The sequence below is a fragment of the Pseudomonas sp. Mn2068 genome (genome assembly GCF_049319725.1).
Taxonomy (GTDB): Bacteria; Pseudomonadota; Gammaproteobacteria; order Pseudomonadales; family Pseudomonadaceae; genus Aquipseudomonas; species Aquipseudomonas gingeri.
Map to the genome: position 1 here is coordinate 113,411 of NZ_JBMOUG010000002.1, position 110,840 is coordinate 224,250.

The window sequence follows — 110,840 nt, forward strand, 5'->3', positions numbered from 1 at the left end:
AGGGCCGACGGCGTGCGCAGGTCGCGCAGGTATTCTCCGGGCAGGCCGGACTGATGGCTGAGCAGGCGGCGCAGGGTCACGGCCTTGTCCGCGTCCTGCTGGCGTTCGTGAAAGCGCGAGCGGACGTAGAACTCCTTGAGGGTGTCCTGCAGCGGCGCATCCAGGCTCAGCCGGCGCTGTTCGACCAGTTGCAGGGCCGCCGTGGCGGTCAGCAATTTGGAGAGGGAGCCGGCGCGAAACGCGGTGTGATCGGTGACCCGCACGCCGTCTTCCTTGTCGGCATAACCGAAGCCCCGGGCCCAGATCAGCTCCTGGCCGGCGACCAGGGCAATGGACAGCCCCGGGACCTTGCGCTCGGCCATTTCCTCGGGGATCTGCGTCTGCAGGTAACGGATGATGCTGCTGTAGTCACCCTTTTCCAGGATCGGTGTCGGCGCCGGTGGCTGGCCGTTGCACCCCATGCTGCCCAACAGGAAGCTGATCAGGGGAAGCGTGCGGAGCGAGCGGAGCATGGGACACCCGGAAGCAATGAGAATAATCCCATCCTAGGGCCGGGGGCGGTGGCGGTCTTTGAGTGCTTTGTCGGGAAACTGTCAAAGAGTGTTAAGTGGCTGGCAAGGCCTCGACTGTCCAGTCAGTCCTGCCCGGGCAGGTGTCATGTCTGTTGATCTAAGCCATACCCTTACGTCCGGTTGCGTATAGGCTGATGGATTATTGGACGTGGTTCTCAATAAAACCGCGGGCATACACGTCTTTTATGAAAGTTATGGCATCATGCCACTAATCTTTTCCCTGATATTCCATACGATGAGCACCGGCCTGTGTCAGTGATTCCCCTACTTGTCTGTGACGACTCCAGCATGGCGCGCAAGCAGGTGCTGCGCGCGCTGCCGGCGGACTGGTCGGTGTCGATCACCGAGGCCAGTGACGGCCGCCAGGGGCTGGAGGCGATACGCCAGGGGTTGGGGCAGGTGGTGCTGCTTGACCTGACCATGCCGGAAATGGACGGTTACCAGGTCCTGGCTGCCATGCGCGCCGAAGGACTGACCGCCCAGGTCATCGTGATTTCCGGGGATGTCCAGGAAGAAGCGGTACGTCGGGTCCGGGCCCTGGGCGCCCTGGCTTTCCTGAAGAAGCCCTTCGACGAAAGCGAGTTGCGCCATACCCTGGGCGAGTTGGGCCTGTTGGGCGCGCCGGGCCAGGCCCTGGCCGCACCGCGCCAGGCACCGAGCGTGGAAATCAGTTTTCGCGACGCCTTTCGCGAAACGGTCAACGTCGCCATCGGCCGTGCCGCCGCGTTGATTGCCAAGGTCCTCGGGGTATTCGTGCAACTGCCGGTGCCCAATGTGAATATCCTCGAAGTCGGCGAGTTGCACATGGCGTTGATGGATGCCGGCAGTTGCCAGCAGCTCACCGCCATCTGCCAGGGTTTTATCGGCAGCGGCATTGCCGGCGAAGCGCTGCTGATGTTCCATGACTCGGAAATCGCCGACATGGCCGAGCTGATGAAGCGCCAGGGGCCCGAGTACTCGGACCTGGAGATGCTGCTGGACCTGTCGAGCGTGCTGATCGGCGCCTGCCTGAGCAGCATCGCCGAGCAGATCGACGTGGTGTTTTCCCAGGGCCACCCGCAGATCCTCGGGCAGCACGCGGCCATCGACGAGCTGATCCGGGTCAACGGGCAGCGCTGGAAAAAGACCCTGGCGGTGGAGATCAGCTACAGCCTGGAAGGGCACGATATCCACTTTGACCTGCTGTTGCTGTTCACGGAAGATTCGATCGAGCGGTTGACCCATAAACTCGCCTACCTGATGAACTGAGCCATGAACGATCACATCGATCTGAACGAGTTCCACTGGTTGCTGGCGATCGTCCAGAGCATCGATGTCGGTGTGGTGGTACTCGATCGCGACTACTGCGTGCAGGTCTGGAACACCTTCATGGAGAACCGCTCCGGGGTGCAGCCCAAGGACGCGAACAACCAGTCCTTCTTCGATCTGTTTCCCGATGTCGACCGCGAATGGTTCAGCCGCAAGGTGGAAAGTGTCGCGACCCTGGGCACCCCGGCGTTCACCATCTGGGAGCAGCGGCCTTACCTGGTGCGGTTCAAGAGCTACCAGCCGATCACCGGTCTGGAAGATTTCATGTACCAGAACACCACGTTGCTGCCGTTGCGCTCCACCGACAGCGAAATCCGCCATATCTGCCTGGTGATCTACGACGTGACCGACGTGGCGACCAACCGCCACCAGCTCCAGGCCGCCAATGCGCAACTGCAGACCCTGTCGAGCACCGACCGCCTGACCGGCCTGTACAACCGTGGGCACTGGGAAGAAAGCCTGAAGGTCGCCCATGCCCGGCACCAGCGGCATGGCAATCCCACCAGCCTGGTGATGTTCGATATCGACCACTTCAAGCGGGTCAACGACACCTACGGGCACCAGGCCGGTGACAAGGTGATCGAGCAGGTGGCCCAGCTGGTCCGCGAGCATGTCCGTGACAGCGACGTGGCCGGGCGTTATGGCGGCGAAGAGTTTGGCGTGGTGCTGTCGGACACCGACAAGGCCGGTGGCCGGTTCTTTGCCGAACGCCTGCGCAAGGCGGTCGAAGCGCTGGAAGTGCTGCACGAAGGGCAGGTTATCCGCTTCACCATCAGCCTGGGCGTGGCCGACCTGAGTCGCCCGTCGGTCACCCACGCTGACCTGATCGCCTGGGCGGACCAGGCGCTGTACACGTCGAAGAAGTCCGGGCGCAATTGCGTGACGGTGTACGAATAGTCAGGTGCCAGGCGCGCGCCCGGATCGTCAGACCCGGAAGCGCTTGACCAGTAGCCCCAATTCCCGCGACAACTGATCCAGCTCGACGCACATCTGATTGTTGCGGGTGGTGAGGGCCTGGGTGTCGTTGATGTGCTGGCTGATCTGCGACAGGCTCTGGTTGACCTCCGCACCGATACTCGACTGTTCTTCCGCGGCGGTTGCAATCTGGTTGTTCATGCCATTGATCTCGGATACCGCGTTGCTCACCTGAGCCAGGATCTGGCCGGTGCCGTTGACCTTGGTCACCGCCACTTCGCTGCCATCGAGACTGCTCTGCATGGTGCTGACCGCTGCCCGGGCGCCCTGTTGCAGTTGGCTGATCTTGCCCTGGATTTCCTGGGTGCTTTGCTGGGTGCGCTGGGCCAGCGAGCGGACCTCATCGGCCACCACGGCAAAACCGCGGCCCTGTTCGCCCGCGCGGGCGGCCTCGATGGCGGCGTTGAGGGCCAGCAGATTGGTCTGCTCGGCAATGCCACGGATCACATCGAGGATGGAACCGATGGACTCCACGTCGCTGCCCAGGGTCCGGATATCCTGGGCTGCTTTTTCGATATCCCGGGCCAGGCCGCCGATGGCATTGACGGTGTCGTTCACGTTGGTCTGCATGGCCTGGGCCTGCTCATCGGTATCGCGGGTCGCCTGGGCCGCGCTTTGTGCCGACTCCGCCACGTTATGGGTGGCCAGGGCCATCTGCTCCATGGCGTGGGTGACCTGCTCGGCATCGCGGGTCTGGCGTGTCAACGCGTCGGAGGCATGCTGGGCGCTCTGCTTGAGCTGCTCGTTGCGCTCCTGCAATTGCTGGGCGCAGCGGGCCAGGTCGAGCACCATATGGCGGATCTTGCCCGCGAACTGGTTGAAGGCGCTGGCGAGATCGGCGGTTTCCTGGTTGCCATCCACGGGCAACTGGCGGGTCAGGTCGCCGTCTTCGCTGGCCAGGTCCTGCAGGCTACGCGTCAGCAGTCCGAGTGGCCTGACAATGGAACGGGCCACATAGGCGGCGACCATGCTCAGCACGATCAGCAACACCAGCATGATGCCCCATTGTTTCCAGCGCAGCGCCTCCATGGTCTGCTGCTGGTGTTGCGTCTGTTCGGCGATCAGGGCGTCAAGGCCGTCGACATAAAAGCCGGCGCCGACGGTCCAGTTCCATTTCTCCAGGTAGATGCTGTAGGACAGCTTGGGGTAGGCGGTGCTGTCATTGCCGGGCTTGGGATAGTAATAGGTCACGAAATCGCCGCCTCGTTTGGCGGCGCCGATCAGTTCGCGGATCAGGTAGGTGCCGTGGCTGTCCTTCAGGTCCCAGAAGTTTTTCCCCTCGTCCTTGCCGGCCAGGAAAATCCGGTCGCCCTTGTCGCTGTAGCCGAAGAAATAACCGTCCTGTCCGTAGTGCAGTTCGCGCAGGCGCCGCTTGGCTTCCTCCTGGGTGGCCGGAGCCATGGCGTCGGCCCCGTCATAGAGTGGCTTGATGGTGCTGTAGGCCAGATCGAGGTAGTGCACCAACTCGTCCTTGCGGGTCTTGAGCAGGGTCTGGCGCGTCTCCTCGATGCTTCGTTCGCCCATGGCCTGCTGCTCGGAAAAAGCCAGCAACTGAATGATCAAGGCCAGCAAAAGGGCAGGAATGACGGCCAGCAGCAGAACCTTGTTGCGTATTTTCCACTTCATGGGAAGTCCCGGGTCGGAGAGGAATCTTATTGTGTTTTTCCTGTATCGACCCGCAGGCGCGATTGTTCAGGTCTGCCCGTCGTTTTTTTCAGCGATGCCGGTACTGGCCGCAGGCTTGGCCCGGTTACGAGCGGTCCGCCAGCAGCTCATCGATCACCCCCATGAAGGCTTCCACCAGCAGGCTGCGACCTTGCGCCCGTGTCAGCACCAGCAGCGGGGCGCAGGCTCCAGAGTCGGCCAGCGGGCGGTAGGTCACGCCTTTTTTCGCCAGGGCCTGGGCACAGGCGGGTACCAGCGCGACGCCCTGGCCAGCGGCCACCAGGGCGATGATCGAGGTGATCTGGCGTCCGGCCGGGCCCGGTCGCAAGGGCACGTCATGGCGTTGGTAGAGCTGCTCGATGGTGCCGTTGAGGCCCGAGCCGTAATCGGCCGGAAACAGGATCAGCGGGTAGGCGCCGAGCTGTTCCAGGCTGACTTCGGCCTGGCCGGCCAGCGGGTTGTCGCTGGGCAGGGCGGCCACCAGCGGTTCGTCGCCGAGGGACAGCGATTGCAGCCCGCCCTGGCCGTCTGGCGGTTGCTTGCGGCTCATGCCGATATCCAGGCGGCCATCGGCGATCTGCGACCACTGGCCGCCGGAAGAGCCTTCGAGCAAGGTCAATTGCACGTCCGGAAAGCGCTGGGCAAACACCTGGATGGCCTGGCTGAAGATATCCGACAGGGCAATCGAGCTGGCGTAGCCGAGGGCCAGTTGGCCGGCCAGACCCGTGGCCAGCTTGCCGGCAATCACCTCGGCGAGGTCGATCTGCTCCAGCGCGGCGCGGGCGTAGGGCAGGAAGTGCCGGCCCTGGGGCGTGAGCGTCACCGTGCGGCTGGTGCGGTCGAACAGACGAAACCCCAGTTCGCTCTCCAGCGCGGAGATCTGCCGGGTCAGCGGCGGCTGGGCGAGATGCAGGCGCAGCGCCGCGCGACCGAAATGCAGCTCTTCGGCGACGGTCAGGAAGTAACGCAATCTACGTAGATCGAGCATCCGGGTCCTTGGGTATTGATCGGTCCGAATTCGGTATTGGTCTTCGGTGAGCTGCCTATCTTATAAAGTCCTCACGGTATAAAACGAGAGCTTCGATGAATTCGCGCCAATTGTCCGCCCGCGTTGCGCTGTTTCTTTGCGGTTGCGCGGCCTTTCTCCACTTGTACGCGACCCAGAGCATCCTTCAGGTGTTTGCCGCGGATTTCCAGGTCAGTGCCCGCCAGGCCGGCTGGAGCATCACCGTGACCACGCTGGCGGTGGCGATCACTGCGCCCTTTGTCAGCCGCCTGGCGGGTCGCTTCGAGCAACGCCTGGTGATTGTCGTCGCGGCCTTGCTGCTGTGTGTGCCGGCCTGGTTCGCGGCCCGTGCCCACAGTCTCGGCGAGTTGCTGGCCTGGCGGTTTATCGAGGGGATGTTGATTCCCCTGGTGTTCGCCACCAGCGTGGCCTATATCGGCGAGCGCTGGCGTGGCGGCATGGTCACCGAAGTCACCAGCCTGTATGTCGCCGGCACCGTGCTGGGCGGTTTTGCCGGGCGTTTTGTCACCGGGGTGATGAGCGAATATGTGGGCTGGCGCGAAGGCTTCGAGTTGCTGGCGGGGATCAGCCTGTTGGTTGCCCTGGCCATTCATTGTCTGCTGCCGGCCAATCCGCGATCGCTGGCGCCGGTGGTGCGCAACCGTCTGCTGGCCCTGCGCGAGCTGCGCAGCAAGCCTTTGCTGGCGGCCTATGGCGTCGGTTTCTGTGTGCTGTTTTCGCAGGTGGCGACCTTCACCTACGCCGGCTTGTACCTCGGCCAGCCGCCCTTCGAACTGGGCAGCGCGGCGCTGGGGACGATCTACATGGTGTTCCTGCTGGCGCTGGTGGTGATCCCCGTCGCCGGGCGCCTGAGCAAGTCCCGCCCGCAATCGGAATTGCTGGTGGGCGCGGCGGTGCTCGGGGTCAGCGGTTCGGCGCTGACGCTGTTGCCTTCGTTGTGGCTGATCGTGCCGGGCCTGGCCCTGAGTTCCACCGGGGTGTTTCTCGCCCAGGCGGCCGCCAATGCCTTTATCACGTCCACCGCCCGCCATGACAAGGCCGGCGCGGTCGGCCTGTACCTGACCGGTTACTACCTGGGCGGCAGCTGCGGCGCCATCGTGCCGGCGCTGGTCTGGAACCCATGGGGCTGGCCGGGCTGCGTGGCGCTGATCGTCGGCTTTCAACTGCTGTCGTTGCTGATCGCCCTGGTCGGCTGGAAACCACCCCGGAACGCGGCTTCGGTCGTCGGGCTCGGCTGAGTCCGGCTTGTTCTTCAACCCCACTGACTGACGTCGCCGATAATGAACACCACGAACGATAAGGTTTTCCAGGCTCAATCCCGACCTGCCGACACCCCCTCGCGCCGTCGCTCGCTGTGGGCGGCCTGTACTGCCCATGCGGTACATGACGGCCTGACCGATGTGATCTATGTGCTGCTGCCGATCTGGCAGTTGCAGTTCGGCATGAGCTACGCCCAGGTCGGGCTGTTGCGTGGCGCCTACTCGGGGATGATGGCCGGGTTCCAGTTGCTGGCGAGCCGCGCTGCCCTGCGCTGGGGCCGTGAACGCCTGCTGGTGGGCGGGACGGCGTTAGCGGGTGTGGCCTACGTGCTGGCGGGGCAGGCCGGCGGACTGGCGGTCCTGCTGTTGGCCTTGATGCTGGGCGGACTGGGCGCCAGTACCCAGCATCCGCTGGCGTCCTCGATGGTCAGCGATACCCATGAGGCGGGTGGGGGTGTCAAGCAAGCCTTGTCGCAATACAACTTCGCCGGCGATATCGGCAAGATGCTGATCCCGGCGCTGATCGGCCTGCTGCTGACAGTCGTCAGCTGGCGAGCCAGCACCACGCTGATCGGGCTGCTCGGCCTGGCCGCTGCCGGCTTGCTGTGGTGGTTGATTCCCGCGCGGGTCGAGCCGGCGACGCAGGAGAAACAGGCTCGGCGGGCCACCGGCAGCGGTTCCGTCAGCGGTCTGCGCGCATTGCTGGCGACCGGTCTGCTGGACAGTGCGGCAAGGATGGGCTTTCTCACTTTCCTGCCCTTCCTGCTGACCAGCAAGGGCGCTGGGACGGCAGGCATCGGCGTGGCGCTGGCGCTGCTGTTCGTCGGCGGTGCCTTCGGCAAGTTGCTGTGCGGTTACCTGGGGGCGCGTATCGGCATGGTGAAGACGGTCTGGCTGACCGAGTCGGCCACGGCGCTGCTGATCATCCTGGCGGTATACCTGCCACTGGCCGGCCTGATGCTGATGTTGCCGTTGTTGGGGCTGGCCCTGAACGGCACCTCCTCGGTGCTCTATGGCGTGGTGCCTGAGGTGTCGGGGCCGGGCCGGCGCGAGCAGGCGTTCGCCCTGTTCTACACCGGCACCATCGGAGGTGGGGCGCTGGCGCCGGTGCTGTTTGGCCGGCTGGGGGACGCCAGCGGAATTGCCGTGGCGGTGATCACCCTGGCGGCGATCCTGTTGCTGACCTTGCCGTTGTCCTGGGCGGTGCAGCGGGGACTGGACCGGGCTGCCCTCGCAGATAACGACCCGGAGGCAGGCCCACATGCCGGCTGAAGGCGGTACTGAAGGTACTGGCCGAGCTGTAGCCGACCCGTTCGGCGATTTGCGCCATGCCGATATCACCGCGGCCCAGCAGGTTTTTCGCCACCGCCATGCGCCAGGCCACCAGGTACTCCATCGGTGGCATGCCGACGGTGCGGGTGAAGCGCTCAAAGAACGCGGAGCGTGACAAGGCGGTCACCTTCGCCAGTTGCACCATGGTCCAGGCGCGTGCGGGGTCGCCATGCATCTGTCGCATTGCCAGGGCGATATGGCTGTCCGCGAGGCCGCGCAGCAGTCCGGGAGGCGAGTCGTCGCCCGAGGTCGAGCGCAGGGCTTCGATCAGCAGCATCTCCACCAGATGCGTCAGCACCAGGTCGCGGCCTGCGCGCCATTGACTCGCTTCTTCGGCGACGAGCTCGGTCAGCAGCGACAGGCGTTCGACACCACGCACATGGATCTGCGCGGGCAGCAGCGAGACCAGCAGGTCGGCATCGGGCGAATCGAACAGGAAGTAGCCACCGAGCAGGCGCACATCGGCGGCGCCGTCCTGCCGGCCGTGGCGAACCTCGCCCGTGGGAGTTGCTGCCGCGTTGGGGTCCAGGCATTCGGGGGTGACCGGTTCGAAACCCGACAGGGTAAAGCCGGGTGTCGCCGGCAGGAGCACGAAGTCGCCTGACTGGAGGGTGAGGACCGGTTGCTGGTCGACCGCGAGCAGGCAACTGCCTTCGAGGACGACACAAAACCCTGGCTGGCCGAAGGCGCAATAGCGCACGCCCCAGGCCCCGGCCCCGCTGATGCCTTTGGAGAAGACGGCGCGGGGGCGGAGCAGAGTGATGATCTCGGAGAGTGGATCGTTCATTTTTGGACGATTGCAAAACAAATAAGGACTTTCGATTGTAGAGCGTCCGGCCTCTCGTCGCTATCGTTGCCACTCTTGAAACTACCCGGATCTCTTTTCATGAAAACCGTGCTTATCACCGGCTGCTCCTCCGGCTACGGCCTTGAAACCGCGCGCTATTTCCACGCCCAGGGCTGGAACGTGATCGCGACCATGCGCATGCCGCGCGAGGACCTGCTGCCCGTTTCGGAGCGCCTGCGGGTCCTGGCGCTCGACGTCACGCAGCCCGAGAGCATTGCCGCCGTGCTTGAGGCGAGCGGGTCCCTCGATGTCCTGGTCAACAATGCCGGCATCGGCCTGTTCGGTGCTTTCGAGGTGACGCCGATGGCGACGACGCGGGAAGTGTTCGAGACCAACACCTTTGGCGTGATGGCGATGACCCAGGCGGTGCTGCCGCACATGCGTGGCCGCCGTTGCGGAGTGATCGTCAATGTGACCTCCAGCGCGACGCTGGCGCCGATGCCGCTGGTGGCCGTGTATACCGCCAGCAAGATGGCGATCGAAGGGTTCACCGCGTCGCTGGCCCATGAACTGGAGGCATTCGATGTCGCGGTGAAGCTGGTCGAGCCAGGCTATGCGCCGACTACCCGTTTCACCAGCAATGGCAGCGCGCGCATGGACGGGCTGATCCCCCCGGCTTACGCGCCGTTCGCCCAGGCCGTCTTTGCCTCCCTCGCCCAGTCGTCGGCGCGGACCACCGAGCTGGACGTGGCCGAAGGGGTATGGCGCGCCGCGACGGATACCACCGGCCAGCTGCATTTTGCGGCGGGAGCGGATGCCGTGGCCCTGGCGGGTTGAGAGCCGCGCTGGCGATTGCGGTGGTCCCCCTGATGTGGAATCCTGCCGGGCATTACCTTCCCGAACGTTTCCCCATGTCCCGCTCCCAACGTCTCCTGGCCTTGCTGCAGATCCTGCGTCGTCACCGTTTTCCTGTCGCCGGGGCGGCGCTGGCCAGTGAGCTGGGCATCAACCTGCGCACGCTCTACAGGGATATCGGCACCTTGAAGGAGCAGGGCGCGACCATCGAGGGCGCCGCGGGGCTGGGCTATGTGCTTCGCCCCGGATTCATGCTGCCGCCGTTGATGTTCTCCGAAGATGAGATCGAGGCCCTGGTGCTGGGCGCGCGCTGGGTGGCGGGACGTGCCGACGAGCATCTGGGCCACGCGGCACGCAATGCCCTGGACAAGATTTCAGCGGTGCTGCCGGCGGGCCTGAGGGACGAGCTCGATGCGTCCGCCCTGCTGGTGGGGCCGAGTGCTTCGCTGTTGTCGACGGACATCGTCCAGCCCCTGATTCGTAAGGCGATCCGGGCCGAGCTGAAAACCCTGGTGGTCTACAAGGACCTGAAGGGCGAGGAATCTGCCCGGACGGTCTGGCCGTTTGCCCTGGGGTACTTCGATGAAGCCCGGGTGATGGTGGCCTGGTGTGAGCTGCGGGGCGGTTTTCGGCATTTTCGCACCGACCGGATTGTCGCTTTCACGGTTGCCGAGGAGCGGTATCCCCGCCGGCGCCAGGCACTGTTGAAGGCCTGGCGGCTCCAGGAGGGGATCGCTCCGCAGTAGCTGATCACTGCTGACAGAAATTGGTAGTGGCATACGTAGGATGGAGGCACTGGCAGACATCGTGCTGACAGTTTACTTCTTACTCCACCGTTCAGAGCCACTTCAATGATCAAGCCAAACTTCATTATCCTGTATGTCGATAGCCCGGAAACCAGCGCGCGTTTTTATGCCGAGTTGCTGGGGCGTGCACCGGTGGAGCAATCGCCGACCTTCGCCTTGTTCGCACTGGACTCGGGGTTTATGTTGGGGCTCTGGTCCCGGCATACGGTGGAACCTCGGGTGGCCGAGGTGGGTGTCGCGGGGGAAGTCGCGTTCTCCGTCGAGGACAACGCTATCGTCGATTCGACCTGTCAAGCCTGGGTTGCCCGTGGGCTGGGTGTTCTGCAAACACCGACAGAGATGGACTTCGGTTATACCTTTGTCGTTCTCGATCCCGATGGCCATCGCCTGCGTGTGTTTGCGCCATCCGGCAACTGATCAAGCACTCCTGGCTCACGCTTGCCTTGGACCTGATGGTGTGGCGAGGCTCAGGCCCGCCGCGCCATCAGCAGCACCGAAGCCGCCCCCGACAACAGCACCGCGCAACCGCGATTGAACAGGCGTTTGCCCTTGGGCTCGGCGAACCAGCGGCGCATATGCACGCCCATATAGGCGTAGGCGCTGATGGCGATCCATTCCAGCGCCAGGAACAAGGCGCCCAGTACCGCGAATTGCGACGAGACACTCTGGGTCGGGTCGACGAACTGCGGCAGGAAGGCGGTGAAGATCAGGATGGCTTTCGGATTTCCCGCCGCGACCAGAAATTCCTGGCGGGCGAGGGCGGGCAGGCTGGCCGGTGCGCCAGCCGCCTTGGCTTCGGCCTCGGGGTTGGCGCGCCAGAGCTGGATGGCGAGGTAGATCAGATAGGCCGCGCCGAGGATCTTGATGCCGTAGAACAGCAACTCGGAAGTCTGCAGTACCACCGCCAGGCCCGCCGAGGCCAGGGCGATCATTCCCCCGAAGGCCAGCAAGCGCCCGAGGCCGGCCAGGCATGAAGTGCGAAAGCCATAACGGGTCGAGTTGCTGACCGACAACAGGTTGTTCGGGCCGGGGGCCATGTTCAGGGCGAAACACGCCGGGATAAACAGGATCAGGGTCGACAGGTCCATGGCAGGCTCCAGATCGAAAGTCGGAAAAACCGACAATAACGTCAAGTCCTGGCCGGATACCAGTGCGTCGCAGGCTTTCCCCATCTGTACCTGAAACTTACTGCTCAGGTGTACGGTTCAGTGTCGATATTCCAGGGCGGCTGCGCGTTTGGTTGCAGTGCAAGGTCACAGGGCCATCGGTTGGGCGGGTGCTCGACGGTTTATCTCTGCCCCCTCCGTTCGATCGTTCCCACGCTCTGCGTGGTAATGCAGCCGTGACGCTCTGCGTCACATCGCAGAGGCATAAAGGTTGTTCCGACCCCCTTCAGCTCGCCTGTCTGTGTCACCCGGTCATGGCTTGGGATCGCTGTAGAACGCGCAGATCGCATAACCATTGGTGGTGTCGTAAAGCTCGGTCAGGAAGGTATTCAGGAACTCGCGGAAATTGTCCTTGCCGATGGCACAGGCGCCTTCATTCGGGTCGTACAGAGCCATGGCGCCAGTAGGGAAACGCCATACGCCGATGGCATGTGCCGCCCCCGACGGAAAATAGATCACAAAAATACTCATGCTCTCGCGCTTGTTCAGCGGATCGAATTGCAATTTCAGGTCGGCACCGTATTTTTTTGATGTGTACTCGTGCTTTGTTGTCGAGCGATACCAGAAATGCTGGCCGACAGTCACTTTCGCCTGTGTTTCGACGGTTGCCAGACCTGCCCAGCCGGCTTCCATCTTGTTCTGCAGGTTCAAGGCCTTGGCTTTGTTGACGATGCCTTTCGCTGGATCGGTCTTGGCCGTGTTCTGGGCAAACCACATCATCACCAGCGCCGCGCACACGCCTTCATAGTTCATCATGGGACCACCGAGAAACGTGGCAATGGTGTCCTGGGAAGACGTGAACAACAGCGCTCCTGCGCTGCTTTCGACCATTTGCGTAAAGCTCTTGGGCATGGCGCGCGCTCCTGATGGCGGTCAAGTCAGTCCCAAGGTGTAGCAGCTACTGCTGCCTGGCGCCATTTCCTGCTGGGTGGCTGCTATCTGTCTGAAGCAGACTCCAAGTTCAATTTTAGACCCCTCCAGATTGCTGGAGAGGCTTCCCATAGACTATTGCCTGTGGATTTGATAGCGTTTGGCCATGTTTTGAGTCCAGAAATGCAAAAGCTGCGATCTGACTTCACTCTAAAAAAATCACGATATCAAGGATGTAGACGAGTGATAACAGCAAATTTATTCATCGACTGGGACTCGGCCTCTCGAGTTACGCGAATAAGGCCAAGCAGTGATATGCCATTGCCCTTAAGGTTTTCTTGCACTAAACAAGCATTCACAGAATTGCAAGATAGAATAATGAGCAAGCTGGCGGAGATTGAGCCTAAGTCAACTATTAAAATATTAAAGTCTAGGATCTATCATGGCTGGCATAGAGGTAAGTCACCTTCTGCTGACAAGGTTGTATGGGATCAACTTAGAACTCAATTAAAGGCCGTATCCAGAAACAGAATTTCCTATCTGCCAGATATAGAGTTTGGCAATGAGCTTATATGCAGAGGAACTCGAAGCCCAATTTTTGATACTTTGCGGCCGGACCGAAGCAACCCTGGGTCTTCAAGTCAGAAGATGGTGGACACAGCTTTAGTTTCCGATCTCCTAAGCTTCTGTCGCTCTGAAAGTGGTAGCTTCAGACGAAATGAAAGACCTACCACCTTGGCCATAGTAGTAGGTGATGATGACGATCTTTTGCCAGGTGTATTTGTCGCTGAAGCCTGGGGGTTGCCAACTTACGTATTTCGGATCACGCGTGACCACGACAATAAGCATTTAAGTACAGATGGAATAATTCATAGGATTTGAAATGAGCATAGCACAAGCAATCGAAGACATTAAGTTGTTCTGCGATCCGTTCACTGAGATCGCTCAGAAGCCTGTGGCCGGAAAAAAAAGAATCATATTAATTCGGAACGGTAGAGAGCTGATTTTTGATCTCGACGTAGAAACAGGTAGGATCTCAGCGAAGCATAAAAAAGCCGAATACAAAGACATTAAGACACTTATTGCCTCAAGTGAGTTTTCGGATATAAAAAGATTTGCGGAAACCCAAAAAAGGTTCTTTTCTCAAACGAAAGAGAAGCCAGTAATTGAGTCAGAGATAAGCTATGGCGGAAATGACATACTTGCAAAAGACCTTGATAGTAGTATAAAAATTACAGATGGCAAGGTAACATTGGTTTTGCTAGACGGTCCGGCGGGAGTAGGTAAAACTTTCCAAATTACTGAGTTGGCAAAAGCACAATACAATAAATTCCTCTCGGATAATCTCAGTCCTCCAGTAATTATCATATCGAGCAGCGGTCGCCGTCTGTCTAACTTCAAAGACGTCCTTGCAGCTACTACTCAAGACATGGGTGCGTCCTTCACGGGGGCACACGTACCTATGCTTGTTAGGCACGGCTTGTTGATCGCGGCAATTGATGGATTTGACGAACTTGTGGATGCTGATGGGTATGAGGACTCTTGGCGCGCTCTAAAGGATTTCATTGAGGAAATTGGTGATTCTGGCAAGGTAATACTTGCTGCGCGAGACACTTTTCTCGATGAGCAGGAACTGATATCTCGAATTAGTGCCGAAAACAAAGGTGCTATTGATCTAAAACTTGCACACATAAAACTTGCAACAATTGAAACTGCAATTAAATACCTATCGAACTCTAAGTGGAAGCCTACTGACCTAGGTCAGGAAATAACAGCTGATATATTTTCGAGTAACAGCTACGCCTTGCGTCCCTTTTTTCTCAGTGTTTTGAGGGATGCCGGTGGGTGGTCAAACGTGAGCTCGGAAGGCTTTCGCTCATTCCTAGTAAACAATCTCATTGAGCGCGAATCCAAAATACTTTCAAAGACTTTCGGGAATTTGAATAGCGAGGATATTGCGCCAAACCTAAACGCTCTCTTTGAAGAGGTCGCGTTAGAAATGGCCACAAGGGAGAATAATTTAATTGAAATAGACCATCTGGCCTTCCTGACAGACTATTGCTTCGGTGAGTTGCTAGACGATAATTCCCGCCGAAAACTTACGCACAAGGCCGGTAGTATTTCTCTTCTAGAGACTTCTGATATCAAGGATAAAAGGAAATTTCCTCATACTGAGGTGCAATATTACTTTCTAGGGAATGCGCTAGTAGCGCAACTAGCTAAAAAATCCATTCCTGGCGTGCTTCGAAGAACTATTCTAAGTGCGGAGCATCTTGAAGTTTTCGCGGAGGTTTTCACTCGAGCAGAACAAATAGCAAAAAATGCAATGGACTATCTATATGCGACAATCAATGGGGATTCATCCAACGATGGTCTAGCTTCAAACGGTGGTGCAATGGTGCTGCTGAGTTTTGCCATGGGCCTTACTGATCGAATCGATTACCTTGTAGTAAATGATGCAACCTTCGCGGGCGGCTCTCCAAGCGGCGCACTTCAAGATGTCACAATAAGCCGACTAGATATTTGCGGGAGCGATGTTTCCAATGTGACTTTTGAGAAAGTCAAGATTGGAACTCTCGTAGTTAATGAATTCACCATGTTCGGCAGTAGCGTACCGAGCGTGGACGCGCTAGAGATTCGAGGAGAGAATCCTCGCACTGAAAGAGAACCAAGTGAAATTGATGCGTTCATTCGTAATCACTTTGCCGATACAGACATAGGAAAACTCAGAGAGCATCCTGCGGTTTATCTATTGGAGAAAGTTGCTCGTAGATCGGTAAGATATTGCTACCTCCGAGACGGAGACGATGACGAGGGATCATTCATGCTCCGTGATGAGCACTGGCCTCATGTTAAAAGTGTTCTACTTGAGCATGGTCGAATGGAAGTCAAGAAAGGTAAGCCTATGCATGGTAGGCCAGCCGCGCTGATGAGAATTAAGCGCCCCATTGAACTACTCGACTTTAAGTCTCCAGAGACTTTGGCGATCGTAGATCAGCTAACTAAGGAAGGTGCGTAGCTTCATTGCTGATCTCAGGGCCGGTTTCCATCAGAAGCGGTCACTAATGGGCGTCCCCTTTTAGCTGTTCAACCATGAGAAACAAGCACTAATGAAAACCATATTTGAAGACATCATCACGCGCTATGGCACAAAGCGCGCAGAGTTTATCGCAGAGACCTGGCCGAAAACCCCAAAATGGCTTGAATTCATCAAGGTGTCGGAGTCCCCAAGAGCGGAGGAGTACTTTGATGAGGAGATGGAGTTTTACAGGGCGTTCGAGCTGGAACTTGATGATATTCCGAAATTGAGAAATAAAGAAATCAGCACACCTCAATGGGAGGAGATTGTTAATTTTTTAAAAATCCATAACGAGAGACTATCATCGCAAATTGATAACTCGACGACGCTCACCGCCACCTTCGTTTTTATGGGGTCTCTATTTATTCTGCTTGCAAATTACATCACCAATATATTCTACGTTCCGTTTGCATTCCTGGCTGTGGTCGCCATACAGATTTTTTTACAACGGATGGGGCGTCGGCATGAGCTGGCTAGAAATAAAGAGCTTTTGATCATTATCGAAAATTACATCAAAAAATGTCGCACTGAGTCGCCTCGGATTTCGTAGACGGCGACTGTCCGCTCCTGGCCGGTTTCAGCCCTTCACGACGGGCACAATTCAGCCAGCTGTGATCTTTGTTGGAGCGGGCTTACCCACAAGGAAGCTGATTCAGCAACGCACATACTCTTTGAGCTGTGTCATCTGCGCTATCGGGAACGACTATGGAAATGCCTACATAGTGCTCAAGGTGCAGGGTAAGCGTGTGTTCGTCCACCAACAGATCCCAGTAGCGCTGGTCTAGGCCATCGAGCTTCTCTTTCCAGCGACCGCCCAGCCCATGCTCAAGAACCCGGGCCACGTCATCGAAAAGCTTCCAGTCGGCTTTTTCTGATACTTCAATTGTCGCCATGCTTCACCTCACCACCAGCAGCCCCCGATTCTGGTGGCTCCTGCGGATGGCCGCAACGTGCCGAAAGCTGCCGCCCGGTCAATGCGTGTTACCGATCGAGCGGCAAGCCGGGCCGGAAGCCAGCCTCACCTATTTCAACGGAACGTAAATATCCGTTTGCCATTGATCCTGCGGCGTTTCGGGAAAGACGCTCAGGTAGTGGAAGAACAACGGATGATCCCGAAGCTCTTCTTTACTGGAGGGAAGCCAGTCGCGGTAAAGCGGGTAGATGGTTTCTCCGATGTAGTCAGGTGAGCCCGTATGGCGAATCACGGCACAGCGCCCTGCGGGGATGACCCGTTCATGCACACCGAATTCATTGGGCAGTACGGCCTCCTTTATCTCGCCGCAAATCGCGAACCGAAAGTCCTCTGCGGACGTGGTATCGGGATTGTCGTAGGGGATGCCAAAGGAGCGGCTCAGGGCCACCGGCGACTGGCCGCTCCGCATGCGCCATTGACGGAAAAGATTGACGCTTTCACTGACGAGGGCGGGAGCCCCACGATGTTCAAGCGCTGCCACGCGGGTTTCGGCGAACTCCACGATACGTATCTGCATGGTGATACTCCTGGAAAAGTGAGGGACAACGAATACCGCACTCCAGAGCTGCCAGTTCGGTGCCTTTGCGAACGCACTCGGCGCCATGCCGAAGGCTCGCTTGAACGCCCTTGAAAAGGCCTCGGGGCTTTCGAAGCCAGCACTGAGTGCTGTCTCCAGAACGGACTGATCAGGTGAGCCGACCAATTGGTGCGCGGCGCGCCGAAGCCTCATCAGCTGCACATACTGTGCAACCGGAACGCCGACATACGCCGTGAACTGTCGATGAAAATGGAACGCCGAGAAGTTGGCGATCCGGCTCAATGCATTCACCGACAGATCGCCTTCGAGGTACGTATCGATGTAGGCGAGCACAGCGTCGAATCGTTTTGCATAGGCATGGCTGCTGCTTAAGTCAGTCACCGAACGAAAACTCCTGAAGATACGGTGAGCAATAGCATCCGCCTTTGCGCCCTCGATGTTCCTAGCCGGGTTTGCTCTGATTGGGTTTGGCCTCGCAGTGGAGAGCTGCCGCTTCGCTCACTGCGCAGGGGTCAATCTGTTGCGTCGACCGGTTGAATCCACAACCCCAAGCAGACACTCACGGACGCTGTATCTAGAGCGACAGGTCTGAACGCGGAGTGCTATTAACGAACCGCGCTGATGCCTTCCAGCGTCGAGAAAGAAGTATCTTTCGCCGTCAGTAAAAAGTCTTGCATGTATGGCGTTGCCAGCATGTCTGAACGCACCGCAGCGAACAGAGTCGGAAACAAGCCGTTGTCGCCCAGGCGCCGCGCTGTGACATAACCACGAGACGTGTATTCGTATAGCGCCCAGTTCGGCAAGCAGCAAACGCCCCTACCTGATGCCACTAATTGCATCATCATCACGGTCATCTCTGACGTTCGAACGTTGAGTGGCTCGACATCGGCTGGATCGAGGAAGCGTGTGAAGATATCCAGGCGGTCCCGTTCGATGGGGTAGGTGATCAGCGTGAAGGGTTTCAAGTCGATTGGCAGAATGACGTTTTTTCCAACCAGTGGATGGTGATTATCCACTGCCAGTAATGCTTCATAGGCAAACAGCGGCACGTAGGTAATGCCGTTCAGGTTGATTGGATCGGATGTTACGACCAGATCCAGATCCCCACGAGCCAGTGCAGGTAGTGGTGCGAAAGAAAACCCTGATGCCAGATCCATCTCTACCTCGGGCCATGAGGTCCTGAAGGCGTCGATGGCTGGCATTAACCACTGAAAGCAGCTGTGGCACTCAATAGCCATGTGCAAACGTCCAGCGGAGCCCCCCGCTAGCCGGCTGAAATCGCGTTCGGCTTCCCTCAGCAATGGCAGGACTTCGTCAGCCAGTCTCAGCAATCTCAGGCCCGCGCTGGTAAAGCGCATCGGCTTTGATTTGCGCGTGAACAATGTCATTCCCATCCGCTCTTCCAACTCCTTCATCTGATGGGAAATGGCTGACTGAGTAAGATTCAGGCGCTCAGCCGTTTCAACCAGGCTGCTGGTGTCACGCATGGCTTGAACGGTTTTAAGATGACGAATATCGATCATGATTATGAATAAAATTTGAGTTGATAGGTATTAGGATTAGTTTGTCTCACCATAGATCAATTGACGACAATGGGTCCAGCGAAAGGCATGGAGCATGAGCCTGAGCGTGGCGTGCGTTGCACCCTGTGCTTTGAGCGTACGGATCCTGTACGCCTTCGAACATGGCTTCAGCGTCATCAGCAGTTCGCTGGCGATTTCTCGTTGGAAAGACATGAAACAGATCACCGATAGCGGTATCCGCAGCACACGGAAATACCCCGACGCCACTGATTGGGATTACAGATGGCGTAAGAGTGGTGGCGTCGCTCGTGATCGAAGCGGTCAAGCAGATCCGCCATCATGAGCGCAACTAATGATTTTTTGAAATCAATTCGTTTTTGTTCATACAGCCTCCCTGCTTAAAATGCGTGCAGCTCTTCACCGTGGTCGATCTACAGGCTGCCGAGTGAAGGAACAGAAAGTTGATCAAAGCTGAAAGAAGCAAGACGCCAGTTCAGCTTTGTCGAAATACAGGTGCGGGTCACGATGAAAAACGAATTCACATTTGCTATCAAGAGCATTTGTTTCGATGAGAACTATTGTCCGTCGGACAAGACGCGGATTACCACCAACTTTGCCAATCTGGCGCGAGGAGAGAGTCGCCAGGAGAATTTGCGTAACACCCTGAAGATGATCGACAACCGCTTCAACACTCTGGCGCATTGGGACAATCCTGAAGGTGATCGTTACACGGTCGAGCTGGAAATCATTTCCGCTGAAATGAATATCGATGCGCATCTCAGTGGTAATGCCATCCCGTTGATCGAGGTGTTGAAAACCACCATCGTTGACAGGAAAACCAACGAGCGCATCGAGGGCATTGTCGGAAACAACTTCTCCTCCTATGTGCGGGATTACGATTTCAGTGTCGTGTTGCTGGAGCACAACAAGAATCAGGCCGGGTTCAGTACGCCAGACGATTTTGGCGATCTGCACGGCAAGCTGTTCAAATGCTTCGTCAACTCGGACGCCTACAGGGAGCACTTCAAAAAGCCGCCTGTCATCTGCCTGAGCGTTTCGAGCAGCAGAACTTACCAGCGCACCGAGAACCAGCATCCTGTACTGGGTGTTGAATATCAGCAGGATGAATATTCCCTGACGGATGAATACTTCAAAAAGATGGGCTTGAAGGTCCGCTATTTCATGCCGCCGAACAGTGCAGCGCCGTTGGCTTTCTATTTCTCCGGCGATTTGCTCGATGATTACAGCAATCTTGAGCTGATCGGTACGATCAGCACGATGGACACTTTCCAGAAGATCTATCGCCCCGAGATTTACAACGCGAATTCCGCGGCCGGGAAAGTCTATCAGCCCAGCTTGAAACACCAGGACTACTCGTTGACTCGAATCGTGTACGACCGAGATGAGCGCAGTCGTCTGGCTGTTGAGCAGGGGAAGTTTGCTGGAGAGCACTTCATCAAGCCTTATCAGACCATTCTTGAGCAATGGTCTGCCAGTTACGCTCTTTGAGTCATTGAAAATACAAGGTTTTAATCGGCTATGAAAAAATTGTTACCGACTTCAACTGCTGGCAGCTTGCCTAAACCTACCTGGCTAGCACAGCCTGAAACCCTCTGGTCGCCCTGGAAATTGCAGGATGAAGGGTTGATCGAGGGCAAACAGGATGCGTTGCGCCTGGCGCTGCAAGAGCAGCAGCACGCTGGCATCGATATCGTCAGTGACGGCGAACAGACGCGTCAGCACTTTGTGACCACATTTATCGAGCACCTCGAAGGGGTCGATTTCGAAAAGCGCGAAACCGTCAGGATTCGTGATCGCTACGATGCCAGCGTACCCACGGTGGTGGGGGCTGTTGCCCGCAGGAAGCCAGTTTTTGTAGAAGACGCGAAGTTCCTGCGTCAGCAAACCGGGCAACCGATCAAATGGGCTCTGCCAGGCCCCATGACCATGATCGATACGCTCTTTGATGCCCACTACAAGAGTCGTGAAAAGCTGGCTTGGGAGTTCGCCAGGATCCTCAACCAGGAGGCCAGGGAACTCGAAGCTGCTGGCGTCGACATCATTCAATTCGATGAGCCTGCATTCAATGTGTTCTTCGATGAGGTGAACGAGTGGGGCGTTGCCACCCTGGAACGGGCCATCGAAGGACTCAAATGCGAAACGGCAGTGCATATCTGTTACGGCTACGGCATCAAGGCCAACACCGACTGGAAAAAGACCTTGGGTTCAGAATGGCGCCAGTATGAAGAGGCGTTCCCCAAGTTGCAGAAATCAAGCATCGATATCGTCTCGCTGGAGTGCCATAACTCTCACGTTCCAATGGATCTGATCGAACTCATTCGCGGCAAGAAAGTGATGGTCGGTGCCATCGACGTGGCAAACCATACCATTGAGACGCCTGAGGAAGTGGCCAATACCCTGCGCAAGGCACTTCAGTTCGTCGATGCCGACAAGCTCTATCCATGCACCAACTGCGGCATGGCGCCATTGCCTCGCCAGGTAGCAAGGGGCAAGTTGAATGCGTTGAGCGCCGGTGCAGAGATCATCCGCAAAGAGCTGTCGAACTAGGATTTAGCATGTCACTCCCTGCCACTGAGACAGTTACTGCCATTGAGCCCGTGAGCTTTCGTGAGGCGCTCGGACACTACGCTTCCGGTATTACGGTGATTACATCGCACACCGGTGACGAGCCGATTGGCTTTACGTGTCAGTCGTTCTATAGCGTGTCGATGAACCCGCCGCTGGTGTCGTTCAGTGTCATGCGCAGTTCGGCCAGTTATCCGAAAATTCGCGAGGCGGGTCGATTCGCAGTCAATATTCTATCCGGTGAACAGGTCAGGATTTCCAACCAGTTCGCTCGCCGGGGCACGGATAAATGGCAGGGAATCGAATGGCAGCAATCACCGCTGGGCAATCCGGTTATTGCCGACAGTCTGCATTGGCTGGATTGTGAAATTCACGCTGAATATGTTGCGGGTGATCATGTGATCGTGATTGGTGAAGTGAAAGCGTTAAACCTGCATAAAGCCGACGCGGCGCAGCCGTTGCTGTATTTCAAAGGGCAGTACCGCAATTTGGCGGCACACGATGCCGTTTGAGCGAAGAGTCTCTGGCAGTGTGTAAGGGAGTGGCCGGAGGTCACTCCGTTACTTTGTATTGACGCGACCACCCGGCTAATCACAACGCTCGCACCGGGATGCACAGCTCGCAGTCGAGCTTACCGGCCACCGCATACGTGACGTCCATGGTCATCTGCTCCTGGCGCGGTTTCCCAGGGCAATCCCCAGCGCAACGACGATCAGCCCCAGGGCCACGGCAAAGGTAGTGTGCATGCCGGCTGCCACCGCCTCGGGATCCGCCGTGATGATATCGCTGCTGGTCGTGGCGAATACAAATACTGCGCCCAAGGCCGCGGTGCCGGTGATCAGGCCGAGATTGCGCGACAGGTTGAGCAGGCCGGCAATCACGCCCCGCCGGTCTGCCGGGATTTCGCTCATGACGGCGGTATTGTTGGCCGTCTGGAACACGGCGTAGCCCAGGGTGAGGATCACCATGGGCACGATGTAGCCGGCGACACCCAGTGTTCGCGGCAGCAGCGATAACCCCAGGCAGCCGAGGGCGATGGCCAGCAACCCGGCGAGGGTCATGACGGGGGCGCCGAAACGGTCGGCGATCCGTCCGGCGGGTAGGCCGGCCAACGCCGCGACGGCGGGTCCGATCGCCAGGACCAGGCCTACCCGTGCCGGTTCCAGGCCGAGGGCGAGGGCCAGGTAGAACGGCCCGACCACCAGGGTCGCCATCAGTACCGTGGTAACCAGCGTGCTCATGACCAGGCTGGCGCTCAGCAAGCGGTCACGGAACATCGCCGGTTGGATCAGTGGCGAGGCGACCTTCGTCTCGACCCACGCGAAAAGCCCGGCACCCACGGCCGCTACCACCAGCAGGGCGATATTGAGCGAGCCGAAATGGTTGCGCCCCAGGGTCATGGCCAGTGCGTAGGCACCCAGGGTCAGGGCCAGCAGCGCCGTGCCCGGCAGGTCGAAGCTGGGGCGCCTGACCTGGGTTGCAAGTGGATCAGCGGGCAGGTGGCGATAGGCGAGCAGCCAGGTCAGCAAGCCCAGCGGTACGCAGATCAGGAAGATCGCCTGCCAGCCGAATCCGGCGATCAGCATGCCACCCAGCGATGGCCCGAGGGCGGTGCCGATGGCCGAGGTGCTGCCGAGCAGGCCCATGGCGCTACCGGTGCGGGCCTTGGGCACGGTCTGGCCGACAAAGGCCAGGGTCAGCGCCATCATGATCGCCGCGCCAAGCCCTTGCAGCGCTCGCGCGCCAATCAGCCAGCCCAGTGTCGGTGCCAGGCCGCACAAGGCCGAGGCCGCGGTGAACAGGGCGATGCCGGACAGCAGCAGGCGACGCCGACCCAGCAGGTCGCCCAGGCGTCCGACGCTGACGATCAGCGTGGTGATCGCCAGCAGATAGGCGAGGACGACCCACTGGACCTGCTGGAAGGACGCCTCGAACGCCTGGGCCAGGGTCGGCAGGCCGACGTTGGCGATGCTGGTGCCGAGGGACGACAGCAGAATGGACAGGGCCAGGCTGCTCAGGGCCCAGCGTACGGAGGGGGCATCGCTGCCATGGTTTGCGCTGGCTTGATGTCGTGCGGTGGTGGTGACTTTCATCCCGTCCTCTTTTCCCGGCGCTGCCGATACGCAGCTACCGGAAATCTACGCTGGCCCCTACTATGGCGGAAGGCGCATGGGTTGCAGGTTATTCGTGCGTCTGACGCTATCCATGAATCACCTGAAGCCGGGGCTGCCGATGTCGACACCTGACCTGAATCTGTTGCTGACCCTCGATGTGCTGCTGGCCGAGGGCAGCGTGGCGCGAGCCGCCGAGCGTTTGCGCCTGAGTCCTTCGGCGATGAGCCGGGCGTTGGCGCGCCTGCGGGAAACCACCGGCGACCCGCTGCTGGTTCGGGCCGGACGCGGCCTGGTGCCGACACCCCGGGCGCTGGAGTTGCGCGAGCGGGTCGGTCGTCTGGTGGAGGAGGCGCAGGCGTTGTTACGGCCCGCCGAACAGCTGGATCTTGGGCAACTGGTCCGCACCTTCACCCTGCGCACCAGCGAAGGTTTCGTGGAAAATTTCGGCGCGGCACTGATTGCCCGCATCGGCCAGCAGGCACCGGGTGTGCGCCTGCGCTTTGTGCAGAAGCCGGACAAGGACAGCACACCGCTGCGCGACGGCACGGTGGATCTGGAAACCGGCGTGGTGGGGAAGGCGGCGAGTCCGGAGCTGTTTACCCAGGCGCTGTTCCGCGACCGTTTTGTCGGTGTGGTGCGCGCGGGGCATCCGTTGAGCGAAGGGACGATAACTCCGGCCCGCTATGCGGCGGGCCAGCACATCAGCGTGTCCCGTCGTGGCCTCGACAAGGGGCCGATCGACGATGGACTCAAGCGCCTGGGCCTTGAGAGGGCGGTGCTGACGATTGTCGCAGGGTTCTCCACCGCGCTGGCGCTGGCTCGTTCCAGCGATCTGATTGCCAGTGTGCCGGAGCGCCATACCGCAAGGCTGCGACTGGGTATGCACAGCTTTGCCTTGCCGCTCGATGCGCCAGACTTCAGCGTCTCGATGCTCTGGCACCCGAGGATGGACGCCGACCTGGCCCATCGCTGGTTACGCGGCTGCCTGCGGGAGGTCTGCGCGCTGTAGCGAATCGCTTCAGTCGCGCAGCATGCTCGCACCGTACTCACTGAAGCTGCTGCCCAGGTTGCTGTTCATCGAGCCGCTCTGCTGGCTGACGCGGGCGCTGCTGTTGTAGTGCTGCTGGCAACTCAGTGTCTCGCAGGCACTGTTGTTGCTGGTAGTCACGCCGGAGCAGGCGCTCAACAACAGGCTGCCGATCACCAGTGCGGCTTTGACGAGGCTCGATTTCATAGTGGCTTTCCCTGGGCTGACACATTTTGTAATGGGTGCTCGGCCCATCTTACGCCTTCGCCCGCCGCGGCTACATGAAACTTTCCGGGCTCAGGTAGCGTTCGGCACTGAGGCTGTAGAGCAGGCTGTGGGGCTGGCCCGGAACATCGTCCAGCTCGCCGTCGACGATCATCCGGGCGCGTTCCAGGGTACGGCGCGAGGGCAGATTGTCCGGCCGCACCAGGCCGATCACTTCGTTGCGCTCCAGGGTCCTGAAGGCCAGGTGCAGGGCGGCTTCGACCATTTCGCTGGCGTAGCCCTTGCCCCAGGCGTCCGGTGCAAAGCGGAAATACAGGTTCAGTCTGCTACGCGAGCCGAACAGGCCGTCCTGCAGTCCGCCGAAGCCCAGGACCGTCTGCGGGTGTTCCTTGTCGCACACGGCCCAGTAGCCGAAGCCCCGGCTCTTCCAGTGCTCGATCCAGTTGAACAGGTTGCTGCTGGTGGTTTCCAGGGACGCCGCGCCCTTGGGGTTGTAGCGATTGGTCTGCGGGTCGCCGTGGATGGCCTGGGCGACCTTGAGGTCGTCCGCCTGCACCGGACGCAGCAGCAGGCGGTGGGTCTCGATGATGGGGACAGGTGTGGAAGCCGACATGTGGGATGTTCCTCCAGAGCAACACGATGATCCGGATAATGCGCCGCCAGGGGAGTTTTCTTCAATACGCTGCCGGGGTGGTTGAGTACTTTGCCTGTCACATTTCACTGAGAGGGCAGTATTCGATGAGCGTTCTGATTTCCATGGCCGCCTTTGCGCTGGCGTCGTCCATCACCCCCGGCCCGGTCAATATCGTGGCCCTGAGTTCCGGCGCGCAGTTCGGTCTGCGCGCCAGCCTGCGGCACGTCACCGGCGCCACCGTGGGTTTCACCCTGCTGCTGGTGCTGATCGGCCTGGGACTGCATGAACTGTTGCTGGCGCTGCCCTCGCTGACGCGGGTGATCCAGCTCGGCGGCGTGGCGTTCCTGTTGTACATGGCCTGGAAGCTGGCGATGGACGACGGCTCGCTGCATGCCGGCCAACCCGGCAAGCGGCCGACCCTGGCGGTCGGCGCGGTGATGCAGTGGCTCAACCCCAAGGCCTGGCTGGCCTGCGTGGCGGGCATGGGGGCGTTTGCCGCCAACGGCGATACGCGGGTGGTGCTGGAGTTTGCCTTGATCTACTTCGTGATCTGCTATGGCTCGATTGCCTGCTGGGCCTTTGCCGGGACCTTTCTGCGCCGCTACCTGGAAAATCCCCGGGGCATGCGCCTGTTCAACCGGCTGATGGCGCTGTTGCTGTCCCTCAGCGCGATCTACCTGCTGCTGCCTTGAGCCGTCAGCCGCGGTACTGGCCGGGTGTCGCGGCCAGGTGTTGCTTGAACGCCCGCTGGAAGTGCGCCTGATCGGCGAAGCCGGCTTCCAGGGCGACATCGGCGATCAGCCGTCCACGGCGCAACTGGTTGCGCGCGTACTGGATGCGCCGGTTGACCAGGAAGGCGTGGGGCGTCATGCCATAGTGCTGCTTGAAGGCGCGGGTCAGGTAGGACGCCGACAGTTGCGCGGCCTGGCAGATATCCTCGAGTTTCAGCGCTTCGGTACAGTGCTTGTGGATATAGGCCGCGGCCCGTTCGAGCTTCTGGTTGATCTCGCGGGCGGGGATCGGCGCCGGGTTCAGGTGGTGTTGCAGCAGGGTGAAGAACTCGACGATGGCGCACTGTTTCTCCAGATGGGCGAGATCGTCGTCCACCAGTTGTTCGTAGAGCAGGTTCAAGCCCCGGAAGAGCAGTGGATCGGTGCTGTGGGTGGCTGAAAACGCCCGGAAATCCAGGTCCGGGCTGAACCCCAGTTCGTGCTGCAGGGACGTCAGCCAGGGCGTCTCGACATAGAACATCCGATAGGCCCAGGGCTGGTCGTCGATGGGGTTGCAAGCGTGCACCTCGCCGGGATTCATCAGCACCACGGTGCCGGCCTCGACCTGCCATTGCTGCTGTTCGTTGATATAGGTGCTGCGCCCGTGGGTGATCGCGCCAATGGAGAAATGCTCGTGGGAATGGCGTGCATAACAGACCTTGCGGCCGTCCTGGATCGAGCGGGCCTCGATAAACGGCAGGGTGGCATCGCGCCAGAAGTACGGGGCCTTGTCGTCAGGGTGGGCAGTGGCAGATCTGTGCATGGTCAAGTCCATTGATTCAGCCTGTGAAGGCCGGGCCGGGCAACGATGCCGGGCATCGACCTGCAGCAGCCGGCTTGCCGGCGATGAGGCCCTTGCGTAGTGCATCGCCCGCCAGCTTAGTCCCTATAGCAGGGTAGGTCTATCCAGCGCTTGCCAGGCCTGCGCGTCGCGGGCATCGGTGCGGGTCAGCCAGAGGTCGCCATGGCGTTCCAGAGCTTCGGCGGGCCATTCCAGCACGTGCTGCAAGGCGATCTTCACCCGCCGGCCGGGGTCCGAGCCATCGCGCAGGTCCCAGTCGGCCTCGAACTCGCGCAGGTGCAGGGTATCGCCGCTGAAGTCGATGAACTGCGGCCGGTTGCTCAGCCAGTCCGGCGCGGTCCGCAAGGTGTGTGCCTCGAGGTCGAGCAGCAGGAGTTTCCAGGCGCGCCGGCCGTGTTCGAAATCGCGATGCTCCAGGTAGAGTCGGGTCAGCGCCAGGTAACGTCCCTGGGGCGACCAGATCATCGATGGTGCGAGGTCGGACAGGGCGCAGCCGGAAGCGGTCAGCAGGTGGCCGCCCAAGCGCGCGACCTGTCCGCGCAGCAGGTCGTTGCCGTACTCGGTGGCGGTGCCGAACAACCAGGCGGCGTCCAGCCCGCTGGGGGATGGCTGGATGAAGTCGCCCTCGGCGGTGGCGATCTGTGGCTGGTTGACCACCCGCCAGGCCGGCAACGGTTCCAGTGTGTCGACGCCGAGCTTGAGTCGGCGAAGCTCGTAATAGAGCAGCGAGTCTTCCCGGTAATGACAGAACCCGCCGGCCTCTGCCGCCGGCGGGGCGGCTTCGGTAAAGCGCCGCAGGGGCGTGCCGGTTAGGTCCCGGGGCTGGCGCCCGCAGACCACCGCGACGCTGAGGATGGCGTCGCGAAAATCCACCAGTTCGGCGAGGCGTACTGCCGGTCCGTCGAGCAGGCGGCGGGTCTGGGGATCGGCCACGACCACCCGATCCGGCATCGCCGGTGTGTCGGTAAAGGGCATCAGCGCCAGGTGACAGGCGTCCTCGCTGAGCCGATGCTCCAGGCGCCAGAGACCGGGCAGGTTCCAGGTGTCCCGCTGCGGGCCGACCAGTTCGCAACGGTAGCCGCCGACGGCGTCCTGGTTGTCCCGCTCCCAGATGAAACGGGCACGGCTGCCATCCTTGAAGGCCGCGGATTCGATCTGCACGGCGGATGCCTGCCCGTCGCTGTCCAGCGGCAACACCAGGCGGATGCGCGCACGGTTCCAGTCGGCATCCTGTTCCCGTCCGAGGGGATCGTGACCGACGAGGATTTCCGAATCGCTATGAATGTTGTGCAACTGGTAGCCGAAGCGTCCGTTGTCGGGTTGATTCAGCGGCAGGTAGCTTTCCAGCCAGACGCACTGTGCGTCCAGCGCCACCGGATCGCTCCAGTAGCCCGAGGGGCTGCGGTCGCTGGCACTCCAGGGCGTGCGCAAGGCGCGCCAGCCCTGGCCCTGTTGCCAGAGCCACAGGCCATGGAACGGGCCGGACGTTGGCGGGGTGGGCGTGGCGACACAGACCAGAAGCTGGCTGTCTTCGCTCCAGATCATCGGCGTCTGCGCCTTGACCAGCAGCGCCGTGGGTTCGCCGTCCAGGCTCAGGCGGTAGTCCGGGTGCCGCAGCGGTGCCAGGGGTTGCTCCAGCTCCAGCAGGTTGGCGGGCAGGCTCAGTTGGCCTTCCAGCAGGTGCCGGCCGTCCGGGGAGCGCTGTTCGATCTGCTCCCGGGCCAGGGCCTGCTGCCAATGGCCGGGTTCGAGCCAGAGATCGCCGGCGGGCAGCAGGTCCACGGCGTCGGCGTCCTTGAGCAGCGTCTCCAGGGCGATCAGGTCCGCGCTGTTGTCCACCAGCGGGCTGTAGCGTCCGCCGAGGCCGTGCTCATTAAAGGTGTCCAGTTCCCAGAAACGATCGTTGTGACAACGATAGAGGCGGCGCAATGGCCGGTCGAGAATCACCAGCCCCCAGTCCTGGCGCGACGGCACCGGCGCGGCGAAGTAACGGCCGTCGCTGGAGAAGCGGGCCGACGAGCCGAGTCCCTCGAGCAGGATGCCGTCGGGAAACAGGTAGTCGCAGGTGACCGGACCGCCCATGGCGATTTCGCTGTAGTTGTAGACCCGGATCGGTTCGCCCTCCGGAGTGTGGGTCGGTTCCTGGCCGCCCCACGCACTGGCGCCGGCTTGGCCGGAAGCCGGTTCGGGTTCCGGCACCAGGCCGAGCTTGCGTTCCCAGAGGCTCACACAGGCCAGTCCGGGGAAAATGGCGATAAAGGCGGCGGCGATGTTCCAGTACTCGGGGAGGGCGCGCCCCAGGCTGAAGCCCAGGCCGAACACCGCCGCGATCATCAGTCGGGCCGCCCCCCGTGCACCGGGTAGCCAGGCGAATCGCGCGCACAGCCACATCGCGCCGGCACAGCCGAGTACCACGGCGAAGGCGAGGGGTGGCGGCAGGATCGTCACGAAGAAAATCGGTACCACCAGCACCAGGATCTGCCAGATCAATTCCAGCAACAGGCGGCCTATGCTCTTTGATTCGTTGCTCTTTGATTCGTGGGTTTCGTTACGGGCGGCGCTCACGGATGACATCCTGTGCGGTGATGGCGGAGGGCGAGTATGACGGTTGCCGTGGGCGCCTGGCATGTTTTGGCGTCGGGTTGTGGCGCCGGTCACAGGTCGTGCCGGTAGAACCTCGGGTGATGTACAAGGTCCATATCGTTGTACAGGTTCATTTCTTGTCATACGCTTGCACGACCGCAAGCCTGGGAAGTCCGTGATGTTAGCGCCGATAAAACCTGCCAACGAAACTGCCCGCGTGGAAACCCTGCGCTCGCTGAATATCCTCGATACCTCGCCCGAAGAGCGTTTCGATCGCCTGACCCGCCTGGCCAAGCGCCTGTTCAACGTGCCCATTGCCCTGGTCAGCCTGGTGGACGAGAACCGCCAGTGGTTCAAGTCCTGCGTGGGGCTGACGGTCAGCGAGACGCCGCGGGATATTTCCTTCTGCGGTCACGCGATTCTCGGCGATCAGGTGCTGATGGTGCCGGATGCGGAAAATGACGAGCGTTTTCATGACAACCCGCTGGTGACCGGCGAGCCGGGTATCCGCTTTTACGCCGGTTGCCCACTGACGGTGGGCAATGGCAGCAAGCTGGGCACCTTGTGCCTGATCGACACGCGGCCACGTACCCTCGACGACGAAGAACGGGCGTTGCTGCGGGATCTGGCGCGCATGGCCGAGCAGGAGCTGGTGGCGGTGCAGATGGCGACCATGGACGAGCTGACGCTGCTGTCCAACCGCCGTGGTTTCGAGGCCCTGGCCAATCATGGCCTGGGTGTCTGCAAGCGCATGGACAAGCCGGCTTCGTTGCTGTTTTTCGACTTGAACGATTTCAAGCAGATCAACGATGTCTTCGGCCATGCCGAAGGCGACCTGGCGCTGAAGACCTTCGCCGATGTGCTGCGCATTGCCTTTCGCGAAAGCGATGTGATCGGTCGCCTGGGCGGCGACGAGTTCGTGGTGCTGCTGACCGGCACCGACCACGTTGAAACCAGCGCGATCATGGCGCGCCTGCGCGAAACCCTGGATGAGCGCAACTCAGGGCAGCAGCGGGGTTATGACATTAACTTCAGCGTGGGGCAGATCGAATATGACGCCGAGCGCCATGAGACGGTCGCAGGTCTCCTTGCGGACGCCGACAAGGCGATGTACGCGCATAAACAGGCACTCAAACGCCGTTGAACGCGGCCCGGTGAACCGGGCCGGTTGATCCGTGGTTACTTTGCGGCCTGGGCACCCACCTGGCGGTTCTTCAGGTTCTTGTCGGCCTTGTAGCGCAGGGCCACGTCCGGCACGCCGCCGCTCTTGCCGGTTTCCACCCAGTTGCGGATCCGGCTGGCATCGGCGAAGTGGGTGTACTTGCCGAACGCATCGAGAATCACCAGGGCCACCGGGCGGTTACCCATTTCGGTGACCAGCACCAGGCAATGGCCGGCCTGGTTGGTGAAGCCGGTCTTGGTGATCTTGATCTTCCAGCTGTCCTTGTTGATCAGGTGGTCGGTGTTGCGAAAACCCAGGGTGTAGTTGGGTTTGCGGAACGCCACGGTCTTTTCCTTGGTGGTGCTCAGCTCGCTCAACATCGGATAGTGACGCGCGGCCATCAGCAGCTTGCTGAGGTCGCGGGCGGTGGACACGTTGTGGATCGACAGACCGGTCGGTTCGACATAGTGGGTATTGATCATGCCCAGGGACCTGGCCTTGGCGTTCATCGCGGCGATGAACGCGGCATAGCCGCCCGGATAGTGGTGGGCGAGGCTGGCGGCGGCGCGGTTTTCAGATGACATCAGGGCAATCAGCATCATCTCCTTGCGCGGCAGCTCGCTATTGAGCTTGACCCGGGAGAACACGCCTTTCATTTCCGGGGTGTCGCTGATGTTCACCGAGATGTACTCGTCCATCGGCAGCTTGGCGTCCAGCACGACCATGGCGGTCATCAGCTTGGTCACCGAGGCGATCGGCACGACCACGTCCGGGTTGCTGGAATACAGGGTCTTGTTGGTTTGCAGATCGATCAGCAGGGCACTGCCGGAGGCGACTTGCAGGTGAGTGGTATCGCGAGGGGCCTGGGTGGTTTCACGCGCCTCGACGGTGGTTGCAGCGACGGTGCCGGCCAGGACAAAAAAAAGGCCGAGGATGGAATGACGAATGTTCACGCGGATGGACTCGCTAAAAATGGATATGCCGTTGGCAACGGGCTTTTCTTGAAAAAGCTTTCTGGAAAAAGCGTTACATTTTATGAATATAGTTCAGAAAGTTGCCACACCTCTGGAGATATTGGGCGTAACTGACACAAAATTTACTTTTGTCCTGCATCCATACTGGCCATAAGACATATGTTAGCCCAGGTCGGGACGGCGTTGTGGGGATCGCGGGCCTTTATTTCGAGGGTTTCAGCGAGGGGCGAGCCGCTGTGGGCACTCGCCCCGGGTCCATCAGGGAAGCATCAGCTTTTCATCAGAGTTGAGCGCCGGCCATCAGCACATATTTGACGTGAACGTACTCTTCGATGCCGTAGTAGCTGCCCTCCCTGCCGTAGCCCGACTGCTTGACGCCGCCGAACGGAACGGAGGCGGTTCCCACCGAGCCGGAGTTGAGGATCACCATCCCGGCTTCGAGGCCCCGGGCCAGGCGCAACGAGCGACCGAGCGCACTGGTGTAGGCATAGGCGACCAGGCCGAACTCGGTCTGGTTGGCGCGTTCGATGACTTCGGCCTCATCCTTGAAGGAATAGATCGCGAACACGGGACCGAAGATTTCGTTGCGTGCCAGCGGGGAGTCATCCGACAAGCCGGTGATGACGGTCGGCTCGTAGAACAGGCCGCCCTTGGCATGTGGCTTGCCGCCCGCGAGGATTTTCGCACCGGCAGCCCTGGCTTCCTCGACCAGGGCCACGACCTTGTCGAAGCCCATCTGGTTGACCATGGGCCCGACGACAAAGTCTTCCCGCAGGCCCTGGTCGACCTCGATCCTGGCCACGCTGGCTTTGACCCGCTTCACGAAGTCTTCAAAGATAGTGTGCTGCACGAATATCCGGTTGGGCGAAATGCACACTTGGCCCGAATTGCGCAGCTTCGCCCCAACCAGGCCTTTGACGGCTTCGTCGATATCGGCGTCCTGGAACACGATAAAGGGCGCGTTGCCTCCCAGCTCCATGGTCATCTTCTTGATGGTCGATGCGCATTGCGCGGCAAGGAGGCGACCGACTCCGGTCGAACCGGTGAAGGAGATCTTGCGGATGCGCGGGTCGCCGGTCAGGATCAGGCCGATCTCCCTGGGGTCGCCGACCACCACTTCGAGCACGCCTTCACCGATGCCGGCCTTGCGTGCGTATTCCAGCAGCTTGAAGGCGGTGAGCGGGGTGTCCTCGGCCGGCTTGATGACCATGGTGCAGCCCGCCGCGAGCGCGGTCGCCACCTTGCGGGTGATCATCATGAACGGGAAGTTCCACGGCGTGATCGCCGCGACGGGGCCAATGGCCTCTTTGGTCACTACTACGGAGGCATGCTTGTCGTGGGTCGGGATCGTGTCGCCGTAGACACGCTTGGCCTCTTCGGCGTACCACTCGATAAACCCGAGGCCGTAGTCGATTTCGCCACGGGCTTCGGTCAGGCACTTGCCGTTCTCCCGGCACAGCAGTTCGGCGAAGGCTTCCTTGTCGGCCTTGACGCTGTCGTGCCAGCGTCTCAGGGTGTCGCTGCGTTCCTTCGCCAGTTTCGACGACCATTGCGGGAATGCCGCGCAAGCGCGATCAACCGCCGCCTTCACTTCGGCCGGGGTATTCTTGGCGACACGACCGACTTCTTCACCGGTTGCCGGGTTATAGACGATTAGCATGAGGACTCTCCGGAGCTGGAATTGAAAGTGCGGCTGCAGTGCCCGTGGCCTGCAACCGTCCTTTTCCAAGCTACGCAGATCGGTCAGACAAGCGAATATCCGTTCATGTGCTTTGGTTGCCCATTCCTATAAGCCTGGAGAGAGGGGCGCGCGACCGGAATCCTGGAATCGCTGCGGGTTTCTCTCGATTGCTTGCCTGATCCTATGAGCGACGTATCCAGGAGCATCGCCGTCGGAGTACATTCCGGTTTTCCGCTGGAGGCAGGCGACATGGGCCATGACAACCCACGCACGGACCGCATTATCGAGTTGATGGGGCAGTTGGCGCCTGTCGAGGGATACAACCTGACACCGCTCGACGACGTGCGTTTTCTGCGCTCCAATCGTCCGCTCAACCGCACGCCGGTGCTTTACGATCCGGGCATCGTGATCGTCTGCCAGGGGCGCAAGCGTGGCTACCTGGGTGAAGACATCTACGTCTACGACGCGCAACACTACCTGGTGGTCTCGGTACCCGTGCCCTTCAGCATGGAGACGCAAGCCAGCGCAGCCGAGCCGATGCTGGCGGTGTATCTGCGCCTGGATTTCAACCTGGCCGCCGAGTTGATGCTGGAGCTTGATGAGGTCGCCGGGCTGGCCGAAGCCAAACCCAAGGGGATGTACTCCTCGCCGATGGATGACAAGCTGAGCGACTCACTCCTGCGCTTCCTGGAAGTGATGAGTGTCCCGGTCGAAGCGCGGATTCTCGGCCCGACGCTGATGCGGGAAATCTACTACCGCATCATCACCGGCGAGCAGGGCGGTTCGATGCGGGCCGCGCTCAATCGACAAGGCCAGTTCGGCAAGGTCGCCAGGGCCATACGCAAGATTCATTCGTGCTACAGCCAGCACCTGGATGTCGAACAACTGGCCAGGGAAGCGATGATGAGCGTGCCCAGTTTTCATTCGCACTTTCGCGCGGTCACCGACACCTCGCCGATGCAATACCTGAAGTCCACCCGCCTGCACCAGGCGCGCCTGCTGATGTTGAGAAACGACATTACCGCGGCGACGGCGTGCGCGATGGTGGGCTACGAAAGCGCGTCGCAGTTCAGTCGTGAGTTCAAGCGCTTTTTTGGTCGTACCCCGCAGGAGGAGATTCAGTGGATGAAACGGACCTATGCCTTGCCTGCTCCCACCAGCAGTTCCATTTATGTCTCGTCCCATTGAGGACTGAACATCGATTTTTGTGTATCGGCCCTGACATGTGATGGTGTCGGTCACGCACAGCGATTAGCATCGCCACTTGATCGCGAACGGCGCTTTTCAAGACGTGAGGAATCGGGCAATGCCAAAGGGTTTTATCAGCCGGGATTACCTGCCCATGGTGGTCGGGGCGGGGGTAGTGGCCGTGGTGCTGCTGGGGTTTGCCTTCTTTCCGAAGTCGGTCGACTGGTATGGCTGGATCCAGGCCGTGGGATTGATCGTCGGGCTGATGGTGGCGATTGCCGTGCCGGCGATCCAGCGCAAGCAGGCATTCCAGGCCGAACGCCGGCAACTGCGCGAGCGTGAAGTCGGTTATTCGCGGCGCCTGCATTACTTCGGGCTGGAGATCCTCGAGCTATTGGCGCGGATCACCGCCAGCCTGGCGCATTTGCGCGCGACCGACCGGCATCGCTACCAACGTATCCTTGAGGACTTCCTGCAGCGGTTGTTCGAGTCTCACAAGCATGACCTCAACGATGACCGGATTGTCATCATTCACGAGTTGCGCAAGGTCGCCTACGCCCTCAGTGACGAACTGGAAAGCGGGCGTTCGGACCGCGTGGTGATGATCGAACTGGAGAAGCGCCTGCAGAAGCTGGTGCATCGTACCCAGGTCAATACCGCACAGGCCGAGCGCGGCTGATCGGCGCCCATAAAAAAGCCCGCAACCAGTGCGGGCAAGGGGTTGTGCGGAGCAACGCACGATTCGGGAACAGGTAGGCGGTCAGGCACCGAAGCTGTGCAGGTCCATGCGCTCGGACAAGGCCTTGGCCGCCGGCAGGGACGTGAAGGGACCGCTGATGGGGACGCCGTCGCGGACCAGGTACCAGCAGGCGAGCAGTCCCAGTTCCCTGAGCGAGGCGGGAACGGCGCTGCCGATAACGGACATGATCTGAACCTTGGGCATAAGTACCTCCATCAATCTATGGAGCTACCTTACGGGGATGGCGGTTCGGGGGAAAATCACCGCGCTCGATAGTGGACATCGACGAAATCAAGCCTTGCGCCATAACGGGGCATCGACCGCAAGCGCTTGAACATGCCGGATCAGTCGACGACCTGATCCAGCATGTTCACCACTTCCTGTTCGCTCAACAATCCCTTGCGAACCAGGTTCTCGGCCAGCAGCGAGAGAAACTTGGCCGTGCGATGGCCCTCCAGCTGCTTGAGTTCGGTGAGGGCGCTGTAGACCTTGCTGGAAGTGCAGAGGCCGGCGGTGCGATGTGGGTTTTGCGTAGGCATGGCTCGTCCTTGTTTTTATAGGTAGAAGTTTTCAGGGCGTATTGGCGATCTTGCCGATCGCTAATGGCACCCATATGACAGCCGTGTGAATACCTGCTCCGGGTGACGGCTTATGCATATCATGCGCCATTGGCCCTGCGTTGCTGTCTCGCTTGCGACCTTTACCACCGAAATTCAGACCCGTCCTGTGACGCGTTCGTACTTTTCAGCAAGCCCAGAACGAGTCAGGCCCCGTCTTGCGAGCGGGGCCTGGGGTTCTTGCCTTGACGATTACCAGCGTGGGCCGTAGCCGTAGTGCGGGTGACCGTAGTACGCCGGACGGTAGTAGCCGCCACCGCCGTAGACCACCACCGGAGGCGGTGCCTGGACGTAGACCGGGGCCGGCTGGTAGTAGACCGGAGCCGGTTGCTGGACATAGACCGGTGCGGGCTGTGCATAGACAGGCTGCTGGACGTAGACCGGGCGGCTGTTCGATACCACCGAGCCGACAATCGCCCCACCGATCACGCCACCCAACAAGGCAGGACCAACCCAGCCGCCACCGTGGGCGGAGGCCTGACCTGCGACAGCGAGTGCACCAACGAGCAAAGCTATCTTGGGAATTGTACGAATCATGATTATTCCTCGGGTTCCAACCCCAGCGCTTGTTGTCTGCAATAGACTCAAGGACTGTCGCGGGGATACTTCTATGACAGCGACTTCCTGAAAATCTTCACAGCCGCTGAGTAAATTTTGTGTAAGGTTCCTGGCGATGCTTCCTTACAGTCCTGCGATACCCGCGCCAGAGCCTTGCACCTGCGGGCTATGATCAACGAAAACCGGGGTCGATGGCTAATCCCGTCTATCCGAAAGTACCCTTCAGGAGATGAAACATGCAGATGAACCCCAACAAAGACACCCAGCTGTGCATGTCATTGTCTGGGCGCCCCGGAAATTTCGGCCTGCGTTTCCACAATCATCTGTATGAACAGCTGGGCCTGAACTTCTACTACAAGGCCTTCAGCAGCCAGGACCTGCCCGGCGCGGTCGGCGGGATCCGAGCCCTGGGGATCCGTGGCTGCGGTGTGTCGATGCCGTTCAAGGAAGCCTGCATCGCCCTGGTGGACGAGCTGGACGCCTCGGCCGCGGCGATCCAGTCGATCAACACCATCGTCAACACCGCCGGCCATCTCAAGGCCTACAACACCGACTACATCGCGATTGCCCAGTTGCTGGAGACCCATGCGGTGCCCCGCGACACCAGCTTTGCCCTGCGTGGTAGCGGCGGCATGGCCAAGGCCGTGGCGTCGGCCCTGCGTGACGGCGGTTACCGTAATGGCGTGATCGTGGCGCGCAATGAGCCGGCCGGCAAGGCGCTGGCGGCGATCTGCGGTTACGAGTGGCAGGCGCAACTGGGCGAGTTGCGCCCGCAGATGCTGGTCAATGTGACGCCGGTGGGCATGGACGGTGGTCCGGAGGCCGGTCAGTTGGCTTTCGAGGCCAGCGCGGTGGACGCGGCCGAGACGCTGTTCGATGTGGTGGCGATTCCTTCGGAAACGCCACTGATCGTGCGCGGGCGGGAGCAGGGCAAGCGGGTGATCACCGGCCTGGAAGTGATTGCCATCCAGGCCCTGGAGCAGTTTGTGCTGTACACCGGCGTGCGACCGACAGCGGAGCAGTTCCAGAAGGCCGTGGCGTTTGCCCGGACCTAGAGACACCACGCGATTTTTGCAGGAGCCGGCTTGCCGGCTCCTGCAGAGGGAGGTCACTCCAACCGGGCAAGGCGCTCTTCCAGCGCCGCAATCCGTGCCTCCAGCTCTTCGATCCGTTCCACCGACACCGCGCCGGCAGTGCCGCGCTCCGGCCCTTGCTGACGCGCCGCGATTATCGCGTCGATATCCGCCGGATCGCCCAGGGCATGGGTGTAGCGGTCTTCGCGCTGTCCGGCCTGGCGTGGAATCAACAGTGCCAGGCCCCGGGCGATCAGGCGCTCCAGCTGGTGCACCACCTGTTCGGTGTCCTCGAAATCATGCATCCGGCCACTGCGGGTCAGCAGCTCATTGACCGTCTGTGGCCCGCGCAGGAACAGCAGGCCGATCAGCACCACTTGCGCCGGCACCAGTTCCAGCGCCTTGTCGACCCGATGCTCCCAGCGATCGGCCCGGCTGCCCATCACCAGGCGGGTGAAGCCCTGGCCTTCGAGGGCGCGCAGGCTTTGCCCGACCTGGCCCTGGCTGAGGTTCGTCACCGGTTCGCGACTGGTTTTCTGGTTGCAGGCGAGGACCAGGGCATTGAGGGTCAGCGGGTAGGTTTCCGGGTTGGTGGCCTGCTTTTCGATCAGGGAGCCCAGGATGCGGATTTCCGTGCTGTTCAACCGTGGCTGGTCGCCGGAAGTCTCTTGCTCGGTGCTCATTGTGCTGTTCCCTATGCGTTGGAAGGGCACTAGCGTAGGACTTCCCGACGTAAAAAGACAAGCCGCAACGACGGGAACCCTGGCTATAATCGCCCGGCTTCATTCCTGCCATCTTCATTGCGAGATCCCCATGACCATTTCCCTGTACGCAGCTTCCATTCCGGTTTTCAAGCAAATGCTCAATGCCCTGAGCGACGTTCTGAACAAGGCCGAAGCCCACGCGACGGCGAAGAACATCGATCCGAGCGTATTCGTACAAGCCCGCCTGGCTCCGGACATGTTCCCCTTGGTGCGCCAGGTGCAGATCGCGGTCGATTTCGCCAAGGGCGTGTCGTCACGTCTGGCAGAGATAGAAGTACCGTCCTACCCGGATACCGAAACCACCTTCGCCGACCTGCAGGCACTGCTGAGCAAGACCCTGGCGCACCTGGACAGCATCACCGCCGTACAGGTCGACGGCAAGGAAGGCATCGAGATCGTGACCCGTCCGGGCACGCCGAAAGAGAAGCGCTTCAGCGGCCAGTCGTACCTGCTGAGCTATGGCCTGCCACAGTTCTTCTTCCATGTGACCACTGCCTACGCGATCCTGCGTCACAACGGCGTGGAAATCGGCAAGCGCGACTACATGGGCGCGTTCTGATTCGTCAAACCTGACGCACTGCCTGTGGGAGCCCGCTCCCACAGGTCTGCTTTCACAAGGACTGCTTCGTGACTGCGCACGGTCGGCGCTTAACCTTCCGCCCCCATGAACAGCTCGCGCCGGGCACCTTCGGTAATTGCCAGGATGCCGGGATGCTTGACCTTGCGCTCCACCGAGATCGCATAGAAGGATTCGCTCACGGCATCGGTCTGGCCCATCAGCCTGACGCCGTACTGCTTGCACACCTCATCGGCGATCACGCTCGGGGCGATGAAGAAGCCGCTGCCGGATTGCCCGAAGGCCTGCATCAAGGCGCTGTCGTCGAACTCGCCGACAATCTTCGGCTGGATCTTCTGTTCGGCGAACCAGCGCAACAAGCGGCTGCGCACCACGGTTTCCTGGCCGGGAATCAGTAGCGGCGCGCCCTGCAGACAGTTGGGGAAGGTGTCGCCGTAGCGTTGCGCCAACGCCTCGGTGGCGAAAAAACTGACTCCGCATTCCCCCAGTTTCTGGCTGTAGCCCTTGATATCCAGGTGGCTCGGCATCGGGCTGTCGGAAATCACCAGATCCAGGCGCTGGATCGCCAGGTCCGCCAGCAGGCGTTCGAGCTTGTCTTCGCGGCAGGTAATGCGGATCGGTTCGTCCAGTTCCATGGTCGGGGCGATCAGCCGATAGACGATGGACTTGGGCACCACATCCGCCACTCCGACCCGAAACAGCACCTGCTGCTCTTTCGGCTGTGCCCGCAGCATCGCCTCCAACTCATTGCCCAACTGGAACATCTGCTCGGCGTAGGGCAGGGTCTGGCGCCCGGCTTCGGTCAGTTCGAGCTGGCGTCCGGCCTTGCGGAACAGCTCAACGCCAAAGGTCTGTTCCAGCAGGCTGATCTGGCCGCTGATGGTTTGCGGGGTCAGGTTCAGCTGTTCACAGGCTCGCACGATGCTGCCGGTCTTGGCCACGACCCAGAAATAGTGCAATTGCCGGTAATTGAGCATGGCGGCCATCACTTCGTAAAAAGCGAAGTATAGCGCTTGAAAATACGAATTTTCCTGAAGTATCGCGCTCCCTAGAATGCAGCGCTATCGGCGAGCCAACTGAGCGGTTCGCCCGGGAACAGAAGGAACCCTGGATGAAACGCCATTCGATCATGACCACCTCGCTGCTGATCGCCTCCTTGCTGGTGCTCGGCGGTTGCGACCAGGCAGAAAAAAGCGCCCGGCAGTTGATGGGCACGGCGGCCGAAACGGCCAAGCAAGCCATCGACGATACGCACAAGGCGGCCGAACAGGCCCTCAGTGACGCGACCAGTGGGTTGCCGCTCAACAAATCGAAACCTGCGGACGAGACTGAAAAGTCGTCCCGGGAAATCTAACCCGCTTTACCGGAATCAGGACTGAACCATGGAATACCTGTTGGAACTCGCTGTCAGCCCCACTGCCTGGATTGCCCTGGCGACGTTGATCGTCATGGAAATCGTGCTCGGCATCGATAACCTGATCTTCATTTCGATCCTGACCAACAAGCTGCCTGCGCAGTTTCGCACCAAGGCGCGGCGGATCGGTATCGGCATGGCGCTGATCCTGCGCCTGGCCCTGCTCGGCACCATCGCCTACATCGTCAAGCTCACGGCGCCAGTGCTCGAGGTGTTCGGCCAGGCGTTTTCCTGGAAGGACATGATCCTGATTGCCGGTGGCCTGTTCCTGGTCTGGAAGGCAACCACTGAAATCCATCACAGCATGGACCCGGAAACCAAGGAGCATGACGACAGGCCTTCGCGGGTGTCGCTGGGGTTCGCCGCCGCCATCGGCCAGATCCTGATGCTCGACCTGGTCTTTTCCATCGACAGCATCATCACCGCGGTGGGGATGACCGAACACCTGCCGATCATGGTGATCGCGGTAGTCGTGGCGGTAGCCGTGATGTTGCTGGCTTCCGAGCCGTTGGCGAAGTTCATCAACGACAACCCGACGGTGGTGATGCTGGCCCTGGGCTTCCTGATCATGATCGGCATGACGCTGATCGCCGAAGGCTTCGGTGCCCATGTGCCCAAGGGCTATGTGTACGCCGCCATGACCTTCTCGGCGGTGATCGAGGGGCTGAACATGCTGGCCCGTCGTGCCCGGCAGAAACGCGAGGCGGTGCAAGCCTGATCCGCGTCGTGTAACGAGAAAGGCCGCCTGGTTCCAGGCGGCCTTTTTTGTGGGAAATCTCTTAATGGGCGCTGACGGTGCGTCCCTGTGGCTTGTCGGCTTCCTGCGGTTGCGAGGGCAGGGCGTGCGGGTGATGGCGACGGGAGATCCGCAGGATTCCCCACAACATGGCCGCCGCGACCGCCAGCCAACCCAGGATCAACAATGCAACTGTCACGATAAGGCTCATCAGTGCCTCCTTCGCCCCGAAGGGGGCTCGCTCACTTCGTCTTGCTTGAGGATCAGTCTAGTCGCTGGGATGTTTCAGGCTATTGACCAATGGTCGTGTTCGGTCAGTCATTTCGCTCTATGGCGTCGGACAAACTGTGATGAAAGGCTATACCACCGCGTGACTGCGACCTATGATCAAGGCCCGAGCCGGGGCTGACCTTGCCTGGCACCTGATCAAGAGAGTGAAGATGTTCGAGGGATCAACCCATTTGCGCTGCCTGTCATCCCGCCGGTTGTTGATGGTGGGCGCCCTGTTGCTGGCCCTGGGCGGCTGTGCCGGCAGCGTCCAGCCGGAAATCCAGCGTTTGCCGGAGCGTGTGGAACTCAATGGTGTGCCGTTTTTCCGCGGCGAGGTTTATCAGAGCGGTCCGGGAGCCCTGGCCAGCATGCTGTCGCAGCAGGGCGTGACGGTGACCCCTGGGCTGTTGGACAAGCCCCTGAAGCTGCCGGGCGCCGAGGCGGATCTGCAACGCAATATGCAGGTGCTGGCGCGCGAGTACGGCATGGTGGTGTACCCGCTGGATGCCGAATTGCCGGCGGTGCTGACTCAGGTCGCGGCCGGATATCCGGTGATGGTGCGGTTCAATGAAGGGCGGGTGTTTTCCGAACCGCGTTATGCCGTGGTGGCCGGCTACAACCGGACCAAGCAGACGGTGTTGTTGCGGGCGGGGATGAACCGTCGGCTGCTGATGGATTTCGACAAGTTCACTTCGGCCTGGAAGAGTGCCGGTGGCTGGGCGGTACTGATCCAGGCGCCGACGCAACTGCCGGCCCAGGTCGACCGACAGCGCTGGTTGAAGGCCGCCGATGACCTGTCCCGGGCAGGGCAGGAGCAGGCGGCGGCGAAGGCGACCAGGGCCATTGCCGGACACTGATCGCTCGCAGCCCGCATGACACAGGAAAACCTTGTGGGAGCGGGCTTGTCGGGACGCCGCAGCGCCGGGAAGAGAGCCTTGAGGTTTGCAGCCTTCTCGAGGAGCTCTTCGCCGGCAAGCTCCCGCAAGGACTAAACCCCGAGCTTGTCGCGCATCGTGTAGTACCACGCCCCCAGCGCGGTAAATGGCGTGCGCAGCAGTTGCCCGCCGGGGAACGGATAGTGTGGCAGGTCGGCAAAGGCATCGAAGCGCTCGGCCTGTCCGCGCAGGGCTTCGGCCAGCACTTTGCCCGCCAGGTGCGTGTAGGTCACGCCGTGGCCGCTGCAGCCCTGGGAATAATAGATGTTGTCGCCCAGGCGACCGACCTGCGGCAGGCGCGACAGGGTCAGCAGGAAGTTGCCGGTCCAGGCGTAGTCGATCTTCACGTCCTTGAGTTGCGGGAAGGCCTTGAGCATCTTCGGCCGGATGATCGCCTCGATATTCGCCGGATCCCGTGCGCCATAGACCACGCCACCGCCGAAGATCAGGCGCTTGTCGCCGGAAAGACGGTAGTAGTCCAGCAGGTAGTTGCAATCTTCCACGCAGTAATCCTGCGGCAGCAACGATTTCGCCAGTGCATCGCTCAACGGCTCGGTGGTGATCACCTGGGTGCCGCAGGGCATCGACTTGGCGGCCAGTTCCGGCACCAGGTTGCCCAGGTAGGCATTGCCCGCGACGATGATGAACTTGGCCCTGACCTTGCCCTGTGGCGTGTGCACCACCGGGTTGGCGCCGCGTTCTATACGTACTGCGGGCGATTGCTCGTAGATCGTGCCGCCGAGTGACTCGACCGCCGCCGCTTCGCCGAGCGCGAGGTTGAGCGGATGGATATGGCCGCCGCTCATGTCGAGCATGCCGCCGACATACTGATCGCAGTCGACCACTTCGCGGATACGGCGCTGGTCCATCAACTCCAGCTGGGTATGACCATAACGTTCCCAGAGCTTCTTCTGGGATTCGAGGTGGCCCATCTGCTTTTTGGTGATGGCGGCAAAGACACCGCCGTCCTTGAGGTCGCACTGGATGTTGTACCTGGCTACCCTTTCCCGAATGATCCGGCCGCCTTCAAAGGCCATCTGTCCGAGCAGTTGTGCCTGTTTGGCGCCGACGCTGCGCTCGATCACATCGATATCGCGGCTGTAGCTGTTGACGATCTGGCCGCCGTTGCGGCCCGAGGCGCCGAAGCCGACCCTGGCGGCTTCCAGCACCGTGACCCGGAAACCGTTCTCCAACAGGAACAGTGCGCTGGAGAGGCCGGTGTAGCCGGCACCGATCACGCATACGTCGGTTTCGACGTCATCCTGCAACAGCGGGCGCTCGGGAACCGGATTGGCCGATGCGGCGTAATAGGACTGGGGGTAGGGGGTGTTCGCCATCCTGGAACCTCTGTTTTATATTTTTTACGAGTGGCCTGATCCTACCTCAGATGAAATACCCCCGCCAGCCACCCGAAACATCGGCGTTGCCGGGGGCCAAATAAAAAATTTGCCTATTCATAGACTTAGCGGCAAAAAAGGTATTGACACACTTCGCCAAATCCGTAGAATGCCGCCTCACAGCAGGCACGTAGCTCAGTTGGTTAGAGCACCACCTTGACATGGTGGGGGTCGTTGGTTCGAGTCCAATCGCGCCTACCAAACAAAATCCGCTCTGCTGGGCGGTGTAGAAAGGCCAACCGAAAGGTTGGCCTTTTTTTCGTCTTGAATTCGGCGATGTAGGAGGGCGGACAGCCTTTGCTGCCTGCGGGCTTTTCCGGGCCCGCGGCAGGAGTGCTGGCCTGATTTCATTTGCGAAAGGTGCTTTCGGTAGAAATTTTCAAGCCTATTCATAGGCTTAGAAGAAAAAACAGGTTGCCAGCCTGCGGAAAATCCGTAGAATGCAGCCCACAGCAGGCACGTAGCTCAGTTGGTTAGAGCACCACCTTGACATGGTGGGGGTCGTTGGTTCGAGTCCAATCGCGCCTACCAGATAAAATCCGCTCTGCTGGGCGGTCTAGAGGGGTCAACCGAAAGGTTGGCCCTTTTTTTGTGTCTTGATTTTGAGGTTTTCTCCCTCCTGCATCGACGCTGCGGCGCTCCTGAAATACCGACAAACATTCGATTGGTTGACCACTCTTCTCGTATTCCTCAGCATTCTTTGCCATTGCCAGGTCGTCGTATGGAAATGCTTGGCCGGGTTTTGCGCAGGGATGCAGCATGGAAAGTAAAACGATTCGCTGGTTGGCTGACGCGATGGCGGGTCTGGGGGCAGGTGCTGCTATTACCGGTTTTTCGACTTTGTACCTCTTGGCGGGCGACGCCACACCCAAGATGGTGTTGTTGAGTGTCACGCTGTTTGTCGCCAGTGTTGTTTGTTTTGTCTTCTCTTACGTGTGCGCAATTCAGGAGGTGGGCTAGTGAAGGCCATAATCGTTCTGTCCTGGTTGGCCTGTATGGTTTTATTGATAGCTTTCGCCATCTACCGGGGACGCAAGAAAGCAGCTTCCGATGTTCGCTCCCGGTTATCGGATCGCGAGTTACTCAATCAGGCGACAACCGAACTCCAGGCCCTCCGGGCGGAGGTCCGTCATCTCGGCAGGCAAATCGAGGAAAAGTCCGGAGGTTGACTGGGGAGGGGGGTCTGCTGCTCGCAATGAGCTTGAGGGTGCCAGGATTCTCCCGAATATCCGGCGCCCCGCACTGACTCCGTTACTCAGCCTGACGATTCTGTCGGGCATCGATAAACGGCACCGCGCCGTCTGGCAGTACCGTCGTCGGCAACACGCCGTTCCAGCGCTCGGCCTTGGTCAATTCCACCAGGTTCTGGTTGCTCGCCAGGGCCTGGGCGCGGGCCTTGATCGCTTCGGCTTCGGCGCGGCCGCGCAGTTCTGTGGCCTGGGCATCGGCCTTGGCCTGGGCCAGTTGCGCGTCGGCTTCGGCCTGGGCCTGGGTCACGCGGATCTGCGCCTGGACCTGTTCGGTCGCCAGTTGCTGTTCGCGGGTCTTGACCTGGACTTCGGCGGCCATGCGCGCTTCGATGGCTTTTTCATAGGCGTCGCTGAAGTCGATGTTCTCGACTTGCACGCTGTCGATCATTACGGGACCCGCCACGGCTTTCTTGATGGCGGCGGAAATGTCGTTGACCAGCTGGACGCGGTTCTGCACCGCGGCAACCGCGTTGAACTGACCGAAGACGTTCTCGACCTGGGTGGGCACCTGGCGGCTGATCAGTCGGTCGCGCACGCCGTCGATGTCCTTGAACTGGGTGTATACCTTGGCGACATCGGAAGGAGCAACGTGCCAGGAAACTGAAACCTTGAGCTGGGCCGATTGCTGGTCCTTGCTGTAGGCCTGGAGGTTCTCGTAGGCCGATACCTGGCTCTGGGTGCTGATCAGTTTGACCGTCTCGATAAAGGGCGTCTTGAACGACAGGCCGGGGTCCACTACGCCGACCAGCGCACCATTTCTCAGCAGTACGCCACGCTCTGTTTCATCCACGGTGTACCAGCTGCCGAAAAACACCACGATAAGGCCCAGTGCCGCTGCACCGCCAATCACGCTGCCGATCATATTACGGGTCATAGTTCGTTCCTTTGAGCGGCGGGAAAACACATCCCTGGATACGCTGCCTGAATGCTCAGGGCGCGTCCCGCCAGCATGGCCAAGAGTTCTGGAGGTCGCCTTGCCGACTGCAACGGTTCCGGGTGCCCATCGAGGTGCCCGGATCGGCGGCTCGACATGATAGCTGCGCCGCCTGTTCCGTTCTGAGAAGCGACTCCCATCCCTGAGTCTAATCGAAACGTCTTCCTGCTTTTCCTGAGGGCAAGGGTCACTGCCTGTAACAGTGATGGGCATCGCCCGTTTCCTGTCTTTGCCTGTTTTCTGTCTTGAGGGCAGGTGCGCACCATGACAGTTCGCGGTGCCCCAAAAGTGCCCGGTCTGCCTGCTTTTTTCTCCCTGTCATGAGGCTCGATCTGTCTATGTCGAGGTTTCCAAATAGGAAACTAATTGTTGGGGTAGGTTGTTCCATTTGCATCTGGATACCTTGAAATGGCGAGCTTTAAGGATGGATGTCTTCATTTTTCCAGGTTTTATTGGGTTTTTAATAGGTTGGCTCGATGCTTGCTATGTTCAATTCAAGTTGTCTAATTGGAAACTCAAGGACCGTCCAATGCCTAGCAAGAAAATCGAAATGCCGGAGGACGAAACCGTCAGCGGCTCGTCGGGCAGCACCGACCCGTTCAACGTCGGCAGTCGCCTGCGGGCACTGCGCCAGGCCAAGGGCATGCTGATCGATGAGGTGGCGCAAAAGGTCGGTGTCAGCAAATCCTTTATCAGTCGTTTCGAGCGCGACACGGTGCAGGCTTCGGTGGCGACCTTGTTGCGTATCTGCGAAGCCATCGGCATCAAGCCGGGCGAACTGTTCGAGCCGCCGTCCACCCGCTTTGTCGCGGCCGGGCAGGGCGCGCCGATCAGCCTGGGTGGCGAGGGCATGCGCGAGTACCTGATCTGTGGAGCCGGCAACGAACACATGATGGCGCTCTATTCGGTGATCGAGCCGGGCGGCGGTTCCGGTACCGAACCCTATTCGATCAAGGCTGCCGCCGACCTGGTGCATGTCCAGAGCGGCTGCCTGGAGATGCGTGTCGCCGAGGAAACCTACCTGCTGCGAGCCGGCGACACCCTGACCTTCGCCCCCAGCGATCCGCACACCTGGGTCAACCCGTCGAAGGATGAAGTGTGCACGGCGTTGTGGGTCATCGTGCCGCCGCCGGCCTGACCCCGCTGATCTTTCTTTCCCACAGGCATGAGGAGCGAATCGATGTACAAGCTGGCAGTGACCGACCTGCATAAAAGCTACGGCGACCACCAGGTGATCAAGGGCGTCAGCCTTTCCGCCCGTTCCGGCGACGTAGTGAGCATCATCGGCTCCAGTGGTTCGGGCAAGAGCACCTTCCTGCGTTGCATCAATCTGCTGGAGCAGCCCAGTGCCGGGACCATCCAGGTCAACGGCGAGCTGCTCGATACCCGTCGCGATCGGCGCAGTGGCGCCTTGCGGGCCCGGGACCCGATGCAGTTGCAGCGCATGCGCGGACGCCTGGCGATGGTGTTCCAGAATTTCTGCCTGTGGTCGCACATGACCGTGCTGGAAAACGTCATGGAGGCACCGATGTACGTGCACGGACTGAGCAAGGCCGAGGCCCGCGAACGCGGTGAAGCCTATCTGCACAAGGTCGGCCTGGCGCCCGCTTGTCATGGCCAGTACCCCGCACACCTTTCCGGCGGCCAGCAGCAGCGGGTGGCGATTGCCCGGGCCCTGTGCATGGAGCCTGAAGTGATGCTGTTCGACGAGCCGACTTCGGCCCTCGATCCCGAGCGGGTCGGTGAAGTGCTCAAGGTCATGCAGACCCTGGCCGAGGAGGGCCGGACCATGGTGGTGGTGACCCACGAGATGGGGTTTGCCCGTCACCTGTCGACCCAGGCGTTGTTCCTGCACCAGGGGCGGATCGAAGAGCAGGGTACGCCGGCGCAGTTGTTCGAGCAGCCTCGCAGCGAACGCCTGCAGCAATTTCTTTCCGGTCGCCTGAAGTAGGAGGCTGCCATGTCCCGAGTGATGAACGAAGCCCCCCCGGTCCTGGATCGTATCGACGCCGCGATTCTCGACATCCTGCGCGACGAAGGCCGGATCACCTATCAGGAACTCTCCGAACGGGTGCACCTGACGCCGCGGCCGTGCCTCGAACGGGTGCGCAAGCTGGAGAAGCTCGGGGTGATCCGCGGCTACGGCGCGATGATCGACCTGCCGCGGCTGTCGCCCGGTGTTTCGCTGCTGGTCATGGTGGCGCTCTCCAACCAGAACGGCCGGACCGCGCAGCGCGCTTTCGAGGCGAAGATGCGGGAAAGCCGCGAGGTGATCGAGTGCCAGCTGGTCAGTGGGGCCTTCGACTACTGCCTGCGCATGCATTGTCGCGACCTGGAGCATTACCGGGTGCTGACGGAGCAATGGTTCAACGATGTCGAGCTGCATATAGACCGTCTGGTCAGTCATCCGACCCTGGCCAGCGTGAAGCAGTCCGTCGTCCCCGCCAGTGCTTTTCTGCCCTGATCCGCAGGCTATGAATACCCAGCCGAAGCCGCTGCGGTCCGCTCGGGAAAACAGCCGTATCCCGTGCGACTGCCGACGTTTACGACGGATAGATCCGAGGCCCCGGCGTTAGCCTTTAACCCTGAAAAGACGCTGTTTCAACAGCGCTGAAATGCCGCTGTTCAACACTGCCGAACCTACGACCCACCCATAGGACGCACTCATGAACCGTTTATCCACGCTGTTGTTCGCTTCCCTCTCGATGGTAGTCGCCGGTGGCGCCCTGGCGGAGCCGATCACCATTGCCACCGACGCGACGTTCCCGCCTTTCGAATCGGTGGACGGCTCCGGCAAACTGGTCGGCTACGATGTCGAACTGGCCCAGGCTGTCTGCGATGCGGCCAAGCTCGATTGCAAGATCATCAACGCGGCCTGGGACGGCATGATTCCCGGCCTGATCAGTAACAAGTACGACGCGCTGATCTCGCAACTCACCGTTACCCAGGCCCGGCGCAAGATCCTTGCCTTCAGCGATGTCTACGATCATCCGGTGTTCCGTTTCGTCGCGCACAAGGGGGCCAACCTGACCATCTCGCCCGAAGGTCTCAAGGGCAAGGTGATCGCGGTCCAGACCGGCACGCCGATGGACGCCTATGTCACCAAGAACTACACCCAGAGCACCATCAAGCGCTACGACAGCGGCAGTGCGCCTTATCTCGAACTGAGCAGCGGGCGCGCCGATGTGCACATGAGCTACCAGGCCCAGATCACCCACAGCTTCCTCAAGGGCGACAACGGCAAGGACTTCGAACTGGTCGGCCCGCTGTTCACCGGCAAGGACGCCCCCGAGTTCGGCGAAGGCGTGGCGATTGCCATCAACAAGAACAACGAGGCCTTGCTCAAGCAGATCAACGAAGGTCTGGGCGAAGTGCGTGACAGCGGCAAGCTCGACGCCCTCAACCGCAAATACTTCGACGCGCAGTAACGCCCATGTTGACCGACTACATCGGCAGTGTCCTGAGCGCCGGCTGGATCACCTTCCAGCTGGCCCTGGTGTCGCTGGCCCTGGCGGTGGTGCTGGGCCTGGCCGGGGCGCTGTGCAAGCGTTCGGAGCACCGCCTGCTACGGGTGCTGGCGGAGATCTACACCACCCTGGTGCGGGGGATTCCCGACCTGGTGCTCATGCTGTTGATGTTCTACAGCCTGCCGGCCCTGCTCAACCAATGGATCGGTGCGGCGGGCGGCAGGTACTCCGTGGATCCGAGCCCGTTCCTGTCCGGCTCGCTGACCCTGGGGGTGATTTTCGGCGCCTACATGACCGAGACCTTTCGTGGGGCGCTGGAAGGGATTCCCCACGGGCAGTTGGAGGCGGCCCAGGCCTATGGCCTGGGGCGGGTGAAGACCCTGCGCAGCATCATCCTGCCGCAGATGGTGCGTCTGGCCTTGCCCGGTTTCACCAATAACTGGCTGGTGCTGGTCAAGGCCACGGCGCTGGTGTCGCTGATCGGCCTGCAGGACATCATGTTCCGGGCCAAGGGAGCCGCCGAGGCCACCGGCAAACCCTTCACTTTCTATCTGCTGGCGGGGGGCTTCTACCTGTTGATCGCGGTGCTGTCGCTGATCCTCGTCGGCTGGCTGGGCAAACGTTACTCGCAGGGTGTTCGGGAGTTGGCGCGATGAATTGGGATGTGATCTACGACAACCTGGACCTCTACGCCCAGGGCCTGCAACTGACCTTGCTGCTGACCGTGGTCGCGCTGGGAGTCAGCTTCTTCCTCGCCCTGGGACTGGCGGTGGCCCGCAATGCGGCCAACCCGCTGCTGCGCCACGGCGTGGCGGCCTACACCCTGGTGTTTCGCGGGACGCCGCTGCTGATCCAGTTGTTCCTGATCTACTACGGCCTGGCCCAGTTCGACCTGCTGCGTGGCAGTGTGCTGTGGACCTGGCTGTCCAACCCGCTGTTCTGCGTGTTGCTGGCCTTTATCCTCAACACCACGGCCTACACCACGGAAATCTTCGCCGGCGGGCTGCGTCATCTGCCGCCCGGCGAGGTCGAGGCGGCGCGGGCCTACGGCATGACGCCCTGGACGCTGCTGCGGCGAATCATGTTGCCGGCGATGCTGACCCGGACCCTGTCGCTGTACGGCAACGAGACCATCATGATGCTGCATGCGACCTCCCTGGCCAGCACGGTGACCCTGATGGAAATCACCGGCGTGGCACGCAACATCACCCTCAATCACTACATCCAGTTCGAACCCTATGTCACTGCGGGAGGACTGTACCTGGTCCTGACGATGGTGCTGGTGCTGGCTTTCCGTTTCGCGCAACAGCGCTGGGCGAGCTATCTGCAGCCACGTCGGGGCTGATCCGTCGATCCCCGCATTTTTGTCCAAATCATCAGGAGGCATCTGCCATGACTACCCGCGACAAGCGTCAATTCGATCTTCTGGGCGTTCCCTTCGACGGCGAGTCCACACTCGGCTGGCCGGGCTCGCGCTTCGCCCCGGCACGGGTGCGGGAAAGCGCCAAGTGGATCAACATGCGCATCCAGGATGGTAAGGTCTACTGCCTGGAGACCGACAGTTTCATGGAGGTCGGCGAACACCTGCTGGTGGATCGCGGCGACGTCGCGGTAGTGCCCCATGACACCCAGAAAACCTTTCTGGCTACCAGCGAGGCGGTCCGCCAATCGATCCAGGCCGGCCGGGTGCCGGTGGTCATCGGCGGTGACGACAGCCTGCTGTTTCCCGTGGCCCAGGGGGTCTGCCAGGCCCTGGAGGGGCGCATCGGCGTGATTCATTTCGATGCCCACCTGGACCTGATGGACGACAGCGTCAAGCAGGGGCGCTTCAGCCAGTCGAGTGGTATGCGACGGGCGCTGGAACTGGAGCAGATCCAGGCGGCGGACTGTATCCAGGTCTGCGAACGGCACTTCAACTTCCCGGCCTCGGGCCGCTTCAAGCATGACAACGACCTGATCCATCTCAGCGCGCGCGAAGTGCTGCGGCTCGGCCCGCAAGCCACGGTCGAGCGTATTCTCGAGCGGGTCAAGGGCGCCGACCACCTGTTCCTGTCGTTCGATATCGATGCCATCGACCCGGCCTTTGCGCCGGGCGCCGGAGCCCACGAACCGGGTGGCATCAGTTCGGCCGAAGCGCTGGAGATGGTCGAGCTGCTCGCCCCGCACTGTGCGGCGATGGCCATTACCGAGGTCAACCCGACCACCGACGTGGGCGACATGACGTCGACCCTGGCGGCGTACCTGGCATTCTCCTTCGCGGTGTACGGCAGCCAGGCCCGGCGCTGACTTCCATGGGGGCCCGGGGACGGTAACGGAGGCCTTGTGTTTCCACGCCGTCTTGCAAGATGGCCGGACGCCGGTCGGCGGGTGATCAGTCAGGAAGCCGTTGCCGGTTTTTTCGGGCGTCGGCTCCGGGCTGTCCTGGCTGTCGTCGCCTTGCGTTTCTTCTTCCAGGGCGCTGCCCCTTTTCCGGCCATCCCGGCGGGCATGGTGATCTGCAGTTTCAGCTCGACGCATCGCCCCACCTGCTTGCTCATCCATGCCGCCTGCTTGGCGACAAATTCTTCCAGGCTCATCTCGCCGCTCTGCACCATGTCCAGCGCCTGTTCCCAGATTGCCGTGGTGCCTGGGTCGGCAATCGCCCGGGGCACCGCGTCGATCAGGCTGAAGGCCGCCGGGGTCGCTGACAGGCTTTTGCCGTGCTTGACCAGGTACTGTCGATCCAGCAAGCCCTGGATGATGCCGGCGCGGGTGGCTTCGGTGCCGATGCCGGTGGTGTCCTTGAGCTTCTGCTTGAGGCGCGGGTCTTCCACATACCGGGCGACGTTTTTCATTGCCTTGATCAGGTCGCCTTCGGTAAAGGGTTTCGGTGGCTGGGTCCACAGGTCCTTGAGTTCGACCCGGTTGACCACGCATTCGCTGCCTTCACGCAATGCCGGCAGGGCCTGTGGCTCCGGGGCCTCGCGTCCCTTGGCAGGCGCCAGGGCCTCGGGCAGCGCCCGTTTCCAGCCGGGCTCGACAATCCGTTTGCCCACCGCTCGCAACGCCTGTGCCGCGCAATCGAAATCGGCCTGGGTCCGGTCGTATTCGTGGTTGGGCAGGAACTGCGCCAGGTAACGGGCACGAATCAGGCTATAGACCGCCCGTGGCTTGCCTTGCAACCGGTCGAGGCCGGCCCCGCTGCCTGTCGGGATAATGCCGTGGTGGGCGGTGACCTTGGCATCGTTCCAGGCCCGTGAGCGTCGTGTCGGATCGAGATACGGCGCCAGTTTTTCCAGGCTCGGATCGGCCCGTTCGAGTGCCGCCAGGACCCGTCCGGCATCAGCGTGCTGGCTCAGTGGTAGAAAACCGCAATCGCTGCGCGGGTAGGTAATGACCTTGTGGGTTTCGTACAGCGCCTGCGCGATATCCAGGGTTTCCTGGGCGCCCAGCCCGAGCCTTTTCGAACACACTTCCTGCAGGGTGCCGAGATCGAAGGGCAGGGGGGCCGGCTCGCGAATCCGTTCGGTCCTGAGCTTGACCACCGTGGCGCTGGAGGCTGCGCCCATGGCGCTTGCCGCCTGTTGCGCCAGGGCCTGGTTGAGGCAGCGGTCCTGCTCGTCGCAGGCATCCTGGGGCGCACGCCACTGGGCGACAAAGGGCTGGCCGTCATGCAGCAGGTGCACATCGATGGCCCAGTAGGGCACCGGTACGAAGTCGGCGATGCTGCGGTCACGGTCCACCACCAGGCGCAAGGTCGGCGTCTGCACCCGGCCCACCGGCAGCACGCCCTGATAGCCGGACTGGCGCCCGAGCAGGGTGAACAGGCGGCTCATGTTCATCCCGATCAGCCAGTCGGCCCGCGAGCGGCCCAGGGCCGAGTGATAGAGCGTGAAGGTTTCGCCACCCGGCTTGAGGGCCGCCAGCGCCTTGCGGATCGAGGCATCGTCCAGCGCCGACAACCACAGGCGCTGGATCGGCCCGCGATAGCGGCAATGTTCCACCAGCTCCCTGGCGATCATTTCGCCTTCGCGGTCGGCGTCGGTGGCGATCACCAGTTCCCGGGCCTCGCCCAGCAGGCGCTTGACCGCCTTGTACTGGCTGGCGGTCTTGGGCTTGACCTGCATCTTCCATTTTTCCGGAACGATAGGCAGGTCGGCCAGCACCCAGCGTTTGTAGCGGGCATCGTAGGCATCCGGCGGGGCGGTTTCCAGCAGGTGGCCGATGCACCAGGTGACGGTGGCATTCGGGCCCACCCAGCAGCCGTCGCCACGGCGCGTGGCACCGAGCACGGCGGCAATGTCTTTGGCCTGGGAGGGCTTCTCGCAGAGGAACAACCGCATAACCACCTTGTTTCATTCAGGGCCTGGCAAGGGCTACAGAATGCGCAGAGTTGACGCATCGGGCAATCTTTATCTGTATGAATATACAGCTGAAGATTACCGCCTGGCCAGGGCGGTGGCGGCCTGCCTGGCGCAGGCGGCGCTAATCATCGATAAGAGTGATCAGTAAGATGGAAAATAAATCGCTAATATTCAGGTTGTTTGCCCTCTAGATTAGTCCCACGCCACCTGAATCGATGGGCCAGGCAAGCAATGGAACACCTTTTTTCACCCGAGGCCCCGCCATGATTACCTTCAAGCAACTGGAAGCCATCTACTGGATCGTCGAACTGGGCAGTTTCGAATCGGCCTCGCTGAAGCTGAACATGTCCCAGTCGGCGATTTCCAAGCGTGTCCAGGAACTGGAGGACGCCTTTGACGTGCCGATTTTCGACCGCTCCAGGCGCAGCGCGCGCTTGACGGAGAAGGGCACCGAACTCTTCGAACACGCGGCCGAAATGCTCCGCCAGCGCGATTACCTGCTGGAGCGCATCAGTTCGCGGGAGGTGCTGGTCCGGCGTTTTCGCCTCGGTGTGACCGAACTGACGGCCCTGACCTGGTTGCCAGCCCTGGTGGAGCAGATTCGCGAAGCCTACCCCAAGGTCCTGCTGGAACCTTCGGTCGAGCTGAGTTCGGAGTTGTTCAAGAAACTGGAGAACGACCAGCTCGACCTGATCATCGTGCCCGATGTCTTCGACGACGCGCGTTTCATCGCCACGCCGCTCAAGAGCGTGGAAAACGCCTGGATGTGCGCGCCGGACCTGTATCGCGAATCCGCGCCGATGGACCTCCAGGCGTTGTCCGGGTACACCGTGCTGACCCAGGGCGGCAGTTCGGGGACCGGCCTGGTCTACGAGCGCTGGCTGGCCCAGCACGATGTGCGCCTCAACCGCACGCTGATCAGCAACTACCTGGTGGCCCAGATCGGCCTGACCATCTCCGGCGTGGGCATCAGCTACCTGCCCCGGCAGTGTCTCGCGCCGATGATTGCCCGAGGGCGCCTGCGGGTGATCGAGACTTATCCGGAGTTGCCGCAGATCCGCTATGCCGCCGTGCATCGGGCGGACCGCCTGCAGGGCCTGAGCGTCGAAGTGGCACGCCTGGCGCACCAGTGCTGTGACTTCGGCCACCTGCTGTTGCAGGCGTGAGCCGGCTGGACCCTTCCCGTCGCGTTTTCAGGCGACGGATCCGGCAGCGCGTTCTTTCACTGCCAGCGCCTGTACCAGGAAATCGATGAACGCCCGGGTCTTCTGCGGCACCCGGCGCGCCGAGGCGTATACGGCATTGATGCTGATCGGCGGTGCCTGCCACTCGCACAGCACCGGCACCAGGCGCCCCGCGGCCAGGGCGTCTTCGACGATGAAGTCAGGCAACAGGGCGATGCCCATGCCGGCTTCGGCGGCCTGGGCCAGCAGGTCGCCGTTGTTCGCGTGCAGCGGGCCGGTGACCGTGACCCGCTGGGTGTCCTTGCCATTGCTCAGTTGCAGGCTGACGCCACTTTGCAGGTAGCCATAGTTCAGGCACTGGTGGGCGCTCAGCTCACGGGGCGTGGCGGGAGTGCCGGCCCGTTCCAGGTAGCCGGGGGAGGCGACCATGATGCGCGGGGCCGGGGCCAGCAGCTTGGCGACCATGGACGAGTCCGGCAGGCTGGCGATACGGATGGTCACGTCGAAGCCACCCTTGACCGGGTCCACCTGCTGGTCGCTGAGCACCAATTGCAGTTCCACGTTCGGATGCAACTGGTGAAACACCGGAATCAGGGGCCCCAGCCGGCGCAGCCCGAAAGACATCGGCGCGTTGACCCGCAACACCCCGCGCAACTCGCCGATGCCGTCACGGGCACGCTGCTCGGCTTCATCCAGCGAGGCCAGCAGTTCGCGGGCCGCTTCGAAGTACTCGGCACCGGCTTCGGTCAGGTGCAGGCTGCGGGTGGTGCGCAGCAGCAGTTGCACGCCAATGGCTTCTTCCAGGGCCTGGATCTGCTTGCTGACTTTCGAGCGTGGTACGTCCATTGCCCGTGCCGCCGCCGCGAAGCCATTTGCCCCGACCGTGGCGACAAACGCCCGCATGCATTCGATGCGATCCATGATTGTCCCTTTAATAGAATCAATGATTCTCGATTTTAGGGAATTGTCCCGATTTTATCCAGGCCCTAAAGTTCGTTCCAAGCCGGCAGCACATACCTCCAAGCGGAGCACGCGCCGAGCTGACAGATTACCCGGACCCTCTCAGCCAAAAGGAACTCGTCATGTCCATTCGTGAACTGCTCAACCCGACCAACTCCGCCCTGATCCTCATCGACCACCAGCCGCAGATGTCCTTCGGTGTGCAGTCGATCGACCGCCAGACCCTGAAGAACAACACCGTGGGCCTGGCCAAGTCGGCGAAGATCTTCAACGTGCCGACGCTCCTGACTTCGGTCGAAACCGAAAGTTTCAGCGGTTACATCTGGCCTGAACTGCTGTCGCTGTTCCCCGACCAGCAGCCCATCGAACGCACTTCGATGAACTCCTGGGAAGACAGGAAATTCGTCGAGGCGGTCAAGGCCACCGGGCGCAAGAAGCTGATCATGGCCGCGCTGTGGACCGAGGTCTGCCTGAACTTCCCGGCCCTCGAGGCACTGGCCGAAGGCTACGAGGTGTATATCGTCACCGACGCCTCGGGCGGCACCACCAAGGAAGCCCACGATATGTCCGTGCAACGGATGATCCAGGCCGGCGCGGTGCCGGTGACCTGGCAGCAGGTATTGCTCGAGTTCCAGCGCGATTGGGCGCACAAGGAAACCTACGACGCGGTCATGGACCTGGTACGCGAACACAGCGGCGCCTATGGCATGGGCGTGGATTACGCCTACACCATGGTGCACAAGGCCCCGCAGCGTCAGGTCAAGTAAGGGAGCGGGGCGGGTGTGCCGGGCACATCCGCCCCTCGGGCTTTGTACAGGCAGGTGGAATCACTCATGAATATCGAATTGTCCGACGGCGTGGTCACATTGCTGGTGCGGCACCGCATCAGGCAGGGCGGGGACCAGGCGTACGAAGCCTGGCTGCGCCAGATCATCGCCAAGGCACGCAGTTATCCCGGGCACCTGGGCATCGACGTGATGCGCGGGCACAGCGGCGGACTGGCGCAGTTCACCAGTGTGCTGCGGTTTGCCAGCACCGAGCAGTTGCAGGTCTGGCTGGATTCCGATGACCGTCGCGAACTGGTCGACCAGGCCCGCTCGCTGCTGGCCGACGGCGACCAGACGGAAATCAACGAAGACCGTGAGTTCTGGTTCACGCCGGCGCAAGCGGACATGCCGGCACCGCCACCGCGCTGGAAGCAGGCCTGCGTGACCTTCCTGGTGATCCTGCCGCTGACGTTCCTGGTGCCACAGGTATGGAAGCCGGTGTTCGGGCTGTTGCCCTGGCTGGGCGGTTACGTGCAGGCCAATGTACTGATCACCCTGAGCATCGTCCTGCTGGTGGTCTATGTCTTCATGCCGCGGGTGACGCGTCTGTTCAGCCGTTGGCTGCAACCGCGGTAAGTGAGCTGATCCAAGGGCCGGGCGGTAGAAAACGCATAAAAAAACCCGACAGCCTGTGTCGGGTTTTTCGTGGGGAAGCGGAGTGTTACTTGCGGCCACCCAGTGCGCCGCCGGCCGCGCCACCCAGGCCCGCGCCAATCGCCGCGCCGGTGCTGCCGCCGAGCTTGTTGCCCAGCAGCGAACCGCCTGCCGCGCCCAGGCCGCCACCGAGGGCCGCCTTGGTCTTCTTGCCTTTCTTGGCCGCCACGGCACCGCCGGCCGCGCCGCCCAGGCCTGCACCAATGGCCGCGCCGGTGCTGCCGCCCATCTGCTGACCGACCACGTTGCCCAGGACGCCACCCAAACCACCGCCGACCGCCGCCTGGGTACCGCCGGCAGCCATTGCGCCTTGGGCAAACAGGGCGCTGAGCGCCAGGACGGTAAGTGCTTTACGCATGTTGCGAACCTCGAAATAAATGGAGCGCCAATTGTCGCCGGGCGCGGGCGGCGACGCAAACGCTGTCGAGGGGCTGCGCCGGTTTATATTTTTTCTCGCCCATGGAACTTTCCTGTTTCGGAAAAGCGGCAACGTCACCGAATAAACCCCATGGCCGGGTTGTTATCTGTACATAGGCCGCTCATCGGATGCTCTATTTCCAGAATTATTGTGTGGCTTTATCTCTGAATGCTCCTTGGCCGTTTCCCACGGCCTTTTTTATTTATTCCCCTCATCAGGGGTGAACTGCTTTGGTGCAATTGAAGTGTCGAGGCGGTTGAATGAACCAAAACAGTGCCGGCATTGTCTTTGAGTTGCCGGATATCCAGAAAAAACCTGTGGTTATTGAAGGGGTTAGGATGAATTTTATGTGAATTCATTCGCCAAATATCTTGTTACAAGTTTCGCTGATCAGTTAATATGGCGTCGCGTTCACCTACCACGGTTTATGCATTTTTAAGCCCCAAGCGTCCATCAGCCGCTTGGGCTTTTTTTTTGCCCGGAATTTGTTCACCGAGTTGTCGAACAGTCTCTTGCGGACTCTGCCGGGGCCGGTGCCGCCTATCGATGTCGAATAAAACCCTTCCCTGAAAACACCGACGTTATCAATCCCGGACGCCGCTCTTTGCCCAGGTGGTCGAAGGCGTGCGCGGTGTGGGCATTTTTGCCCCACGGTGTTTCCCGATGACTCGCTGGCGCCTGGTGTCCCGCCGGTGCCAGCCGCCTGTGTTTCCAGTGAAAACCGCTCTGGCTCCACCCTCTCGCCCCTTTTGCCGATAGCTGGCATCAAAAATGCTTTTTAGTATCCATGGATAATTGGATACAAAAATTCAGAAGGTGCTTTCCATGGGATTCATACCGGCTTACAGCGAGCGTCAACCGATGACCGCGGAGGAGGAGGCCTACAACTTTCTTCTCGGTGCCATCTGCAGCGGGCGCTACCGCATGGGCGACCGGCTGATCGCCGACGACATCGCTGGTGAAATCGGCATGAGCCGCATGCCGGTGCGCGAAGCCTTTCGTCGCCTGGCGGCCGAGGGCCTGGTGAATCTGCGGCCCAATCGCGGGGCGGTGGTCAGCGGCCTGAATATCGAGGAAATGCACGAAGTCTTCGAAATGCGCAGCGTCCTCGAAGGGCTGGCGATCCGTGTCGCGGTGCCGAAGATCACCGAGCGACACCTGACGCACCTCGAACGCCTGCTCGACGACATGGACGCCGACCGCGAGGACAGCGCCGTCTGGGTCGGTCGCCACCGGGCTTTCCACGAGTACCTGTGCAGCCTCAGTGAGCGCCCGCGGTTGATGCGCCAGATATCCGCGCTCTATTCGGTGATCGAGCCGCACATGCGCCTGTGGTTGCAGCAACTCGACCAGCCGCTGAGCGCCCGCGAAGACCATGCGCAGATCCTCGACGCCATCCGCTCGCGGGATGCCGATCATGCCGAGCGGGTCCTGCGCGAGCATATCGAAGGAACCATTCCCGAACTGACCCAGTTCCTGGCGTCGGGGAAATAGAAGCGGGCAGCCAGCCCGCCTTGCCGTTGTTGTGACGTTCAGCACTGCCCAGTTACTTAACCGAACCGGAGTCTCGTCATGAATCAGCCCGTTGTCCGCATCTGCCTTTCCTTCCGTGTTGCAGGAGCTTCGTCATGCGCTCTGTGAAACTGCTCGCGGCGCTGTGTGCCGTTGCTGTCCTGCCGCTGGCCCAGGCCGCCGACAAGGTGGTGAAGATGTACAACTGGTCCGACTATATCGGCCCGGACACCCTGAAGAATTTCGAGCAGGACAGCGGCATCAAGGTCCAGTACGACATCTTCGACACCAACGAAATGCTCGAGGCCAAGCTGCTGTCCGGGCATTCGGGCTATGACCTGGTGGTGCCGTCCAGCCAGTTCCTCTCCAAGCAGATCCGTGCCGGCGCCTATCAGCCGTTGCAGCGTTCCCTGCTCGGTAACTGGAACCACCTCGACCCACGACTGATGAAGCGCCTGGAGGCCGCCGATCCGGGCAATCGCTATGCGGTGCCGTACATGTGGGGCACGGTCGGCATCGGCTACAACGAGGAAAAAGTGCGCGCGGTGCTGGGCAAGGACGTGGTGCTGGATTCCTGGTCGATGGTCTTCGATCCGAAGAACCTGGAGAAGCTGAAAAGCTGTGGCGTGGCCTTCCTCGATGCGCCGGTGAAGATCATTCCGCAGGCCTTGCTCTACCTCGGGCTGGATCCCAACAGCCTGAAACCCGAGGACTACAAGAAAGCCTCGGCCCTGCTGATGAGCCTGCGGCCGTCGGTCACCTATTTCAATTCGTCGAAATACACCGCCGACCTGGCCAACGGCGATATCTGCGTGGCCATCGGTTACTCGGGGGATGTGGCGCAGGCGCGCAGTCGGGCCCATGAAGCCGGGAAGAACGTCGATATCCGCTACCTGATTCCGAAAGAGGGCGTGAACCTGTGGTTCGACATGCTCGCCATTCCCAAGGACGCCGGAAACGCCGCCGGGGCCAACCAGTTGATCGACTACCTGCTGCGTCCGGAAGTGATCGCCCCGGTCAGCAACTATGTCGGTTATGCCAACCCGAACAAGGACGCCACGGCGCTGATGGACCCGAAGGTCAGCGGCGACCCGGGCATCTATCCTGGCGATGACGTCATCAACCATGCCTTTGTATCGGCCGATCTGCCGGAGAAGATCCAGCGGGTGATCACCCGTGAATGGAGTCGCATCAAGTCCGGTCAATAAACCTGTGAAGGCCCGTTCCGAGAGCGTTTGACATGCTGAAATTTTCTGCCCACGAGTACCCTTATCCTTCCCGCCGCCAGAGCGTGTTCGCCCGTCGCGGCATGGTCGCCGCCTCGCAACCGCTGGCCGCCCAGGCCGGCATCGCGATCATGCAGCGGGGCGGCAACGCCATCGATGCCGCCATCGCCACGGCGGCGGCGTTGACGGTGGTCGAGCCGACCGGTTGCGGCCTCGGCGGCGATGCCTTTGCGCTGGTCTGGAGCCAGGGCCGGTTGCATGGCCTGAACGGCAACGGCCAGGCTCCGGCAGCCCTGAGCATCGAGGCGGTGCGGGGCGCCGGTCATGGGCAGATGCCGCTGTATGGCTGGACTCCGGTGACCGTGCCGGGTTGTCCTTCGGCCTGGGCCGAACTGTCGCGGCGCTTCGGCAAGCTGCCGTTCGCCGAACTGCTGCAACCGGCGATCGATCTGGCACGGGAGGGCTTCCCGCTGTCGCCGGTGGTTGCCCATCAGTGGCAGATCGCGCTGGATGAGTTCGCCCCGCATCGGGACGCCGTCCTGGAGCCCTGGTTCGAGACCTTCCTGATCGACGGGCGGGCGCCCTGCGCCGGAGAAATCTTCCGCAATCCGGCCCAGGCCGCGACGCTCGAAGAACTGGCCGCCACGGCCTGCGAAAGCCTCTATCGCGGGGCACTGGCACAGCGCCTGGATGCCCACTCCCGTGCCACCGGTGGCTATCTGCGGGCCACTGACCTGGAGAGCTATCGTGCCCAGTGGGTCGAGCCGATCCATATCAATTACCGCGGTTACGACGTCTGGGAAATCCCGCCGAGCGGACAGGGCCTGGTCGCCCTGATGGCGTTGAAGATCCTCGAAGGTTTCGACTTCGACCATCGCGACAGCCAGCAGACCTGGCATCGCCAGCTGGAGGCGATGAAGCTGGCTTACAGCGACGGCCTGCACTACGTCACCGACCCCCTGCATATGCGGGTGGCCGTGGCCGACCTGCTCAGCGACGACTACAGTCGCCGGCGTCGCGGGCAGATCGGTGAACAGGCGCAGCCGCCCAGGCCGGGCGACCCCCATGCCAGCGGCACGGTATACCTGGCGACCGCCGACGCCGAAGGCAACATGGTGTCGTTTATCCAGAGCAACTACCACGGCTTCGGTTCCGGCGTGGTCCTGCCCGACAGCGGCATCACCTTGCAGAATCGCGGGCAGGAATTCAGCCTCGACCCCACGCATGCGAATTGCCTGGCGCCGGGCAAGAAAACCTTCCACACCATCATCCCGGGCTTTCTCAGCCAGGGGCGCGAACCGCTGGGACCGTTTGGCGTAATGGGTGGCTATATGCAGCCCCAGGGGCATGTGCAGATGGTGATGAACCTGGTGGATTTCGGCCTCAATCCGCAGTCCGCCCTCGACGCGCCGCGCTGGCAATGGTTGGGGGACATGAAGGTGGGGATCGAGCAGGGCGCTTCCCAGGACCTCGCCAGGAGCCTGGCGCGACGCGGGCATCAGGTGGAAATCGCCTGCGACCTGACCGACTACGGTCGTGGCCAGATCATCCTGCGCGATCCGGTCAGCGGTGTGCTGTGTGGCGGCACCGAGCCCCGGGCGGACTCGCATATCGCGGTGTGGTGAGGCGTGGCAACCGATCAGGGGTTGCTGATCAGTTGCCGTACACGCCCGGCCAGGTCGTCGAGAGCAAACGGCTTGGCCATCACCTGCATGCCGGGCGCCAGGTCACCGTCGCCGATCACCGTGCTTTCGGCATAGCCGGTGACGAACAGCACCTTGAGCCCGGGGCGCGTGCGCCGGGCCAGTTCCGCCAGCTGGCGGCCATTCATGCCGCCCGGCAGGCCGACATCGCTGACCAGCAGGTCGATGCGGATCGGCGACTGGAGGATCTTCAATCCCTCCACCCCGTCACTGGCTTCCAGCACCTTGTAGCCTCGCTCCTCCAGCAATTCGACTTCGAGCATGCGTACCTGCGGTTCATCGTCGACCACCAGCACCGTTTCACCTGCAATGGCCTGCAAGGCCGGCGGCGGTGAATCGGGCGCCTGGGACGCATCGGCCTCGGCAAAGTGACGCGGCAGGTAGAGGCGTACCTGGGTCCCGCTGCCGGGTTGCGAGTTGATCCGTACCTGGCCGCCGGACTGCAGGGCAAAACCGTAGACCATCGACAGTCCCAGGCCGGTTCCAGAACCCAGGGGCTTGGTGGTGAAGAACGGGTCGAAGGCCTTGCCCAGGACATCCGCCGACATTCCGCTGCCGCTGTCCGCGACACTCAGGTAGACGTAGCCGCCGGGCGGCAGTTCCAGGGCCAGGGCCGATGCCGACGTGAGTGTGATGTTCGCAGTTTCGATCACCAGGCGGCCGCCGTCGGGCATGGCGTCGCGGGCGTTGATGCACAGGTTGAGCAGGGAGTTTTCCAGCTGGTTCTGGTCCACCAGGGTGGTCCACAGGCGATCGGACAACGTCGTTTCCAGCTGTATCGACGGACCGACGGTGCGTCGTACCAGATCCTCCATCTCATTCACCAGATGGTTGATGTTGGTGGCCCGGGAGTCGAGGGTCTGCCGTCGGGAAAAGGCCAGCAGCCGATGGGTCAGGGCCGTGGCCCGGCGCGCGGCGATCAGTGCGGCATTGATGTAGCGTTCGAGGTTGTTCACCCGGCCCTGGTCGATCCGGGTCTGGAGCATTTCCAGGCTGCCGCTGATACCGGTCAGCAGGTTGTTGAAGTCATGGGCCAGGCCGCCGGTCAGTTGCCCCACGGCCTCCATCTTCTGGCTCTGGCGCAGTTGCGCCTCGGCCTTGGCCAGGGCGAGGGCCTGTTCCTTGTCGAGGGTGCAGTCGCGGCCCACGGCATTGATGACCTGGTCGGACGGGCTGGAGGACCAGTTGATCCAGCGATATCCGCCGTCCTTGCAGCGGAAGCGGTTTTCGAAACGCAGCAGGTTGTGCCCCGAGGCGGACTGGCGGACACCTTCGAGGGTGCGCTCCAGGTCATCCGGATGGATCAGGTCGTACAGCGAGCTGCCGAGCAGCTCGGTTTCGATCCAGCCCAGGGTGTCGGTCCAGGCGGGGTTGATGGCGATGATCCGGCCCTCGAAGCTGCAGCGCAGCATGATGTCGGAGGACAGGGTCCAGAGCTGGTTGCGATCATCGGTACGCGAGGCGACCTCCTGTTCCAGCGAGGTGTTCAATTGCTTGAGCGCGATTTCCGCCTGGCGTCGTTCGGTAATGTCGTTGAAGAACACCGCGACCTTGTGTTCGCCAAGGTTACCGACGCGGACCGCGTGCACGGCGTACCAGCGTCCCAGCCCCTGGGCCTGGTTCTCGAAGCGCTGCGGCACACCGGTCAGGGCGACCTCGCCGTAGATATCGAACCAGTGCTGTTCATGGCCGGGGACCAGGTCTCGAATCCAGCGGCCCTGGACGCCGATCAGCCCGGTCTCGCGCTCGAACGCCGGATTCATGTCGATAAAGCGGTAGTCCACCGCCTTGCCGGCGGCGTCGAATTTCATTTCGATGGTGCAGAAGCCCGTGTCGACAGCTTCGAACATGGTTCGATAATGCGCTTCTCGTTCGACCAGTTCCTCGAACGTCCGGCTTCCGGAAACTTCCATAATGACCCCATGCAGGAAATAGCTGAGCGGATGGTATCAGGACACAGCTTGCCGAGGAGTATGACCGTTTGGGTGGACCAGGTGTTCAGGGTAGGTCGATTTCGACGCTTGTCGGTGAACAACGACGGGCGGTATTGGCAAAGATCTGTTCGATCAGTTGGTCGGCAAACGCGGCGTCCAGGGCTGCGTACGGAATCATCAGACGGTAGTACACCGCGCCGAACAGCATATCCATCAGCACCTCCAGGTTGATCCCCGGCTCCAGCTCGCCGCGTTCCCGGGCACGGATCAACAGGGCCTGGCCCTGGACGCGGCGGGGCTCGATCCAGTTTTCCCAGAACGCCCGCCGCAACTGCTCATCCAGTTGCGCGGCCGCCAGGAGGTGGCGCAGCAGTCGACCGCGCGAACCTTCAAGTGCCTGGATCAGTTCCACCACGGCACGGCGAAAAGTGGCGCTGATCGTCGGCTCCTCGACATAGGCGATAAAGGGCGAGATCTCCGCCAGGAAGGCGTCCATCAGAACCGCGCCGGCGCTCGGCCAGCGTCGATAGATGGTGGTCTTGGCCACGCCGCTGCGCTGCGCGATCCGCTCGATGGTGGCCTGGGCGATACCGCCCTCGTGGGCCAGCGCCAACGCCGCCTTGCGCACGGCTTCGGTGGCGTCGCTGCTGCGCGGACGGCCGGCGACGGGTGGGGCGGGTTCACTGGCTAGGGGGGTGTCAGTCAATCCGGATTTCATCTTCAAAGCTTCCCGGGAGAGTGCTAGGATTCGCTACGCATCGTAGCGTATGTGGCGCGGGCGCGGGTATTCCTTTCACGGTTTCAGTTTTCCAGAGGTAACGAGCATGCGGTTGTGCATCTTTTCCGGTTCCAGCGCGGGGCGTCGGCCCGGCTATATCGAGGCCGCGCGACAGTTGGGCGACGCGCTGGCGGCTGCCGGCATCGGCCTAGTCTACGGTGGCGCCGCGGTCGGCCTGATGGGGGCGGCGGCGGATGCGGCGCTGGCCCGGGGCGGCGAGGTCATCGGCGTGATTCCCCATGCCCTGGCCGACAAGGAAATCGCCCACGAAGGCTTGAGCCAGCTACATATCGTCGGTTCGATGCACGAGCGCAAGGCACTGATGGCCGAGCTGTCCGACGGCTTCATCGCGTTGCCGGGCGGCCTCGGCACCCTGGAAGAACTGTTCGAAGTCTGGACCTGGGCACAGCTGGGGTATCACGACAAGCCTTGTGCTCTGCTGGATATCGAAGGTTTCTACAGCGGGCTGGCGGGCTTTCTCGATCACATCGTCGAGGAGCAGTTCGTCAAGCCGGTGCACCGCGACATGCTGATCACCGCCCCGGATGTGCCGGCACTGCTGGCGGCGATCCATGCCTACCAGCCGCCCAAGGTCACCAAGTGGATTGATGAGCAGAACACCTGAGTTTGTGTGATCACGACAGTGAAACGAACGCGGCCTCCGAAGAGGCCGCGGGTACTACGCCTGACTGGGTGTCAGTTGCTTTTCGCGTTCAGCTTGCGCAGCTCTTCATAGGTCGCCGACTGGACGAACCAGAAGCCGGAAATGATGCACCACACCAGCGTGCCGCCGATCAGCCCGCCCAGGCCGGCGAGGAAGCTGCTGCTGAACATGGCGATCAGCCAGATGAAGGCCAGGGCCATGACAAAACCTCATGCCTCCATGACTTTTAATGGTTACAGCCCCCTCGAATCCCGGTGATAAAAAAGCGCAAACACCAGCTCACTCAAAACAACAAAGAGCGTTTGCACATGACCATCAAAGAACAAGACCTGTACATCGGTGAGGGTTTCGAAGGCCCCGGCGTGAACGCCGCCCATATCAATATCCTGATCGGCCCGCGCAACGGTCCGGCCGGCCAGGCGTTCGCCAACAGCCTGGCATCGCCGAGCCAGGGCCACTGCCCGTTCATGGTGATCGCCCAGCCGAATATCCCGGTCAAGCCGATGACCCTCTATGTCAACAAGGCCGCCATCGGCAGCGACTTCCACGGCAACGCCACCTGGGGCGCATCCCAGGCCGGGATCGCCAAGGCCGTGCTCGAGGCGCTGCTCGACGGCACCCTGCCGGCCGAAGCCGAGGACGAATGGGCGATCGTCACCGCCAACTGGGTCAACCCGTCCTGCGATGACCTCGACGCGGTCTACCTGAACAACTACAACGCCTGCCGCACCGCGATCCGCGCCGCGCTGAACGGCCTGCCGGTACGTTCCCAGCTCGCCGATGTGGTCAACCACGTCGCCAACCCTTTCTACACCCCGAAAGCCTGAGGTCCGCGCCATGCAATACATTCGTCTGGGCAACTCCGGCCTGCAAGTCTCCAAGCTCTGCCTCGGCACCATGAACATGGGGACGCCGGACTGGAAACCGTGGATCTTCGACGAGAAGAAAAGCGAGCCGATCGTCAAGCATGCGCTGGACAACGGGGTGAACTTCATCGACCTGGCCGACTTCTACTCGGCCGGTGTCGGCGAGGAAGTGGTCGGGCGCATCCTCAAGCGCCTGACCCGTCGCGAAGACATCGTGGTGACCACCAAGGTCGGCTACGGCACCCGCAGTGGCATCAACGCCAGCGGCCATTCGCGCAAGCACATCATGGACAGCATCGACGCCTCGCTCAAGCGCCTGGACATGGACTATGTCGACGTCTTCATGCTGCATTACTTCGACGTCAACACCCCGGTCGAGGAAACCATGAGCGCCATGAACGATATCGTGTGTTCCGGCAAGGCGCGCTATATCGGCGTCTCGACCATGCTCACCGGGCAACTGGCGAAGATCCTCATGGCCTGCGAACGCAATGGCTGGGTCAAGCCGATCAACATGCAACTGCAACTGAACTGCGCCTACCGTGAAGAAGAGCGCGAGATGATTCCGTTCTGCCGCGACCAGGGCCTCGGCGTGTCGGTGTTCAGCCCGCTGGCCCGCGGCCTGTTGACCGGTGATGCACAGTCGACCCGCAACCAGACCGACTTCTTCACCCAGCAGATGTACAGCGACGAAGCCTCGTTCGAGATCGCTCATTCGGTGCAGCGCGTGGCCCGCCGTCGCGGGGTTTCCAACGCGCAGATCGCCCAGGCCTGGGTCGCCAGTCACCCCGGCGTGGATTGCATGCTGGTGGGCGCCGACACCACCGAACAGTTCGACAGTGCCCTGGCGGCCCTGGACACCCGGCTGGATGCCGACGAGCTGTATGAGCTGGAACGCAACTACACCCCGTGCGATGTGATCAACGACTACACCGCCGGCAAACGTATCCTGCGCTCGGCCCGTCCGGCCCAGGAAGCCTTCACCCTGACCGAGGCCGTGGCATGAGCGAGCTGATCCGTACCGGCAACTACATCGATGGCCAATGGTCCAGCGGCGGCCCGGGCTACCCGGTGCTCAACCCGGCCAATGGCGAACTGATCGCCCAGGTGCAGCGTGCCGGGGCCGAGGAAACCGACCTCGCCATCGCCGCCGCCGAGCGCGCCTTGCCGGCCTGGCGCAAGCTGACCGCCAAGGAGCGCAGCGTGCGCCTCAAGCGCTGGAGCGAGTTGATGCTGGGCAACCAGCGCGAGCTCGCCACTCTGCTCAGCCGCGAACAGGGCAAGCCGCTGGCCGAAGCCATGGGCGAAGTGGTCTATGCCGCGAGTTTCCTCGAGTGGTTCGGCGAGGAAGCCAAACGCGCCTACGGCGATGTGATTCCCAGCCACAAGGCCGACGCGCGGATCATCGTCACCAAGGAAGCCATTGGCGTGGTGGCGGCCATCACGCCGTGGAACTTCCCCCTGGCGATGGTCACCCGCAAGGTCGGCCCGGCCCTGGCCGCCGGTTGCACGATGATCCTCAAGCCTTCGGAAGAGACGCCGCTGTCGGCCTTCGCCCTGGCGGTACTGGCCGAGCAGGCGGGGATTCCGGCGGGCGTGTTCAACATCGTTTCCGGCGATGCGGTCGCCATCGGCGGTGCGCTGCAGGCGTCATCGGTGGTGCGCAAGCTGTCGTTCACCGGTTCGACCCGCACCGGCAAGCTGCTGATGCGCCAGGCCGCCGACACCTTGAAAAAGGTTTCGCTGGAGCTGGGCGGCAACGCCCCCTTCATCGTCTTCGACGACGCCGACCTGGACGCCGCGGTAAAGGGCGCGATGGCCTCGAAATTCCGCAACACCGGGCAGACCTGTGTCTGCGTCAACCGCTTCTTTATCCAGGACGGCGTGTATGACGCCTTCACCGTCAAGCTGGCCGAAGCGGTCAAGGCCATGCGCGTCGGCAGTGCCCTGGACGGCGAGACCGAGCAGGGCCCGCTGATCAACAACGCTGCGCTGGACAAGGTCGAGCAGCATGTCGGCGATGCGCTGGAGAAGGGCGCCAGGCTGTTGTGCGGCGGTCGTCGCCACGCCCTGGGCGGAACCTTCTTCGAGCCGACCATCCTCACCGAGGCCAGCGACGGCATGCTGATCGCCCGGGAAGAAACCTTCGGCCCGGTGGCCGCGTGCTTCCGCTTCAAGGACGAGGATGAAGTGCTGCGCCGCGCCAACGACACGCCGTTCGGACTCTCGGCCTATTTCTACAGCCGCGATATCGGCCGGGTCTGGCGCATGTCCGAAGGACTGGAAGCCGGGATGGTGGGGATCAACGAAGGGATCATCTCCACCGAAGTCGCGCCGTTTGGCGGCATCAAGGAATCGGGCCTGGGACGTGAAGGCTCGCGCTACGGCCTGGACGACTACCTGGAGATCAAATACCTGCTGATGGGCGGTCTCTGACCTTCAGGGCAGGCGAGCCCCGATACGGAAAGCACAGCACCACTTGTGGGAGCCGGCTTGCCGGCGATAGCGCTCGACCAGGCGATGCAGGGTTCACGGCCTCATCGCCAGCAAGCCGGCTCCTACCGTTTTGCATTCCACCGGGGCAAAGCCTTGAGTCAGGGATTGCTCACCAGGCTCAGCCACTCGGTGAACAGCCGCACCTTGGATAAGCCCTGCTTGTCATTCGCCACATCCAGCCAGTAGCCATAAGGTCCGATCACCTCCACAGGGGTGATCGGCAGCAGGCTGCCATTGGCCAGTTCCTTCTCGATCATCTGCCGGTCGATCACCGCCAGCCCGCCGCCGGCCAGCGCGGTATTGATCACCTGGTCCAGGGTGCTGAATTCCAGCCCCTGCCGCGCATCGACATCGTCACGGCCCATGGCCGCCAGCCAGTTCTCCCAGACCTTGAGCCGCTTGCCGTCGTGCAGGATATGCAGCAACGCCAAGCGTCGCAGGTCCGGCGCCTGGCCGTCCTCGAACAGCTCCGGGCTGGCCACCGCGATGTGCCGTTCCATCACCAGCAACTGACTGCTGCAATGGGGCGCGGCCTCCAGGCCGAAACGGATATGGCAGTCGACCTCGGCCTGGCTGTCGCGGTCAGCCTGGTTGGTCACGCTCAGGCTGATATCCGGATAGCGCTGGCAGAACGCCCGCAAATGCGCGGAGAGCCAGCGCGTGGCCCAGGTCGGCGGAGCGAGGATGCGCAGGCGCTGGCGCAGGTTCGGCACCCGCACTGCTTCCAACGCACGTTCGATATGGTCGAAGGCATCCCCCAGGTGTGGCGACAGGGCGCTGCCCGCTTCGGTCAGCGACAGGCCCCGGGGCCCGCGCACGAACAGCGCCACGCCGAGGTAATCCTCCAGTTGCTTGATCTGGCGGCTGACGGCGCCCTGGGTCACGTTCAGCGAAGCGGCGGCCTGGCTGAAGCTGCGATGACGGGCGACTTCCTCGAACACGCGCAGCATGTTCAGCGAGGGCAGTTGACGCATGAAAGTCATACTCCGGACCGACCCTCGTGCGCCTGTCTGGAACAGGTCTGGAGTCGGCTTATTGTTGTTTTCGTGAAGCGGTTTTTCTGTAGGGGATATCTGACTATCAGCGGCGAGCCGATGCAAGCGCCGCATGAGCGCGCGGGCGAAATAATCGCCGGGGGAGGGAGAAAAAAACGTGGGCCGGCGGACCAGGCCGAACCCACGCAAAGACGCGCAACGAACGGGAACACGTGCAGCTCAGTAGCCATCCCCTATAGGCAGGCTTGCCCGCCAGGAGGCCCTGGAAGCCGCGAGAAGCTTCGGGGGCAAGCCCCCTCCCACAGGTGACGGCGTCAGAAGTAGTAGCCGATGTTCATGTACAGCTGGTTTTCCAGCTGGTTGCTGCCGCCGGCACCCAGGCTCTGGGTGTAGCTGCTGCCGCCGATGTACGGGTCGTTCTTGCCGATCAGCCATTCGGTGGCGATCCACAGTTTGCTCACCGAGAACGAAGTACCGAGGATCAGCCGCTGTGACGTCTTGAAGTCCTCGTTGGATTTGTCGAAGGCGCTGTAGTTGGCGTACAGCTTGATGCCGCTGATCTGGTCGAACAGGTACTTGCCATCGACGTCGTAGCTCAGGTCGGCGACGTAGAGGTTGCCGCGACTGGCGACGTTGAACGTGCCGTCGTAGCCGCCGAAGGTCACCACCTCGTTGGTGCCGGGATTGCGTGGCGACATCTGCTGGCGGGCGGCCTGCAGTTGCACGCCCCACGGCCCGTTCTTGCCGATGTAGTGCACGGCCACGGCATTGCGCCGGCCATCTTCGTTGGTGTCGCGGTTTTCCAGGGTCGAGGTCAGGCCGGAGAGGCCCACTTCGGATTTCCAGTCACCCAGTTGCAGTGACTTGGCCACCCGCAGCACGACGGTATTGTGCTCCTGGTTGTCGCTGCCATCGGCCACATAGCCGTCAGCCTTGGAGACCACGGTGGAGTAGGTTTCGCCGTTGCTGGTACCGCGCCCCTGCAGCGCCGGGCGCAGGTAGTAGCCGGCCTGGATGTTCCAGTCACCGTATTGCTGGATGTACTTGGCGCCCACCTGCTCGACGTCTTCCAGGCCGACCACGTTGCCCAGGGTCTCGTAGAAGGTGCTGCCGAAGTAGGGTTGCAGGCCGAACGGCACCTGGTTCAGGCCGACCTGGACCTGCTGGTCCGGGTTGAACTTGTAGCCGACCCAGGCCGTTTCGGCGAACTGCACCGCACCGATCCGATCGGTGTACTTGTAGGGGTAGTACTTGCCGTAGAAACGGTACTTCGCCGCGGCGATCCAGGTATCGGAATTGTACTTGGCGGTGAGGAACGCCGTGTCGAAGTTGAAGGTCTGGATATCGCGATCCGGGTCGTAGTCCCAGCGGGCGCGGATCGCGCCGCCGAGGTCCAGGTTGTCGGTGACCTGCACCGCGAACGCCGGGGCGGCGAGGGTGCCCAACAGCGGTATCAGGGTGAGCGAGCGCAAGGCCCGTTTCGAAGTGATGTGCATGTTTGCTCCGTGGATCTAGGTTTTTTTGGTTTATCGTTGGCAACAGCCATCCCGGCCGCGGCGAGGACCGCGGTCTGGATGAAAGGGGTGGAAAGCCTTTTTCCTAGTGGTTGACGACGCTCAGCCCGGGCGCCGGCCCGGCCAGCGGCGGCGGTCGCACCGACGCTCCGGGGGCGGCCGCGAGCAGGGTCTGGGTGTAGGCATGCCGAGGCTGCAACAACACTTGCTCGGCAGTGCCGTACTCGACGACCTCGCCCTGGCGCATCACCGCGATGTGGTCGCTGATCTGCGCCGCCACGCGCAGGTCATGGGTGATGAACAGGATGCTCAGGTTCAGTCGCTGCTGCAGTTCGGCGAGTAACTCCAGCACCTGTTTCTGCACCGAGACGTCGAGGGCCGAGACGCTTTCATCGGCGATCAGTACCTGCGGGCGCATGGCCAGGGCACGGGCAATGCCGATGCGCTGGCGCTGGCCGCCGGAGAACTGCCGGGGCTTGCGTTTGAGGGCATCGCGCTTGAGCCCGACCTGCTCCAGCAGGTCGCCGGCCTCGGTCCAGGCATCCCTGGCCGAGAGGCCGCGCAACTGGGCCGCGCGGGCAATGATGTCGCCGACCCGGTGGCGCGGGTTGAGCGAGCCGTAGGGATCCTGGAAGATCATCTGGATCTGTCGCCGGCCTCGTGTCAGCGCCGCGCCCTTGAGCGCGAGGAAGTCGCTGTCACCGAGCCAGACATGCCCGCTGTCGCTGTCCACCAGGCGGATGGCGGCCTTGACCAGGGTGCTCTTGCCCGAGCCGGACTCGCCGACGATGGCCAGGGTCTTGCCCCGGGGCAGTTGCAGCGAGACATCCTTGAGGGCCTGGACGCGACGTCCGTCGACGTTGTAGGTCTTGTTCAGGTGTTCGATGCGCAAGGCCATTTCACCGTCGGCGCAGGGCACGTGCAATTCCGGATCGAGCGCCGGGACCGCGGCGATCAGCTTGCGTGTGTAAGGGTGGCGGGGCGCCTGCAGAACCTGCTCGCGCTCACCGATCTCCACCAGCCGGCCACCTTCCATCACGGCAATGCGGTCGGCGATTTCCGCCACCACGCCGAAGTCGTGGGTGATGAACAGGATGCCATGCTGGCCACGTCCGCGCAGCTCGCGGATCAGCTTCAGCACCTGGGCCTGGGTGGTCACGTCGAGGGCTGTGGTCGGCTCGTCGGCGATCAACAGGTCGGGGTTCATCGCCAGCGCCATGGCGATCACCACCCGCTGGCACTGGCCGCCGGAGAGCTGATGGGGATAGCTGTCGGCGATGCGCGGCGGTTCCGGCAGGTGGGTCGATTCGAGCAGCGCGAGCATGCGCTCGCGGCGTTCTGGCAACGGCATGTGCGGGGCATGGATCTCGAAGATCTCCTGCACCTGGTCGCCGATGCGGATTGCCGGATTGAGCGCCGCCATGGGCTCCTGGAAAATCATCGCGATACGGTTGCCGCGCAGGGTGCGCAGGCGTGCTTCGTCCATGCGGCAGATATCGTCGCCGAGGAAATCGATACGGCCCTCGCTGTGGCGCAGACCCTTGGCGTAGTCGCCCATGATCGCACCGGAGAGCACCGACTTGCCCGAGCCGGACTCGCCGATCACGCAGAGGATTTCACCCTTGCGCACTTCCAGGTCGATCTGCTGCACCGCATGGCTGCGGTCGGCGCCGGGGGGCAACTCGATGGACAGGCCTTCGATACGCAGTACGGGGGGATTGCTCATGCTCAACTCCTTGTGCCTTTCTGGGCGTGTTCGTCCAGGCCGTCCGCCAGCAGGCTCAGGCCCAGCATCAGGGTGGAGATGGCAATGCACGGGAAGATCACCAGGTGGGGGAATGCGATGGCCATGCTGCGGCCTTCGTTGATCATGCCGCCCCAATCCGGGGTCGGCGGCGGCAGGCCGAGACCGAGGAAACCGAGGGCGCCGATCATGATCGCGGTGTAGCCGATGCGCAGGCAGAAATCGACGATCAGCGGGCCGCCGCAGTTGGGCAGGATCTCCACGGTCATGATCCGCAGCGCGCCTTCGCCCTGGGTGATGGCGCTGAGCACGTAGTCCCGCGAGCGCAGGTCGATGGTCAGGGCGCGCATGATCCGGAAGATCGCCGGGGCGCTGGTGAAGGTCACCGCGATGAGGATGTTCAGCGCCGAGGCGCCGAGGGCGATGATGATCACGATGTACAGCACCAGCACCGGGAACGACAGCACGGTGTCGGCGACATAGGACAGCACCGCGTCGACCCAGCCGTTGAAGTAGCCGGCGCACAGGCCCATGGCGATCCCGACGGCGAACGCGGTGAGCGTCGCCAGGGTCGACCACAGCAGCACCGTGCGGGTGCCCCAGATCAGCCGCGAGAGGATATCCCGGCCCAGCACATCGGTGCCGAGCAGGAAGGTCTGGCCGCCGGTGTCGTCGCTGAACGGCGTCAGCAGCGGGGTAAAGCTCTCCAGCGGATCATGGGGCGCCAGCCAGGGCGCGAAGATCGCCAGCAGCACCCAGCCGCCGACCAGGAACAGGCCGAGGGCCGCGAGCGGGCTCTTGAAAGCATTCAACAGGTTCATTGGGCACTCCCGCCAAGGCTGCGCAAGGTGATGCGCGGGTTGAGCCAGGTGTAGGCCAGGTCCGAGAAGATCTTGGTCGCGCCGACCACCAGCGCGCTGATCATCGCGCAGGCTTCGATCAGGTAGACGTCGTGGTTCAGCGACGCGGTGTAGAGCAGCGAGCCGAAGCCCTTGTAGGCGAAGAACACCTCGACCACGATGACGTTCGACAGCAGCCACGGGATGTACAGCATGATCACCGTGATGGGCGCGATCAGAACATTGCGCAGGGCATGGCGCAGGACGATGCGCCGGGTCGACGCGCCCTTGAGCCGGGCGGTGCGGATATATGGCGCCTGCATTACCTCGACCATCGAGGCGCGGGTGATCCGCGCCAGGTAGCCGACCCCGAACAGGCACAGCACCATCAGCGGCATCGCCAGTTGCAGGGCGCTGAAGCCATCTTCCATGCTACTCACGCCCGGCAGCCAGTTGAGCCAGAACACAAAGATCGCCGAGACGAACACCGCGCTGGCGAAGTCCGGGATCGAGGTGGTGACGATCGACAGGAACGACACCAGCCGGTCCATCGCCGAACCCTGGCGAATCCCCGCCAGCACGCCGAGCGTCAACGCCACCGGGACCATGATCAGCAGCGCCAGTCCGGCAAGCATCAGGGTCTGGCCGAGGTTGGGCAGCAACAGGTCGACCACGGGCGCGCGAAAGTGCACCGAGGTGCCCCAGTGACCGGTGACGAAGTCCTTCAGCCAGACCAGGTAGCGCCACAGGAACGGCTGGTCATAACCATGTTCGGTGAGCCAGGCGGCTCGTTGGTCGGCGGCGGAGTAGGGGCCGAGGACGTTGATGGCGACGTCCTCGATATTCAGCTCCAGCGCGAAAAAGACAATCAGTGACACCGACAGCAGGGTTGCTGCCAGGGCCAGTAGCTTGCGCCACAGGAAATCAGCCATGTTTGCATGCTCCGGCTAATGAAGTGAGCGGCTCGCCGCACCGCGGTGGGCGAGCTCATTGTTCAAAGGTCGGATCAGGCGCTGAGCCAGGTCTCGTTCATCGGATAGAAGTCCGACGGATGCACCAGGAAGCCCTGGACCTTCTGCGAGGTCGCGGTGAACTTGTCGGCCCAGAACGGCTGGACGATGACGCAGGCGTCCTGGAGGATCTGCTCCACGCTCTGCATCGCCACCGCCCGCTGTTTCGGATCGACGATGCCCATGGCCTGGTCCAGCGCCGCGTCGAAGGCCGGGTCGGCGTAATGGCTTTCGTTCCACGCCGCGCCGCTGCGGTAGGCCAGTTCGAGGGACATCACGCCCAGTGGGCGGTGCGCCCAGTAGGTGAGGCTGAAGGCGGCCTTGTCCCAGATCGGCCAGTACTGGGTGGCGGGAATCACCTTGAGGTTGATGCGGATGCCGGCTTCCAGGCAGTTCTGCTGGAGGATCTGCGCGGTGTCCTGCTCGTAGCGGCCCTGGGTGTTGCCGACGATCAGGTCGATGTCGATGCCGTTGGGGTGCCCGGCCTCGGCCAGCAACGCCTTGGCCTTGGCCACGTCACGGGCGCGCTTGGGCAGCGGGAAGTATTCCGGGTGGGACGGGGCGACGTGATGGTCCTCGCCCAGGGTGCCCATGCCGCGATAAGCGATCTTGAGCATCTGCGCGTTGTCGGCGCAGAGGGCCACGGCCTTGCGGATGCGCAGGTCGTCGAACGGCTTCTGGTCCACGGCCATGCGCATCACCACGGTCTGCGCCGACTTGCAGGTCAGCAGTCGGGCATTCGGCAGGCGCTTGGCCAGGTCCAGCTCGGCGACGGTGACGCGGTACAGGACGTCGACCTGGCCGGCCTGGAGGGCGGCGAGCTGGGTCGAGACATCGGTGCCCATGTCGACATAGCGCAGCTCGTCGAGGTAGGCCGGCTTGCCCCAGTAGTCGGTGCGCCTGGCAAAGGTCGCCTGCTTGTTCACGGCGAACGAGGCGAGCTTGAACGGACCGGTGCCCAGCGGGTTCTTCGACCAGTCGTCACCCGCCTTGAAGCTGCGGTGGACGATGGAACAGGTGAAGGCGTTGAGCATTTCCGGGATCGCCAGGATCGGCCGCTTGAGCACCAGCTTGAACTGGTGGGGACCGAGTTTTTCGAAGGCACTGATGTCCTGGAAGGCGGTGCGGTTGACCGACTTGGAGTCGGCGGCGGTCCAGCGCTTGAAGTTGTGCTCGACGTCGTCGCTGTTGAAGTCGTCGCCGTTGCTCCACTTCACGTCCTGGCGCAGGTTGAAGGTCCATTCCCTGAGATCGTCCGAAGGTTTCCAGCTTTCGGCCAGGTACGGATGGGTGATGTTTTCGGCATCGACCCAGGTCAGGTATTCCAGGCTGTTGCGCATCAGGTTCGAGGCTTCGATCCAGGTGATCAGCATCGGGTCCTGGATTTCCTGGATGGCACAGGCGAAGCGCAGGCTGCCACCCTGGCGTGGTGCCGGGGTTTCGGCGGCCTGGGCCGACTCGCCGAAGAGTACCGGGCCGAGGAAACTGCCGGCGCTGGCGGCGGTGATACCCAGCAGGGTCGCGGTGTGGAGAAATTGCCGGCGGCTGATCTGGCCGCCCTTGGCTTGGGTGCACAGGTCTTCCACGGCTGGATGCGGCGCGGAGCCGTCCAGGGTCTGCAAATCTTTCATGAGCCTCTCCGAATACTTGGGCGTTGGTGCGTGTAGGGCTGACTGCGGGAATGGCGGGGCGGTCAGCGCTGGCGGTCAGGATCGGATCCGTGACCGGACAGACAAAACGACGGCAGCAGAACAAAGCGCAAAGGAATCAGGAGGCAGGACGTGAGGTAGGACATGGCGCGGCTCTCATGTTGTTTTTATTTGAGATGCCCGCAGTTTTGTCATCTGGCCCGGGATGAACAAACGATAAATTCAGCGCAGGATGATTCCTAAAACGCATATTACTGATTGCTCCCCGGTCCAGACACGCTCCCGATCGATTATCCAGGTGGGCCCAGGGCCAACCCGGTCACTCTGTAGGAGCCGGCTTGCTGGCGATGAACGATAACGCGGTGCAATTGATACTCCGCGGTGTCCGCATCGCCGGCAAGCCGGCTCCTACAGGGGTATGGCGGTATCACCAAGGGTTCAAGCCGACATCAGGCGCGGATCGAACGGATAGTCCGAGAGCAGCTCGATACCGTTCTCGTGGATGTAGATCTGCTCCTCGAGCTTGACCCCTTCGCCACCGGCATCGTGACCGATGTAGCTTTCCACGCAGATGGTCATGCCGGCCTCGAACACGCCGTCGTAGCCCAGCGAATCGATGTCCTCGCGATGCACCACGTAAGGGTATTCACCGGTCATGCCAACCCCGTGCACCAGGGCGAAATAACGGTTGGCCTTGTAGTTTTCGGGGATCTTCCAGGCCCGTTCGGCGTACTCCTTGAAACTGCGTCCGGCCTTGAGCATTTCCATATTGGTCTGCACCTGTTCGTAGGCCAGCTTGTACAGTTCCCGTTGCCTGGGTGTCGCCGCCTGGTCGCCGCAGAGAAAGGTTCGCGAGAAGTCGGCGTAGTAGCCGAAGCGGCCTACCACATCGGTGTCCAGGGCCACCAGGTCACCGGCTTCGATGGGCCGGGTACTGCACTCCTGGAACCAGGGATTGGTGCGCGGGCCGGAGGACAGCAGGCGGGTTTCCACATAGTCGCCGTCGGTGGCGATCACATGCTGGTGCAGGTGCGACCAGAGTTCATTCTCGCTGATGCCGGGACGCAGCTTGCTTTCCATCAACCGCACCCCGGCCTCGGTCGCCCGCAGGCTGGCACGGATCATCTTCAGCTCGTTCGGCACCTTGATGCAGCGGGCTCGTTCCAGCGGCTCCTGGGCATCGAACACCTGGTAGCCGAGGCGTTGCAGCTCGAAGGCCGCCGCGGAGGTGGCACTTTCGATGGCGATGCGCTTGCCGCCGCCGCATTTTTTCACCAGGTCGTCGATTTCAGCGGCCCAGTCCGCGGTGACATTGCCCAGGAAGCTGTCGCAGAAGTAATAGGAGATGGCCTTGGCCGGGCGTACTTCGTCGACGGTATTGAGTTGCTGCGCCAGGTGCAGGCAGCCGCCGAACTCGAACACCACCACCGGACCTTCCGCCGGGATGAAGGCATAGCGCGCCGGGTTGCGCGCCGAGTACACCTGCATGTTGCGCGAGCCGGTGGCGTAGCGCATGTGGGTCGGGTCGAACAGCACGCAGGCGGCGTAGTCGCGTTTCTTCAGTTCGTTGCGCACTCGCTGCAGGCGGTCCAGCTGGATTTGCTGGATCTCCGCCGCGGTGGGTTCGCAGTCGGCGGGGTTGCGGTTGGGGCCGGAAAGACTCATGGGGTGTTCCTCGCTGATACCGGTCGGTGATGGGTGACGTTCTTATGGGCAGTCGTATGGGTTGGGCGTGCAGGATCTGTAGGAGCCGGCTTGCTGGCGATGGCGTCCGATCAGGCGATGCAAGACCCACTGGCCTCATCGCTGGCAAGCCAGCGCCTACAAGGGTTGCGTGTATTCAGTCGAGCAACTGGTCGCTGCGCACCAGGTTGCGTTCGGCTTGCAGGTGGGCTTCGGACAGGCGTCCATAGAGTTGCTTGGTGCGCTGGGCGCGGCCTATGATCCCGGGCTTTTCCGAGTAGGCGAAGATCGCCGTGTTGCGCTCGATGGCGCCTTCGACGCGGGTCACGCGGTGGACCGAAAAGCGTCCCTTGAAGATCTGCAGGTCGCCGGGATTGAGTTCGAGTTCCTGCACCCGGCTGCGGTCCTCGCCACGTACCACCTTGCCCACGGCCCCGAGGTTTTCCGCCGAACGCGAGCGGATCATCGGCGCGTACTCGAACAGGCCGCCGGCCTCGGGTTTCTGGGTCATCATGCTGACGATGAATTCGTTGGTGTCGAAGTGCCAGGGCTGTTCGGTGCCGTTCGGCATGACGTTGATCACCAGGCCGGCGAACGGGTCGGCGTATTCGAAAATCTCCGGTTCGTCGAGACAGGCACCGATGAACCGTTTCATCATCGGCGATACGTAGAGCCGGTGGATGATCGCGTCAGGGGCGATCATGTCGCGGGTCACGAAACCGCTGGTGCGCTCCATGAAGGTGCGGCGCGGATCATCTTCAGGCAGCGACGGGTCGTCCTCGGTGAAGTAGGCATTGACCTTGCGCACTGAATAAAAAGTCTTGTCCGACAGCGCCTGGCCCTCGCTGCGGGCCTGTTCCAGCACTTCGGGACGCAGGAAGTTCTTCAGCAGGCAGCAACCGTCGATGGCCAACTCGGCCCGGGCATGTTCGATCAGGGCCTGTAATTGAACATGGCCCGAATCATGTATGGGATACAGCTCGGTGTTGACGATATCGCTGATATCACCGACTTCGGCATCGGCAAGTTGAAGGCTCATGTCGCGCTCCGTTTATTAAGTGAAGACTGATCAAGTAAAGAATCGCTCGCCATCGCAAGTTCCAGGTTGTTCCGGCGTTGAATTGATAGTTGCTTAAATACGGGAGTAATAGAAATGATCAGTTCCGATCGAATCCATCGGCAGGCGCGATAGTTATGTCAGGTCATCTGGACGGAACCCTGCTCAAGGTCTTTGTCGCGATTATCGAGTGCAAGGGCTTTTCAGCGGCGGCCGAACGCCTGCACAAGACCCAGTCGACGGTCAGCCAGAGCCTGCAGCGCCTGGAGGAAGTGGTGGGCACGCCGCTGGTCTATCGCACCAGTCGCAGCGTCAGCCTGACCCCCAGCGGCGAGACCTTCCTGATTTATGCGCGGCGCATCCTCAAACTGCACAACGAGGCAATCAATGCCGCGCATCTGCCGGGCGAGGGCGGCTGCATTCATGTCGGCCTGCCGGAGGACTATGCGCAGTACTGCCTGGCTGGGGTGTTGCGGGATTTTCGCGAGCACTTCCCGAAGATCCGCCCGGATATCTGCTGCGAAATGTCCGTGGCCCTGGTTGCCCGTCTGCAACGTGGCGAGTTGGACCTGGTGCTGGGTGTGCAGCATGCGCACCTGCAACCGGGGGAGTTCCTCTGTGACGAGCCGCTGGCATGGGTGACCCGCGAGGGCTGGGTGCCGGGTCGCGACGAGTCGGTGCCGCTGGCGGTCTATGCCGAGGGGTGTGCCTTTCGGGCCAATGCCATCGACGCCCTGGCCGAAGCCGGGCGGCCCTGGCATGTGGTCTACACCAGCCAGAGTCCGCGGGGCATCGGCGTCGCCATCGACGGTGGCGGGATGGTCGGGGTGACGGCGCGGCGGCTGGTTCCGCCAGGTTGGCGGGTGCTGGATGAGCGGGATGGTTTTCCGCCCATCGAACCGGCGCGCTTGATGCTCTGGCGGGCGGCGGATCGCCAGGACCCGGAACTGGACGCCCTGGTGGCGATCCTCTGTCGCCAGTTGGGACGTTCAGAGCGCTTCGGCGAGGGGCGCGCCGCGTCGCTGATGGCGAGCCATGGCGTATAGCAACAGCAGGCTGGCAAGCGTCCAGGCGGCGATCCAGGCATGGATCGCGGCGAACGAGCCGCTGGCCTGCAACAGCAGGCCGTTGATGGCATTGGCGCTGGCGCTGCCCAGGCCATAACCGACCATGCTCAGGCTGACCACCTGCAGGCTTTGCACCGGTGTCAGGCGGGCGCTGAGGTAGGCGGCCATCAGGCCCCAGACCGGGAAGTAGAACAGCGCGAACAGGCCGGCGGCCAGCCAGGCCAGGGCCAGCATCGGGTACAGCAGCAGCGCGAGCATGGCCAGGCCGAAGGCGCCGATGCTGAAGGCCATGACCCGCAAGACTCCCCAGCGGTCGGCGAGGGCGCCCAGCAGCAGCCCGCCCAGCGCCCCGCAAGCGCCGATCAGGGTCCAGAGCGAACCGGTGGTCTGTGGGCCGGCGCCCAGGCGTTCGCTGACAAAAGCCGAGAGAAAGTTCAGGAACGGCCCGCTGGTGCTGCCGATAAAGGTGCTGAGCAGCAGGATATGCACCGCGACCGGTTGTTCCAGGCACAGCCGCAGCCACTGTCGCAATACCTGCCTGAACGACGGCGTGGCAATGGCGCGAGACGTCGCGGGTGGGGGCGTGGAAGCCAGGGCCCAGCAGGTGAGGGCCGTGACCGACAGCGTCAGGCCGGCGCAGATCAGCCAGAAATGTTGCAGGGAAATCCCCTGGAGCAGGGCGATCAGCAGCCCGTTGAGGCAGATCGCAAAGGCCGCGCCGGAGGAGGCCAGGCCCAGGATCCGACTGCGGTGGCTGGCGGGGATCAGCTCGCCGGCCAGGGCGGCAATGGCATTCCAGTTGGACACCGCGCAGGCCGACACCAGTGCCAGGCACAGGGCGAAGGGCAGCACCCGCGGCGTCGCCACGGCCAGTGCCAGCAGCAGGGGGCTGAGCAGCATGGTCAGGCGCACCATGTTGCGCGGGCTGATCCAGGCGGCTGCCAGGCCGCTGGCAATCGAGGCGCCCATATAGAAAAGTTGCAGCAGGGCGGCGATGGCCGCGGCCTGGCTGTAGTTCAGGGCGAAGTGCTGGCGAATTTCCGGTAATAACGCCGAATAGAGAAAGATACTGAAACCATGGGTGGTGGCATTACAGGCGGTAAATATAAAGGCGAGCAGGGCGAGGGATCTTGTCGGAGTATTTTTATGGGTTGTCATCATGGCATCCGAGAAGAGTTTGATTATCGGGTTATTGCAACAGGATGGGGCGAAAGTTCGAGTCTCGCCCTGTGCAAGTGCGTGCGCTTGTTATGTATCGAGTTACCGGTCAGCGTACCTTTTACAAGTTGAAAACAGCCAGTGCTGAATACTCATGGGCGCTGTGCGAAATACTCCTGCTATTTATCCCGGGGCGACGTGATTGCAGTCGAAACCGACACGCGGATGATCCGCAGCCGGATGTGGCCTTGTGGCGAGCGGGCTGGAGTCTTGTGCGCGAGAGATTCGGTATTTTTGTAGGACGATCGACGAAAAAGGAATGTTACTCGTCCTGGCCCCGTGCCATGCTTATGGCAGTCCGGCCCATCGTGAGTGTCTTTTCTTGAAACGCAAAATGCCCGCGCTCAATGCGCTCAAAGCCTTCGAGGTGGCCGGTAGCACCGGCAGTTTCACCCGTGCCGCCGAACTGCTGAACGTTACCCAGAGTGCCGTTAGCCGCCAGGTCCGCCAGCTCGAGGAACAACTGGGCGAGAGCCTGCTGGAGCGGCGCCATCACCACCTGGAGCTGACCAGTGCCGGTCGGGTGCTGCTGCGCGCCTTGCACCAGTCCTTCGACAAGATCGAGATGACCGTGCGCGGCATCCAGGAGAAGAACCACGCCAACCGCCTGCGCATCAATGCGCCGCCGACCTTCACCAGTCGCTGGTTGCTGCCGCGCCTGGGGCGGCTGCGCCAGCAGCATCCGGGGCTGGAACTGAGCATCACCACCCGCCTGCAGGACAGCCTGGCCGAGACCAGCACCCTCGATTGCGCGATTCGTTTCGGCGACGGCGAATGGGATGGCCTGGACAGCTCGCTGCTGATGCACGAGCGGCATATCGCGGTGTGCTCGCCGAGCCTGTATGCGCGGGAAATGGGCGGGCAGGAGATCGATCTCAATCGCCTGACCCTGCTGCATGTGCTGGCCAAGGAGGACCAGCGCTACCTGACCTGGAAACACTGGCTGGACGCGGCGCGGATCAGCGGCGTCGATACCCTCAGCGGCTACGAGTTCGACCTGCTGGACCTGGCGATCCATGCGGCGATCGACGGCCTGGGCATCACCATCGCCGACTGGCACATGGTCACCGGCGAACTGGCCTGCGGGCAGTTGACCCAGGTGCTCAACGTGCATGTCGACGGGCACCAGTCCTACTGGCTGGTGACGCGTCCGGAACAGACGCAGATCCCCCAGGTACAGCTGTTCAACCAGTGGCTGCAGGAGGAGCTGGAACTGGCGCGGCGACAGCTGGAACCGTCGACGGCGGCGCAGATGCCCGTTATCTGAGGGCGTGACACGACCCTTGTGGGAGCCGGCTTGCCGGCGATGCGGGCGCCGCGCTGCCTCCGCTGCACCGCGTGATCGTTCATCGCCGGCAAGCCAGCTCCTACACGTCTGGCGGTAACCTGCATTTTTCGAATGTTCTGCACCTGAATTAATCGTTTGTTCATCCCGCGCCGGATGACAAGACTGCTGGCATCTCCGATAAGAAAAGTACGAGAACCAGTACATGCCCACCCAGCGCAATTTTGTTAACGGCCAGTTTGTCGATTCCGCCGGCACCGCCTCGATCGCGGTGTACAACCCGGCGACCGAAACCCTGGTCGGTCACGTGCCTGCCGCCACCCCCGCGCAAGCGATCCAGGCCGTCGACGCCGCCGCCATCGCCCAGAAGACCTGGGGCAAGCTCACCAGTATCCAGCGTGCCGAGCACCTGCGGGCCTTGGCCGATGCCCTGGAAGCCCGCGCCGGGATCATCGGCCAGGCCCTGGCGGCCGAGTCCGGGAAAAGCCTGGCCGATGCCAGCAATGAAGCCCGCTACGCGGCGCAGATCACCCGCTACCACGCCGAATGGGCCCGTCGTATCGAAGGTGAGATCATTCCCAGCGATACCCCGGACGAAAACCTGTTCCTGCAACGTGAGCCGATTGGCGTCGTCGCGGCACTGATTCCGTTCAACTACCCGGTCTATACCCTGCTGCGCAAGATCGCCCCGGCGCTGATCGCCGGCAACACCGTGGTGGTACGGCCGAGCAACAACACGCCGATCTCCGCGTTCGAAATCGCCCGTGCCGTCGAGCAGTCGGGAATGCCCGCCGGCGTGGTGAATATCCTCACCATGGACCACGGCACTGCCGCCAGCGTCTGCACCCACAAGGCCGTGGGCCTGATCACCCTGACCGGCAGCGTCAACGCCGGGCGCATTGTGCTCGACTACTGCAAGGCCAATATCGCCAAGCCGTCCCTGGAACTGGGCGGCAAGACTCCGGCGATCATCGAGGCCGATGCCGACCTGGAGCAGGCCGCCAGCGCCATCGTCGCGTCCAAGACCACGCACTGCGGGCAACTGTGCACGGCGGTGGAACGGGTCTATGTTCAGGAGAGCGTGCATGACCGTTTCCTGGCGCTGCTGAAAGAGAAGATCAGCGCGGTGAAGTTCGGCGACCGGGCCACGGATGCCAGCCTGATGGGGCCGCTGGTCAATGCCGCCTCGCGGAACACCATCCACGCCATGGTCGAACGGGCCGTGGCCGATGGCGCGGTGCTGGAAACCGGCGGGGTGATTCCTCCGGGCGCGGGGCATTTCTATCCGCCGACCCTGCTCAGCGGCTGCCGCCAGGACATGGAGATCGTTCAGGAGGAAATCTTCGGCCCGGTCCTGCCGGTGCTCAAGTACGGCGATATCGACGAAGCGCTGGCCATGGCCAACGATCACCAGTTCGGCCTGTCGTCGGTGCTCTATACCGAGAACTATCGCACGGCGATGAAAGTGGCGAACGCCATCGAATCCGGCGAGCTGTATGTCAACCGGACCCCGGCCGATCCCTACCAGGGGTTCCACGCCGGCTGGAAACGCTCGGGCCTGGGCGGCGATGACGGCAAGCACGGCATGCTCGAGTTCACCCAGACCCGCCTGGTGGTCATGAAGTACTGATCGGCGATACCGCGACACGCTATTCCAATAACAACAATCGATAGAGAGGGGCGCCCGGAGCATGCCGGGTGGCCCGAGGTCTTCTTCATGTCCAAGCCCGCAGCTGTTCAGGCTGGCGCCGCGTCCGCGAAAAGCGACAAGGGCAGCCGTTATTTCCAATTGATGTTGCTGGTGCTGGCCGCCGGAGCGATCTACCCGATCCTCTACCTGCGCCAGGTCTACCAGACCACCATGCTCGAAGTGTTTCATATCAATCACAGCGAACTGGGCTATCTGTACTCGATGCTCGGCACGATTTTCCTGCTCAGCTACCTGCCCAGCGGCTGGCTGGCGGACCGCCTGCCACCGCGCTTCCTGATCTTCTTCTCCCTGGTCGCTACCGGTGCCCTGGGCCTGTGGTATTCCAGCGTGCCGTCGCTGACCGGCCTGATGATCATTTTCGGCTGCTGGGGCCTGACCACCGGCCTGACGTTCTGGGCCTCGGTGCTCAAGCGGGTGAAGATGATCGCCCATCACACCGAGCAGGGCCGTTTCTTCGGTATCCTCGACGGCGGACGCGGCTTGGTGGAAGCCTTGCTGGCGACCGTCGCCCTGGGGCTGTTCGCCTACGCCACCGAGACGCGCGGCGAGTCGACGGGCGAAGGCTTCAAGCATGTGGTGTACCTGTATTCCTTCACCTGCATCGCCATCGGTTGTGTGCTGGTGCTGCTCAAGGACCCCAAGTCCCTCGAGGCGAAAACCGCCGAAACGGACAGCCAGCCCCACAACCTGCTCGGCGACCTGCTGACCCTGGTGAAGATCCCCGAGCTGTGGCTGGTGACCGCCATCGTGTTTTGCGGCTATCACATGTTCTGGGCCACCTACAGCTTCTCCGACTATCTGCAGGGCGGCGGCATGACTGCGGTCATGGCCGGCACCATCACCACCATCAAGCTGTGGATGCGCCCCATCGGCGGTATCGGCGGCGGCTGGCTGGGGGACAAATTCTCCAATATCTCGGTGCTGATCGTCGCGCTGGCGCTGGTCACCCTGGCGATGGTCGGCCTGATCGTCTTCCCGGCCCTGGGCAGCCTGGGCCTGCTGATCGGCACGGTGATCTTCATCGGCCTGATGACCTACGCCATTCGCGGCCTGTACTGGGCGATCCTCGACAGTTGCAACATCCCGCTGCGCATCACCGGCCTGGCCATCGGTATCGTCTCGGTGGTGGGTTACCTGCCCGACACCTTTATCCCGCTGATCAACGGCTACCTCACCGAAACCTATCCGGGTGCGGTCGGTTACAACCTCTATTTCGGCTACATCGCCTTTATCGGCCTGCTCGGCACGCTCGCGGCCCTGACCCTGCGCGCCCGCATCAATCGCAAAACTCATAACCAGACAGGTGCCTGAGATGAAAATCGTCGCCCTTGAAACCCATATCGTCGCCGTACCGCCACCGCATATCGGCGGCATGTACTGGCTGTTCGTCAAACTCAGGACCGACTGCGGCATCGAAGGCGTGGGCGAGATCTACGCCGCGACCTTCGGCCCCAAGGCCATGCTGCCGATCATCGAGGACGTGTTCGAGCGCTACCTGCTCGACCAGGACCCGCACCATATCGAACGCTTCTTCCGCCAGGCCTACTCCAGCGGTTTCACCCAGCGTCCGGACCTGACCATGATGGGCGTGGTCAGCGGCCTGGAGATGGCCTGCTGGGACATCATCGGCAAGGCGGCGAACAAGCCGGTCTATGAACTGCTGGGCGGCAAGGTCCACGAACGCCTGCGTTCCTACACCTACCTTTATCCGGTCAACAGCAAGGGCGAGTACGACTACGACGATCCGGACCTGGCGGCCGAGTGCGCCATCGAGAACATGAACAAGGGCTTCACCGCGGTGAAGTTCGACCCGGCCGGTCCCTATACCGCCTATTCCGGCCACCAGGTTTCCCTGGAAGTGCTGGAGCGTTGCGAAACCTTCTGCCGCAAGATCCGCGAAGCGGTGGGCAACAAGTGCGACCTGCTGTTCGGCACCCACGGGCAGATGGTGCCGTCCTCGGCGATTCGCCTGGCCAAACGCCTGGAGAAGTACGACCCGCTGTGGTTCGAGGAACCGGTGCCGCCTGGCCAGGAGGAGGCCATGGCGCAAGTGGCGGCCAAGACCAGCATCCCGATCGCCACCGGCGAGCGGCTGACCACCAAGTACGAGTTCTTCAAGCTGTTGCAGGCCGGCGGGGCGTCGATCCTGCAGATGAACGTGGCCCGCTGCGGCGGGCTGCTGGAAGCCAAGAAGATCGCCAGCATGGCCGAGGCCTACTACGCGCAGATCGCCCCGCACCTCTACAACGGCCCGATCGGCGCGGCGGCGAGCTTCCAGCTGGCGACCTGCACACCGAACTTCCTGATCCAGGAAAGCATCATGACCTGGGGCGGTTTCCATGCCGAAGTGCTGACCAGGCCGCTGCAGTGGGAGGACGGCTACATCATTCCGTCCACCGAGCCGGGGTTGGGCGTCGAACTGAACATGGACGTGGTCCGCAAGCACACGCCCTACACCGGCGAGCGCCTGCACCTGCAAATGGCGCCCACGCCGGCGGACGTGAAAGACACCTCGCCCGCCAGGGGCTGAACCACTTTCCCGCCCTCGGCGAGGGCGGGGCATGGCACCCCAAGAGTGCCTTCAACGACTGACGCGGTAACCGTGCATGACATACGACTACATCATCGCTGGCGCCGGCGCCGCCGGCTGCATTCTCGCCAACCGGCTCTCGGCCTCCGGGAAGTTCTCGGTGCTGCTGCTGGAAGCCGGTGGCAAGGACAGTTCACTGTGGTTCAAGATCCCGGTGGGCTTCGCCAAAATGTATTACAACCCGACCTTCAACTGGATGTACTACAGCCAGCCACAGAAGCAGTTGGGCGATCGCCGCATCTACGCGCCACGGGGCAAGGTGCAGGGCGGTTCGGGTTCGATCAACGCCATGGTCTATGTCCGTGGCCAGGCCCATGACTTCGACGACTGGGCGGCCAACGGCAATGACGGCTGGTCGTTCAAGGACGTGCTGCCGTATTTCCGCAAGCTGGAGAACCACCCGCTGGGCGATACCGAGTACCACGGTGGCAGCGGCCCGATCAGCATCACGCCGATGCAGGGGCACACGCACCCGATCTGCGATGTGTTCCTCAAGGGTTGCGACGAGCTGGGCTATCAGCGCAGCGACGATTTCAACGGGCCGAAGTTCGAAGGGGCCGGCGTGTATGACGTCAACACCCGCAACGGCCAGCGCAGCTCCAGCAGTTTCGAGCACCTGCATCCGGCGCTGGGGCGACCGAACCTGAGCATCGAGCACCATGCCCTGGTGGAACGGGTACTGTTCGACGATGACCTGCGGGCCACCGGCATCGCCATCACCCAGCACGGTGTGGCGCGGACCTTCAAGGCCAGCAAGGAAGTGATCCTCTGCGCGGGTGCGGTGGACACGCCGAAGATCCTGCAACTGTCCGGAGTGGGCGAGCAGAAGTTGCTCAGTAGCCACCAGATACCGGTGGTCAAGCACCTGCCGGCGGTGGGGCAGAACCTGCAGGATCACCTGTGCGTCAGCTACTACTACAAGGCCAATATCCCGACCCTCAACGACGAACTGAGCTCGCTGTTCGGGCAGTTGAAGCTGGGCCTGCAGTACCTGCTGACCCGCAAGGGCGCGCTGTCGATGAGCGTCAACCAGGCCGGCGGCTTTTTCCGCGGCAATGAAGAGCAGGCGCATCCCAACCTGCAGATGTACTTCAACCCCTTGTCGTACCAGATTCCGAAGAACAACAAGGCCAGCCTCAAGCCGGAACCCTATTCGGGTTTCCTGCTGTGCTTCAACCCGTGCCGGCCGACCAGCCGCGGCAGCATCCGCATCGCCTCGAAGAACCCGGCGGACGCGGCGCTGATCGATCCGAACTACCTGAGCACCGAGAAGGATATCGACGAAGTGCTGCAGGGCAGCCGGCTGATCCGCAAGATCATGCAGGCCCCGGCGATCCGGGCGATTACCGTGGAGGAAGTGTTGCCCGGCAAGGCGGTCAATGACGACGCGGGCATGCTCGAGTATTTCCGCGAGAACAGCGGTTCGATCTATCACCTGTGCGGTTCCTGCGCGATGGGCTCGGACCCGCAGGTATCGGTGGTCGACAAGCTCCTGAAGGTGCACGGGATGAAGGCATTGCGCATCGTCGACGCGTCGATCTTTCCGAACGTGACCTCGGGCAATACCCATGCGGCGGTGCTGATGGTGGCGGAAAAGGGGGCCGACCTGATCCTCGAAGACGCCTGAGCCGAGGGCGTCAGTGCCGGCCCCTTCGCGGGCAAGCCCGCTCCCACAAAATCTGTGTCGCTCACTCATGTTGTGAGCGACGTCCCCCCTGTGGGAGCGGGCTTGCCCGCGAAGAGGCGATCGGCCACGCCCATCTACCGACGCCCCCGACCCCAATCCTCAAACCACAGAATCTGTTGCCCAGCCCCTCGCGCCCCGCAACGACAACCATCACCGCCCGTGAATCGGCAGGCTGGCGTTCCCCCGTGCCGGCAGGCCAGCGGCTGAAAGTGATTTAGGCACTGCCCGAGGAACGCCGTACAATGCCAGGGGTGGCGCATGAGATGGATCTGGGTCGCCGAGATCCCCGAGCCTGCGCAACCGTTTCTTTCTGGTCGTTTGAAGTGAGGCAAGCCATTCATGGCGGATATTCGTGACCTGTCGATCGTGCTGGATCGCATCGACCAGGCAATTATCGAGGTGCTGCGCCACGACGGGCGCATTACCTATCAGAAACTCTCCGAGCGCGTGCACCTGACCCCCAGGCCCTGCCTGGAGCGGGTGCGCAAGCTGGAGCAGTTGGGGGTGATTCGCGGCTACGGGGCGATTCTCGACGAGAGTAAGCTCTCGCCAGGGCTGTCGCTGCTGGTTCTCGTGGCGCTGTCGAACCAGAGCGGGCGAGCGGCGCAGAAGGCTTTCGAAGCCAAGACCCGGGCCTGCCCGCACGTGCTCGAGTGCCGCCTGCTCAGTGGAGCGTTCGACTACAGCCTGCGCATGCGCTGCCGGGACATGGAGCACTACCGGGTACTGACCGAGACCTGGCTCGAGGATCCGGAACTGCATATCGACAAGCTGGTCAGCCATCCCGAGCTGGCGACGGTCAAGGCGTCCATGGAATAACCGCTGCGCCAGGGAGCGGGCCTGCCCGCTCGCCACCGCCCGCGCTGCTGCCCTGGACCACAGGCTGTTGCTGAACTCGCCGATTCTGCTGGTCGCGGCAAACCTTTCAGCCATTTCCAGCACCCGCCACTGGCTTACTCAGCCGGGTTTTCCCCTCGACCGGACAGACAATGGGCACCTCGATCCCTCATTGATCCTGCGCCCATGCAAACCACCCATACTGTTTTGATGATTCGCCCGGCGAGCTTTGCCTTCAATCCCGACACCGCCGCCAACAACCGTTTCCAGCATCAGGCGCGGGCCGATGAAAACGTCCAGCGCCTGGCACTCGAGGAGTTCGACGCTTATGTCGCGGCGCTGCGGGCACAGGATGTCGAGGTGCTGGTACACAACGACCGGGCGTTGCCCCATACCCCGGATTCGATCTTCCCCAACAACTGCTGGAGCAGTCATCCCGACGGCACCCTGGTGGTCTATCCGATGCAGGGTGAGAACCGCCGATTGGAGCGCCACAAGGGCGTGCTCGACTGGCTGCGCGAGCATCGCCAGGTCGAGCGTCTCGTGGACTTTTCCGATCTGGAGCGCCAGGGCCTGTACCTCGAAGGCACCGGCAGCATGGTCTTCGATCGCGAGCAGCGGATCTGTTACGCCGGCTACTCGACCCGGACCCATGCCCGGGCCTTGCGGCAGGTGGTCGACCACCTCGGCTACCAGCTCTGCGGTTTTCACGCGGTGGATCGTGGCGGCGTGCCGATCTACCACACCAACGTGATGATGAGCGTCGGCCGGCGCCTGGCGGTGGTCTGCCTGCGGGCACTCGATGACCCGGCCGAACGTGAAGGCCTGCGCCAGTGCCTGGAAACCAGTGGCAAGGAACTCCTGGTGCTGGACTGGCAACAGTTGGAGTCCTTCGCCGGCAATATGCTCGAAGTGCACAACCGCCGGGGCGAGCCGCTGCTGGTGATGTCGCGCACGGCCTGGGGTTCGCTGGATGCCGGCCAGCGCCGGCAGATCGAACGCCATGCCACGCCCTTGCCCGTGAATATCGACACCATCGAGCGCATCGGCGGCGGCAGTGCCCGTTGCATGCTGGCCGAGGTGTTCCTGCCCAAGCGTCAATTCGCCGTGGAGTGTGCCCGATGATCGTTCGTCCCGCCCGCCTGTCCGACCTACCGGCCCTGTTGTCCCTGGCCAGGAGTGCCGGTGCCGGCCTGACCACGTTGCCCGCCGATCCGGTACGCCTGCGACATCGCCTGGAGTGGGCGGAAAAAACCTTCGCCGGCGAGGCCCAGCGCGCCGATGCCGATTACCTGTTCGTGCTCGAAACCGCCCAGGGCGAGGTGGTCGGGATCTGTGCCGTGGCCGGTGCGGTGGGGTTGCGCGAACCCTGGTACAACTATCGGCTCGGATTGTTTGTCGCGGCCTCGAAAAGCCTGTCGATCAACCGGCACCTGCCGACGCTGTTCCTGGGCAACGACATGACCGGTCACTCCGAGCTCTGCTCGTTGTTTCTCGGTGCCGGGCATCGCAACGGCTTGAACGGGCGTCTGCTGTCCAAGGCACGCTTCCTGTTCCTGGCCGAGTTCCGTGGGCACTTCGGCGACAAGGTGATCGCCGAGATGCGCGGTTATTCGGACGAGCAGGGCGTCTCGCCGTTCTGGGAAGGCCTGGGACGGCATTTCTTCAAGATGGATTTCGCCGACGCCGACTACCTGACTGGCCAGGGCAACAAGACCTTTATCGCCGAGCTGATGCCCAAGTTCCCGCTGCCCACCTGCCTGCTGCCGGAAGCCGCGCGGGCGGTGATCGGCCGGGTGCACCCCAATACCGAACCGGCACTGGGCATGCTCAAGGCCGAGGGTTTCGGCTTCAAGGACTATATCGACATCTTCGACGGCGGGCCGCTGATCGAGTGTGCCACCGATGAGATCCGTGCGGTCCGCGACAGCCAGGTCCTGGTGCTGAGTATCGGCACACCAGGGGAGCAGGCCGAGCCCTGGCTGATCCACAACCGCCGGTTCAGCGATTGCCGGATCGGTACGGCGCCGGCAAGGGTCGCCGCCGGCACGCTGATCGTCGACGCTGCGGCGGCGCGGGCGCTCGGGCTGGAGGCCGGGGCCTCGGTGCGTGCGGTGGCCTTGTCGCCACGCCGGGCACAACGGGCCGCCGCTTGACGGCGAGGACGCCCTGCAAATGACGGGAATCGCCTGGCGGGATGAAGAAGGTCTGTAAAGTCAGTGAAATGGCACGGTAAAACGCAAAACCTGTTATTTCTGACAGTTGTTCGATGCAACCTCGATGGATTGAATAGCGGGCAGGTCGCGCGGGCACTACGGTCGCAGGCGACGCCCCTTTCATGGAGGAATTCGCCGATGCTGCTGCAAGCGTTACGAGGTTATCGGGTCAGCCCGGCGGGTGAGCTCGATCCGGGATTCGGTTGCTCGGGCAAGGCATTGGTGCGGTTTCCCGGCAGCCTGTCGAGCCAGGCCAATGACGTGGTGTTCTGTCCCGATGGCAAGATCCTCGTGGTGGCCAAGGTGGACTTCGCCGAAGGCGCGTTCTTTGGCCTGGCGCGTCTCAACAGCGACGGCTCGATGGACGGCGCGTTCGGCGAGGACGGCAGTCTGGTCGGCCGTTTCGAAGCCGTGGGCGAGTCGGCCGGTATCAGCCTGCGCCGGTTGCATGACGGGCGAATTCTGGTCTTTGGCCTGCACTATCTGGATGCCCACCGGACCTTGCCGGCCGTGGCCCGGTTTCTCGCCGACGGACGCCTCGATCCGCAGTTCGGCGACCAGGGCATCCAGGTCTTGCGTCTGTCCGGCAATCTCTCCGAAGGGCCCCGCGACGGCTGGTTGCCACCGGGCCTGCCGGGGGTGGAGAGTTGTTCCGGCAGTGTCCAGCCGGACGGCAAGATCCTGCTGACCCTCAATCACAGCTATGCCTGCGCCGATCATGTCGGCCTGCTGGTACGGCTGGAACCGGACGGGGCCCTCGACCCCGGCTTCAACGGCCATGGTTTCGTGGTGGTACGGCGTCTGCTGGTGAACACCTGGCTCAGCTGTGTGCAGGTCCAGCCGGACGGCAAGATCCTGGTGGGCGGCTCGATCGATTTTCCGCCCAGCGGGCTGATTGCCCGTTATCTCCCGGACGGCCGTCTGGACCCGGCCTTTGGTGACGAGGGTTACTTGTCCGTGCGCTTTGCCGGCGCCAGTTCGATGGTCACGCAACTGGCCCGTGGCACCCAGGGGCAACTGGTGTGCGTGGGCAATCGTTTCGATCCGCTGAGCTGCGCATTGCAGGGCTTTACCGCCAATGGCGGCCTCGATCGGCGTTTCAACGGCGGCGAGGCGGTGCTGCTGGACATCGATGCCCCCGCCAGCCAATGGGCAGCGCTCGCGGTGCAGTCCGACGGCACCCTGCTCGCCGCCGGTTCGACGGTGGCGGGATTCGGCTCGGACCTGGTGCTGGCGCGCTACCTGCCGGACGGGCAACTCGACCGCGACTTCGCCGCCGGCAAGGGCTGGGTGCGTACCCGCCTGGGCAAGAGCCTGGACACGGTCACGGCAATTGCCCTGCAGGGTGACCGACGGATCCTGGTGGCCGGTCATTCCCTGTTCGGCAGTTTCCAGGCGGTGGTAATGCGTTACCTGGGCTGATCCCTTTGCGTCAACCGCGCAATTCCGGGCGATCGCGGAACTGTTCCAGCGCTTCGGGATTGGCCAGGGCGTCGGTATTTTTCACCGGCAGTCCGTGCACCACGTTGCGCACCGCCAGTTCGACGATCTTGCCGCTGAGGGTCCTGGGAATATCCGTCACCGCGAGGATCTTCGCCGGCACATGACGCGGTGTGGTGTTGGCGCGGATCACCTGGCGGATCTGCTGTTCCAGCGCCTCGTCCAGTTGCACGCCCTCGTGCAGGCGCACGAACAGCACTACTCGCACATCACTCTGCCATTGCTGGCCGATGGCGAGGCTTTCCAGCACCGATTCGACCTTTTCCACCTGCCGGTAGATTTCCGCCGTGCCGATGCGCACGCCGCCGGGATTGAGCACCGCATCGGAGCGCCCGTGGATCATCAGGCTGCCGCTGTCGAGTTCCTCGGCGTAGTCTCCCTGGGCCCAGACCCCGGGAAACTGGCTGAAGTAGGAGGCCTTGAGTTTTTCCTGCTGTGGGTCGTTCCACAGGCCGACCGGCATCGCCGGGAAGTGCCGGGTGCAGACCAGTTCGCCTTTTTCACCGCGCAATGGCCGGCCGTTGTCGTCCCAGACCTCGACGGCCATGCCCAGGCTCTTGCACTGCATTTCGCCACGGGTGACCGGCAGCACCGGGTTGCCGCTGACAAAACACGAGACGATATCGGTGCCGCCGGACATCGACGACAGGCACAGCTCGCTCTTGATTTCGCGGTAGACGTAGTCGTAGCTGTGGGGTGACAACGGCGAGCCGGTCGAGAGCAGGGTCTTCAGGCGGGTCAGCTGATGGCTGTGTCGCGGGTTGAGTCCCGCTTCCTCCAGGGCGGCCAGGTACTTGGGACTGGTGCCGAAGACGCTGATGCCTTCACTGTCGATCAGGTCGAGCAGGCGTTGCGGGCCCGGGTGGAACGGCGAGCCGTCATACAGCACCAGCGTGGCGCCGACCGCCAACCCCGAGACCAGCCAGTTCCACATCATCCAGCCGCAGGTGGTGTAGTAGAACAGGCAGTCGTCGCGGCCCAGGTCAACGTGCAGGCCATGTTCCTTGAGATGTTGCAGCAGCACGCCGCCGGTGCTGTGGATGATGCATTTCGGCACCCCGGTGGTGCCGCTGGAGTAGAGAATGTACAGCGGGTGGGCAAAGGGCACCGGGACGAAATACGGTTCGCCGCCGGGTCGGTAGAAGTCGTTCCACAGGCTCACCCTGGCGCCGGTGGTGAATTCTTCGGCGCGTGTCTGCGCACGGGCATAGGGCACGATCAGCAACTGCTGCAACGATGGCAGGCGTGCGAGGATTTCATTGAGCTTGGCGCTCTGGTCAAGTTCCTTGCCGGCATAGCGGTAGCCGGCGCAGGCGATCAGGACCTTGGGCTCGATCTGGCCGAAGCGGTCGATCACGCCCTGGGTGCCGAAGTCCGGCGAGGAGCAGGACCAGATCGCCCCGAGGCTGGTGGTGGCGAGCATGGCCACCAGGGTTTGCCAGGTATTCGGCATGCAGGCCGCGACCCGGTCGCCGACACCGACGCCGGCGGCCCGCAGGCGCTGTTGCAGACCGGCGACATGGGCGGCCAGCTCGGCATGGCTGAGGGTTTCCCGGCGACCGTCTTCGCTGACCGCGACCACGGCGAGATGGTTGTCGCGGCGACGCAACAGGTGTTCGGCGAAGTTCAGGGTCGCGCCCGGGAACCACTGGGCGCTGGGCATCTGCCCGCCTTCGCTCAGGACCGCCTCGGCCGGCGCCTGGAACTCGACATCGAAGAAGTCGACGATGGCCTGCCAGAAGGCTGGCCGGCGCTCGATGCTGAAACGGTGCAGGGCCGGGTAGTCGGCGATCTGCAGATCGTGACGGTGATTGACGAAGCGCCGGAAGGCTTCGATCCGGGTCTTGCTGATGCGCTCTGCACTTGGGCGCCAGAGGACTTCGGCCATGGTTTTTCCTTTGTTGTTTTTCTCACCGATCTTTGCGTTGTACACCCTCACCGTGGGAGCTGGCTTGCCAGCGATGGCATCCTTGAATGCAACGCCGGATTCACTGGCCTCATCGCCGGCAAGCCGGCTCCCACGGGTAGGGTGGTGTTTTCGAGATACCAGGCATTCAACTATTGCGCCAACCAGCCGCCATCGATATTCCACGCCGCGCCGCGCACCTGGCTGCCGGCCTCGCTGCAGAGGAACAGTACCAGTTCGCCCAGTTGCGGGGGCGTGACGAACTCCAGCGACGGTTGTTTCTCGGCCAGCAGGTCATGTTGCGCCTGTTGTGGATCGATGCCGCTGGCGGCGCGGTCGTCGATCTGCTTCTGCACCAGCGGCGTCAGCACCCAGCCCGGGCAGATGGCGTTGCAGGTGACATTGCTGGTGGCGGTTTCCAGGCCGACCACCTTGGTCAGGCCGATCACCCCGTGCTTGGCCGCGACATAGGCGGCCTTGCCCACGGAGCCGACCTGGCCATGCACCGAGGCGATATTGACGATCCGCCCCCAGCCGCGGGCGCGCATGCCCGGCAGGGCCAGGCGGGTGCTGTGGAACACCGAGGACAGGTTGATGGCGATGATCGAATCCCAGCGCTCCACCGGGAAATCCTCCACCGCCGCCACATGCTGGATACCAGCGTTGTTGACCAGGATGTCGACGCCGCCGAACTCCCGTTCGGCATAGGCGAGCATATCGGCGATCTGCGCCGGGTCGCTGACATCCGCCGGGTGATGGCCGACCCGGCCACCGAACTGTCGCACCTCGGCAATCACCGCGCTGGCATCGCCGAAGCCGTTGAGGACCAGGTCGGCGCCGGCCTTGGCCAGGCTCAGGGCAATGCCCAGGCCGATGCCGCTGGTGGAGCCGGTGACCAGTGCGGTTTTTCCTTTGAGACTCATAGTCGTTTCCTCAGACAATGCCGGTGGCGTAGAACGTGGCGATCACCACGAAGACCGCCAGGGTCTTGATCAGCGTAATGCAGAAAATATCCTTGTAGGCTTCGCGGTGGGTCAGCCCGGTCACCGCCAGCAGGGTGATCACCGCGCCGTTGTGGGGCAGGGTGTCCATGCCGCCGCTGGCCATGGCCGCGACCCGGTGCAGCACTTCGAGGGGGATATTGGCGGCGTGGGCGGCACTGATGAAGCTGTCGGCCATGGCCGCCAGGGCGATGCTCATGCCGCCGGAGGCCGAGCCGGTGATCCCCGCCAGCAGGGTCACGGTAATGGCTTCGTTGACCAGCGGATTGGGGATGCTCTTGAGCCAGTCGGCCAGCACCAGGAAGCCCGGCAGCGAGGCGATGACCGCACCGAAGCCGTATTCCGATGCGGTGTTCATCGCCGCCAGCAGGGCGCCGCCGACCGCGCTCTTGCTGCCTTCGGCCAGCTTGCCGCGAATCGCCCGGAAACCGAACGCCAGGACCATGATGATGCCCACCAGCAGTGCCGCCTGGACGGCCCAGATGGCGGTGAGCTTGGCGATCTCGGTCTGCACCGGCGCGGCCATGCCCGGCAGGCTGAGGCTGTGGGTCTTGCCGTACCAGAGGGGAATCCAGTGGGTGAACAGCAGGTTCATGATGCCCACCAGCAGCAGTGGCGAGAGGGCGATCCAGGGGTTGGGCAGGCGGATATCCTCGGCCGTTTCCGGTTCGTTGCGCAGCTCGGTGCCGTAGCCTTCACCGGCGCGCTGGGCCTTGTTGCGCTGGCGTTGCAGGAACAGCATGCCGGCGCAGAACACGAACACCGTACCGATCACTCCCAGCCAGGGCGCCGCCCACGCGGTGGTGTTGAAGAAGGTACTGGGGATGATGTTCTGGATCTGCGGCGTGCCGGGCAGGGCGTCCATGGTGAACGAGAACGCCCCGAGGGCGATGGTCGCCGGGATCAGGCGCTTGGGGATATTGCTCTGGCGGAACATCTCGGCGGCGAACGGATAGACCGCGAACACCACCACGAACAGCGAGACGCCGCCGTAGGTCAGCAGGGCGCAGACCAGCACGATCACCAGCATCGCCTGGCGGGTGCCGAGCAGGCGGATGGCGGCGGCGACGATGGAACGGGAGAACCCGGACAGTTCGATCAGCTTGCCGAACACCGCGCCAAGCAGGAAGACCGGGAAGTACAGCTTGATGAAACCGACCATTTTTTCCATGAACACCCCGGTGAAGGCGGGGGCGACGGCGGAAGGATCGGTCAGCAGGACGGCGCCGAGGGCGGCGATGGGAGCGAACAGGATGACGCTGTAGCCACGGTAGGCGGCCAGCATCAGCAGCGCCAGGGCCGCGAGGGCGATGATCACACTCATGGTGTGTCTCCAATTGTTATTTTTGTAGGTTAGGTCTGAATCTCCAGTGGGATTAGCGAGTTTCGTGCCATAAGGCTAACGTATTGAAATCAAAGGCTATTTTTGTTTTTTATAGAAGGCTTTCTTGTGATTGTCTCTGAATGGAGACTTTTCTTCTCGGAAATCTATCCTGAAAGTGCCCGATCAGGAAGCGGGCCTGTGTAGGAGTGGGCTTGCCCACGAAGCTTTTAGCGGGCTTGGGGGCGCTTTCGCGGGCAAGCCCGCTCCCACAGGGGAGGAGGTGTCTCGTTTTGGGGACGAGTGTCTCTTTATTGAGACTCAGGGATGCCCAGGGCCAGCATCTTCTTGTACAGGGTCGATCGGCCCAGGCCCAGCCGGCGTGCCGCGTCGCCGACCTTTCCGGCACATTGCGCCAGGGTGGTTTCAATCAGTTGCCGGTCGAATCGCTCCCGGGCGGCGCTGAAGGTTTCATTGCCCACGGGGGCCGTGACCTGGACGTGCGGGCGTTGCAGCGGGCTGAAGGTGCCGATGGCGCCCCGAATGTCGGCAGCGTCGAGGACCTGGGTATCGCTGAGCAATGCCGCGCGTTCCAGCACATTGCGCAGTTCACGGATATTGCCCGGCCAGGCATGCTGCCCGAGCAGGTCGAGGGCTTCGGCGGCCAGTTCGTGGTGGCTGCGCAGTTCCTCGAGGATCGCTTCGCTCAGCGCCGGCAGGTCGTCCAGGCGCTCGCGCAGCGGCGGCACCTGGATCGGCAGGACATTGAGGCGGTAATACAGGTCGGCACGGAACTCGCCGCGCCGGATCGCCGCTTCCAGGTCGGTGGAGGTCGCGGCGATCACCCGCACGTCGCTGCGCAGGACTTCGTTGGAACCCACCGGCTCGAATTCTTTCTCCTGCAACACCCGCAGAAGCTTGCTTTGCAGCGGCAAGGGCATATCGCCGATCTCGTCGAGGAACAGGGTGCCGCCCTGGGCGATCTGCAACTTGCCGGGACGGCCCTTGCGATCCGCGCCGGTAAAGGCGCCGGGCGCGGTGCCGAAGAACTCCGCTTCGAGCAGGGTTTCCGGAATCGCCGCGCTGTTGATGCTGACAAAGGCCTTGTGCGCCCGTGGCGAGGCGCTGTGGATGGCATGGGCCAGCAGTTCCTTGCCGGTGCCGGTTTCCCCCAGCAGCAGGATCGGCGATTCGGTGCTGGCGCTGCGTCGGGCGCGGCGCTTGACCTCCAGGCTCGCGGCGCTGGTGCCGATAAAATGAGCGAAGTTGTATTTGGTCTGCCGCGCCCGCAGCAGCGAGCGGGTCGAGGCCAGTTCGGCCTGCATGCTCTGGTAGCGCTTGAGCAGCGGCGACAGGCTGTGCAGCTCGCCGAACAGGGCGAAGCCGATGGCGCCGATCACCGTGCCGGCGTCGTCATGGATCGGCAGGCGCATCACTACCAGCGGTTCCTTGGGCATGTCCTGCAGGTCCAGCAGGATCGGTCGCCCGGTCCGCACCACTTCGCGCAACAGGCTGCCGGGGATCACGCTTTCGCAGGGCTGGCCGATGGCCTGTTCGGCGCTGGCGAGGCCGAAACGCCGGGCGTAACGCTCGTTCATCCAGACGATCCGCGCATCGCGGTCGACGATCACGGTGCCTTCGCTGGACTGTTCGATGATCTCGAACAGCGAGCGAATCGCCAGCAGGCGGACCCGTTGGTAGTCCTTGAGGCTTTCGCGGTCGTTCATGGGCGTTTCGCTCAGGGGTTGCACGCAGGGGCGCCGACCGGCAGGGTCGCCGCCAGCAGTTCGCGGGTGTACGGATGCTGCGGGTCGTCGAAGACTTTGCAGGTACTGCCGCGCTCGACCACCTGGCCGTCCTTGATCACGATCAGGTCGTGGGCCAGGGCGCGCACCACCGACAGGTCATGGCTGATGAACAGGTAGGTCAGGCCATGTTTTTCCTGGAGATCGCGGAGCAGGGCGACCACCTGTTTCTGCACCGTGCGGTCGAGGGCCGACGTCGGTTCGTCGAGCAGGATAAGCGCCGGTTTCAGCACCAGGGCCCGGGCAATGGCGATGCGCTGGCGCTGGCCGCCGGAGAACTCATGGGGGTAGCGGTGGCGGCTTTGCGGGTCGAGGCCGACTTCCTGCAAGGCCCGGATCACCTGGGCATCGCACTCGGCGGCGGTACTGGCGCAGTGCACCTCGATGCCTTCGCTGATGATCTGTGCCACCGACATGCGCGGGCTGAGACTGCCGAACGGATCCTGGAAGACCACCTGCATCTGCTTGCGCCAGGGCCGCAGTTGCTTCTGGTTCAGGCCGTCGAGGGCCTGGCCCTGGAAGCGGATGCTGCCCTGGGAGTCGAGCAGGCGCAGGATCGCCTGGCCAAGGGTGGACTTGCCCGAGCCGGATTCGCCGACGATGCCCAGGGTCTTGCCGCGTTGCACGTCGAGGCTGATGCCGTCGACGGCCTGCAGGTATTCCTTGCGGCGAAACAGCCCGCCGCCGATCTGGAAGCGCACCCGCAGGTCGTCGACCTCCAGCACGCTTTCGTGATCGTCCAGCGGCAGCGCCTCGCCGGCCGGCTCGGCATCCAGCAGCAGGCGGCTGTAGGGGTGTTGTGGCTGGTTGAACAGGGTTTCGCAGTCGGCCTGTTCGACGATTTCCCCGGCCTTCATCACGCAGACCCGCTGGGCAATGCTGCGCACCAGGTTGAGGTCGTGGCTGATCAGCAGCAGGGACATGCCCAGGCGCTGTTGCAGGGACTTGAGCAGCAGCAGGATCTTGCGCTGCACGGTCACGTCGAGGGCGGTGGTCGGTTCGTCGGCGATCAGCAGTTCCGGTTCGCAAGCCAGGGCCATGGCGATCATCACCCGCTGGCGCTGGCCGCCGGACAACTGGTGGGGGTAGGCCTTGAGCCGCTCGCGGGGCTTCTGGATACCCACCAGTTCCAGCAGTTCGAGGATTCGTGCCTGGGCCGCCTTGCCGCCGAGCCCCTTGTGCAGCAGCAGGGTTTCGCCGATCTGCTTTTCGATGCTGTGCAGCGGATTGAGGGACGTCATCGGCTCCTGGAAGATCATGGCGATGCGGTCGCCGCGGATCTTGCGCAGGGTCGCGGTGTCGGCGCCGAGCAGTTGCTGGCCACGGTAAGACACGCTGCCGCTGGAACGGCAGCCGGTTTGCGGCAGCAGTTGCAGGATCGAATGGGCCGTCACCGATTTGCCCGAACCGGACTCGCCGACCAGCGCCAGGCATTCGCCGGCGCGGATATCCAGGCACAGGTCGCGCACCACGACCTGGTCGCCGAAGGCAACGGTCAGTTGGCGGATTTCAATCAGGTTCTCGGTCATCGTGGGGGCCTGGTTCATGAACGGGGGTCGAAGGCATCGCGCAACGCCTCGCCGATAAAGACCAGCAGCGAAAGGATCAGCGCCAGGGTGAAAAAGGCGGTGAATCCCAGCCACGGGGCTTGCAGGTTCTGTTTGCCCTGGCCGATCAGTTCGCCCAGCGAAGCACTGCCGGCGGGCATGCCGAAACCGAGGAAGTCCAGGGCCGTGAGGGTCGAGATGGCGCCGGTGAGAATGAACGGCAGGTAGCTCAGGGTCGCGTTCATGGCGTTGGGCAGGATATGCCGCAGGATGATCTTGCGGTCGCTCAGGCCCAGGGCGCGGGCAGCCTTGACGTACTCCAGGTTGCGGCCACGGAGGAACTCGGCGCGCACCACGTCGACCAGGGCCAGCCAGGAGAACAGCGCCATGATCCCCAGCAGCCACCAGAAATTCGGCTCGACAAATCCCGACAGGATGATCAGCAGGTAGAGCACCGGCAACCCGGACCAGACTTCCAGTACGCGCTGGCCGAGCAGGTCGACCCAGCCACCGTAGTAGCCCTGCAGCGCGCCGGCGGCGATACCGATCAATGCGCTGATGGCGGTCAGGGCCAGGGCGAACAGGATCGACACCCGCGCACCGAAGATCACCCGCGCCAGCACGTCGCGGGCCTGGTCGTCGGTGCCCAGCCAGTTCACCGCGGTCGGTGGGCTGGGGGCCGGCTTGTTGAGGTCGTAGTTGGGGGTGTCGGCACTGAACGGAATCGGTGGGAACAGCATCCAGCCGCCGTCCCTGGTTATCAGCTGGCGCACGTAGTCGCTGCGGTAGTCGGCCTGGAACGGCAACTGGCCGCCGAACTCCTGTTCGGTGTAGCGCTTGAACACCGGGAAGTACAGCGAGCCCTGGTAGTTGAGTACCAGGGGCTTGTCGTTGGCGATCAGTTCGCCGCCCAGGCTCAGGACGAACAGTGCGGCGAACAGCCACAGCGACCACCAGCCACGGCGATTGGCCTTGAAGCGGTCGAAGCGACGCCGGCTCACGGGAGAAAGTCTGAGCATCAGGCGTTCCTCGCGGCGAAGTCGATACGCGGGTCGACCAGGGTGTAGCAGAGGTCACCGACCAGTTTTATCAGCAGGCCGAACAGGGTGAAGATGAACAGCGAACCGAACACCACCGGGTAGTCCCGTGACACCGCCGCTTCGTAGCTCATGCGGCCGAGACCGTCGAGGGAGAAGATCACCTCGATCAGCAGGGAACCGGCGAAGAACACGCTGATAAAGGCCTGGGGAATCCCCGAAACCACCAGCAGCATGGCGTTGCGGAACACGTGGCCGTAGAGCACGCGCCGTTCGCTCAGGCCCTTGGCCCGGGCGGTGACCACGTACTGGCGGGTGATCTCGTTGAGGAAGGAGTTCTTGGTCAGGATGGTCAGGGTGGCGAAACCGCCGATCACCAGCGAGCTGACCGGCAGCACCAGGTGCCAGAAGTAGTCGGCGATCTTGCCCAGGGTCGACAGCTGGTCGAAGTTGTCCGAGACCAGGCCGCGCACCGGAAACCAGTTCAGTGAAGTGCCGCCGGCAAAGGTCACGATCAGCAGCATGGCGAACAGGAAGGCCGGCATGGCGTAGCCGAGGACAATCGCCGTGCTGCTCCAGATATCGAAGCGACTGCCGTGGCTGATGGCCTTGCGGATGCCCAGGGGGATCGACACCAGGTAGGTGATCAGCGTCGCCCAGAGGCCGAGGGAAATGGTTACCGGCATCTTTTCCAGGATCAGGTCGGTGACCTGGGCGCCGCGGAAGAAGCTCTTGCCGAAATCCAGGCTGGCGTAGCTCTTGAGCATCAGCCAGAAACGCTGCGGCGCCGGCTTGTCGAAGCCGTACTGGCGTTCGATATCGGCGATCAGTTTCGGGTCGAGGCCGCGACTGGCCCTGGACGAACCGTGCGGGGCGTCACCGCCGCCCCCGATGGCGCCGCCAGCACCGCCGCCCAGCCCCTGCAGGCGGGCGATGGCCTGTTCCACCGGGCCGCCGGGCGCGGCCTGGACGATCACGAAATTGACCAGCAGGATCATCAACAGCGTCGGAATGATCAGCAGCAGGCGCCGCAGGATATAAGCCGGCATCAGTGGCGTCCTCCGCTCTGGCCGCGCTTGATCAGCTCGGCGGTCATCTGCTCGTTGGTCAGCGGTGTCGGGCTGACTTCCCACCAGGTTTCGACGGCGGCGTCATTGCTGGCCTGCACCGCTGGAATGCCGAAGCGGTTCCACCAGACCGTCGAGATGCCCGGCGGGTAATAGTTGGGAATCCAGTAGTAGTTCCATTGCAGCACCCGGTCCAGGGCATGGGCGTAGCTGAGCATCTGCTTTTGCGTGTCGGACTTGATCAGGCCGGTGATCAGGCTGTCCACGGCGGGGTTCTGCAGGGCCATGAAGTTGTTCGAGCCGGGATCGTTGGCCGCCGAGGAGCCGAAGAAGTTGTACAGCTCGATACCGGGCGAGGTGCTGACCGGATAGCCGCTGACGATCATGTCGTAGTCGCGGGCCTTGAGGCGGTTGACGTACTGCGAGGCATCGATGCGGCGGATATCCATGCGGATGCCGATTTGTGCCAGGTTGCGCTTGTAGGGCAGGAGCAGGCGTTCCATGCCGTTCTGGGCATTGAGGAAGGTGAAGCTCAGCGGTTCGCCCTGGGCATTGACCAACTGGTCGCCATCGGGTTTCCAGCCGGCCTGTTCCAGCAGCGCCAGGGCCTGCAACTGTTTGTCCCGCAGGTTGCCGCTGGCATCGGTCTTCGGTGCCTCGAAGACCTGGGTGAAGACTTCGTCGGGGATCTGTCCGCGCAGCGGTTCGAGGATCGCCAGTTCGGCCTGGTCGGGCAGTTCACGGGCCGCCAGCGGGGTATTGGAGAAGAAGCTCTGCTGGCGCAGGTACATGTTGCGCATCATCTGCCGGTTGCTCCACTCGAAGTCCCAGAGCATGGCCAGGGCCTGGCGCACGCGGCGATCCTGGAACAGCGGCTTCTGCAGGTTGAACACGTAGCCCTGGGCCGGTTGCGGCGATTCCTGGGCCAGGTGGGCCTTTTGCAGGCGCCCGTCGCTCAGGGCCGGGCTGTCGTAGCCGATGGAGTAGGCGGTGGCGGAGAATTCGCGGTTGTAGTCGTAGGCGCCGCCGCGCAGCACCTGGCGGGCCACATCGGTGTCGCCGAAGTATTCGATGCTGAAGCGGTCGAAGTTGTACAGGCCGCGATTGACCGGCAGGTCCTTGCCCCACCAGTCGGCGTTGCGGATAAAGGTGATGCTGCGGCCGGAGTCGACCTTGCCGACCCGGTACGGGCCACTGCCCAGCGGTGCTTCGTAGCCGCCGCCATCGGCGAAGTCGCGGGTCTTCCACCAGTGCTCCGGGAGCACCGGCAGGGTCGCGATATCCAGGGGCAGGGAGCGGTTCTCGGTGTTCTTGAAATCGAAGCGGACCTGGGTCGGCGATTCGACCTCGACGTCCTTGATTCCTTCGAACTGCAGGCGATAGCTCAGGCTGCCTTCGCTCATCAGCAGATTGAAGGTATAGCGCACGTCTTCGGCGGTGATCGGTGTGTTATCGGCGAAGCGCGCCTTGGGATTGAGGAAGAAGCGCAGGGACAGGCCGTCATCGGAGCGCTGCATCTTTTCCGCGACCAGGCCGTAGACGGTATAGGGCTCGTCGAGGGAACGCACCGCCAGCGGCGAGTAGATCCAGCCGTCGACCTGGGAGACGCCGATGCCTTTGTCGATATACGGCAGCACATGGTCGAACTGGCCGATCTCGATGGCCGAGCGCTTCAGGCTGCCGCCCTTGGGGGCATTGGGATTGGCGTAGTCGAAGTGGCTGAAGCCGGCCGGGTACTTGGCCGGTTCGCCGTAGACCGTCAGTGCGTGTTGCGCGGGGGCGGCGTAGGCCTGTGTCCCCGTAAACAGGGCCAGGACGGTAAATGTCAGGGATAGAGCCAGTCGCATCATCAGCCTTGAAGACGGTTCGAAGTATCAGGGTTGTACGCTACACGGGCCTTTCAGGCCAGCCAAGTCTGTGCGGCGGATACGAAACGGCCCACGCAGAAGTGGGCCGTTTCATATCAGCAACGCGCAGGCGGATCAGTCCTGGCGGCTGGTGACTTCCAGCAGGTGGTAGCCGAACTGGGTCTTGACCGGGCCTTGCACGGTGTTGACCGGGGCGCTGAAGACCACGGTGTCGAATTCCTTGACCATCTGGCCAGGACCGAAGGAGCCCAGGTCACCGCCTTGACGGCTGGAAGGGCAGGTCGAGTTCGCCTTGGCGACCTCTGCGAAATCGGCGCCGCCTTCGATCTGGGCCTTGAGTTCATTGCACTTGGCTTCAGTGGCAACCAGGATGTGACGGGCAGTGGCTTTGGCCATGGGGAGATACTCCTTTCAATAAAGTGCTGAGCCTACCGGATTCAGGCCGCTTTTTCCTGGCAAAAGTTCCTTTGGCGCGGCGTGTCAGGTCAACTGGTGTGCCCTTTATTCGCGGGCAAGCCCGCTCCCACAGGTCAGCAGGTGTGCCTTTGTTCGCGGGAGGCCGGTGTTCCGGCAAGCCCGCTCCCACAGGTCAGGCCACCACCGCCGTGGCCGCATGCGGCTGGCGCAAGCGCTCGGCGGCGCCGCGCAGCAGTTGCTCCGTGGCCTCCCAGCCCAGGCAGCCGTCGGTGATCGACACGCCGTATTTCAAGGTGCCGCTCAACGGCTGGCAGCCTTCGAACAGGTGACTCTCCAGCATCATCCCGATCAGCGAGCGATCGCCCTGCAGGCGCTGTTCCAGCACATCGGCGAACACCGCCGGCTGGCGCAGCGGGTCCTTGCCGCTGTTGGCGTGGCTGCAGTCGACCATCATCCGTACGGGAATGGCCTGCTTCTCCAGGCCTGCCCTGACCTGGGCGACGCTGTGGGCGTCGTAGTTCGGGCCGCGATGGCCGCCGCGCAGCACCAGGTGGGTGTCGCGGTTGCCGGCGGTCTGGATGATCGCCGGGTGGCCCTGGCCGTCGACGCCGAAGTGCCGGTGCGGATGCGCAGCCGAGCGCATGGCATCACCGGCGATGCCGACACCGCCATCGGTGCCGTTCTTGAAGCCCACGGGCATCGGCAAGCCGCTGGCCATTTCCCGGTGGATCTGCGATTCGGTGGTACGGGCGCCGATCGCGACCCAGCTCAGCAGGTCGTCGAAGTAGCTGGCGGCCATGGGCTGCAGCAGTTCGGTGGCAATCGGCAGGCCCATGCGCAGCATTTCACGCATCAGCTCGCGGGACAGCGCCAGGCCGCCGGCCATATCGTCGCTGCCATCCAGGTGCGGGTCGTAGGCCAGGCCTTTCCAGCCGACGGTGGTGCGCGGTTTTTCGATGTAGGCGCGCATCACCAGGAGCATCTGGTCGCTGACGTCGTTCGCCAGGTTGGCCAGGTGTCCGGCGTATTCGAGGGCCGATTGCGGGTCGTGGATCGAACAGGGACCGACGATCACCAGCAGGCGCGGGTCTTCACCGTCGAGGATGGCGCGCACCGCCTGGCGGTGGCTGGCGACCTGGTCGCCCAGCGTTGTATTGAGCGGCAGGTGTTGCTTGAGCTGCAGGGCGCTGGGCAAGCGCTGGGTCAGCGGCTCGTTGGCGGACGACAGGGTGGACAGTGGCAGTGCAGAGAGTGACGAATTCATGTTCGGGCTTCCTGGGCAGGCGGCGGGTCTTCCCGCGCGCGGCCCTACTGGGGTGTTCGACAATCAGCGGCCGGATTGGCTACGAGTGTGTGCTTGCCACCTGTGCGTGACCGTTCGGAGGCGGCGAGCTGTCCCGAGCGGAGGTTGCTAAATCGCCAGGCGGTGGTGAGTTCGTAGCGGTAGCAGGTGGCGTAGTTCATGTCGGTATTCCTCGATTCAAAATGTCTGGTTGAGCAGTCTGTTGAAAAAAGCAGTGCGCTGAAAAAACAAAACCCCCGGTCGGGAGGCCGACCGGGGGTTGAGAATTCTCTGGTAGGCGACCCCTTGAGTAGTGGGCGCCGGTTGGGTATCAGGCGCGCCAGTGGCTAAACCAATACCCAAAATAAAAACCTGCGGATGCACGGGTGCCATTCATCCGCGCAGCCGCTGGCAAGCGCGGGGCGCTGACAGTCTGGCAAGGCGTGGAATGAACAGGATGCATGGTGTGTCTCCGATGGAATGTGACCGAGCTTACTCGACGGGTGGGAACCTGTTCAATCAGAAATTTCTATGGACCGGGTCGTGCAGTCGCTATGGGTTAAATGCCGTAAACCTTTATGACACACTTGTCGGACTTTTCTGATCCGATTATCAGGCCCGACCATGACCACCCTGACCGTTGCCGCCGCCCAGTCCTTTTCCCTCGCCGGCGACCTGCCGGGCAATATCCGCCGGCACCTGCGCTTCATGCAGCAGGCGGCGGAGCAGGGCGTGGAGTTGCTGGTCTTTCCCGAACTGTCCCTCACCGGTTATGAGCGCAGCCTGGCCGGTGCCCTGGCGATCGCGCCGGACGCGGCTGTCCTGCAACCCTTGCGGGACCTGGCGCGCGAGCTGCGCCTGGTGACCGTGGTCGGCATGCCGATTCGCCTGTCCGCCGGCGGGCCGGTGCTGATCGGCGCGCTGACCTTCAAGGCCGATGGCTCCCAGCAGGTCTACAGCAAGCAGCACCTGCATGATGGCGAAGAGCAGGCCTTTGCCCCAGGAACGGGTGGCGCCACCCTGTCCATCGGCGACGACACCGTCGCTCTGTCAGTCTGTGCCGACTTTTCCCACGCCAGCCATGCCCGCCATGCCGCGCAATCTGGCGCTAACCTGTATGCAGCCGGTGTCTTGATCACCGGCAATGGCTATGCACCGGATACCGCGTTGCTGGAAGGGTATGCCCGTGAACATGCCATGGCGGTGTTGATGGCCAACCATGGCGGGGTCACTGGCGGCTGGGAGTCGGCCGGGCGCAGTGCGATCTGGGCGGAAGACGGGCAACAGGTGGTTGCCGCGGCCGGGACGGGGGATGCGCTGGTGATCGGGCGACGTGTTGCCGGTCACTGGCGTGGCGAGGTGGTGGAGGTTTCGGGATGGTGAAACGGGACTGGCGTTTTCGACCGGCGACCGATGTCGACCTGGAGTTTGCCCGGTCGCTGACACGCCGCAACATGATGACGTATTACTGCGAGTACGATCTGCTCTGGCAGGAAGAGGCCTTTGACGTGGCATGGGCGGGGCGACAGAACGCCTTGTTGTGCGAAGGGGAGGACGTCCTGGGGTTCGTCAGTTTCAGCCGGGACCCGAGAGCCCTCTATATACGGGAGCTGCAACTGGTCGAGGCGGGGCGAGGGCAGGGTTTGGGTAGCTGGTTGATTGCCCAGGCCCGTGATATCGCCTTCAGGGAGGGGCGCCCGGAGATGCGGCTGACCGTCTTCAAGAGCAATCCCGCAAGGCAGCTCTATCAGCGTATGGGGCTGGAGATCGTGGGGGAAGATGAATGCTTTTTTCGCATGAGCGCGACAGCCTTGAAAGCGCGGTCTTGATTCGGCTGACAGTGTTTTCGGATTAAACCTACCCCTCGATGTTTTGAGGCGCATACTGGCTCGAGCAGGCCGGTTTACTCGCTGGCCTGGCTGCCGGCTTCCAGGATGATGCCGTCTTTCATGCCCAGCAGGACCGCGACCTTATGGGCTTCCCCACGCCGTCCCTTTTTTCGCCCAGCGAGCACTTGATAGGTGGTTGCCGGGTCGACGCCATGCTCGCGCGCAAACTCCTGAACCGATTTCCCTTGATGTTCCAGCCAAGCCTTGGCTTGTGCGGCGGTGCGAATACCGGGCATAGTTCAAAACCGTTCAATTTTGTTTAAATCTTGTTGAGTGTACCACCCTTAGGGGTGCTTAGAGTGGAATCTTACATCCAAATGAATGGAATTGGTTCGCGATTGCGGCAAGAGAGGGAGCGACTTGGATTGTCGCAGAAGGCTTTTGGTGAAATCGGAGGCGTTGAGGCCAACGCCCAGGGTAAATATGAAAGCGGTGATCGCGCGCCGAAGGCGGACTATTTGTCGCGCGTGGCCGAGCGAGGCGTCGATGTGCTGTATGTTCTCACCGGCAACCGGACTCCCACGCTGGTGGACAACCTCAACTCCAACGAAGAAAAAGTCCTGGGCAGCTACCGCACGCTGCGCAAGGCAGACCAGGAAGCGATCAGCCAGTTGACCACGACCCTGGCCGAAGCCATTGCCCCCTATGGCACCAAGGGCCACAAGGGACCGGGCGACTCCTGAGTCATTCCTCTATTGATCGCAAGCGTTTGCGACCCCCGCAGAGGCTTATAGCGCATTGACACTCTTATGTGACGCTTGCAGCTAGGTCAGGCCGCCGGTTTTTTGCTAAGGTGTTCAATAACCTGATAAGACCATATTCGCGAGGTGTCTGCTTGATTAGGGTGCTAGTTGTCGATGACCATGATCTTGTGCGTACAGGCATTACTCGGATGCTCGCCGACATCGATGGCCTGCAGGTCGTAGGCCAGGCGGAGTCGGGCGAGGAAGCCCTGCTGAAAACGCGGGAACTCAAGCCAGATGTAGTGTTGATGGACGTCAAGATGCCGGGCATCGGCGGTCTTGAAGCCACACGTAAATTGCTGCGCAGCCACCCTGACATCAAGGTCGTGGCGGTCACCGTGTGCGAGGAAGACCCATTTCCGACACGCCTGCTGCAAGCCGGTGCCGCCGGTTACCTGACCAAAGGGGCAGGATTGGCGGAAATGGTCCAGGCGATTCGCCTGGTGTTTGCCGGGCAACGCTACATCAGCCCGCAAATTGCCCAGCAGTTGGCGCTCAAGTCCTTCCAGCCGGCCAGCGATTCGCCGTTCGATGCCCTGTCCGAGCGGGAAATCCAGATTGCCCTGATGATCGTCGGTTGCCAGAAGGTGCAGATCATCTCGGACAAGTTGTGCCTGTCGCCGAAAACCGTGAACACTTACCGTTATCGGATTTTCGAGAAGCTGTCGGTCAGCAGTGATGTCGAGTTGACGCTCCTGGCGGTTCGCCACGGCATGGTCGATGCCGGCTGACAATGACTGACCTGTTCGATTCAAGCGCTTTTCTTTCCACCTGCAGCGGCCGTCCCGGTGTGTATCGCATGTTCGACAGCGATGCGCGCCTGCTTTACGTGGGCAAGGCCAAGAACCTGAAGAATCGCCTCGCCAGCTATTTCCGCAAGGCCGGCCTCACGGCGAAGACCGCGGCCCTGGTGGGGCGTATCGCCCAGGTGGAAACCACCATCACCGCCAACGAAACCGAGGCGTTGCTGCTCGAGCAGACGCTGATCAAGGAATGGCGGCCGCCGTACAACATCCTGCTGCGCGACGACAAATCCTATCCCTACGTGTTTCTCTCGGACGGCGATTACCCGCGCCTGAGCATTCACCGTGGGGCGAAGAAGCTCAAGGGCAAGTACTTCGGGCCCTATCCGAGTGCCGGGGCGATTCGCGAAAGCCTGGCGCTGCTGCAAAAGACCTTTCACGTGCGCCAGTGCGAGGACAGCTACTACAAGAACCGCACGCGCCCGTGCCTGCAGTACCAGATCAAGCGCTGCAAGGCGCCTTGCGTCGGGCTGGTGGAGCCGCAGGAATACGCCGAGGACGTGCGCCATTCGGTGATGTTCCTGGAGGGGCGCAGCAACGCCCTGACCGACGAACTCAATGCCGGCATGGAGCAGGCGGCCAGTACCCTGGATTTCGAGCGGGCGGCCGAGTTGCGCGACCAGATCTCGCTGCTGCGGCGGGTACAGGACCAGCAGAGCATGGAAGGCGGTACCGGCGATGTCGATGTCATCGCCGCGTTCGTCAACCCGGGCGGCGCCTGCGTGCACCTGATCAGCGTGCGCGGCGGGCGGGTCCTGGGCAGCAAGAACTTCTT

At 62.3% G+C, this 110,840-nt stretch carries 108 protein-coding genes, 2 tRNA genes and 1 pseudogene (2 of these 111 running past the window's edge); 60 read left to right on the forward strand and 51 right to left on the reverse strand.

Features of this window, described 5'->3' with window-relative positions; genetic code table 11:
• Positions 1-512, reverse strand: partial view of a serine hydrolase domain-containing protein gene (locus tag ACL9RJ_RS05110; protein WP_422764969.1) — the beginning only. Its footprint begins 1,318 nt before the window's first position; only the first 512 of its 1,830 coding nucleotides appear in the window; its start codon is at positions 510-512; its stop codon lies beyond the left edge, outside the window.
• A 309-nt stretch (positions 513-821) separates the two neighbouring features.
• Between ACL9RJ_RS05110 and ACL9RJ_RS05115 the strand changes: the two genes are divergently transcribed.
• Entirely contained in the window at positions 822-1,820 is a 999-nt protein-coding gene (locus ACL9RJ_RS05115) for a response regulator (protein ID WP_083875285.1), read from the forward strand.
• 3 nt (positions 1,821-1,823) lie between these two features.
• A complete protein-coding gene (locus ACL9RJ_RS05120; protein ID WP_177086850.1) occupies positions 1,824-2,777 on the forward strand; it encodes a sensor domain-containing diguanylate cyclase in 954 nt (317 codons plus the stop codon).
• Positions 2,778-2,804: 27 nt separating this feature from the next.
• Here the strand turns inward: ACL9RJ_RS05120 and ACL9RJ_RS05125 are convergent, their stop codons facing one another.
• From ACL9RJ_RS05125 to ACL9RJ_RS05135, 3 genes and pseudogenes are all read right to left on the reverse strand, one after another.
• On the reverse strand, positions 2,805-3,647 hold the full coding sequence (locus ACL9RJ_RS05125) for a methyl-accepting chemotaxis protein (RefSeq protein ID WP_370590978.1): 843 nt from the start codon (positions 3,645-3,647) through the stop codon (positions 2,805-2,807).
• A 15-nt stretch (positions 3,648-3,662) separates the two neighbouring features.
• Positions 3,663-4,481 (reverse strand): annotated as a pseudogene (locus tag ACL9RJ_RS05130) (cache domain-containing protein); the annotation flags it as partial.
• Between the two features lie 124 nt (positions 4,482-4,605).
• Entirely contained in the window at positions 4,606-5,508 is a 903-nt protein-coding gene (locus tag ACL9RJ_RS05135) for a LysR family transcriptional regulator (RefSeq protein WP_177129237.1), read from the reverse strand.
• Between the two features lie 95 nt (positions 5,509-5,603).
• Here ACL9RJ_RS05135 and ACL9RJ_RS05140 point away from each other — a divergent pair, with 95 nt between their 5' ends.
• Entirely contained in the window at positions 5,604-6,785 is a 1,182-nt protein-coding gene (locus ACL9RJ_RS05140) for an MFS transporter (RefSeq protein WP_177129235.1), read from the forward strand.
• A gap of 42 nt (positions 6,786-6,827) precedes the next feature.
• A complete protein-coding gene (locus ACL9RJ_RS05145) occupies positions 6,828-8,078 on the forward strand; it encodes an MFS transporter (RefSeq protein WP_422764971.1) in 1,251 nt (416 codons plus the stop codon).
• Here the strand turns inward: ACL9RJ_RS05145 and ACL9RJ_RS05150 are convergent.
• Positions 7,963-8,925 (reverse strand): AraC family transcriptional regulator, encoded by a 963-nt coding sequence (locus ACL9RJ_RS05150; protein ID WP_422764972.1) that lies wholly within the window; start codon positions 8,923-8,925, stop codon positions 7,963-7,965. The two genes, ACL9RJ_RS05145 and ACL9RJ_RS05150, sit on opposite strands and share 116 nt — an antisense overlap.
• A 99-nt stretch (positions 8,926-9,024) precedes the next feature.
• Between ACL9RJ_RS05150 and ACL9RJ_RS05155 the strand changes: the two genes are divergently transcribed.
• The 3 genes from ACL9RJ_RS05155 (at position 9,025) to ACL9RJ_RS05165 (ending at position 11,003) form a co-directional block, all read left to right on the forward strand.
• Entirely contained in the window at positions 9,025-9,762 is a 738-nt protein-coding gene (locus ACL9RJ_RS05155; RefSeq protein ID WP_177119091.1) for an SDR family oxidoreductase, read from the forward strand.
• 74 nt (positions 9,763-9,836) lie between these two features.
• Entirely contained in the window at positions 9,837-10,526 is a 690-nt protein-coding gene (locus ACL9RJ_RS05160) for a helix-turn-helix transcriptional regulator (protein WP_177058852.1), read from the forward strand.
• A 105-nt stretch (positions 10,527-10,631) separates the two neighbouring features.
• A complete protein-coding gene (locus tag ACL9RJ_RS05165) occupies positions 10,632-11,003 on the forward strand; it encodes a VOC family protein (RefSeq protein ID WP_422764973.1) in 372 nt (123 codons plus the stop codon).
• Between the two features lie 50 nt (positions 11,004-11,053).
• Here ACL9RJ_RS05165 and ACL9RJ_RS05170 read toward each other — a convergent pair whose 3' ends face one another.
• A complete protein-coding gene (locus ACL9RJ_RS05170) occupies positions 11,054-11,674 on the reverse strand; it encodes a LysE family translocator (protein WP_017124693.1) in 621 nt (206 codons plus the stop codon).
• Between the two features lie 330 nt (positions 11,675-12,004).
• A complete protein-coding gene (locus ACL9RJ_RS05175; RefSeq protein WP_177058848.1) occupies positions 12,005-12,604 on the reverse strand; it encodes a hypothetical protein in 600 nt (199 codons plus the stop codon).
• Between the two features lie 396 nt (positions 12,605-13,000).
• Here ACL9RJ_RS05175 and ACL9RJ_RS05180 point away from each other — a divergent pair, with 396 nt between their 5' ends.
• From ACL9RJ_RS05180 to ACL9RJ_RS05190, 3 genes are all read left to right on the forward strand, one after another.
• Positions 13,001-13,504: a hypothetical protein gene (locus ACL9RJ_RS05180; protein WP_177086862.1), complete on the forward strand. Its 504-nt coding sequence runs from the start codon at positions 13,001-13,003 to the stop codon at positions 13,502-13,504.
• Between the two features lies 1 nt (position 13,505).
• Entirely contained in the window at positions 13,506-15,641 is a 2,136-nt protein-coding gene (locus tag ACL9RJ_RS05185) for a hypothetical protein (protein WP_177129227.1), read from the forward strand.
• Between the two features lie 91 nt (positions 15,642-15,732).
• Complete coding sequence (locus ACL9RJ_RS05190; protein ID WP_177086866.1) at positions 15,733-16,251, forward strand: hypothetical protein; 519 nt, start codon at positions 15,733-15,735, stop codon at positions 16,249-16,251.
• 82 nt (positions 16,252-16,333) lie between these two features.
• On the opposite strand, the gene ACL9RJ_RS05195 is transcribed toward ACL9RJ_RS05190, so the two are convergent.
• From ACL9RJ_RS05195 to ACL9RJ_RS05205, 3 genes are all read right to left on the reverse strand, one after another.
• Complete coding sequence (locus ACL9RJ_RS05195; protein WP_177058544.1) at positions 16,334-16,594, reverse strand: DUF3630 family protein; 261 nt, start codon at positions 16,592-16,594, stop codon at positions 16,334-16,336.
• Between the two features lie 129 nt (positions 16,595-16,723).
• Complete coding sequence (locus ACL9RJ_RS05200; protein WP_017124689.1) at positions 16,724-17,593, reverse strand: AraC family transcriptional regulator; 870 nt, start codon at positions 17,591-17,593, stop codon at positions 16,724-16,726.
• Positions 17,594-17,817: 224 nt separating this feature from the next.
• A complete protein-coding gene (locus tag ACL9RJ_RS05205; protein WP_042934695.1) occupies positions 17,818-18,735 on the reverse strand; it encodes a LysR family transcriptional regulator in 918 nt (305 codons plus the stop codon).
• A 94-nt stretch (positions 18,736-18,829) separates the two neighbouring features.
• Between ACL9RJ_RS05205 and ACL9RJ_RS05210 the strand changes: the two genes are divergently transcribed.
• The 4 genes from ACL9RJ_RS05210 to ACL9RJ_RS05225 all read left to right on the forward strand — a co-directional run bounded on the left by ACL9RJ_RS05210 (position 18,830) and on the right by ACL9RJ_RS05225 (position 21,833).
• Positions 18,830-19,078 (forward strand): epoxyqueuosine reductase QueH, encoded by a 249-nt coding sequence (locus ACL9RJ_RS05210; protein ID WP_422764974.1) that lies wholly within the window; start codon positions 18,830-18,832, stop codon positions 19,076-19,078.
• A gap of 182 nt (positions 19,079-19,260) precedes the next feature.
• A complete protein-coding gene (locus ACL9RJ_RS05215; RefSeq protein ID WP_422764975.1) occupies positions 19,261-20,244 on the forward strand; it encodes a DUF1852 domain-containing protein in 984 nt (327 codons plus the stop codon).
• Positions 20,245-20,274: 30 nt separating this feature from the next.
• On the forward strand, positions 20,275-21,303 hold the full coding sequence (locus ACL9RJ_RS05220; RefSeq protein WP_422764976.1) for a methionine synthase: 1,029 nt from the start codon (positions 20,275-20,277) through the stop codon (positions 21,301-21,303).
• A gap of 8 nt (positions 21,304-21,311) precedes the next feature.
• Positions 21,312-21,833 carry a flavin reductase family protein gene (locus ACL9RJ_RS05225; protein ID WP_422764977.1) on the forward strand — a complete coding sequence of 174 codons (522 nt, stop codon included), beginning with the start codon at positions 21,312-21,314 and terminating at the stop codon, positions 21,831-21,833.
• Positions 21,834-21,983: 150 nt separating this feature from the next.
• Here ACL9RJ_RS05225 and ACL9RJ_RS05230 read toward each other — a convergent pair whose 3' ends face one another.
• On the reverse strand, positions 21,984-23,414 hold the full coding sequence (locus ACL9RJ_RS05230; protein ID WP_177119099.1) for an MFS transporter: 1,431 nt from the start codon (positions 23,412-23,414) through the stop codon (positions 21,984-21,986).
• A gap of 139 nt (positions 23,415-23,553) precedes the next feature.
• On the opposite strand from ACL9RJ_RS05230, the gene ACL9RJ_RS05235 reads away from it, so the two are divergent.
• Positions 23,554-24,444 carry a LysR family transcriptional regulator gene (locus tag ACL9RJ_RS05235; RefSeq protein WP_177087495.1) on the forward strand — a complete coding sequence of 297 codons (891 nt, stop codon included), beginning with the start codon at positions 23,554-23,556 and terminating at the stop codon, positions 24,442-24,444.
• Between the two features lie 9 nt (positions 24,445-24,453).
• On the opposite strand, the gene ACL9RJ_RS05240 is transcribed toward ACL9RJ_RS05235, so the two are convergent.
• Positions 24,454-24,669, reverse strand: a complete 216-nt coding sequence (locus ACL9RJ_RS05240; protein ID WP_177119100.1) for a hypothetical protein — start codon at positions 24,667-24,669, stop codon at positions 24,454-24,456.
• Between the two features lie 70 nt (positions 24,670-24,739).
• Positions 24,740-25,300 (reverse strand): GNAT family N-acetyltransferase, encoded by a 561-nt coding sequence (locus ACL9RJ_RS05245; RefSeq protein ID WP_422764978.1) that lies wholly within the window; start codon positions 25,298-25,300, stop codon positions 24,740-24,742.
• 125 nt (positions 25,301-25,425) lie between these two features.
• Here ACL9RJ_RS05245 and ACL9RJ_RS05250 point away from each other — a divergent pair, with 125 nt between their 5' ends.
• On the forward strand, positions 25,426-26,013 hold the full coding sequence (locus tag ACL9RJ_RS05250) for a LysE family translocator (RefSeq protein WP_017124680.1): 588 nt from the start codon (positions 25,426-25,428) through the stop codon (positions 26,011-26,013).
• A 4-nt stretch (positions 26,014-26,017) separates the two neighbouring features.
• Here the strand turns inward: ACL9RJ_RS05250 and ACL9RJ_RS05255 are convergent, their stop codons facing one another.
• Both ACL9RJ_RS05255 and ACL9RJ_RS05260 read right to left on the reverse strand, forming a co-directional pair.
• Complete coding sequence (locus tag ACL9RJ_RS05255) at positions 26,018-26,854, reverse strand: helix-turn-helix transcriptional regulator (RefSeq protein ID WP_042934713.1); 837 nt, start codon at positions 26,852-26,854, stop codon at positions 26,018-26,020.
• A gap of 123 nt (positions 26,855-26,977) precedes the next feature.
• A complete protein-coding gene (locus ACL9RJ_RS05260) occupies positions 26,978-29,458 on the reverse strand; it encodes a hypothetical protein (RefSeq protein ID WP_422764979.1) in 2,481 nt (826 codons plus the stop codon).
• A gap of 196 nt (positions 29,459-29,654) precedes the next feature.
• Between ACL9RJ_RS05260 and ACL9RJ_RS05265 the strand changes: the two genes are divergently transcribed.
• Positions 29,655-30,620 carry a sensor domain-containing diguanylate cyclase gene (locus ACL9RJ_RS05265; protein WP_422764981.1) on the forward strand — a complete coding sequence of 322 codons (966 nt, stop codon included), beginning with the start codon at positions 29,655-29,657 and terminating at the stop codon, positions 30,618-30,620.
• A gap of 35 nt (positions 30,621-30,655) precedes the next feature.
• Here the strand turns inward: ACL9RJ_RS05265 and pbpG are convergent, their stop codons facing one another.
• Both pbpG and ACL9RJ_RS05275 read right to left on the reverse strand, forming a co-directional pair.
• A complete protein-coding gene (gene pbpG, locus ACL9RJ_RS05270) occupies positions 30,656-31,591 on the reverse strand; it encodes a D-alanyl-D-alanine endopeptidase (RefSeq protein ID WP_017124675.1) in 936 nt (311 codons plus the stop codon).
• Positions 31,592-31,892: 301 nt separating this feature from the next.
• Positions 31,893-33,272 (reverse strand): NAD-dependent succinate-semialdehyde dehydrogenase, encoded by a 1,380-nt coding sequence (locus ACL9RJ_RS05275; RefSeq protein WP_422764982.1) that lies wholly within the window; start codon positions 33,270-33,272, stop codon positions 31,893-31,895.
• 270 nt (positions 33,273-33,542) lie between these two features.
• On the opposite strand from ACL9RJ_RS05275, the gene ACL9RJ_RS05280 reads away from it, so the two are divergent.
• Positions 33,543-34,481, forward strand: a complete 939-nt coding sequence (locus tag ACL9RJ_RS05280; RefSeq protein WP_422764983.1) for an AraC family transcriptional regulator N-terminal domain-containing protein — start codon at positions 33,543-33,545, stop codon at positions 34,479-34,481.
• 118 nt (positions 34,482-34,599) lie between these two features.
• Entirely contained in the window at positions 34,600-35,160 is a 561-nt protein-coding gene (locus tag ACL9RJ_RS05285) for a hypothetical protein (protein WP_422764984.1), read from the forward strand.
• Between the two features lie 81 nt (positions 35,161-35,241).
• On the opposite strand, the gene ACL9RJ_RS05290 is transcribed toward ACL9RJ_RS05285, so the two are convergent.
• The 3 genes from ACL9RJ_RS05290 to ACL9RJ_RS05300 all read right to left on the reverse strand — a co-directional run bounded on the left by ACL9RJ_RS05290 (position 35,242) and on the right by ACL9RJ_RS05300 (position 36,374).
• The gene (locus ACL9RJ_RS05290; RefSeq protein WP_017124671.1) at positions 35,242-35,424 is read right to left on the reverse strand and encodes a hypothetical protein; all 183 of its coding nucleotides are present in this window, start codon (positions 35,422-35,424) and stop codon (positions 35,242-35,244) included.
• A gap of 140 nt (positions 35,425-35,564) precedes the next feature.
• A complete protein-coding gene (locus tag ACL9RJ_RS05295; RefSeq protein WP_017124670.1) occupies positions 35,565-35,759 on the reverse strand; it encodes a hypothetical protein in 195 nt (64 codons plus the stop codon).
• A 270-nt stretch (positions 35,760-36,029) separates the two neighbouring features.
• Positions 36,030-36,374, reverse strand: a complete 345-nt coding sequence (locus ACL9RJ_RS05300) for a hypothetical protein (RefSeq protein WP_042934687.1) — start codon at positions 36,372-36,374, stop codon at positions 36,030-36,032.
• A 257-nt stretch (positions 36,375-36,631) separates the two neighbouring features.
• Here ACL9RJ_RS05300 and ACL9RJ_RS05305 point away from each other — a divergent pair, with 257 nt between their 5' ends.
• On the forward strand, positions 36,632-37,450 hold the full coding sequence (locus ACL9RJ_RS05305; protein WP_177087510.1) for a shikimate 5-dehydrogenase: 819 nt from the start codon (positions 36,632-36,634) through the stop codon (positions 37,448-37,450).
• A gap of 53 nt (positions 37,451-37,503) precedes the next feature.
• Here the strand turns inward: ACL9RJ_RS05305 and ACL9RJ_RS05310 are convergent, their stop codons facing one another.
• Positions 37,504-38,151, reverse strand: coding sequence for a YceH family protein (locus ACL9RJ_RS05310; protein WP_422764985.1), 648 nt, complete (start codon positions 38,149-38,151; stop codon positions 37,504-37,506).
• Between the two features lie 130 nt (positions 38,152-38,281).
• On the opposite strand from ACL9RJ_RS05310, the gene ACL9RJ_RS05315 reads away from it, so the two are divergent.
• Positions 38,282-38,791 carry a DUF1993 domain-containing protein gene (locus ACL9RJ_RS05315; protein WP_422764986.1) on the forward strand — a complete coding sequence of 170 codons (510 nt, stop codon included), beginning with the start codon at positions 38,282-38,284 and terminating at the stop codon, positions 38,789-38,791.
• A gap of 89 nt (positions 38,792-38,880) precedes the next feature.
• Here the strand turns inward: ACL9RJ_RS05315 and nhaR are convergent, their stop codons facing one another.
• The gene (gene nhaR / locus ACL9RJ_RS05320) at positions 38,881-39,786 is read right to left on the reverse strand and encodes a transcriptional activator NhaR (RefSeq protein WP_017124665.1); all 906 of its coding nucleotides are present in this window, start codon (positions 39,784-39,786) and stop codon (positions 38,881-38,883) included.
• A 134-nt stretch (positions 39,787-39,920) separates the two neighbouring features.
• On the opposite strand from nhaR, the gene ACL9RJ_RS05325 reads away from it, so the two are divergent.
• A complete protein-coding gene (locus ACL9RJ_RS05325; protein ID WP_177129203.1) occupies positions 39,921-40,163 on the forward strand; it encodes a hypothetical protein in 243 nt (80 codons plus the stop codon).
• A gap of 28 nt (positions 40,164-40,191) precedes the next feature.
• Positions 40,192-40,941 carry a TerC family protein gene (locus tag ACL9RJ_RS05330; RefSeq protein ID WP_017124663.1) on the forward strand — a complete coding sequence of 250 codons (750 nt, stop codon included), beginning with the start codon at positions 40,192-40,194 and terminating at the stop codon, positions 40,939-40,941.
• Between the two features lie 61 nt (positions 40,942-41,002).
• Here the strand turns inward: ACL9RJ_RS05330 and ACL9RJ_RS05335 are convergent, their stop codons facing one another.
• Positions 41,003-41,170: a hypothetical protein gene (locus tag ACL9RJ_RS05335; RefSeq protein ID WP_017124662.1), complete on the reverse strand. Its 168-nt coding sequence runs from the start codon at positions 41,168-41,170 to the stop codon at positions 41,003-41,005.
• Positions 41,171-41,342: 172 nt separating this feature from the next.
• On the opposite strand from ACL9RJ_RS05335, the gene ACL9RJ_RS05340 reads away from it, so the two are divergent.
• On the forward strand, positions 41,343-42,086 hold the full coding sequence (locus ACL9RJ_RS05340) for a hypothetical protein (RefSeq protein ID WP_017124661.1): 744 nt from the start codon (positions 41,343-41,345) through the stop codon (positions 42,084-42,086).
• Positions 42,087-42,217: 131 nt separating this feature from the next.
• On the opposite strand, the gene ACL9RJ_RS05345 is transcribed toward ACL9RJ_RS05340, so the two are convergent.
• The gene (locus ACL9RJ_RS05345) at positions 42,218-43,501 is read right to left on the reverse strand and encodes an NAD(P)/FAD-dependent oxidoreductase (protein ID WP_017124660.1); all 1,284 of its coding nucleotides are present in this window, start codon (positions 43,499-43,501) and stop codon (positions 42,218-42,220) included.
• A 184-nt stretch (positions 43,502-43,685) separates the two neighbouring features.
• Between ACL9RJ_RS05345 and ACL9RJ_RS05350 the strand changes: the two genes are divergently transcribed.
• The 3 genes from ACL9RJ_RS05350 (at position 43,686) to ACL9RJ_RS05360 (ending at position 44,521) form a co-directional block, all read left to right on the forward strand.
• Positions 43,686-43,762: transfer RNA gene (locus ACL9RJ_RS05350), tRNA-Val, on the forward strand.
• A 253-nt stretch (positions 43,763-44,015) separates the two neighbouring features.
• A tRNA-Val gene (locus tag ACL9RJ_RS05355) sits at positions 44,016-44,092 on the forward strand.
• A 228-nt stretch (positions 44,093-44,320) separates the two neighbouring features.
• Positions 44,321-44,521 carry a hypothetical protein gene (locus ACL9RJ_RS05360; RefSeq protein WP_017124659.1) on the forward strand — a complete coding sequence of 67 codons (201 nt, stop codon included), beginning with the start codon at positions 44,321-44,323 and terminating at the stop codon, positions 44,519-44,521.
• A 291-nt stretch (positions 44,522-44,812) separates the two neighbouring features.
• Here ACL9RJ_RS05360 and ACL9RJ_RS05365 read toward each other — a convergent pair whose 3' ends face one another.
• Positions 44,813-45,685 carry an SPFH domain-containing protein gene (locus ACL9RJ_RS05365; RefSeq protein ID WP_017124657.1) on the reverse strand — a complete coding sequence of 291 codons (873 nt, stop codon included), beginning with the start codon at positions 45,683-45,685 and terminating at the stop codon, positions 44,813-44,815.
• A 589-nt stretch (positions 45,686-46,274) separates the two neighbouring features.
• Here ACL9RJ_RS05365 and ACL9RJ_RS05370 point away from each other — a divergent pair.
• From ACL9RJ_RS05370 to ACL9RJ_RS05400, 7 genes are all read left to right on the forward strand, one after another.
• Positions 46,275-46,883: a helix-turn-helix domain-containing protein gene (locus ACL9RJ_RS05370; protein ID WP_212809848.1), complete on the forward strand. Its 609-nt coding sequence runs from the start codon at positions 46,275-46,277 to the stop codon at positions 46,881-46,883.
• A gap of 42 nt (positions 46,884-46,925) precedes the next feature.
• Positions 46,926-47,696, forward strand: a complete 771-nt coding sequence (locus tag ACL9RJ_RS05375) for an ABC transporter ATP-binding protein (RefSeq protein ID WP_017124655.1) — start codon at positions 46,926-46,928, stop codon at positions 47,694-47,696.
• 9 nt (positions 47,697-47,705) lie between these two features.
• On the forward strand, positions 47,706-48,209 hold the full coding sequence (locus ACL9RJ_RS05380; protein ID WP_042934685.1) for an Lrp/AsnC family transcriptional regulator: 504 nt from the start codon (positions 47,706-47,708) through the stop codon (positions 48,207-48,209).
• A 202-nt stretch (positions 48,210-48,411) separates the two neighbouring features.
• Positions 48,412-49,173, forward strand: coding sequence for a transporter substrate-binding domain-containing protein (locus ACL9RJ_RS05385; RefSeq protein WP_017124653.1), 762 nt, complete (start codon positions 48,412-48,414; stop codon positions 49,171-49,173).
• 5 nt (positions 49,174-49,178) lie between these two features.
• Entirely contained in the window at positions 49,179-49,868 is a 690-nt protein-coding gene (locus ACL9RJ_RS05390) for an ABC transporter permease (RefSeq protein WP_017124652.1), read from the forward strand.
• Positions 49,865-50,557 (forward strand): ABC transporter permease, encoded by a 693-nt coding sequence (locus ACL9RJ_RS05395; RefSeq protein WP_017124651.1) that lies wholly within the window; start codon positions 49,865-49,867, stop codon positions 50,555-50,557. Before ACL9RJ_RS05390 ends, ACL9RJ_RS05395 begins: the two co-directional genes overlap by 4 nt.
• A 47-nt stretch (positions 50,558-50,604) precedes the next feature.
• Entirely contained in the window at positions 50,605-51,498 is an 894-nt protein-coding gene (locus ACL9RJ_RS05400) for an arginase family protein (protein WP_017124650.1), read from the forward strand.
• An 89-nt stretch (positions 51,499-51,587) separates the two neighbouring features.
• On the opposite strand, the gene ACL9RJ_RS05405 is transcribed toward ACL9RJ_RS05400, so the two are convergent.
• Positions 51,588-53,534, reverse strand: a complete 1,947-nt coding sequence (locus ACL9RJ_RS05405) for a DNA topoisomerase III (RefSeq protein WP_422764987.1) — start codon at positions 53,532-53,534, stop codon at positions 51,588-51,590.
• A 40-nt stretch (positions 53,535-53,574) separates the two neighbouring features.
• Here ACL9RJ_RS05405 and ACL9RJ_RS05410 point away from each other — a divergent pair, with 40 nt between their 5' ends.
• Positions 53,575-53,703 (forward strand): hypothetical protein, encoded by a 129-nt coding sequence (locus ACL9RJ_RS05410; protein ID WP_256261858.1) that lies wholly within the window; start codon positions 53,575-53,577, stop codon positions 53,701-53,703.
• 115 nt (positions 53,704-53,818) lie between these two features.
• Positions 53,819-54,721 carry a LysR family transcriptional regulator gene (locus ACL9RJ_RS05415; RefSeq protein WP_177087519.1) on the forward strand — a complete coding sequence of 301 codons (903 nt, stop codon included), beginning with the start codon at positions 53,819-53,821 and terminating at the stop codon, positions 54,719-54,721.
• 27 nt (positions 54,722-54,748) lie between these two features.
• Here ACL9RJ_RS05415 and ACL9RJ_RS05420 read toward each other — a convergent pair whose 3' ends face one another.
• Positions 54,749-55,660 (reverse strand): LysR substrate-binding domain-containing protein, encoded by a 912-nt coding sequence (locus ACL9RJ_RS05420; RefSeq protein WP_422764988.1) that lies wholly within the window; start codon positions 55,658-55,660, stop codon positions 54,749-54,751.
• Between the two features lie 161 nt (positions 55,661-55,821).
• Here ACL9RJ_RS05420 and ACL9RJ_RS05425 point away from each other — a divergent pair, with 161 nt between their 5' ends.
• Positions 55,822-56,466 carry a hydrolase gene (locus ACL9RJ_RS05425; protein ID WP_177087523.1) on the forward strand — a complete coding sequence of 215 codons (645 nt, stop codon included), beginning with the start codon at positions 55,822-55,824 and terminating at the stop codon, positions 56,464-56,466.
• Positions 56,467-56,532: 66 nt separating this feature from the next.
• Positions 56,533-57,102, forward strand: a complete 570-nt coding sequence (locus tag ACL9RJ_RS05430) for an antibiotic biosynthesis monooxygenase (protein WP_422764989.1) — start codon at positions 56,533-56,535, stop codon at positions 57,100-57,102.
• An 85-nt stretch (positions 57,103-57,187) separates the two neighbouring features.
• Here the strand turns inward: ACL9RJ_RS05430 and ACL9RJ_RS05435 are convergent, their stop codons facing one another.
• Positions 57,188-57,538: a hypothetical protein gene (locus ACL9RJ_RS05435; protein ID WP_017124644.1), complete on the reverse strand. Its 351-nt coding sequence runs from the start codon at positions 57,536-57,538 to the stop codon at positions 57,188-57,190.
• A gap of 885 nt (positions 57,539-58,423) precedes the next feature.
• Between ACL9RJ_RS05435 and ACL9RJ_RS05440 the strand changes: the two genes are divergently transcribed.
• The 3 genes from ACL9RJ_RS05440 to ACL9RJ_RS05450 all read left to right on the forward strand — a co-directional run bounded on the left by ACL9RJ_RS05440 (position 58,424) and on the right by ACL9RJ_RS05450 (position 61,961).
• Positions 58,424-59,092 (forward strand): GntR family transcriptional regulator, encoded by a 669-nt coding sequence (locus ACL9RJ_RS05440; RefSeq protein WP_177087527.1) that lies wholly within the window; start codon positions 58,424-58,426, stop codon positions 59,090-59,092.
• 134 nt (positions 59,093-59,226) lie between these two features.
• Complete coding sequence (locus ACL9RJ_RS05445; RefSeq protein ID WP_177109666.1) at positions 59,227-60,318, forward strand: polyamine ABC transporter substrate-binding protein; 1,092 nt, start codon at positions 59,227-59,229, stop codon at positions 60,316-60,318.
• A gap of 32 nt (positions 60,319-60,350) precedes the next feature.
• Positions 60,351-61,961, forward strand: coding sequence for a gamma-glutamyltransferase family protein (locus ACL9RJ_RS05450; RefSeq protein ID WP_422764990.1), 1,611 nt, complete (start codon positions 60,351-60,353; stop codon positions 61,959-61,961).
• Between the two features lie 14 nt (positions 61,962-61,975).
• On the opposite strand, the gene ACL9RJ_RS05455 is transcribed toward ACL9RJ_RS05450, so the two are convergent.
• On the reverse strand, positions 61,976-63,952 hold the full coding sequence (locus ACL9RJ_RS05455) for a PAS domain S-box protein (RefSeq protein WP_422764991.1): 1,977 nt from the start codon (positions 63,950-63,952) through the stop codon (positions 61,976-61,978).
• 85 nt (positions 63,953-64,037) lie between these two features.
• Positions 64,038-64,679, reverse strand: coding sequence for a TetR/AcrR family transcriptional regulator (locus tag ACL9RJ_RS05460; protein ID WP_212809840.1), 642 nt, complete (start codon positions 64,677-64,679; stop codon positions 64,038-64,040).
• Positions 64,680-64,797: 118 nt separating this feature from the next.
• Between ACL9RJ_RS05460 and ACL9RJ_RS05465 the strand changes: the two genes are divergently transcribed.
• Positions 64,798-65,376 (forward strand): TIGR00730 family Rossman fold protein, encoded by a 579-nt coding sequence (locus ACL9RJ_RS05465; RefSeq protein ID WP_177087537.1) that lies wholly within the window; start codon positions 64,798-64,800, stop codon positions 65,374-65,376.
• 71 nt (positions 65,377-65,447) lie between these two features.
• Here the strand turns inward: ACL9RJ_RS05465 and ACL9RJ_RS05470 are convergent, their stop codons facing one another.
• Positions 65,448-65,615: a hypothetical protein gene (locus ACL9RJ_RS05470; RefSeq protein WP_177087539.1), complete on the reverse strand. Its 168-nt coding sequence runs from the start codon at positions 65,613-65,615 to the stop codon at positions 65,448-65,450.
• 114 nt (positions 65,616-65,729) lie between these two features.
• On the opposite strand from ACL9RJ_RS05470, the gene fae reads away from it, so the two are divergent.
• The 3 genes from fae to ACL9RJ_RS05485 are packed head-to-tail and all read left to right on the forward strand — an operon-like array spanning position 65,730 to position 68,717.
• Positions 65,730-66,242, forward strand: coding sequence for a formaldehyde-activating enzyme (gene fae, locus ACL9RJ_RS05475; RefSeq protein WP_422765119.1), 513 nt, complete (start codon positions 65,730-65,732; stop codon positions 66,240-66,242).
• Positions 66,243-66,252: 10 nt separating this feature from the next.
• Positions 66,253-67,287, forward strand: a complete 1,035-nt coding sequence (locus ACL9RJ_RS05480) for an aldo/keto reductase (RefSeq protein WP_422764992.1) — start codon at positions 66,253-66,255, stop codon at positions 67,285-67,287.
• Positions 67,284-68,717, forward strand: coding sequence for an NAD-dependent succinate-semialdehyde dehydrogenase (locus tag ACL9RJ_RS05485; protein WP_212809839.1), 1,434 nt, complete (start codon positions 67,284-67,286; stop codon positions 68,715-68,717). Before ACL9RJ_RS05480 ends, ACL9RJ_RS05485 begins: the two co-directional genes overlap by 4 nt.
• Before the next feature lie 158 nt (positions 68,718-68,875).
• On the opposite strand, the gene ACL9RJ_RS05490 is transcribed toward ACL9RJ_RS05485, so the two are convergent.
• The 8 genes from ACL9RJ_RS05490 to ACL9RJ_RS05525 all read right to left on the reverse strand — a co-directional run bounded on the left by ACL9RJ_RS05490 (position 68,876) and on the right by ACL9RJ_RS05525 (position 79,250).
• Complete coding sequence (locus tag ACL9RJ_RS05490) at positions 68,876-69,751, reverse strand: LysR substrate-binding domain-containing protein (protein WP_177108185.1); 876 nt, start codon at positions 69,749-69,751, stop codon at positions 68,876-68,878.
• A 335-nt stretch (positions 69,752-70,086) separates the two neighbouring features.
• On the reverse strand, positions 70,087-71,268 hold the full coding sequence (locus ACL9RJ_RS05495; RefSeq protein ID WP_017124635.1) for a hypothetical protein: 1,182 nt from the start codon (positions 71,266-71,268) through the stop codon (positions 70,087-70,089).
• Positions 71,269-71,371: 103 nt separating this feature from the next.
• Positions 71,372-73,012 (reverse strand): dipeptide ABC transporter ATP-binding protein, encoded by a 1,641-nt coding sequence (locus ACL9RJ_RS05500; RefSeq protein ID WP_017124634.1) that lies wholly within the window; start codon positions 73,010-73,012, stop codon positions 71,372-71,374.
• Positions 73,013-73,014: 2 nt separating this feature from the next.
• A complete protein-coding gene (locus ACL9RJ_RS05505) occupies positions 73,015-73,851 on the reverse strand; it encodes an ABC transporter permease (protein ID WP_017124633.1) in 837 nt (278 codons plus the stop codon).
• Positions 73,848-74,801: an ABC transporter permease gene (locus ACL9RJ_RS05510; RefSeq protein WP_017124632.1), complete on the reverse strand. Its 954-nt coding sequence runs from the start codon at positions 74,799-74,801 to the stop codon at positions 73,848-73,850. Before ACL9RJ_RS05510 ends, ACL9RJ_RS05505 begins: the two co-directional genes overlap by 4 nt.
• Positions 74,802-74,875: 74 nt before the next feature.
• A complete protein-coding gene (locus ACL9RJ_RS05515) occupies positions 74,876-76,510 on the reverse strand; it encodes an ABC transporter substrate-binding protein (RefSeq protein ID WP_177129180.1) in 1,635 nt (544 codons plus the stop codon).
• Positions 76,511-76,966: 456 nt separating this feature from the next.
• On the reverse strand, positions 76,967-78,193 hold the full coding sequence (locus ACL9RJ_RS05520) for a M24 family metallopeptidase (RefSeq protein ID WP_017124630.1): 1,227 nt from the start codon (positions 78,191-78,193) through the stop codon (positions 76,967-76,969).
• A gap of 175 nt (positions 78,194-78,368) precedes the next feature.
• The gene (locus ACL9RJ_RS05525) at positions 78,369-79,250 is read right to left on the reverse strand and encodes a HalD/BesD family halogenase (protein WP_017124629.1); all 882 of its coding nucleotides are present in this window, start codon (positions 79,248-79,250) and stop codon (positions 78,369-78,371) included.
• Positions 79,251-79,405: 155 nt separating this feature from the next.
• Between ACL9RJ_RS05525 and ACL9RJ_RS05530 the strand changes: the two genes are divergently transcribed.
• Positions 79,406-80,314, forward strand: coding sequence for a LysR family transcriptional regulator (locus ACL9RJ_RS05530; RefSeq protein ID WP_177087556.1), 909 nt, complete (start codon positions 79,406-79,408; stop codon positions 80,312-80,314).
• Here ACL9RJ_RS05530 and ACL9RJ_RS05535 read toward each other — a convergent pair.
• A complete protein-coding gene (locus tag ACL9RJ_RS05535; RefSeq protein ID WP_017124627.1) occupies positions 80,258-81,493 on the reverse strand; it encodes an MFS transporter in 1,236 nt (411 codons plus the stop codon). The genes ACL9RJ_RS05530 and ACL9RJ_RS05535 overlap by 57 nt on opposite strands.
• Positions 81,494-81,875: 382 nt before the next feature.
• On the opposite strand from ACL9RJ_RS05535, the gene ACL9RJ_RS05540 reads away from it, so the two are divergent.
• From ACL9RJ_RS05540 to ACL9RJ_RS05580, 9 genes are all read left to right on the forward strand, one after another.
• Positions 81,876-82,820 carry a LysR substrate-binding domain-containing protein gene (locus ACL9RJ_RS05540; RefSeq protein ID WP_042934682.1) on the forward strand — a complete coding sequence of 315 codons (945 nt, stop codon included), beginning with the start codon at positions 81,876-81,878 and terminating at the stop codon, positions 82,818-82,820.
• A gap of 223 nt (positions 82,821-83,043) precedes the next feature.
• Positions 83,044-84,468, forward strand: coding sequence for an aldehyde dehydrogenase (aldA, locus tag ACL9RJ_RS05545; protein WP_422764993.1), 1,425 nt, complete (start codon positions 83,044-83,046; stop codon positions 84,466-84,468).
• Between the two features lie 87 nt (positions 84,469-84,555).
• Positions 84,556-85,860: an MFS transporter gene (locus ACL9RJ_RS05550; protein ID WP_422764994.1), complete on the forward strand. Its 1,305-nt coding sequence runs from the start codon at positions 84,556-84,558 to the stop codon at positions 85,858-85,860.
• A gap of 1 nt (position 85,861) precedes the next feature.
• Positions 85,862-87,079, forward strand: coding sequence for a mandelate racemase/muconate lactonizing enzyme family protein (locus tag ACL9RJ_RS05555; protein WP_017124623.1), 1,218 nt, complete (start codon positions 85,862-85,864; stop codon positions 87,077-87,079).
• Positions 87,080-87,155: 76 nt separating this feature from the next.
• A complete protein-coding gene (locus ACL9RJ_RS05560) occupies positions 87,156-88,766 on the forward strand; it encodes a GMC family oxidoreductase (protein ID WP_177119596.1) in 1,611 nt (536 codons plus the stop codon).
• Positions 88,767-89,165: 399 nt separating this feature from the next.
• Entirely contained in the window at positions 89,166-89,645 is a 480-nt protein-coding gene (locus ACL9RJ_RS05565) for an Lrp/AsnC family transcriptional regulator (protein WP_017124621.1), read from the forward strand.
• A 204-nt stretch (positions 89,646-89,849) separates the two neighbouring features.
• Positions 89,850-90,788 (forward strand): citrulline utilization hydrolase CtlX, encoded by a 939-nt coding sequence (gene ctlX / locus ACL9RJ_RS05570; RefSeq protein ID WP_017124620.1) that lies wholly within the window; start codon positions 89,850-89,852, stop codon positions 90,786-90,788.
• On the forward strand, positions 90,785-91,819 hold the full coding sequence (gene astA / locus ACL9RJ_RS05575; protein WP_017124619.1) for an arginine N-succinyltransferase: 1,035 nt from the start codon (positions 90,785-90,787) through the stop codon (positions 91,817-91,819). The genes ctlX and astA overlap by 4 nt, the downstream gene beginning before the upstream one ends.
• A gap of 198 nt (positions 91,820-92,017) precedes the next feature.
• Entirely contained in the window at positions 92,018-93,301 is a 1,284-nt protein-coding gene (locus ACL9RJ_RS05580) for a hypothetical protein (RefSeq protein ID WP_017124618.1), read from the forward strand.
• A gap of 10 nt (positions 93,302-93,311) precedes the next feature.
• Here ACL9RJ_RS05580 and ACL9RJ_RS05585 read toward each other — a convergent pair whose 3' ends face one another.
• The 10 genes from ACL9RJ_RS05585 to ACL9RJ_RS05630 all read right to left on the reverse strand — a co-directional run bounded on the left by ACL9RJ_RS05585 (position 93,312) and on the right by ACL9RJ_RS05630 (position 106,612).
• Entirely contained in the window at positions 93,312-95,267 is a 1,956-nt protein-coding gene (locus ACL9RJ_RS05585) for an acetoacetate--CoA ligase (RefSeq protein WP_422764995.1), read from the reverse strand.
• 170 nt (positions 95,268-95,437) lie between these two features.
• The gene (gene hbdH, locus ACL9RJ_RS05590; RefSeq protein WP_017124616.1) at positions 95,438-96,208 is read right to left on the reverse strand and encodes a 3-hydroxybutyrate dehydrogenase; all 771 of its coding nucleotides are present in this window, start codon (positions 96,206-96,208) and stop codon (positions 95,438-95,440) included.
• 10 nt (positions 96,209-96,218) lie between these two features.
• On the reverse strand, positions 96,219-97,610 hold the full coding sequence (locus ACL9RJ_RS05595) for a GntP family permease (protein WP_017124615.1): 1,392 nt from the start codon (positions 97,608-97,610) through the stop codon (positions 96,219-96,221).
• A gap of 308 nt (positions 97,611-97,918) precedes the next feature.
• Positions 97,919-99,334 (reverse strand): sigma-54 interaction domain-containing protein, encoded by a 1,416-nt coding sequence (locus ACL9RJ_RS05600; RefSeq protein WP_177106296.1) that lies wholly within the window; start codon positions 99,332-99,334, stop codon positions 97,919-97,921.
• Between the two features lie 11 nt (positions 99,335-99,345).
• Positions 99,346-100,941, reverse strand: coding sequence for an ABC transporter ATP-binding protein (locus ACL9RJ_RS05605; RefSeq protein ID WP_177088088.1), 1,596 nt, complete (start codon positions 100,939-100,941; stop codon positions 99,346-99,348).
• A 14-nt stretch (positions 100,942-100,955) separates the two neighbouring features.
• Entirely contained in the window at positions 100,956-101,978 is a 1,023-nt protein-coding gene (locus ACL9RJ_RS05610) for an ABC transporter permease (RefSeq protein ID WP_042934677.1), read from the reverse strand.
• Complete coding sequence (locus tag ACL9RJ_RS05615) at positions 101,978-103,045, reverse strand: microcin C ABC transporter permease YejB (protein WP_017124612.1); 1,068 nt, start codon at positions 103,043-103,045, stop codon at positions 101,978-101,980. The genes ACL9RJ_RS05610 and ACL9RJ_RS05615 overlap by 1 nt, the downstream gene beginning before the upstream one ends.
• Positions 103,045-104,910, reverse strand: a complete 1,866-nt coding sequence (locus ACL9RJ_RS05620) for an extracellular solute-binding protein (protein ID WP_422764996.1) — start codon at positions 104,908-104,910, stop codon at positions 103,045-103,047. Before ACL9RJ_RS05620 ends, ACL9RJ_RS05615 begins: the two co-directional genes overlap by 1 nt.
• A gap of 135 nt (positions 104,911-105,045) precedes the next feature.
• Positions 105,046-105,327 carry a peptidylprolyl isomerase gene (locus tag ACL9RJ_RS05625; RefSeq protein ID WP_017124610.1) on the reverse strand — a complete coding sequence of 94 codons (282 nt, stop codon included), beginning with the start codon at positions 105,325-105,327 and terminating at the stop codon, positions 105,046-105,048.
• Between the two features lie 193 nt (positions 105,328-105,520).
• Positions 105,521-106,612 carry a 3-deoxy-7-phosphoheptulonate synthase gene (locus ACL9RJ_RS05630; RefSeq protein WP_177106294.1) on the reverse strand — a complete coding sequence of 364 codons (1,092 nt, stop codon included), beginning with the start codon at positions 106,610-106,612 and terminating at the stop codon, positions 105,521-105,523.
• Positions 106,613-107,254: 642 nt separating this feature from the next.
• On the opposite strand from ACL9RJ_RS05630, the gene ACL9RJ_RS05635 reads away from it, so the two are divergent.
• Both ACL9RJ_RS05635 and ACL9RJ_RS05640 read left to right on the forward strand, forming a co-directional pair.
• Entirely contained in the window at positions 107,255-108,013 is a 759-nt protein-coding gene (locus tag ACL9RJ_RS05635; protein ID WP_177119209.1) for a carbon-nitrogen hydrolase family protein, read from the forward strand.
• Positions 108,010-108,459, forward strand: coding sequence for a GNAT family N-acetyltransferase (locus ACL9RJ_RS05640; RefSeq protein WP_083875286.1), 450 nt, complete (start codon positions 108,010-108,012; stop codon positions 108,457-108,459). Before ACL9RJ_RS05635 ends, ACL9RJ_RS05640 begins: the two co-directional genes overlap by 4 nt.
• Before the next feature lie 74 nt (positions 108,460-108,533).
• Here ACL9RJ_RS05640 and ACL9RJ_RS05645 read toward each other — a convergent pair whose 3' ends face one another.
• Positions 108,534-108,755: a DNA-binding protein gene (locus tag ACL9RJ_RS05645; protein WP_017124606.1), complete on the reverse strand. Its 222-nt coding sequence runs from the start codon at positions 108,753-108,755 to the stop codon at positions 108,534-108,536.
• Positions 108,756-108,836: 81 nt separating this feature from the next.
• On the opposite strand from ACL9RJ_RS05645, the gene ACL9RJ_RS05650 reads away from it, so the two are divergent.
• From ACL9RJ_RS05650 to uvrC, 3 genes are all read left to right on the forward strand, one after another.
• Positions 108,837-109,202: a helix-turn-helix domain-containing protein gene (locus tag ACL9RJ_RS05650; RefSeq protein ID WP_177119210.1), complete on the forward strand. Its 366-nt coding sequence runs from the start codon at positions 108,837-108,839 to the stop codon at positions 109,200-109,202.
• A gap of 152 nt (positions 109,203-109,354) precedes the next feature.
• Positions 109,355-109,993 carry a response regulator transcription factor GacA gene (gene gacA, locus ACL9RJ_RS05655; protein WP_083875282.1) on the forward strand — a complete coding sequence of 213 codons (639 nt, stop codon included), beginning with the start codon at positions 109,355-109,357 and terminating at the stop codon, positions 109,991-109,993.
• 2 nt (positions 109,994-109,995) lie between these two features.
• Positions 109,996-110,840 carry the 5' portion of an excinuclease ABC subunit UvrC gene (gene uvrC / locus ACL9RJ_RS05660; protein ID WP_017124603.1) on the forward strand. Its footprint extends 979 nt past the window's final position, so only the first 845 of its 1,824 coding nucleotides appear in the window; its start codon is at positions 109,996-109,998; its stop codon lies beyond the right edge, outside the window.

Coding starts and splice junctions, on each gene's coding strand:
- ACL9RJ_RS05145 (WP_422764971.1), top strand. CDS start 6,828: ATGAACACCACGAACGATAAGGTTTTCCAGGCTCAATCCCGACCTGCC.
- ACL9RJ_RS05450 (WP_422764990.1), top strand. CDS start 60,351: ATGCTGAAATTTTCTGCCCACGAGTACCCTTATCCTTCCCGCCGCCAG.
- aldA (WP_422764993.1), top strand. CDS start 83,044: ATGCCCACCCAGCGCAATTTTGTTAACGGCCAGTTTGTCGATTCCGCC.
- ACL9RJ_RS05600 (WP_177106296.1), bottom strand. CDS start 99,334: ATGAACGACCGCGAAAGCCTCAAGGACTACCAACGGGTCCGCCTGCTG.
- ACL9RJ_RS05315 (WP_422764986.1), top strand. CDS start 38,282: ATGACCATTTCCCTGTACGCAGCTTCCATTCCGGTTTTCAAGCAAATG.
- ACL9RJ_RS05500 (WP_017124634.1), bottom strand. CDS start 73,012: ATGAGCAATCCCCCCGTACTGCGTATCGAAGGCCTGTCCATCGAGTTG.
- ACL9RJ_RS05180 (WP_177086862.1), top strand. CDS start 13,001: ATGAGCAAGCTGGCGGAGATTGAGCCTAAGTCAACTATTAAAATATTA.
- ACL9RJ_RS05140 (WP_177129235.1), top strand. CDS start 5,604: ATGAATTCGCGCCAATTGTCCGCCCGCGTTGCGCTGTTTCTTTGCGGT.
- ACL9RJ_RS05530 (WP_177087556.1), top strand. CDS start 79,406: ATGTCAGGTCATCTGGACGGAACCCTGCTCAAGGTCTTTGTCGCGATT.
- ACL9RJ_RS05360 (WP_017124659.1), top strand. CDS start 44,321: ATGGAAAGTAAAACGATTCGCTGGTTGGCTGACGCGATGGCGGGTCTG.
- ACL9RJ_RS05585 (WP_422764995.1), bottom strand. CDS start 95,267: ATGGCCGAAGTCCTCTGGCGCCCAAGTGCAGAGCGCATCAGCAAGACC.
- ACL9RJ_RS05125 (WP_370590978.1), bottom strand. CDS start 3,647: ATGGTGCTCGACCTGGCCCGCTGCGCCCAGCAATTGCAGGAGCGCAAC.
- ACL9RJ_RS05410 (WP_256261858.1), top strand. CDS start 53,575: ATGCGCAGAGTTGACGCATCGGGCAATCTTTATCTGTATGAATATACA.
- ACL9RJ_RS05525 (WP_017124629.1), bottom strand. CDS start 79,250: ATGAGCCTTCAACTTGCCGATGCCGAAGTCGGTGATATCAGCGATATC.
- ACL9RJ_RS05505 (WP_017124633.1), bottom strand. CDS start 73,851: ATGAACCTGTTGAATGCTTTCAAGAGCCCGCTCGCGGCCCTCGGCCTG.
- ACL9RJ_RS05440 (WP_177087527.1), top strand. CDS start 58,424: ATGGGATTCATACCGGCTTACAGCGAGCGTCAACCGATGACCGCGGAG.
- ACL9RJ_RS05135 (WP_177129237.1), bottom strand. CDS start 5,508: ATGCTCGATCTACGTAGATTGCGTTACTTCCTGACCGTCGCCGAAGAG.
- ACL9RJ_RS05220 (WP_422764976.1), top strand. CDS start 20,275: ATGAAAAAATTGTTACCGACTTCAACTGCTGGCAGCTTGCCTAAACCT.
- ACL9RJ_RS05150 (WP_422764972.1), bottom strand. CDS start 8,925: ATGAACGATCCACTCTCCGAGATCATCACTCTGCTCCGCCCCCGCGCC.
- ACL9RJ_RS05445 (WP_177109666.1), top strand. CDS start 59,227: ATGCGCTCTGTGAAACTGCTCGCGGCGCTGTGTGCCGTTGCTGTCCTG.
- ACL9RJ_RS05295 (WP_017124670.1), bottom strand. CDS start 35,759: ATGCCTACGCAAAACCCACATCGCACCGCCGGCCTCTGCACTTCCAGC.
- ACL9RJ_RS05245 (WP_422764978.1), bottom strand. CDS start 25,300: ATGTCGGCTTCCACACCTGTCCCCATCATCGAGACCCACCGCCTGCTG.
- ACL9RJ_RS05215 (WP_422764975.1), top strand. CDS start 19,261: ATGAAAAACGAATTCACATTTGCTATCAAGAGCATTTGTTTCGATGAG.
- nhaR (WP_017124665.1), bottom strand. CDS start 39,786: ATGCTCAATTACCGGCAATTGCACTATTTCTGGGTCGTGGCCAAGACC.
- ACL9RJ_RS05610 (WP_042934677.1), bottom strand. CDS start 101,978: ATGCTCAGACTTTCTCCCGTGAGCCGGCGTCGCTTCGACCGCTTCAAG.
- ACL9RJ_RS05275 (WP_422764982.1), bottom strand. CDS start 33,272: ATGCTAATCGTCTATAACCCGGCAACCGGTGAAGAAGTCGGTCGTGTC.
- ACL9RJ_RS05470 (WP_177087539.1), bottom strand. CDS start 65,615: ATGGCCCTGGCCTTCATCTGGCTGATCGCCATGTTCAGCAGCAGCTTC.
- ACL9RJ_RS05555 (WP_017124623.1), top strand. CDS start 85,862: ATGAAAATCGTCGCCCTTGAAACCCATATCGTCGCCGTACCGCCACCG.
- ACL9RJ_RS05280 (WP_422764983.1), top strand. CDS start 33,543: ATGGGCCATGACAACCCACGCACGGACCGCATTATCGAGTTGATGGGG.
- ACL9RJ_RS05325 (WP_177129203.1), top strand. CDS start 39,921: ATGAAACGCCATTCGATCATGACCACCTCGCTGCTGATCGCCTCCTTG.
- ACL9RJ_RS05620 (WP_422764996.1), bottom strand. CDS start 104,910: ATGCGACTGGCTCTATCCCTGACATTTACCGTCCTGGCCCTGTTTACG.
- ACL9RJ_RS05645 (WP_017124606.1), bottom strand. CDS start 108,755: ATGCCCGGTATTCGCACCGCCGCACAAGCCAAGGCTTGGCTGGAACAT.
- ACL9RJ_RS05385 (WP_017124653.1), top strand. CDS start 48,412: ATGAACCGTTTATCCACGCTGTTGTTCGCTTCCCTCTCGATGGTAGTC.
- ACL9RJ_RS05430 (WP_422764989.1), top strand. CDS start 56,533: ATGAATATCGAATTGTCCGACGGCGTGGTCACATTGCTGGTGCGGCAC.
- ACL9RJ_RS05345 (WP_017124660.1), bottom strand. CDS start 43,501: ATGGCGAACACCCCCTACCCCCAGTCCTATTACGCCGCATCGGCCAAT.
- ACL9RJ_RS05375 (WP_017124655.1), top strand. CDS start 46,926: ATGTACAAGCTGGCAGTGACCGACCTGCATAAAAGCTACGGCGACCAC.
- ACL9RJ_RS05630 (WP_177106294.1), bottom strand. CDS start 106,612: ATGAATTCGTCACTCTCTGCACTGCCACTGTCCACCCTGTCGTCCGCC.
- ACL9RJ_RS05175 (WP_177058848.1), bottom strand. CDS start 12,604: ATGCCCAAGAGCTTTACGCAAATGGTCGAAAGCAGCGCAGGAGCGCTG.
- ACL9RJ_RS05535 (WP_017124627.1), bottom strand. CDS start 81,493: ATGACAACCCATAAAAATACTCCGACAAGATCCCTCGCCCTGCTCGCC.
- ACL9RJ_RS05225 (WP_422764977.1), top strand. CDS start 21,312: ATGTCACTCCCTGCCACTGAGACAGTTACTGCCATTGAGCCCGTGAGC.
- ACL9RJ_RS05240 (WP_177119100.1), bottom strand. CDS start 24,669: ATGAAATCGAGCCTCGTCAAAGCCGCACTGGTGATCGGCAGCCTGTTG.
- ACL9RJ_RS05160 (WP_177058852.1), top strand. CDS start 9,837: ATGTCCCGCTCCCAACGTCTCCTGGCCTTGCTGCAGATCCTGCGTCGT.
- ACL9RJ_RS05155 (WP_177119091.1), top strand. CDS start 9,025: ATGAAAACCGTGCTTATCACCGGCTGCTCCTCCGGCTACGGCCTTGAA.
- ACL9RJ_RS05580 (WP_017124618.1), top strand. CDS start 92,018: ATGCTGCTGCAAGCGTTACGAGGTTATCGGGTCAGCCCGGCGGGTGAG.
- ACL9RJ_RS05235 (WP_177087495.1), top strand. CDS start 23,554: ATGTCGACACCTGACCTGAATCTGTTGCTGACCCTCGATGTGCTGCTG.
- ACL9RJ_RS05490 (WP_177108185.1), bottom strand. CDS start 69,751: ATGCGTCAACTGCCCTCGCTGAACATGCTGCGCGTGTTCGAGGAAGTC.
- ACL9RJ_RS05255 (WP_042934713.1), bottom strand. CDS start 26,854: ATGCACAGATCTGCCACTGCCCACCCTGACGACAAGGCCCCGTACTTC.
- astA (WP_017124619.1), top strand. CDS start 90,785: ATGATCGTTCGTCCCGCCCGCCTGTCCGACCTACCGGCCCTGTTGTCC.
- ACL9RJ_RS05250 (WP_017124680.1), top strand. CDS start 25,426: ATGAGCGTTCTGATTTCCATGGCCGCCTTTGCGCTGGCGTCGTCCATC.
- ACL9RJ_RS05210 (WP_422764974.1), top strand. CDS start 18,830: ATGAGCCTGAGCGTGGCGTGCGTTGCACCCTGTGCTTTGAGCGTACGG.
- ACL9RJ_RS05205 (WP_042934695.1), bottom strand. CDS start 18,735: ATGATCGATATTCGTCATCTTAAAACCGTTCAAGCCATGCGTGACACC.
- ACL9RJ_RS05405 (WP_422764987.1), bottom strand. CDS start 53,534: ATGCGGTTGTTCCTCTGCGAGAAGCCCTCCCAGGCCAAAGACATTGCC.
- ACL9RJ_RS05415 (WP_177087519.1), top strand. CDS start 53,819: ATGATTACCTTCAAGCAACTGGAAGCCATCTACTGGATCGTCGAACTG.
- ACL9RJ_RS05510 (WP_017124632.1), bottom strand. CDS start 74,801: ATGGCTGATTTCCTGTGGCGCAAGCTACTGGCCCTGGCAGCAACCCTG.
- ACL9RJ_RS05515 (WP_177129180.1), bottom strand. CDS start 76,510: ATGAAAGATTTGCAGACCCTGGACGGCTCCGCGCCGCATCCAGCCGTG.
- ACL9RJ_RS05335 (WP_017124662.1), bottom strand. CDS start 41,170: ATGAGCCTTATCGTGACAGTTGCATTGTTGATCCTGGGTTGGCTGGCG.
- ACL9RJ_RS05400 (WP_017124650.1), top strand. CDS start 50,605: ATGACTACCCGCGACAAGCGTCAATTCGATCTTCTGGGCGTTCCCTTC.
- ACL9RJ_RS05285 (WP_422764984.1), top strand. CDS start 34,600: ATGCCAAAGGGTTTTATCAGCCGGGATTACCTGCCCATGGTGGTCGGG.
- ACL9RJ_RS05650 (WP_177119210.1), top strand. CDS start 108,837: ATGAATGGAATTGGTTCGCGATTGCGGCAAGAGAGGGAGCGACTTGGA.
- ACL9RJ_RS05495 (WP_017124635.1), bottom strand. CDS start 71,268: ATGCACATCACTTCGAAACGGGCCTTGCGCTCGCTCACCCTGATACCG.
- ctlX (WP_017124620.1), top strand. CDS start 89,850: ATGCAAACCACCCATACTGTTTTGATGATTCGCCCGGCGAGCTTTGCC.
- ACL9RJ_RS05565 (WP_017124621.1), top strand. CDS start 89,166: ATGGCGGATATTCGTGACCTGTCGATCGTGCTGGATCGCATCGACCAG.
- ACL9RJ_RS05605 (WP_177088088.1), bottom strand. CDS start 100,941: ATGACCGAGAACCTGATTGAAATCCGCCAACTGACCGTTGCCTTCGGC.
- ACL9RJ_RS05185 (WP_177129227.1), top strand. CDS start 13,506: ATGAGCATAGCACAAGCAATCGAAGACATTAAGTTGTTCTGCGATCCG.
- ACL9RJ_RS05300 (WP_042934687.1), bottom strand. CDS start 36,374: ATGATTCGTACAATTCCCAAGATAGCTTTGCTCGTTGGTGCACTCGCT.
- ACL9RJ_RS05230 (WP_177119099.1), bottom strand. CDS start 23,414: ATGAAAGTCACCACCACCGCACGACATCAAGCCAGCGCAAACCATGGC.
- ACL9RJ_RS05195 (WP_177058544.1), bottom strand. CDS start 16,594: ATGGCGACAATTGAAGTATCAGAAAAAGCCGACTGGAAGCTTTTCGAT.
- ACL9RJ_RS05310 (WP_422764985.1), bottom strand. CDS start 38,151: ATGAGCACCGAGCAAGAGACTTCCGGCGACCAGCCACGGTTGAACAGC.
- ACL9RJ_RS05465 (WP_177087537.1), top strand. CDS start 64,798: ATGCGGTTGTGCATCTTTTCCGGTTCCAGCGCGGGGCGTCGGCCCGGC.
- ACL9RJ_RS05595 (WP_017124615.1), bottom strand. CDS start 97,610: ATGAGTGTGATCATCGCCCTCGCGGCCCTGGCGCTGCTGATGCTGGCC.
- ACL9RJ_RS05165 (WP_422764973.1), top strand. CDS start 10,632: ATGATCAAGCCAAACTTCATTATCCTGTATGTCGATAGCCCGGAAACC.
- ACL9RJ_RS05615 (WP_017124612.1), bottom strand. CDS start 103,045: ATGCCGGCTTATATCCTGCGGCGCCTGCTGCTGATCATTCCGACGCTG.
- ACL9RJ_RS05380 (WP_042934685.1), top strand. CDS start 47,706: ATGTCCCGAGTGATGAACGAAGCCCCCCCGGTCCTGGATCGTATCGAC.
- ACL9RJ_RS05560 (WP_177119596.1), top strand. CDS start 87,156: ATGACATACGACTACATCATCGCTGGCGCCGGCGCCGCCGGCTGCATT.
- ACL9RJ_RS05520 (WP_017124630.1), bottom strand. CDS start 78,193: ATGAGTCTTTCCGGCCCCAACCGCAACCCCGCCGACTGCGAACCCACC.
- ACL9RJ_RS05265 (WP_422764981.1), top strand. CDS start 29,655: ATGTTAGCGCCGATAAAACCTGCCAACGAAACTGCCCGCGTGGAAACC.
- ACL9RJ_RS05330 (WP_017124663.1), top strand. CDS start 40,192: ATGGAATACCTGTTGGAACTCGCTGTCAGCCCCACTGCCTGGATTGCC.
- ACL9RJ_RS05625 (WP_017124610.1), bottom strand. CDS start 105,327: ATGGCCAAAGCCACTGCCCGTCACATCCTGGTTGCCACTGAAGCCAAG.
- ACL9RJ_RS05305 (WP_177087510.1), top strand. CDS start 36,632: ATGCAGATGAACCCCAACAAAGACACCCAGCTGTGCATGTCATTGTCT.
- ACL9RJ_RS05635 (WP_177119209.1), top strand. CDS start 107,255: ATGACCACCCTGACCGTTGCCGCCGCCCAGTCCTTTTCCCTCGCCGGC.
- ACL9RJ_RS05480 (WP_422764992.1), top strand. CDS start 66,253: ATGCAATACATTCGTCTGGGCAACTCCGGCCTGCAAGTCTCCAAGCTC.
- ACL9RJ_RS05550 (WP_422764994.1), top strand. CDS start 84,556: ATGTCCAAGCCCGCAGCTGTTCAGGCTGGCGCCGCGTCCGCGAAAAGC.
- ACL9RJ_RS05170 (WP_017124693.1), bottom strand. CDS start 11,674: ATGGACCTGTCGACCCTGATCCTGTTTATCCCGGCGTGTTTCGCCCTG.
- ACL9RJ_RS05435 (WP_017124644.1), bottom strand. CDS start 57,538: ATGCGTAAAGCACTTACCGTCCTGGCGCTCAGCGCCCTGTTTGCCCAA.
- ACL9RJ_RS05485 (WP_212809839.1), top strand. CDS start 67,284: ATGAGCGAGCTGATCCGTACCGGCAACTACATCGATGGCCAATGGTCC.
- ACL9RJ_RS05340 (WP_017124661.1), top strand. CDS start 41,343: ATGATCAAGGCCCGAGCCGGGGCTGACCTTGCCTGGCACCTGATCAAG.
- ACL9RJ_RS05365 (WP_017124657.1), bottom strand. CDS start 45,685: ATGACCCGTAATATGATCGGCAGCGTGATTGGCGGTGCAGCGGCACTG.
- ACL9RJ_RS05120 (WP_177086850.1), top strand. CDS start 1,824: ATGAACGATCACATCGATCTGAACGAGTTCCACTGGTTGCTGGCGATC.
- hbdH (WP_017124616.1), bottom strand. CDS start 96,208: ATGAGTCTCAAAGGAAAAACCGCACTGGTCACCGGCTCCACCAGCGGC.
- ACL9RJ_RS05425 (WP_177087523.1), top strand. CDS start 55,822: ATGTCCATTCGTGAACTGCTCAACCCGACCAACTCCGCCCTGATCCTC.
- ACL9RJ_RS05370 (WP_212809848.1), top strand. CDS start 46,275: ATGCCTAGCAAGAAAATCGAAATGCCGGAGGACGAAACCGTCAGCGGC.
- ACL9RJ_RS05390 (WP_017124652.1), top strand. CDS start 49,179: ATGTTGACCGACTACATCGGCAGTGTCCTGAGCGCCGGCTGGATCACC.
- ACL9RJ_RS05455 (WP_422764991.1), bottom strand. CDS start 63,952: ATGGAAGTTTCCGGAAGCCGGACGTTCGAGGAACTGGTCGAACGAGAA.
- ACL9RJ_RS05420 (WP_422764988.1), bottom strand. CDS start 55,660: ATGGATCGCATCGAATGCATGCGGGCGTTTGTCGCCACGGTCGGGGCA.
- ACL9RJ_RS05395 (WP_017124651.1), top strand. CDS start 49,865: ATGAATTGGGATGTGATCTACGACAACCTGGACCTCTACGCCCAGGGC.
- ACL9RJ_RS05290 (WP_017124671.1), bottom strand. CDS start 35,424: ATGCCCAAGGTTCAGATCATGTCCGTTATCGGCAGCGCCGTTCCCGCC.
- ACL9RJ_RS05190 (WP_177086866.1), top strand. CDS start 15,733: ATGAAAACCATATTTGAAGACATCATCACGCGCTATGGCACAAAGCGC.